We start from the raw sequence: 108,553 nt of genomic DNA on the forward strand, positions 1-108,553 counted from the left end.
GCTTCAAACTCATAGCGGTCTTTGTGCCAGTCACCGCCTTTGAGGATATCATTCCCGGTACCGCCAATAAGAATATCGTAGCCAGCACCACCATTTAAGGTATCGTTACCGGCACCACCATTGAGGGTATCATTCCCATCTTCACCATTGAGAATATCATCGCCATCATCGCCACTGAGACGGTCATCACCATCGCCCCCCCGTAGGGTGTCATTACCGGCTCCGCCACTCAAGATGTCTTTGCCGTACCAGCCGACGATAACATTATCACCATCGTCCCCGGTAATGGTGAATGTGTAGTTACTTTTGATTTCCTCGGTGCTAATAGTTTGATCATCAAACACAAAATTAAATGCTCTGCTATAAGAATTTTGGTAGTTAAAATAATCAGGCAGGGTAACAGAATCATCCGTACCATAAGCCTGAATAACCAGATCATTACCGGAACGGGTAAACTGAGCATCAGCCAGAGTGGCGCCCTTGAATACTACGTCATTGCGCTGCTCTTTGTAACCGTTACCATCATATCCCTTATCGTAAATCACATCCTGCCCGTGTCCTGCTTCGAACTCATAACGGTCTTTGTGCAAGTCACCGCCTTTGAGGATATCATTCCCGGTACCGCCAATAAGAATATCGTAGCCAGCACCACCATTTAAGGTATCGTTACCGGCACCACCATTGAGGGTATCATTCCCATTATCACCATTGAGAATATCATCGCCGTCATCGCCATTAAGACGGTCATCACCATCGCCCCCCCGTAGGGTGTCATTACCGGCTCCGCCACTCAAGATGTCTTTGCCGTACCAGCCGACGATAACATTATCACCATCGTCCCCGGTAATGGTGAATGTGTAGTTACTTTTGATTTCCTCGGTGCTAATAGTTTGATCATCAAACACAAAATTAAATGCTCTGCTATAAGAATTTTGGTAGTTAAAATAATCAGGCAGGGTAACAGAATCATCCGTACCATAAGCCTGAATAACCAGATCATTACCGGAACGGGTAAACTGAGCATCAGCCAGAGTGGCGCCCTTGAATACTACGTCATTGCGCTGCTCTTTGTAACCGTTACCATCATATCCCTTATCGTAAATCACATCCTGCCCGTGTCCTGCTTCAAACTCATAACGGTCTTTGTGCAAGTCACCGCCTTTGAGGATATCATTCCCAGTACCGCTAATAAGAGTACTGTAACTGGCAATATCATTCAGACTATCATTACTATTCTCGCCATGCGGCTTATCATTACTTGTTTTGCCGTTGATACTATTGTTGCTATGTGAATCTATGGGTTCATTGTTTTTGTTGGTATCGTTCAAAGTCGTTGTTATATCGGCAATATCTTCTGAGTTTAGTGTTTTATCGTCAAAGATGAATGTAAAAGTACAAATATTGGTTTTGTCAGGGCTAAGAAAATCAGTTAGGGTGACAGAGTCCTTGTTATTAAATGCCTGAATTACTAGATCATTGCCTGAGTGTAAGAAAATTGCATTAGCTGCATAGGCTTTTTCGAATACAATTTCGATGTTGTGGTTGTGATTATCGTCGCTGGTTTTACTGTTGATAATATCTTCACCATGTCCTGCCTGAAATACATAACGGTATGGTTTTTCATTATTCCTATTTGGAATATTGTTATCAGTTTGTATCATTATTGATTCCTTTAAGTAGATTAAAATAAGAATTTTTAAATAGATAAATTTGTTTTGGTTATTATTGAAATGTTGATTTAATCAGGTTTATATTTTTATCATAATTAATATATACTTAAAATTAGAGTGATACTAAATGTATTCTGTTGTTTAAATCTAAAATAAACTAATGTTATGGTTCAAATAGTTATTTTGGTTTAATTTTAAGTATGCTTTTAGGATGTGATTTTAAATAATATTTTCCTTTCATTTAGGCATAATAAGGTGTAGTTGAGTAAGAGGATTGATAATCCTTTCTTAATCAATGGGAACCAATTCGGTTAGTTTTGCTAATTCGAATCAGTTGGATACACGAGTATTTACTGGATTTAAGCTGCAATTCTCCATTAACTTGGTAAAATAAGTTTTTTGATAATTGTTTAAATTAGGGCTTTAAATGTTTAAGTTTAATTAGAGTTACTCTGTTTAATAATCAATACTAAAACGGGATAAGTTTTTGTAATTAATATTAATTTAATCAGTGTGTTTTGATTAACTGATTATCTGTGTATAAAATTCTCTGCATCTGCATCGGTTTGTTGGATGCATGCTTGATTTATTAATAAATACGCTATGAATTTTTAAAATATACAATTATGTAAGTATATAATTATTTTATACTATGGTTTAAGTTTTATCAATCTATTTTTGTAAATGGATAATTGCCAGCCTCTTTAATTTATTGTTTTTAAATTTTTATTATAAATTTAAGCAGATTAATTTTGTATTTCTCCTTTAAAGTAATAATTTATGCTATCTATTTAATTGTTATTTCTTTTGTATTTTGCAGGCTGATTTTGAATTTGAAAATATAACAGGTTCCGCTAATTTCAGGTTTTTATTCGATGAACACGGTAAGAGCTGTTCAAGCGGTATTTATGGTAATTTTTTTCGGTGCTTATTTAAAAAATATCTGTATCTGTTTATTGAAAAGTCGATAAATTGCTTATTTTTATCGTTTTTAAATATTATATTCATACGATAAAGTAAGTATGTGGTGATTTATTTATTTAATTTCTGTACTTGTTCACCAAATTCGCGCACTTTTTGCCAGTCGGTGTATTCAATATGTGCGTTGAGACGGGTTTCGCCTTTGTTCAGTTTCATTACCAAACGCATCATGTAGCGGTCGAGCAGGTTGTATTTTGCGTAATGCAGTTCTCCGGCAAAGATACCGATAGCTTGCGGCTGCCACGGGCTTTTGGTAAAGAATTTGCGGGTGTAGGTGTGGGTTTGCGGGGTGCTGCGGTGCGGTTTGTTGGCCAGAATGCTGACGCTGAAAAAGGCACTTGGGGTGCTGTTGAGGATGTGCTGATGGCGTTTAATCCATGGTGCCAGTGCGGCAGCGTAGTGGCCGTAGCGGATGGACGCACCGATAATGATTTTATCGTATTCACCCGGCTGAATAACTGGTGTGTCTGCCAGATTAACCATGTTAACTGTGTTACCGGTAGCAGTCCATTGTGCTTCCAGTGTCTGGGCAATTTTATGGGTGTAGCCAAAACGGCTGCTGTATATAAGCAGAAAATTCATGGCAGGGTGGGTGTGGTTAAATAAGGTGAATCATACCATGCTTGCCGGGTTTGGCTACGAGTAATTGTTTTGTGCAAAATTTGTTTATTTGGGTGTGGGATATTGGCTTTTTTACTGGCCGGAGGCTGGTACAATGGCGGCTGTTTTTGGAGATATACATGAAAGCCAGTCAGTTTTATATTTCGACATTAAAAGAAGCTCCGGCTGAAGCGGAGTTGGCCAGTCACAAGCTTATGTTGCGTACGGGAATGATTCGCCGTTTGGCCAGTGGATTGTATACGTGGATGCCGATGGGTTTGCGGGTGCTGCGCAAGGTAGAGCAGATTGTTCGGGAAGAAATGAACCGGGCAGGTTCGATTGAGTTGCTGATGCCGGTGGTGCAGCCAGCAGAATTATGGCAGGAAAGTGGCCGCTGGTCGTTTTATGGCAAGGAATTGTTGCGCATTACTGACCGTCATGAGCGTGAATTCTGCATGGGGCCAACCTGTGAAGAGGTGATTACTGATATTGTGCGCAGTGAGATTCGCAGTTATAAGCAGTTGCCACTGAATTTTTATCATATTCAGACTAAATTCCGTGATGAGGTGCGGCCGCGCTTTGGGGTGATGCGTGCGCGTGAATTTGTGATGAAAGATGCGTATTCTTTCCATACGACATTTGAATCGCTGCAACAGTCTTATCAGGATATGTTTGATGCCTATTGCCGTGTATTTGACCGGCTGGGGCTGGATTACCGTCCGGTGGCGGCGGATACCGGCAGTATCGGTGGCACTGGGTCGCATGAATTTCAGGTTTTGGCTGAAAGCGGGGAAGATGTTATTGCTTACAGTGATGCTTCTGATTATGCAGCTAATGTTGAGCTTGCTGCTACTTTGCCGCTGGCTGGTGAGCGCCAGAATGCCGGGCAGGATTTAAGCAAGATTCATACGCCGAATGTACGCAGTATTGATGAGTTGGTGGCTTTTTTACAGGTGCCGGTAGAACAAACGCTGAAATCGCTGGTGGTTGAGGGCGAGGAAGAGGGTACGGTGGTACTGTTGCTGGTACGGGGAGACCATCATCTGAATGAAATCAAGGCTGAGAAGCTGGCAGGGGTGAAAGCACCGTTAACCATGGCTTCGGAGGCTGCGATTGAGGCTGCTTTTAATGGTGCGCATGGTGGTTCACTTGGCCCTGTGGGCTTCAATGGCAAGGTGTATGCTGATTTTGCTACGGCTAAAGGTGCAGACTGGGTGATTGGTGCCAATGAGGATGATCATCACTATACTGGCTTTAATTTTGGCCGTGATGCTGCTGAGCCGGAATTTGTTGATTTACGCGAGGTGGTTGTCGGTGACCCAAGTCCATGTGGTACGGGTAGTCTGAAGCTGGCACGCGGGATTGAGGTGGGCCATGTATTCCAGTTGCGCACGAAGTATTCTGAGGCGATGCAGGCTACGGTACTTGATCAGAATGGCAAGAACGTGGTGCTGGAAATGGGCTGTTACGGGATTGGCATTACTCGTGTGATTGCTGCGGCAATTGAGCAGAATAATGATGAGCGCGGTATTATCTGGACAGAAGCGATGGCGCCGTTTACGGTGGTGATTGTGCCGATGAATTATAAGAAATCTGCTGATGTGAAAGCGGCGGCAGATGATTTATATGCGCAATTGCAGCAGGCGGGTGTGGATGTGCTGCTGGATGACCGTGATGAGCGCTCTGGTGTGCTGCTGCATGATTCAGAGCTGATTGGTATTCCGCACCGTATTGTTATTGGTGACCGTGGCCTGAAAGCGGGTAAGGTGGAATATCAGGCGCGTAAGGATACTACGGCTACCGAGCTGGCTATTGATGCGGTGGTGGCGCATATTTGTACGTTGCTTAAACACTAATAGGTAAGTTACTGTGAAGAAAACCAGACATTTAAAGTCTGGTTTTTTTGTGGGCGGTTTATTTAATATTTTTAATCTGGTTGATTACCGGTAAATGGCTTGCTGCCTGTTTAGTGATTGGCATACAGGGTTTGGCGGATGTTGATTAAGGTGCGCATCACTTCTGCTGTAGCAGGCTCCTCTGGCAGGCTGCTGGTTTTGCTGGCTGCTGTAATCTGGCTAACCAGTGAATCGACTTTGTGCAGGATTGCTGTATATGAGAATTTGCCATGTTTGATATCCAGTAATTCTTGTCGATTTGGGCGTTTGTTGGTGACGGTGCCATGCGAAATGATTTCTAATGCCACTTGGAGCAGACGGATGGTATGCATCATATTTTTGGTATCATAATCCTGCCCGCTTTGGCTGTTGGTGAGATAGCGCTGTTCATTTCGCTTTTCCACCCATTGCCAGTAGCTTTTGTATTCGTGGCAGTAGGTGGAATATCCGCTACGATTGAAACTCAGATAGGCAATAAACGGGTCGGAGGCACTGACTGAAGATAAGCAAATATCATTGGCATTTTCTTGCTGAATGATGCCACGATATCCTTTGTTGCCGCTTTCGTCATAGTACAGAGCATATAAGTCGGTGGCATGAGGAATGTTGACCAATCCACACTGGTGTTGTTGCCATTGGCGCTGTTGCAGCCAGTTGCTGAGTGGGTAGGTGTGCTGTTGGTCAATGATATGGCAGAAATCGAAAACGGTTTTGCGTTTGCTGTCTACTGGATTATTGATTTTTTTGTTTAGTCCTTTGGCTTTTTTTATTTGTGAGCAGGCATAATTAATAAAGGTCTGCTGAATTTGCTTGGATAAAAACTGCTTTAGTGAAAATTGCTGCATCAGCGGATGCTGATAAAGAATACATTCAGGAGCTGAGGCCAGTACTTCGATGATATTCGGGTTGTTTTTCAGCAATAGTTCTGTAAACCGGCCTAATTCGTAGTAAACAATATCGTTGCTGGCGTTGCTTATCTGTGGAATATAGTGCAGACCGTAAAATTTGTCTTTGGGTAAGTAGAATACGCCTTTGATATCTGTGTCTGAACTTTCGGTGGCCAGACCGAATGCACGGCTGCCACTGATTACTTCCAGTAAAATCAGGTTTTGTGCTTTTAAATCATTGATGTTCATGGCTGGTACAGTTTTTTAATGTGTTGATGAAAAAAGTATCCAGTTGTGTGGAGGTGAAATTTAGTTCTGGTAATTGGGGTATTTGTGATTTGATGTAGTTGGTAGTGGTTGTAATGTAATCATGTAGATTACTACTGATTTCGATTATATGGGATTCGACAACTGTATTTTTAAAATCGATGAGCTCTAGAATCTGTGTATGTAAATCTGCTGGTAGTAATTGTAGTAGAGGAGTGATTGTCATTGGTGCAATCTGTTTGTGTTGGATGCACCAACAGGCACAGAGTAATGGTCTGAGGATATAAAATAGCTGTTTGATTTTAATTTGCCGGCCATTGAGGTTTTGCAGGGCGCTGGTAGCTATGCCCAGATAATGATGGACGTTGCCTCTGGGATTAAAGTAATGGGCACATAGACGCCATAGTTGCTGGGCGAGGTCTGTTTGCTGCTGATATATGATTGGCGATTGTAACCATTCAAATGGTGTGGCGTTGGATTTGTGGATGAGTTGCAAGGTTTTTTTTAAATCCCAGCCGTGAATGTCAAGCTCGCTGGTAATAGGAAAGGTGAGCTGATTTTTTATGGGTTCGATGGCTAGATATTTTTCGATTGGATGCAGGTAAATAAAGCGCACATCATAGTCACTATTGGGCGAGGCAAATCCCCAAGCACGGCTGCCGGATTCACATGCATGAATAATCTGGATATTATATTGTTGTTCTATTTGTTGTAATTGTTGCTGGATAATATTTTGCATAATGCTGTGGGGTTTAAAGTTATTTTATTATGCTAGTATGACTGGATTAATATATTTTTACAATTTTTGTTCCGGGTATGATTTCTCGGTGAGGATTTGAGTCTGTGTGAAGTTATGGTTATTTAATCCTGACTTGATGGTTATGGCTGCGTAATGGATATGGTTTTTGCCAGACTTTTGATTTGGCCATAAGGTTTCAGTAAGGAATAAAAAAACCAGATTTTGCAATCTGGTTTTGGTGTTAGTTAAGTAATTCAGGCGGAATTTTGCATACTGGAATCGGGTTGATTTTATGCTGCATGGCGCGGTGGTAGCGGTCGTAGATGGCAAATACTTCGCGTTCGCGGCCGGTGAAGTCGTCGATTTTATGTGTGTCGTAGATGCTCATTGCCCATTCCAGCTCGGGGTAGGTGGCGCCAATCTGTTCTTCGTCGGTTTTGTCTGCATCCCACAGGCCGTCGGTAGGCGGGGCGTCGATGATTTTCTGGTCGATATTCAGTTCTTTGGCCAAGGCATATACCTGACTTTTGAGCAGGTCTGCAATCGGGCTGAGGTCTACGCCACCGTCGCCGTATTTGGTGAAGAAGCCTACACCGAAATCTTCTACTTTGTTGCCGGTACCTACGACGAGCAGGCCGCGTTGCTGGGCATAGTAATACAGTGCAAGCATGCGCAGGCGGCTGCGGGCGTTGGCCAGTGCCAGCTGGGTTTGTTCTTCTTTGTTATCACCGATATCTACGGCCATGGTGAATGAATCAAAGGTGCGGGTGAGGTCTACCCAGTGTTCTTCGATGTTGGTAAAGCGGCTTTTCAGCTGGCGGATATGTTCCTGTGCACGTGCTATCTGGTTAACTTTCTGGTGAATGGGTAGTTCCAGTACCAGTGTGGGCAGGCCGGTTTGGGCGGCAAGGGTGGAGACGACGGCGGAATCGATACCGCCAGAAACGCCAACGACAAAGCCTTTGCAATTGGCTTCAGTGGCGTAATCGCGTAGCCAGTTAACGATGTGTTTGATGATGGCTGTTGTTTGCATGGTGTGCATCCTTTGGCTGATTGTGCAACTCAGTTAATATACTTCTTTACAGGCAGGCTTGCAAAGTATCTGCAAGGTGGTTGCTGATGGTGGTGATTTGCTGGCTGCTGCATGTAATCTGTGTGGGCAGTAAGCGGGATATTGGGTTAGAATAGGTATAGTTTATTAATGTCTTGTGATGGGAATGTAGTTTGTATGCAGGATAGGGTGCCAGCTGAAATCCGTTTGAGCCAGAACCGACAGGTATTGCGGCTGGTGTATGCATCACAGGTATATGAGCTTGCAGCTGAGTATTTGCGGGTGTTTTCGCCCAGTGCTGAGGTGCGCGGTCATGGTGTGGGGCAGGAGGTGCTACAGACAGGCAAGCGTTATGTGACGATTGCCGGTTTGTCGCAGGTGGGCAATTATGCTTTGCGTATTGCTTTTTCGGATGGGCATGATACTGGCCTGTACGACTGGGACTATCTGTATGATCTGGCTGTGCGACAGGCTGAACACTGGGCCGGTTATGAACAACAGTTATTTCTGGCTGGCGCCAGCCGTGAACCGGACTAATGCTGTAGCGATACTGGTACTGGTTGCTGGATATATTTATTTGGGCAATATTTAATTCTGAAAGTGTGGTATGAGCGATCACAAAACTCATTTTGGTTATCAAACTGTTGATGAAGATGAAAAAGCGGGTCGTGTTGCCGGGGTGTTTCATTCGGTGGCCAAGAACTATGATGTGATGAACGATGTGATGTCTGGCGGTTTGCATCGGGTCTGGAAGCACTTTACGATTACTACAGCGCCGTTACGTAAGGGTGACAGGGTACTGGATATTGCTGGTGGTTCGGGCGATTTGTCGCGCGGCTGGGCTAAACGGGTAGGGCGTTCCGGTGAGGTATGGTTAACGGATATTAATTCTTCCATGCTGACTGTGGGGCGTGACCGTTTGCTGAACGAGGGGCTGGCGCTGCCTGTGGCGTTGTGTGATGCGGAGAAACTGCCGTTTCCAGATAATTATTTTAATCTGGTATCGGTGTCGTTTGGTTTGCGCAATATGACGCATAAGGAAGTGGCGCTGGCAGAAATGTATCGGGTATTGCAACCGGGCGGTACCTTGCTGGTGCTGGAATTTTCCCATGTATTTAAGCCGCTCAAGCCGATTTATGATTTGTATTCTTTCAAGATGTTGCCGCTGATGGGCAAGCTGATTGCTAAAGATGCAGATAGTTATCAGTATCTGGCGGAATCAATTCGCATGCATCCGGATCAGGAAACGTTAAGACAGATGATGCTGGATGTGGGTTTTGACAGTGTAAGTTATCACAATTTAACTGCTGGGGTAGTGGCTTTGCATAAAGGGGTTAAGTTTTAGTTTGCTGGTTGACACTGTGTTCAGGCTGCCATATGGTGGCCTGATTTGTTTTTATCTGTGACTGGATTAAAGAATATGAGTGAAATTGAACAATTACAGCCGCAGCCGGTGTGGCAGTGGTTTGCGCGCCTGTGTGCTGTGCCACGTCCGACTTTTCATGAGCAGGCTGTACGGGAAATGCTGGTGCAGGCGGCGCAGCAGCGTGGTCTGGCAACGGATATTGATGCGAAAGGTAATCTGCGCATTTGCAAGCCGGCTACGCCGGGTATGGAAAATTGTGTACCGGTGGCGATGCAGGCGCATATGGATATGGTAGCGCAGAAAGGTGCTGATTCGCTGCATGATTTTCGGCATGATCCAATTCAGACCAGAATTGAGGACGGCTGGGTTTGGGCTAACGATACAACGCTGGGTGCTGATAATGGTATCGGCCTGGCCATGGGGCTGGCGGTGCTGTTTGCTAATGATGTGGCTCATCCTGAATTAACGCTGATTATTACGGTGGAAGAAGAAATCGGTATGGGCGGTGCTGAGGCATTGAGCGCAGACTGGTTACAGATGCCATATCTGATTAATCTGGATACGGAAGAAGCGGGTGAAATTTTTATTGGCTGCGCCGGTGGTCGTGATGCCAGCCTGACTTTGCCGCTGGACTGGCAGCCTAATCAGGCACCAGTGTGTACGATTCGGGTATCCGGTTTGCGCGGTGGCCATTCCGGGGTAGATATTGATAAGAATCATGCTAATGCTAATGTGTTGCTGACGCGGGTGTTGGCCAGTCTGTATGCGCAGAAACCGTTTGCGCTGGGTTCATGGCAGGGTGGCGAGTTGCGTAATGTGATTACGCGTGAGGCTCAGGCTGTGATCGTGATGGATGAAGCAGTAGCTCGTGCGGCGGTAGAACCGATTGCTGCTGTTATTGCGGCAGAATGGGCAGAAGAAACGCAATTGTGCATTGAGGTGTTACCGGCGGAAAGTTTGCCGCAGGCTGCTACACTGGCATGTACACAGAAAGCGCTGGATTTACTGGTGGCTGTACCCAATGGGGTGATGCGCATGAGTGCAGAGTTTACCGGTATTGTGGAAACTTCATCCAATATGGGCGAGGTGAAAACCAGTGCAGGGGGCTTGCAGATACATTGTCTGATGCGCTCGCTTCTGGAAACGCCGAAAGATGAATTTAGTCTGCGTCTGGCGGCTCTGGCTCGCTTGGCTGGTGCGCGCCTGGATTTAACGGCGGATTTTCCGGGTTGGGCTCCGAATGCGGATTCGCCATTGCTGAAGCTTACCAGTGATATATTTGCCAGACATTATGGCAAACAGCCACCGTTACAGATTATTCATGCTGGTCTGGAATGCGGTATTCTCAGTGGTAAGGCGCCACATCTGGATATGGTGTCTTTCGGGCCGACTATTCGTGCTGCCCATTCGCCTAAAGAGCGGGTAGAGATTGCTGCTGTGGCTGAGTGCTGGGCTATTTTACTGGATTTGCTGAAATCGATACCACCGCGCCAGTGATAGGTTGGTTTCATTCAGAAAGGCATGGTGATTCCATGCCTTTTTGTTATTTTTGCTGCTACTCATGACAAACTGGGCTATAGTAAGGTATGGTTGGTGTGTGTCGGCTTTAATGTTCTGGTTCTGGCTGTTAATCGGTATGAACTGTCTTTTGCTACAATGGCTGGTGTTTTCACTCAGCTAATCCACTGGATCAGGAAGTGAGTTTTTATGGATGCCCAACAACAGAGCCGTCGTGGGTTTTTGCGTGCCAGTGCTGCTTTTGCAGGTGCTGGCTTATTGCAGGCATGTGGTAATACCCAGAAGCCTTCCGTGCCCACAACGTCTTCACCTAAAGTACCTGTACAATCGAATAATAATAATTTGAATACTATGCGTATTTTTGCCTGTTCTGGTTTTGGAGAGAGTGCCAGCCGCAGCGAGCTGGCGGCGCAGCGTCTGGCTGTGGCCGGTTTTGCAGTCAGTAATCAGCAGGCGTCTGTGCGTCGCTATCAGCGTTTTGCCGGCAGTGATGCTGAGCGGGCTGCTGATTTGCAGGATGTGGCCGCTGGTCGTGTACCTGTGCCAAAGGTGCTGATGGGGCTGCGCGGTGGCTATGGTGCGATGCGTATTTTGCCGCTGGTTAACTGGTCTGCTCTGGGGGAGCGGATGCGTGAACAGGGTACGTTATTGTTTGGTTACAGTGATGTGACTGCGGTGCAACTGGCTTTGCTGGCGCAGGGGCAGATGTGCAGTTTTGCCGGACCAATGTTGTACAGTGAATTTGGCAAGCCGCAGATGAGTGAGTTTACTACCCGTTCTTTTATTGATAACAGTTGTAATCCGGCTGTGTCGGTTAGGGTTGCTGCCATGCAGAATCATCAGGTTCAGGCCGAGGGGATTTTATGGGGTGGTAATCTGAGTGTGCTGTCTGCTCTGGTGGGCTCACCTTATATGCCGCAGGTAGATGGCGGTATTCTGTTTATTGAGGATGTAGGTGAGCAGCCATACCGGATTGAACGTATGCTTCAGACTTTGTACCTGAGCGGCATTCTCGGACGCCAGCAGGCGATTGTGCTGGGTAATTTCCGTATGGGGTCGATTCGGGATGTGTATGACAGTAGTTATACATTCAATTCCGTGGTACAGACGATGGCTCGGTTGACGAAGGTGCCGGTATTAACCGGATTTCCTTTTGGTCATGTTGCTGATAAGGTAACTTTCCCGCTTGGTGCCCGCGCCAGTTTGCATTCGACCAGTGATGGCGGTTATCAGATTGATTTCAGGGACTACCCGGTTTTAAATGCTTCTGTGCTGGCTTTGAATACTTTGATTCCGCAACCACCGGCAGTTGAAGGTTTGCTTAATGGAATAGTGGGTGCGCCAGCTAATGAAACTCCGTCATCAGAAACGGAAGATGCGATGTAGTTTATTCAGGCTGTCTGTGTTTGCGCATACCTTGTCTGGGTTATTTTTGTTGATCCAGCCATTTAATGACAGCCTGATTGGTGGCCGGTGCCTGTAGCTGTCTGAGGGTATAGCAGTTTAGTGAATGATAAAAAGCCTGCTGTGCTTCGCTGAATATTTGTGGCAGGTAACAGAATTCTGTCATTGAACAGGGTGGCTGCTGACAGTTGATTAAGGCGGATGTTTCGGACGAAGCCTGTTCCAGTGCCTGAACGATGTCGCCCAGTTTGAGACGGTGGCTAAGGGCAGACAGCCTGATACCGCCGTTTCTGCCTTTAAATGAATCAATCCAGCCGGTCTGTGCCATAAAATAAACAATTTTTACCAGATGATTTCTGGATACGTTGAGCTGTTTGGCGAGGCTTTCTACTGTGGAAAGCTTGGATTCGGGCAGGTATTGCAGTGATATTAGTACGCGCAAGCCTAAATCGGTGAAGCGGTTTAATTGCATGGCAGACTGTCGGGCTGTTGATGGAATAATTTTGCCTGTTTTCAGCTGCCATGAAAAGTTTTACGTTTAAATTGCAGTTGATTTCTCAGGCTGTGAGCTGGCTGAATCCGCCTGTACCAAACAGTTCCATATAGATTTGATTCTGCGGTATATGCAGGTTACGCAAGGTATGATACTGGCTAAGCATAAATTGTTTGGGACCGCAAATGTAATAATCGGCATCTGCTGGCAGCAAGGCGCGATTTAGCTCGGATAGCTCCAATCGGCCGATTTTGTCTGCGGCTAATTCTGTACCCGGATTTTCGCAGGCCAGATAACTGTGCAGATTAGGCATGGTTTGCTGTAATTCGATGATGTGCTGATGCATGGCCAGTACACTGCTGTTGCGGCAGGCGTGGATGAAACTAATCTGCTGGTGCGGATTGTTTTCTGCTGCGAGGGTATTGAGGATGGCTATCATGGGGGTAATGCCCACACCTGCGCTAATCAGTACAGTATTTTTATCCGGATTGTGTAATAAGAAGGTGCCGGTTGGGTTGGTAACTTCTATTTCATCGCCAATCTGGTAGTGTTCATGCAGGGTTGTGGAAACATAACCTGCTTTGTGCTGCTGATTTGCAGTTTCTTTTTTGACGCTTATGCGGAAATATTCGGGATGATTGCTGTCGGAAAGGGAGTACTGGCGCGGTTGTCTGATACCCAGTTGCGGCACCATGACGCGAACGGATATGTACTGGCCGGGCTGATATTCCGGCAATGGGCTGTTGTCGACTGGTTGCAGATAAAATGAGGTAATTTCGCTGCTTTCTTCTTGTTTATCGACAATTTTGAATTTTTTCCAGCCATTCCAGCCGCCTTTGGTGTTGTCCTGTTGCTGGTAAAGGTTTGCTTCGGCCTGTATGAGAATATCGGCCAGTTGCTGGTAGGCTGCGCTCCACGCTTCTATCAGTTCGCTGTCCATGGGTACGTTTAATACTTCGCTGATGGAGTGCAGCAGATTGGTGCCGACTATTGGATACTGGTCTGGCTGGATATCCAGACTGACATGGCGGTGCGCTATTTGGCTGATGGCGTTGTCAAGATTCTGTAATGCGGTGATGTTTTGTGCGTAAGCAAGTACGGCGCTGGCCAGAGCCTGTGGCTGGGCGTCGTTGCGCTGGTTGCCGAGGTTAAATATTTCTTTCAGGTCTGGGTTGTTGCTGAGCATCCTGTTGTAGAAGTAACGGGTTAATTCAACGCCATGTTGCTGTAGTGTGGGAATGGTTGCCTGAACCAGTTCGATTTGTCTGGTAGTTAATTGCATGGTTGTTCTCCCGAAAAATTTAATATGTATATAAAATACATATTTTATCTTAGGCTGCCTGTTATTGGCTGTCAATGTGTATAGGGCTGTTTGCGAGGATTATTTTTACTCTGGTATGCCTGTGGGGAAGCAGGGAGTGCTGAAAGGGGCGCATGGTTTGGCTAATATGGGTTAAACTGTGTGCTGTTTTGGCTGTAGTGTTTATGGCCGTGCTGGCTGTTATCTGACCCATGTGGTTGTGGCAGATAAGGTGATGAGCAAGATATCTGAGGAATGATAAGTTTATGATGATTCATCCGAATTTTGACCCGGTGCTGGTGCATCTGGGACCGCTGGCGATTCGTTGGTATGCGTTGAGCTATATTGTTGGGTTTTGTTTGTTTATCTGGCTGGGACGCAAACGGATTAAGGGCGGGCAATCGGTTTTTACCAATGAGATGCTGGATGATTTTATTACCTGGGGTGTGCTGGGGGTAATTCTTGGCGGGCGTCTTGGCTATGTGCTGTTTTATCAGTCGGCTTTTTATTTGAACCATCCGCTGGAGATTCTGAAAGTTTGGCAGGGCGGGATGTCGTTTCATGGTGGTTTTGTTGGTGTGCTGGTGGCTATGTGGCTGTTTGCGCGCAAACACCGGATTAAGTTCTGGGCTGTGGCTGACTTTGTTGCACCGCTGGTACCGCTTGGGCTGGCATGTGGCCGTATAGGTAATTTTATTAATGGTGAGCTGTGGGGGCGGGTGACCAATGTAGATGCTTTCTGGGCAATGGGTTTTCCGCATGCACGTGAAAATGATGTGATGCTGGTGATGCAGGACCCGCAGAAATGGCTGCCGGTATGGGAGAAGTTTCAGATGTTACCGCGCCATCCTTCGCAGCTGTATGAATTTATACTTGAAGGGATTGTGCTGTTTGTGATTATGTGGCTGTTTACCAAAAAGCCACGCCCGCTGGGACAAGCATCGATGCTGTTTTTGCTGGGCTATGGGGTATTCCGTTTTATTGTTGAGTTTGCGCGCGAACCGGATGATTTTCTTGGTTTGCTGGCGATGCATATGTCGATGGGACAATGGCTTAGTCTGCCGATGATTGTGATTGGTGTGATTGGCTTTGTTTATGCCGGCAGGAAAGCGAAATAAGCCGGACTGGTGATATGGTTAAAGCCGCAATAAAGGTATGTTTATTGCGGCTTTATTATATGGGCGGTTTCGGAATTGATTACAGATTGTCTTTTTGTGCCAGAATCCGCCGGTTACCGCCTAGTTCGGCCGCAGAGACAATGCCAGCAGCTTCGAGTGCTTCCATCAGGTTGGCGGCACGGTTGTAGCCAATGCGCAGATGGCGCTGTAATGAGGAAATGGAAGTTTTGCGTGTTTCCAGTACGAAAGCCACTGCCTGATCAAATAATTCGTCGCTGTTGGCATTTGGGTTAACCTGATTGACGTTGGTCTGGGCAGCTTCGCCAGACAGTAAACCTTCCACGTATTGGGTGGGCGCCTGCTGTTTGATGAAATTAACAACGGCATGCACTTCTTCGTCGGACACAAATGCGCCATGCAGGCGGGTTGGTTCAGCCTGACCGGGCGGTAAAAACAGCATATCACCTTTGCCAAGCAGGTTTTCTGCGCCCATCTGGTCGAGAATGGTGCGGCTGTCGATTTTGCTGGATACCTGAAAGGAAAGTCGGGTGGGGATGTTGGCTTTAATCAGACCGGTAATGACGTCGACGCTGGGGCGCTGGGTAGCCAGTATCAGGTGAATGCCGGCAGCGCGGGCTTTTTGTGCCAGACGGGCAATCTGCTGTTCTACTTTTTTGCCTTCAACCATCATCAGGTCGGCCAGTTCGTCAATGACTACTACAATGTAAGGCAGTTTATCCAGTGGCTCCGGTTCATCCGGATTGTTACTGAATGGGTTGACCAGTGGGGTGGAAGCAGCTTTGGCCGCTGCTACTTTGTCGTTGAAGCCAATGATGTTGCGTACACCTACGTGTGCCAAGAGCCGGTAGCGTTTTTCCATTTCGGTAACGCACCAGTTGAGCGCCTGTGCGGCTTCTTTCATGTCGGTGACTACTGGTGCCAGCAGGTGCGGAATGCCGTCGTATACGCTTAATTCGAGCATTTTCGGGTCTACCATGATGAAGCGTACTTCATCTGGCTGCGCTTTGTATAAAATCGACAGAATCATGCAGTTGACGCCGACTGATTTACCGGACCCGGTGGTGCCAGCAACCAGTAAATGCGGCATTTTTGCCAGACTGGCGATAACGGGTGCGCCGGCAATGTCTTTACCCATGGCCATGGTTAGTTTATCGGCAGCATCATGGAAAATTTTTGCGCCAAGAATTTCTGTTAGCAGAACGCTTTGGCGTTCATCATTGGGCAGCTCAATTCCCATGGTGGTTTTTCCGGCGATGGTTTCGACAACGCGTACGCTCTGGACGGACAGTGAGCGTGCCAGGTCTTTGTTGAGGTTAACTATCTGGCTACCCTTGACGCCTTGTGCCGGTTCGATTTCATAGCGGGTGATGACAGGGCCTGTGGTAGCGCTGGTAACTTCTACTTGAACGCCGAATTCTTTTAATCTGGATTCGATATGTGCGGCCGTTTGTTGCAGAAGTTCACTGTTGACGACGGCTGGCTGGCTGGTTGGCTTACTCAGTAATTCAACATCTGGTAAATGGATAAGGCCATTTTCACTTGTTGCGGCTGGCTGGCTGGGCTCTGGTGTTGGTTCGGTTATGTTTTGTGCTATTGTGGGTTCAGTGCGCACGGCTACAGTTTTGCGATTGCTGGTGGCAAGCACAGGCGTATCGATATTTTTGGCGGTAATGGTTTTGGCCTGTTTGACCATGCGCCGTACGGTTTTGTTGTTGGGAAATTCGGTAATCAGGCGCCGTGGCCGGCGCAGCAGTTTGCACCAGAACCATTCACACTGGGCGCCAAGTTTTTCGATTACTGTTAGCCACGATACCTGTAATAACAGTGATACGCCAATCAGCATCATGAAGATACTGATAATTAATCCGCCGGTAAGGCCGAAAAATTGCTGTAGCAGCCTGCCGAGTGATTGCCCGATCACACCGCCGGCACCGATAGGCAGGGCATCATGTAGCATGCTGGCAAACACCAGATTTTCCAGAGCGGGGCTGAAAACGAGCAGGATAAATAAACCGGTTAAGGCCAGCCAGCTGTTATAGGGCATGCTGTCATCGCTGGTATTGAGTGAGCGGGCGTTTAGCGGACGAAAGCTCCGATACAGAGCCATGATGGCGGCGATGATGCTCCACCAGACGGATAGTCCGCAAATGTAGTAGCCAATATCAGACAGCCATGCTCCGGTTAAGCCGGCCAAATTATGAGGTTTGTTAATCTGGACGATTCCGCGTGACCAGGCCGGATCTGCCATATTGAAGCTGATTAATGACAGAATAGTAAACAGGGTAACCATCAGCGCCAGCAGCCAGAAGATGTCGTTAATCAGGTTCATTAACCATGGCTGTTTCGGTTTACTGACTTTCTGTGCCTGCACATTCTGCGGCTTTACTTTTTGTGACGGCTGTTTACGGGAGACAGATTTTTTTCGTGTGGTGGCCATAAATCTTGCGACTGAATTCGGTATTCTTATCTGAAATTAACTGGTTATTATAAGGTCTGTTGGGGATTATAGCTGATATTGATAACAGGATTTAACGGTTTTTTGCGGATAGTCAAGCCCAGTAGCCGCAGCCGGGAATGCGCGCACCGGCAGCACCGGTAGCATGATGGGTAGCTACGGGCTGACGTTGATACCAGCATGCCGCCAGCCAGGCAAAGGCAGCGGCTTCAACCAGTTGTGCTGGTATTTGTAAATTATCGGTACTGTGCAGGGAAATCTGGTTTTGTTTAAGCAGTTGTGCCAGTGTATGCATTAAGAGCCGGTTTTGGCTTCCGCCGCCGCAGGCATAGACGCTATTGGTGGTAGGTGCAGCATTGATGATGGCGTTTACCGCAGTTTGTGCGGTAAGTTCGAGCAGGGTACGCAGAACATCAGCGGGATTTTCCTGGCCGGTAAGATATTGGTTGAGCCAGTCGAGGCTGAATAAATCGCGGCCGGTACTTTTGGGGTAGGGCTGGCTGAAGTAGTCATGGCCGAGCATGGCTTGCAATAGTGGCTCAATGATTTGTCCCTGACTGGCCAGTGTACCGTTGTAATCAAATTCCTGCTGCCAGTGATGTTGTACCCATGCGTCCATAAGCATGTTGGCTGGTCCGGTATCGAAACCGAAAGCAGGCTTCTGAGGTTGCAACACGCTGATGTTGGCAATGCCACCCAGATTCAATACCACACGACTATGCTGTTCACTGGCAAAAACGGCCTGATGAAAAGCTGGTACCAATGGCGCGCCCTGACCACCTGCGGCCAGATCGCGACTGCGAAAATCGCCTACAGTAGTGATGCCGGTGAGCTCGGCCAGTAATGCCCAGTCCATTAGCTGAATGCTGTAGTGTTGCTCAGGTGCATGGCGTATGGTCTGGCCGTGGCAGCCAAGCGCCATTATTGCCTGAGCCTCTATATCGGCTTCAGTGAGTACGGCACTTACTGCCTGTGCGTTGAGGTGTGCCAGTTCCTGTGCCAGTACGGCAGCCTGTGCCAGCTCGTTGTGCGCTGGTGCTTGCAGCGCCAGTAACTTTTGTTTCAGATTTTCGGAATAGGGAATGAATGCATGCGCACAGACGCCCTGCCATCGGGTACCTGTGAGTTTGGCCAGTACTGCGTCGATGCCGTCCATGCTGGTACCAGACATAAGGCCAATATAGTATTGGCAGGATTGCATGCTGTTCATCAGGCGAGTGTAGCCATAACCGGCGCATGGTCACTGGGGCGTTCCCAGCCACGGGCGGCGCTATCAACCTGTACTTCACGTAATGCCGGTAATAATGGCTGACTCAGCAGGATATGGTCAATGCGTAACCCGAGCTTGCGTTTGAACATGTTCATGCGGTAATCCCACCAGGTGTAGTGGGCGCTGTCGGGATACAGATAATGCAGGCTGTCGGTCAAGCCCAGTTGCAGCAGTTGCTGAAACCAGCTGCGCTCCTGTGGCGAGCATAGTACTTTGTCCTGCCATTTTTCTGGATCGTAAACATCTATATCCTGCGGAGCAATATTGAAATCACCCAGCAGGATGGTTTTGGGATGCTGTGCCAGTTCACGACGCATATAGGCATTCAGCGCGGCAAACCAGCGCTCTTTATAGGCAAATTTTTCACTGCCTACTGCTTCGCCGTTTACGCAATAGGCACAGATAACCCTGATATCGTTGATGCTGGCGGCAATAATGCGCTTTTGCGGTTCATTCAGCTCAGGAATATCGATGGTAACCTGCTCAAGAGGCTGACGGCTAAGTATGGCAACGCCATTGTAAGTTTTCTGACCATTCCATGCTGCATGATAACCAATCCGGGTAAATTCGGCCTCTGGAAATTTGTCCTGCTCAAGTTTTAGCTCCTGCAAGGCCAGAATATCCGGCTGGTTCTCTTCCAGCCAGCGCAGGGTGTGGGGCAGGCGCACATTCAGTGAGTTGACATTCCATGTAGCGATTTTCATGATGAATTCTGTAACAGCAAAACGGTTATTGTATGCGTAAAATGTGGTGAATTCCAGACTGGATATAGCGATTAATCCAGTTGGGCAATGCTTACCCTGAGGTTGCGGATGCTGGCTAGCTGCTCATTCCAGTGGCGCTGTTTCTGCCTGAAATCGGCCAGTTCGCGAGCATTCAGTGTACGGGTGGGCAGGGCGACGCTGGTTGGGTTTACCGGCTGGCCGTTAATCCGCACTTCGTAATGCAGGTGCGGGCCGGTAGAAACACCGGTGCTGCCCACATAACCAATAATTGTTCCTGCCCGTACATGCTGGCCGACACTGAGGTTGGCAAAGGCACTCATGTGTCCGTACAGGGTTTGCATGCTGTCGTTGTGGCGTAATACGACTGTATTGCCATAACCACCTTTGATGCCAAAACTTTCAACGGTACCATCAGACGGCGCATGGATGGGGGTGCCGCTGGCGACAGCATAATCAATGCCGCTGTGCATGCGTAGTGTTTGCAGTATCGGATGAAAACGGGTGCCGAATGGTGAGGAGATTCGCGCACCTTCAACCGGTACACTGGTAAAGCCTTTGCGCAGCGGTTTGCCGTTGGCATCATAATACTGGCCATTGCCATCATTGCCGGTATCGTAATAATAGGCCTGATATAGGTTGCCATTATGGTTGAATTCGGCGGCACGGATATCGCCGGTCGCCAGTTCCTGCCCACGATAATAGAGGCTGTCGTAAATCAGGCGGATGGTATCACCGCTTTGCAAGGTGTTGATGTCTATTTTATCTTTGAAAATTTCACGCAGTGATTCGCGGATTTCCACGGGTATGCTTGCCTGTGCCAGTGCGCCGCGGGCGGAAGTTTTTACGACTACAGCCTTGAATGTTGGCAGAGTTTCGGTATCAACCGCACTCACATCGGCATGCCAGCTATTGCCAGCTTTTTTCAGTGCCACCAGATTTTTTTCACCATTGTCGTCGTCATTAAAAAACTGGATATCGGTGAGGTGGCCATTATTATCCATGCGTATGCTGAATACCTGATTAACCTGTAAATGCTGTACTTTATTTTTGATAATTTTAAGATTGGTTATTTGCTCGATTTCTTCGGGGCGGATGCTAAAGCGGCTCAGTACCATGCTGATGTTGTCGCCCGGCTGAACAATTTCATCACGCCAGAAATTCAGGTTCACAGCATGAGTTTTGATGGTTACCGGTGCTATTTTCAGGGTGATGTGTTTTGCCTGATAGCGCTCTGGAGTATGTTTGCGGCTGGAAATAAGCACAACAGCTATGCACAGTAGCAATGTGATGGCTACGGCAATGCTACACCAGAGTTTGGGTTTGCTGGCTATTTTCTGCCTGAGGCGCCGGAGTAACGCTGCTGAGTGGGTAAACATAGTCATGGTTGTTATTTTGCTGAAAGTGCAACGCTAAAACCGGTAAATGTAAAACTATTTACCTGAAAATGCCAGTGGCAGATTATTTTTATGCTTCATTTTGTGGCTGCTGGCCTGAAAGTTGCTGTGGCAACTGTTTTGCCCATTCACACAGACTGATATCCAGTTGCTGTAAACACGGTTGCAGCAGTGACTGAATGGAACTGCTTATTGCTGAATTGTGGTTTGGCTGATAAATAAATAGTTTATACAAATCGGCCAGCATGATTTTGTCTGGATCTGTTTGCAATAGCCAGCCATTGCTGCTGTGAGCAATATAATGTTGTTGTTCGAGCTGGGTAAGTATCTGGTCTAGATGTTTATCGCTGATACTGAGCTGTTGCTGAAGCTGACCGGATTTGACAGCCTGACCCCGTTGCTGAGCCTGTAATAGCTGGTATAGCATATCCAGTGCGTTTTCAAATGGCTGACACTGATGCAGATAGCGAAATCTTTCCTGATGCCAGTAGGGCAGTGAAGAGGTGAGTACGGCACCGGCGAGTAATAAAAGCCATAATAAATTTAGCCAGATTAAAAACACCGGTATAGCAGCAAAGGCACCGTACACTTTCTGGTAATTGCCAAAGTCGGTTACGAAAATGGCAAATCCACGCCGCAGTAAATCCAGCCCGACTGCTGTGATGATGGCACCCAGTAAAGCATGATGCCACCGAACAAAACAGAATGGCACCAGTTTGTATATCAGAAACAGCAACAGGGTAATCAGTGCCAGATTGGTAACAATGCCGAAAAGTGTGCTGTAAAACGGAATCTGGCTGGCCATATTGGCCGGATTGGACAATAAACCAATGGCTGAAAGACTCATGCCCAGTACTACCGGCCCAAGAGTGAGTAATGCCCAGTAAATCAGGATTCGAATCCATAGCGGGCGCTGGTCGCGTGCCTGCCAGATTTGATTGAACGCATGTTCTATGGTCTGAATCAGCATCAATGAAGTGATAATCATAAAGCTGATGCCTACTGCGGTGAGGCCGCTGGCTTTATCGCGAAAGGCATACAGATAATCGCTGACTGAATCAGCACCGGCAGCCGGCACAATAATGTGAGTCAGAAACTGGTTAAAGCGTGTGGCCATATCCGCGAACATGGGAAAGGCGTTTACCACAATCACGGTAATGGTAAAAAACGGTACCAGTGCCAGCAAGGTGGTGAAAGTCAGGCTGGCGGCAATCAGGGGCAAATTACAGCGTTGATAATTTTGTCCGACAAACAGTAAAAACTGCGGCAGGCGCTGTTGTAAATATTTGCTTTTAAATGAATGTATATCCATGGCTACTCCTGACAAGTGGCTGGTTGATTGTAACCAAAAAGCGCATACAGTGCAGAATTTCCATGCTGACTGGTCAAGCTATGACAGTTACGGCACAATAATGGCATTCAAACACTGTTCAAGGAGCGGTTTATGGCAGATTTACCCATTCTGGTGGTGTATTACAGTTTGTCTGGCAGTACGCGCAATCTGGCATTGGCGCTGGCTCGCGGAGTAGACAGCGTGGCTGGCTGTGAAGCGCTATTGCGGACTGTGCCCAAAGTCTCGGCTGTGTGTGAAGCAACTGCTGCGGAAATTCCAGATGAGGGTGCGCCCTATGTTACGCTGGAAGAGCTGCAAAACTGTGCCGCGCTGGCGCTGGGTAGCCCAACCCGCTTTGGTAATTGCGCTGCGCCTGTTAAATATTTTCTCGACAGCACCAGCAGCCTATGGCTGGCCGGTAGCCTGATTGGCAAGCCAGCCTGTGTATTTACCAGTAGCACCAGTTTGCATGGCGGGCAGGAAAGTACACTTTTAAGCATGATGACACCATTATTGCATCACGGTATGCTGCTGTGTGGTATCCCGTTTAGTGAACCGCAGCTGAATCAGACACAAAGCGGCGGCACCCCTTATGGTGCCAGCCATGTTGCAGGAAACGAAAATTGCCCCAAACTAAGTGATGCAGAAGATGCACTGGCATTTGCACAGGGCAGACGACTGGCAGAACTGGCGTTGCGTTTGGCGCGCTGAAATAACTTTAGGAATTATGATGAGTTACCACTCCAATTTAAGCAGTGCGGCTACTTTGCCCACTATTTACCGCCACCGCTCCATTCGTAAATTTACCGAGGAAGCGTTAACGGATGAGCAGCGTGAAGCCATTTGGGAAGCAGGACGTGCAGCTTCTTCATCCAGTTTTATGCAAAGTACGCACATTATTCGGGTAACGGATATGGAAAAGCGTGCAGCTTTGTGTGAAGTTGCCGCTAATCAGAAATATGTGCGCACCGCAGCCGAATTCTGGGTATTTTGTGTGGATTACACCAGACACAAGCTTGCTTTTCCCGAAGCGCAGCTAGACTGGACAGAAGGCATGATTATCGGGGCTGTTGATGCGGGCATTATGGCGCAAAACTGTCTGTTGGCTGCTGAATCGCTTGGATTGGGCGGGGTGTATATTGGTTCTCTGCGCAATGATGTGAAACGGGCAGCTGAAATTCTGGAGTTACCTCAGTTAACTTTCCCCCTGTTCGGACTGTGTCTGGGGCATCCGGCACAAGACCCGATGTATCGTCCGCGTTTGCCGCTGGATACATTAGTGAGCGAAAACCGCTATCGCCCGCTTGATCCGGCTAAACTGGCCGCTTATGATGAACAGCTTACGCTGTATTACCGTGAGCGCAGCGGGCTTGATCTGAACTGGAGTAAGGCGGTAGCCAACAATTTTGCTCAGCCGGTACGTCCGCAGATTCTGCCATTCTTGCACCAGCAGGAATTGGCCAAACGTTAAACAGGTTCGCTAAAAAATTCACCAGTTCTGGCTGTATCAGCCGGAACTGGTGTTATTGGCTTAAAACAGGATTAATGCTACTGTCGCAGTGACAGAATACTGTCTGCCAGTGCCTGACCAAGGCGCTGATAACCACTGGCAGTAAAGTGAACGCCATCACCGCGCGCCAGTCCCTGATTTATCCATGATTTCATACTGCACTTGCCGCCCATAACTGCCTGCCAGTCCCAGTAGAGAATATGCTGGCTTTGAGCCACTTCTTTTTGCATTGTCTGTAATTCAGTTAGTTTTTCCGGGCGTACGCCACAGGAACCGGCAGTACTTTTCAGGCTTTCCGGCGCGCCCAGAAGCATAATGGCGCTATTGGGTGAAGCAATGCGAATCTGGGTAATTGTCTCAAGCAGATTCTGCTTAACTGTTTCGATTTCTATCCCGTTATAGGCTTCATTTGTGCCAAAGGCCAGAATAATCAGGTCTGGCGCAATCACATTCAGCTCCTGCTGCCATGCCTCTGTATTCCAGCGGTTCCACTGATTGAGCTGAAAACCGTTAATTCCCAGTGCAGAAAACACTACTCCCTGCCGGTTTTGATTTCGTGCCCACCAGCCGCCGATAGCAGTCTGAAAATTCATGCCTGCTTTAATCGTAATCGGAAAACGCGCATTAAACTGGCTGAAATGCCACTGATTATCTTTAGGCTGTGCAGAAAGCAAAATCTGCTGGCCGTTACTGTCGGTAACTGTTAAATCTTCATCGTTCTGTCCCTGTCGGATACTGACAATAACCGTTTGCTCTGCTTCGGGTTCACGGGTTTTGATGGTCATCACCGCACCGACAGAGGGGGTAGCAATCAGGCCACCAAGGGTATAGTTCTGGCTGGTTTCAGTGCGGCTGGATACGGCTTGCCAGCCCTGATTCTGATAGGTAAAGCGCGCCAGCCGCATACTGGGAAACTGCGTGGGCATTGCCCAGCCGGGGCCACCATTGCCCAATTGCTGTTGCAGACGCACACGTGCGGCGTTGGTGAGGTAATCTGCTGCGGTGTGAGAATCGCCCAGTTGCACAATGCTGATGCTTTTATTCTGTAAAGCCTGAGCCAGTTGTGCATTATGGTTAGCCTGAGAAGATAAAGGGGCACGATTGTGGCCAGATTGAACCGGAGCAGGATCGGCAGAGCAGGCCATTATCCAAAGACAGCAGCCCAGAATGGCAAAATGTTTTTTAGTGTACATTTGATGTATCGTTTTCAACAGGCTGTACCGGTAGGTTAAAGCGGTTAAAAATGTTTCTGGCAATGATTTTCTGTCCTGATATTGTGAAATGAATACCATCCGCACTACGGGTTTTGATTTTCTTTCCATCAGCTTCAGTAACTGTATCATTGAATCCATTACCATTGCTACCGAGCATAGCCCGGGTATCAACTATATAGCCGTGATTTTTGCTTACTTCATCGGCTGTGAGCTCGCGCAGGTAGGCCATTTGTTCGTTAAGCTTATTGCGACGCATATCCGGTGGCGTAAGCCATAAAACAGTTACCTGATGCTGCCGGGCTGTATCCATAATGGTTTTAATCCGGCTGCGGTACATACCTTCCCATTGTGCAGATGCAAAGCTGATGAAACGGCTGCCGTTACGCGGGTCGGGAATATCCCACGGGTCATTCGGGCCGAGAAATATTACCAGTATCTTGATATGCGGATGCGTATCCAGAGTATGGGCAATGGTTTGCGGCCAGTTAAAAAAGCTGGGGTAGCTAAGCCCGGTACTTTGCTTGCTCAGATTAATGGTTTTAATACCATAATCTTCACTCAGCCATTTCTGCACATGTGGTGCCACACCTTGCATCAGTGAATCACCGGCAAAAAATACTTCATCGCTAGGCGTGAGGGTAAAAGCTGCCTTAATACTGTTTTCTCTGGCTGCTTTTTGTAGAGCCAGTTGGCGTTGTTGTTCGGCCAGTTGTGCCTGTTGCTGTATTCTGGCCCTGTCACTTTCAGCGTAAGCATAATGCTTATTAAAAGCAGTAATAATATTGTGGTTAGCTGTGGCAATATTCTGATTAAGCCAGTCGATACCATCATTAAGCATCATGCCTGCCTGTGCGCCGCTTTGCCACCAACGCTGCTGTTTCAGTTTTGATAAAATACTGTTCTGATGATAAGTCTGCTGATAATAAGCCGCTACCGAATCTTGCATCAGCCATAAGGAAACACTGGCAGTAATCACTAAAGCAAGAAAAACAAAGCGAAATTGCTGCTTGTTGCTTTTGTCTACCTGTACTTCAGTTTTCGGTTCTTCACTGACTACTACCATAGGCAAGGTGGTGACTGTTTTCAGGCTAACCACAGGCATGTACTCAAACTGGCTGTATTTTCTTTGCTGGTTGTGGTTTTGATAAGAAGGCAGACGACGGTATTTAGAAGTTGGCATAGATAAATCCCGGGATACCAGTCGGCGCGCAGATTAATACCAGAACCAGCAGCAGCAATAAAGGGAGGATCAGGCTGTAGCGAGGTAAGGTATCAGCACGCTCATATAACAGGGTGATGAATTTTGCCAGCAATGGATACAGTATCCATGCCAGTAACAACAGGCTAAAAAAGTAAAATGGATTGGTGCTCAGTGGCACATTAATATGGTTGTATAGCAGCGCGTGTAACAGGAGTAAGGCATCATTAAGGGTTGGCGCACGGAAAAAAACAAAACAGAAGCACACAAAATGTACCGTAAGCACAATACTGATGATTTTGCCAGCCTTGCCGCTTTTGCTCAGGCCGTTGCGTGCCTGCTCCAGCGTGCAGTGACGCAGGCGGGAGTGCAGTAAGTCGCCCAGATTGAGCAATATCATGCCGGCTCCGTGTAAGAATCCCCAAATGAGAAAATGCCAGCCATTGCCATGCCAGATGCCGGATAAGGCCATGGCAACCAGCAGATTGAGCTGAGTACGTGTTGTACCGTGCCGGCTACCGCCGAGTGGAATATAAATATAGTCGCGTATCCAGGTGGACAGGCTGATGTGCCAGCGCAGCCAGAATTCACGGATATTATGAGCCAGTAGCGGCGCGCGGAAATTTACTGGCAGACGAAACCCTAGCAGCAGCCCTATGGCCACCATCAAATCACTATAACCGGAAAAGTTGAAAAAAAGCTGTACGGTATAGCCGTAAATGGCCGCCAGTATCTCCAGACTCTGATACTGCATCGGATTGGCAAATACCGGATCAACCCAGTTGTCGGCAATCCAGCCTGATAACCACCAGTTTTTCATCAGTGCCATGACTATCAGAGACAGTGCCACAGTGGGCGCCAGAATCCGGCGGCATTGCTGAGTGTGGATTTGCGTTACCATGCCGCAGGGCTTGCCGGATATATCAGTTAGCCCGCGTGCATCATAGGCACGTGCAATCGGGCCGGCTGTAATGGTAGGGAAAAATGCCAGATGCAGAGCCAGAGCGGGCAGGGAAAGATGCCTGCTCTCCGGTTGCCCTTTGCTGCGCGACTGATACAGGGAAACCAGATAGCTGATTGCCTGAAATGAATAATAGGATATGCCCAGCGGTAATATAACGCTCGCCAGCCAGTCGGAATTCAGTCCGAATGTATCTAGGCTGTTGCCCACCGGGGTACGGAAAAAATCGAAATACTTCCACAATATCAGATTCAGCAGGGTAATCGCACATCCGGTTATCAGCCATATTTTTGGCTTGCTACCGTGATTAATCCGGATGGAAGTGGCGTAAATGAATACGGTGAATACCAGTAAGGTAGTCAGTGCCTGTGCTTTGCCGCTCAGATAAACAATGAGATAGCTAGTACACAGTAAAAGCAGATTTTGTAGCTGCGGTTTGGCACTCAAAAGCCAGTACAGGCAGAAAAAGGCGATAAATGACAGGCCGAATTCGATGGAAATAAAGCTAAACATGAAGCAGATAAACAGTCAAAAGATAGTGATTGTTAAACCATGCCAAACAAGACTAATTAAAAAAGTTTATTAAAATCAGTTAATTAATGTTTATGCGTATGGGCAGACTACTAGTGAGTAAGCTATGCGCCTGCTGTATTCATAACAGGATTGTAATCGAATAATGATGTTATCCGGATGCTATTTATACGCTAAGAATTAATATTCACACATTATGAATTCAAACCCGCATATTCAGACAGAGTAAGGGTTTGCTCTGGTTTTACGCAGCTGAATCTGTATTCTTTTCAGTTAATCTGAATTGGCTGTAATACCCTTAATCCGATACTGCCATGCCAAGGTTAATTGCATCAATAAAGGGAAACGATATTTTACCCGTAAATGTGAAATATTGTAACGAAATTCATATATAAAATTTTGTTATCAAAATAAATTTAATTTAAGGATATAGCTATTGGTAGCTGGCAGGATGTGCAGAAAACTGTATGCTTTTTACCGTTTGTCTGCCATAAATGTTTCTTGGCGAAGAACTTTATTGAAACAGCGGTCGATTGTCTTTTTTTCTGCTATTATCAAATAAAGCTAGGTATTTATTATCTTGTCTTGCAAGAATTTTTGTCTTAGTAACAGGTTCTGGGATTCTCCGCTTGCAAACCACAGGCGCAAATAGGTTTGATTTTGACCATATGGCAGAGTTTAACCTGCGCCGATATTGGGCGATTAAAAAAAGGCTATCTATGCACGAACATAACCATACACATGAACACCATCATGATGGTGCACATCATCACCATATAGGTGCACACAGTGCAGATAAGCAGGTTTTACGCATTTCTCTGCTGGTTATCGGTGCATATATGGTGGTGGAAATTATTGGCGGTTACTTCACCAACAGTCTGGCTCTGCTGTCGGATGCTGGGCACATGTTTTCAGATGCGCTCGCGCTGGCACTATCCTTGATTGCGTTTCATCTGAGTGAGCGTCCGGTAAATCAGCGTCAGACCTTTGGTTATAAGCGCTTTGAAATTATTGCTGCCGCGGTGAATGGTATGGCGCTGATTGCGATTGCAGTGATGATTGTGTATGAAGCAATCGGTCGTTTTGTCAATCCACCAGATATTGCTACCCGTGGCATGCTGATTATCAGTGTTCTTGGCTTGCTAGTGAATATCGCTATTGCTTGGTATATGTATCGCACTAGCGAAACCGAACATAACGTCAACATGCGCGGTGCCTTTTTACATGTATTGGGCGATTTACTGGGTTCTGTGGGGGCAATCGTTGCAGCCATACTCATGATGCTGTTTGGCTGGCGCTGGGCTGATCCGCTTGCCAGTATCGTGGTGGCCTGTCTGATTGCCTACAGTGGTATTGGGATTCTGAAAACTACTCTGCGCATTCTGATGGAAGGTACGCCAGATGCCATCGAACTGGAACAACTAAGCAACATTATTCTGGCTATGCCCGGAATTGAAGCTGTGCATGATTTGCATGCATGGACGATTACCAGCAATATGAATGCTTTGTCCTGCCATATCGTAGTCGATGGTGCATTAACGGTTACCGAAGCTGAAAAACTGGTGAATGAACTGGCAGAAATACTACTTCAGCATAACATCCATCATGTAACTGTACAGACAGAAAGTACTGCCCATACGCACAGCAATAACCTGTTATGCTGTATGCCATCGGGTGCTCACCAGCATGCACATTAATACAAAACATACGGATTATATACTGGATAGAAAATCATGATTAAAGCAGTGTTATTTGATTTGGATGGTACGCTTGCCGATACTGCGCCGGATTTGGGCGCCGCCCTCAATCGGGTACTGGAAAAGCAGCATTTGCCGCCTAAAAGTATGGCGGAAATTCGCCCAGTTGCCAGCCATGGTGCCGCAGGGCTGATTAAGCTTGGTACGGGGATGCAGGCAGACAATCCGGAGTTTGCTGCTTTAAGACAGGCTTTCTTGGCAGAGTATGAACTGCACTTTACCGAGCAGACTGTACTGTTTGGCGGTATTGACGAAGTATTACAAAAACTGGCTCAGCAGGGTATAGCGTGGGGTATCATCACCAATAAACCGCATGTATTCACCGATCGTCTGGTACCGAAGCTGGGTTGCAGTATTGCGCCAGCAGTGGTGGTAAGTGGCGATACCACCAGTGCGCCCAAGCCAAGTACCGAACCGATGCTGTATGCCTGCCAGCAGATAGGTGTGGCTCCAGAAAACTGTCTGTATATTGGTGATGCGGAACGTGATATGCAGGCCGGACGCAATGCCGGCATGATAACCGTACTGGCAAACTGGGGCTATATAGGTGCCGAAGACAACACAGCAAGCTGGCCGGCAGATTATATTATCGAGCAGCCAAAAGAGATTCTCGAACTACTGAAAAAATAACTTTTAACTCACAAGGGGAAATAGCATGAAAACCATTGGTTTACTGGGTGGCATGAGCTGGGAAAGCTCTGCCCAATATTATCGTATGATTAATGAACAGGTGCGCTATCGTCTGGGCAGCACACATTCAGCCCAAAGCATCATGTTATCCGTGGATTTTGCGGAAATTGAAGCATTACAGCATCTGGGACGCTGGGATGAGCTGGCCGAGAGCATGTGTACGGCTGCGCGCCAGCTGGAGCAGGGGGGTGCCCAATGCATAGTGATTTGTACCAATACCATGCATCGCATGGCCGAAGAGGTTCAGAACAGTGTAAACATCCCGCTGCTGCATATTGCCGATGCCACTGCACAGCAGATCTGTCGCCAAAAACTCCATAAAGTAGGCCTGCTGGGAACGGAATTTACCATGAAACAGCATTTTTATAAGGGGCGGCTTACCGATAAATTTGGCTTGGAGGTGCTGATTCCGAATGATACAGATTGCCAGACCGTACATAAAATCATTTATAACGAACTGGTATCGGGTGTTATCCGTGAAGAATCACGCCAGCAATACCGGCAAATCATTCAGCGTCTGGCTGATGCCGGTGCAGAAGCGATTATTCTGGGCTGTACCGAAATTATGCTACTGGTGTCGCAGGCTGACAGTCCGGTTCCGGTATTTGATACTACTGCTATCCATGCTACTGCCGCAGTGGACTGGGCTTTGGCGGATGAACAATAAATGCGCAGCTTTTTTCCGATATCGTAAAAGCTGATATAAAGCCAACACAGGTGGCCATTATCTGCTAATGGCCACCGTTTTTTATCGTTTTCAGGCTGAGTCAGTCAGACGGTTACGCAGCCAGCGTACAGCCGCTGCTATTTCGCTGGCACACAAACCTATGGGGCCGGTTTCATTGGCCGCAAGGATGTCGGCGGCGGCACCATGTAACCACACACCAGCGAATACCGCCTGTTCCGGCGGTATTCGCTGAGCCAGCAAACTGCCAATAATACCCGCGAGCACATCACCACTACCGGCTGTCGCCAGTCCTGAATTGCCGGTTTCATTTTGCTGTATCCGTCCATTGGGTGAGGCTATCAGGCTTTGATGTCCTTTCAGCACCACCCATGCACCATATTGTTCGGCCAGCCGGCGCACAGCCTGATGGCGGTTACTTTGTATTTCACTGATTGTGTAATGCAGCAGGCGTGCAGCTTCGCCCGGATGCGGCGTTAAGATAATGTTTTGCTTATTCTGATTGCTGGTCAGCAAGGCTGGCTGTTGTGCCACCAGATTGAGTGCGTCGGCATCCAGTAGCATGGTAGTGCTGTTCTGTTGCAGGCATTCGGTCAGCATGGTTAAAGCAGAGGTATCAGTCCCCAGGCCACAGCCAATCACCCATGCAGTAATATCTGAGCGTTGCAATAGACGGCCTGCGGTACTAAGCATGATTTCTGGCTGTTGAGCCAGTAGGGGCATTGGTAAAGCCGGCTGGTGAAAGCCAAGCCATACCTTGCCGCAGCCGCAATGCAACGCAGCCATCCCAGCCAGTGTAATCGAGCCGGCCATTCCTTCAGAACCGCCCACAATTGCCAGCGTACCAAATGTGCCTTTATGGCTTTGCGGCGAGCGTGGCTGGCACAGAGCTGGAAAATGTGTATGTGCCAGTCGCCGCCATTGCCTCAGCATATCTTTATCAATCTGAAATCCGTTCATTGCATGCTCCCTGTCATTACAGCTTACTGCGATCGTAAAGTATGTTCCCGTTGATAAGAATCAATCCCATTTATAGCAGGAGCTGATCCAGCAGGGCATTTTTAAGCCGTAATTGCTGCTGGGTATCGGCTAGCTGGGGGGCATACACCAAAAAACTGTCTTCCACACGTTCATCCAGAGTCATGATTTTGGCAAAACGGATACTGATGTTCAGTTCGGATAAAACGGCGGCAATATTGGCCAGTAAAAATCGCCGGTTGGCCGTGATAATGTGCAGGTTATACCAGCCGGTATTATCTTCTTCATCGATGCTGATACGTGGTGCAATTGGCATATGGCGGCTTCGCCGGCTCAGGCTGGCCGGATTATTAGTAGGCATCGGCAGATGACCATTAACAAACTGATTGAGAGCCAGCTCGGTTTTATTCTGAATAGCCAGATAATCGCCCGTATTGAGCCCCGGGGGAAATTGCAGAATAAACGTGTCGAGAATAAAGTTGTGCTCGGTAATATAAGCACGGGCAGTCAGGATATTCATACCGGCCTCACTGAAAACAGAGGCCAGCTCGGTAAACAGTTTCGGGCGATTAGGCATATACACCATTACTTTTAAAGTATCGGTGTCTGGCAGTAGCTGGCTGTGTGCCTGCGCCTGCTGTTCATAATTAATAATTTTTGACAAATGCCACAGAATATCCTGCCACTCATGGCGGGCAAAATAAGCCTGCCCCAGAATGTGCCACAGCTCGCGTTGCTGTGCTTCGCTGATATGATACTGACTTAATTCATGCATTGCCTGCTGCCGACGGTCGAGGATGGCCGTTTGCCGGTTACTTTGTTTACCGCTCAAATGGTGCAGTGCAGCTTTATATAATCTTTCCAGCAGACTGGCTTTCCATGAGTTCCAGATTTTCGGATTGGTACCACGAATATCAGCTACGGTAAGCAGGTACAGCGCAGTCAGGCGCTCAACCGTTTTTACCTGTTTGCTGAATCGGGCAACCACTTCCGGGTCCTGAATATCTTCCTTTTGTGCTGTCATCGACATCAGCAGATGCTGTTCCACCAGCCACGCGAGTAAATCACTTTCTTCTGCATTCAGAAAATGATCTTCAGCAAAACGCTGTGCATCTGGCACACCCTTTTGCGCATGGTTGCCACCACGCCCTTTGGCAATATCATGAAACAGCGCTGCCATGTATAAAATATGTTTATGCGCAAAGGTATGCATCAGGGTAGAAGCAAAAGGCAGCTCATGGCTGTGCTGCTCCATGGCCAGACGCCGCATATTGCGCACAACCATTAATATATGGTCGTCTACCGGATAGATATGAATTAAATCATGTTGTAGCAGACCAACGATTTTTCCCCATGCAGGCAGATAGCGTCCCAGCACCCCATACAGATTGATAAACCGCAGTAAATGGGTTAGCCCGTTGCCATGCCTGAAAAAATCGGCAAAGCATTTGCGGTTGACCGGATGCTGATAAAACGCTTCATCAACCAGCTGGTGTGCTGCCGCCCACCAGGCACGCAAGGTTTTGGGCGCGAGGCCAGTAATATCACTGTGTTTCTGAGCAATGCGCAGAATGGTAAAAATATGCTCCGGTTTCTGCCAGAAAAGTTCAAGGTCATGTACTGCCAGCATATTGCCAACCTGATAATAATGCTGGTCAAGTTCCACTACCACACGGGGGAGTGCAGCATAGACACGGTCGCGCAGCATCGGCACCAGAATACCACTGAGCTGTTTTACCCCTTTTAGTGCACGGTAAAAATCATGCATCAGTTTTTCGCTGGCGCGTGAAGTGGCATCATCAACGTATCCCAGATTCTGTGCCACCTGTGTTTGCAGATCGAAAATAAGCCGGTCTTCTGCCCGTTTGGCAGTCAGATGTAGCTCAATGCGGATTCTCGCCAGCTGCTTCTGGCAGCTAAGTAACAGTCTTGCTTCAGTGCGGTTCAGAATTGCTTTTTTCATCAGTTCATGAATCTGCGGCGGTAATCCCTGCACCTTAGCCAGCCACAACAGCGTATGAATATCACGTAAACCACCCTGAGTGGTTTTTACATTCGCTTCCAGCAGGCTGGCTTCTCCTGAGGCCTTGGCATAGCGCTGCCATTGTTCCAGTATTTTACCTTCAATAAAAGCGGCTACATCACGTTGCAAATCGAGCTGATGGATAAATTCTGCTGCCAGTTGCCGCTGGCCGCACAGAAAGCGGCTTTCCAGTAAGGCAGAGTCGCCCGTTAAATCCTGCCGCGCACTTTCACATAATTCCTCAATCGTGCCCACCTTTGGTGCTGGCTGTAAGCGCATATCCCATAATATCTGCACAAATGCGGCAATCTGCTGTTGCAGGTCGTCATCAATCACATTTTTGCTGACAATAGCCATATCCATGTCGGAATATGGATACATCTCGCCACGCCCGAAACCACCTATAGCCAGTAAACACAATTGCTGTCCGGCAAAAAATTCCTGCCACAGCATTGTCAACACTTCAGTAATAATCTGGGTATGCTGCCGAAAATACACAAAAGGATGCTGGCGTTGCCGGTACATCTCAGCAGCAAGTTGCTTGTGCTGATATAATCTATCCGACAATTGGGTAACAAGCGCTGAGGCAAACATAATTAATAGCCGCTGGATTGGGATTGACGATAAGCATTCTGTAACGGGCGGATCTGATTCAGTCTTGCCTGATCTATAGCCTGAGCAATCTGCTGCGAATCAGCCGTAGTACGGGCAATTGCGGCTGCATCAATATCCAGCGCCGCCGACTGCATGGCCAGCCAGTGCCGCTGTTGTGGGTATTGCTGCTGTTCAAATCCCAGCCGCCCGCGTATATCCGCCACACATACCCGTAAAATCTGGGCAAAACGTTGCGGGCGGCGCAAGGCATCAGTCTTTTTCAGAATATCCAGTACCGTTTTCGGTTTGAGCTGGCTCACACTGTGCAGCCTGATATGATAACTGCAAACCAGCAATGCTAATTGTGCACAGGCTTTGGGCACCTGCCAGCGCTGGTTTACTGTCTCCACAGGCTTGATTCCGGCCTGATCGTGTCCGGGGTGGCTTGGTAATTTATCAGCTGGTGTCAATGCTTTGCCCAAATCATGGGTAAGGGTAGCGTAACGCTCTTCCAGCGAATAGTCATGTTCGGCAGCATACTGCAAGCACAGTAGCGTGTGCTCACCAGTATCTATTTCCGGATGGTAATCAGCCCGTTGCGGTACGCCAAACAAAGCATCTACTTCTGGCAGAATAATCTTCAGTGCTCCGCAGGCGCGCAGAACCTCTATCATCAGACGTGGCTGCTTTTCCATCAATCCTTTCGCCAGCTCCTGCCATACCCGCTCGGCAACCAGTGCATTTACCTCGCCATTGGCCACCATCTGGCGCATTAATGCCATCGTTTCATCCGCAACCCGAAACCCGTAGCGGGCTGCAAAACGGGCTATACGCAAAATTCGCACCGGGTCTTCCGCAAATGCCGGGCTGACATGGCGCAAGATACCGCGGCGTAAATCAGCCAGACCATTGTAGGGATCGATCAGATTGCCTGCTGCATCTTCTGCCATGGCATTGATGGTTAAATCACGCCGCTGCAAATCCTGTTCCAGCGTGACATCAGCGGCTGCATGAAAGGTAAAGCCACCATATCCTGCTGCCACTTTGCGCTCCGTGCGTGCCAGCGCATATTCTTCATGTGTTTGTGGGTGCAGAAACACCGGAAAATCCTTGCCAACCGGCTGATAGCCAGCCTGTAACATATCTTCAGCACCGGCACCCACCACCACCCAGTCGCGGTCAGCCACTGGGCGTTGTAAATACTTATCCCTTACCGCACCACCAACTAAATAAATTTGCATATCAAATGTATCAATCAAAAACAGAAGATCATTGTGCCGTAGTCTGGTACAGTTGTTAACTGATTTTTCCACCGGCTTAGCTGGCTATTGACAGAAAAACAGAATCATTAGGCCAGCCAGATTCAGTGACGCACAGAAAATAAAACGCTCTGCGTACAGGCAGAGCGTTGACATTGCATGATGATTACATCATCAGCGCAGGCACAATCATGGCCAAACCCGGCAAAATTGGCACTGTAGAAAAGGCAACAATCAGCAAACGTTTAAACATTGTCTCCTGCTGCTTTTCATCCGTAACACTTACTACCAGCGTACCGGCAATATGAATCGGATTAACCACACTGAGCATAGCCGGAGCGGCGCAGGCCATTATAATCAGTGAAATTTGCGGAGATTCGCCAAAAATGGTGAATACCATCGGAATCATCAGGCTGATTACGCCCAAGGTAGAAGACTCTACATTACTCAGGAACGTAGTCAGGTAAGCAAGCATAAACAGCAGGGCGATTTTACTGCTGGTCAGACTTAACAGCCCATGTTCAACTGCATCCATGGTATTTATCTGCATCATGGTACCAATGAGAACCAGCAAGCCGCTGATAACCACCACTGCATTCCAGGGAATTTTTTTCACAAAATCCTTACTGTTTTTGGGGAAAAACAGCATCAATACCACAGCCAGCGTCAAGGCAGTCAGGCCGACATTGGCTTTAGCAAATACCACCAGTAGCAGAAAAATCAATACGGCAATCGTAGAGCATATTGCATAAAATGGTTGTAACTGATGAGTATCACAGGTTTCCTGCTTGATTGGTTTAAGCAGCAGAAAACCCTTTACAGGCTTGTCAGTATTATCTGCATCAACCACTCTTTTTTCATGAAACACAATCTGTAAAGCAATGACAAACAGAATACTGATTACTGTACCCAGCAGCCACACCAGCCACGGGTTATACTCCACCTGTGCTTTTTTAGCCGCATCGAGAATTACCTGACCGGTAGGATTAATCGGCGACAGTGCACCCGTATTGGCACCAATGATTGCCGCCATTTCACAGATAAAAAACAGTCGGGGATGTTTTCTGCCTAAAGCCGCAATTACTGGCACCAGCAACGTAATCGAAGCAGTAGAAAAGGCGCCGGCTGTTGAAATAGCAAATCCTATAAAATAGCCAATCCACGGCACAACATGAGTATAGTGCCCCATTTTGGCGTAGACCTTATCTGTAAACCAGCTCAGACCGCCGCTTTTTTCCAGATGGGCAAATAATAAAGATACTCCGATTAACAGCGTGACAATAGCACCGGGAAAATGATGCAGAACCTCCTTACTGCTCAGTACCATCCCTGTAGCGGAACTATCTGCAATTTTAGCAGATGCCATAACCAACACTGCTGTAGCACTAAACCCCAGCAAACCTATATTGACATGTCGCCAGACAGCCAGAATCAAAATCACAACCAATAATACGAGCGATAATACTTGTAGTAAGTTCATAGATAGTCCTGATTTGTTATCGTTCTGAAAAAAATTACGCTGAAAATCGTAAAATAATCAAACAGAATTTATGTTTATTTTGAATTAAGTGATACTCTCTTTCCTTATAGTTCAGTGGATTCTTAACTTATCATTTATAGCGTATTTACTGGATTTTAACAAACAAAAATTAACTAAATTGACATATTTGTTATGATGAATGCTACTGTTGAAGTATGGCGGTGAAATAAAGTATAGGATATATGTTTATATAAAATAAAAGAAAAAATTTTATTTAATGATATTTTGTTTCCGGAGAAAACAGAATGTGCTTATCAAAATTATTAATGCTTATACACATAAACAATATATGTATAAAATTGTTAAATGCAGCGATTAGCACAAACTCTCCACATCATTGCCGATAAGCATAGCTGTGCCCGGAATAATCGGGAAGGTTAAAAAGCAATTATCAAATTGGTGCCCGTAAATCGCAGCTTGCTACTCAGCGGCATAACAAGCCACCAGCACACTCGCTATACCAACCAGAGTTATCACGCTCAGCAACAACACTAGAAGACATTCCGCCATAAGCAGCGATAAATGCCCAGTGATCCAAAATCATAAAAATCTTCGGCCTTATCTGGCTAATCAGCCTGATAGCAGACGATTTCACATTATTCAGATAGAAAAGATAACAGAATTAGCTGGTTAGTAGTCATGCTGAGCAGGCTTTCATCTGGCACCTGTAACTTGGATATAGCACTATCGTACCGCTAAAAACCAGTATTGATATAAATATACTTTACGCCATGAAGTAGGTAAAAATATTAATCAGGTAAAACTAAATTCATGCGCTGTAAGGCTTCTTCAATATCTTCATCGTGGTCTATACAAAAAAATTTAAAATCATTCGTTTTAGGAATTTTTTTAAAAATATCTGTTTTTGAAAATTCAACCAGTTGCTTCGTGAATAAATCAAGCAAACTATTGACGAAAGCTTTCCATGCACCATAATCGTCATCAACATCATTAGGATAAAGTTTATTAAAATAGTTTTCTAGTTCTTCCTCACTAAAAACGTATAACGTATCAAAACATTGATATTCCCAATCACCAGTATTGTATCTGAGTTGATAAATCGCCTCTGTTGTTCTGTAATTCTCAGCAAAATCCCCGTTTTGATATCTGTTTAATACTTTAGAAAAAGCATGTTCAGTATTAAAGCATAAATTAATTTCACCGTATTCAACGTTACAATCAAAAGCAAAAGCGTAAAATCTTAACTCAGGGTGTTGTATTAGAAATTGCTCAACCCCGTTAATAGAAAAATCAAGAATTTTTTTACTTATCTTATGGTTGTAGCTGACCAAATAATTATTCTCTCTCATTTTGGAATACTATTTTTATTAATTAATAATATATAATCAATTTCTAAGCAATCATTAAAGTGATTACAATAATCCCTCACTTCATTAATAAGATATCATATTTAAAATACTAATTGGTATATTGGTTTAGAATTGACATAAAATCAAAAGTATAAAAGAAAGTGGAATATTATTAATTAAAAAGCAGCCAATGGTAACAAATAGTTTATAGTACTAATACAGCGTTAATATGTTTAATAACAAACAGGGCTATCCGGTTGCCTGTTATTGTGCAGTAGTTACCAGAATAACAAATTATCTTTTAACAGCATGTATTACAAACAACCAGATAGCTTTCAACAAAAACAATCAATGCTTACTGTCTGGCGTTCTGTTCTTCAGTTTCCAGCTATTACCTGCATGCTGGGTAGGAGGTGCTTTTTCATGGTCTTTAAGCGTAACATAATTTTCCACACCATGACCATGCTGATCGACTTCCTGATAAATTCCGCCATTAGTGCCAGAATTATCACCGGGTTTCAGATTGCTCATATACCACTCCTTGTACAATATCTGCCGTGAAGCTACGGTAGGTTTATTATTGATTGTAATTTTAAATAATACAAGCACTTAACCTTAATTTAACTTGCCAGAATTAAATTAACAGCTACTATGGTTTAAAGTGAGTCACAGTATCTTCAGACACTGCCGGTTATCAGCAGAATATATTGACTCAGCCAGCCATTAATAAGCAAATAATTCCTTTATCGGCAACAAAAATAATCATTTATAAATAACTGATAGAAATGATTTAATTTTGCCTGCTGATTTTCATCACCAGAAAAGGCAATGATAAATAATAAAGCAGTTTTTAATTACCCTTGTAGCTTGTTATCCGGTATCCGGGTGATTTTCGGTTACAATAATCGCTTGCAAAGAAAAAAGTAAGGAAAAGTATGGCATGCGCTCAGGTGCGTGATTACCTGCAAACGCAAGGATTAAAAATATCAGCAGAAGAAGTACGGATGGCCATGCTGGCTGTACAGTCTGTATTGGAGCTGGCACAGGCTGAAATCGATATGTCTGTCTTATGGTATGAAGAAAACGGATTCAGTCTGGCACAAAAATTTGGCTTAAATACAGCAGTACTGCATCAGCTACAGCCGACTGATCTGTTTACTGTCAATAATAACAGTGCATATACATTGCGACAGATGTATCTCGCTTTAGATTCAATCGCAAGCCGCTATCATAACGATACCTTTGCTTTATATTTATACGAATCAGATGATGAAGCAGGGCAGTTATATCGATTACTGGCTCAGGGCAGCAAATTGCCGGCGAGAATTGAATGTGGACAGCAACAGGTACAGCAGTATTTATTTGCCCGAACGGCAACAACCGGCTGGCTGAATCAGGTAAATAACGTGCAGCAATGGCTGGCAGATGGCAGCTTGGTCGGTGAACAGGTTGGTGCTTCCCAGCTAGCCGTCCCCGTAACCAGCGAGCAGGGGCAGATATTGGGTGTGCTGTATACTACTCATCAGCACGATAATGCCATCACTGAAGCCGAACTAATCGACTGGATAGCTATGGCCATTGTTATCACACCGTTGCTGCAAAATCTGCATAACGCCAGTACAGCACTCATCAAGGGATAAATATCATGACAACAACACATCAAAACCAAATTAAAGACCATAGCCCAGTGCGTTTTATTGCTTCCTGCCGTTTACCAACGCAGTGGGGTGAATTTACCATGTATGGATTTGAAGATGTGCGCAACCGGCAGGAGCACGTAGCACTTACCGTAGGTGATATTGCTAGTGGTGAAGCTGTACTTGGACGAATTCATTCTGAATGTCTTACCGGCGATGCCTTATTTTCCAAGCGTTGCGATTGTGGGCCGCAGCTTGAAGCTGCTATGAAAGCTGTGCAGCAGGCAGGACGTGGTGTGATTGTTTATTTACGTCAGGAAGGCCGCGGCATTGGCTTACTGAATAAAATCCGTGCCTACAAGCTTCAGGATGAAGGACTGGATACAGTTGAAGCCAATCTGGCTTTAGGCCTGCCGGTAGATGCACGCGATTTTGCGCTGGCCAAAGACATGCTCGACTATCTTGGCGTACAGTCAATCCAGCTAATGACCAATAATCCGCAGAAAGTAACCACACTCAAAGCACTCGGTATCAATGTAGTCAATCGTGTGCCCTTACATGTTGGCCAGAATCCTGAAAACCAGCATTATCTGCACACTAAAATGGAAAAACTGGGACATTTTGCTAATTAAAGTCCAGACTAAAAGCTTATTTTTTTAATTATACCCAAAACAAACGGCTAGTATTAACTAGCCGTTTGTTTCAAGAGTTGAATTTAGCTGGTATAGCCTGTGTTAACTTCTCTCCATGACAACCGTTTGAACTTGATCGGGCATCTAGGTACATTAACAACCGAAGTTTTATTGCCATCTGTATCAGTAACTTCTAGTGATCCTCGAGTGCATGCATCCGGTGGGATAGATGATCGTATCAATGGAGACTGTGTTCCATTACCGCCTATATCATATGGACTGACACCAGTACCTATTACGTTAGAACCATCAGATGCTGTGGCACTATATAGTCCCTCGATAGTCAGTACGACATCAAACGGGATGTTCGTCCAACTAATATGCGGATCAGTTTTTTTCAGTCTTGCGCCCGTTTTAACATTGTACTGTATTACGCTACTGTAAACTTTGCTTTCCTGTTTGCGTTCAGTTGAGTCACAAGGATCGACCAAATCATCATCTTTTTTGACTTCATATTTTCGGGAAAAAACAACCCCAGTATAGGCAATTGTAATAGGTTTGGTTACTACGCGCTCACCTGTACCACTTTCCAGATTGAAATACCAGCCCTTGTGTTGTCTTGGGTTAAACGGTTTTTCCGAAAGTTGCCGATAGCCACCACTAGCAGTTAATTCTTGTTGCAGCAGAGTGCTTTTTGAAATCTCGGTCGGATTTTTGTTAGTCAGGTCGTCATAGATACCATATACGGTCTGTTGCTCTTTACTTGTTAAATCAGACTGATAAATATCACTGCCGGTACCGAAAGTAATAATGACATCCCAATTGCTCAAAGGATCGTTATTATTTGAATTATTGTTCTGTGTCTTTTTAACCATCGTGACACCTGGTGCCGAAGTGATGGGTGCGCCGGCTGAAAATATTTTGTGCACAGTCCAGTCAGCAGGATCAGGTGATCTCAGGTCAAAACGGTATAGATTACCACCATAATCACCAGCATAAGCCACATCTGCGACACCATCGCCATTAATATCAATTACTGTCGGGCCAGAAAGTCCACCAGTACGTTTATTTGATTCGTCTGCTTCTTCTGATTCGTCTTTATCAGATGAATTCAGCTCCGGCACCAAAGCAAGCTTGGCAATCAGATCACCTTTTCTGAAGCCAGTTTTCCTGTAGCCATCCGTACCGACATCCACACCAAGAATATCGTAAATATAAAGTGCAGACTCTGAAGACAGGGAACCCGCATTATCGCTACCCAGCGTAGAAGAATAATTATAGCCATTACCGATAAACGCAGCTTCACGGATATGGTTTTCTACAGCAGTGGCAGAGGCGCCGAGCTCTTCATTTACTCGTAGCCTTGCTATAGCAGGCGTACCCACGGTAAATCCAAAGTAATTGTTTTGTCCGGTAGGTGTCTGGAATAGGGATACGTCATTATACCAGCCAGAGCTGCCCATATTATCTACGGCAATTGGCTGACGGGAAACCAGATCCTTGCCGCCGATATTGATTGCAAATGCGCCACGCCCGGCCTGCCCCATGGTTGATAGCATAAATGTTTGTTGCGGACGCGGTTTTCCCTCTTTATCATTACTCTGTTCAGTTTGCTGTGCTACCATTCCTCCATTTAGAAGGAAACGATGCGGATGCTCACTGTTTTTGCCATAGTTATTATCGGTAAGGTATTTATAATAGTGAGCAACCAAGTCAGAGCCATCATTGCTTTGGCGTTCAATCCCCATAGGCATGAAGTTAAATTTTAAATCGTAAAAATGCGTTTTATCATTGGTAGCGCGGAAAACATATACCATGCCATCATTGGCTGAAGTAATCATGTATTTCAGAAGGTTACTTCCCTCATCCTTATTACCCGCAGTGATGATTGGATTATCAATGATGTCGCCCATATTTCGGGTTTCACCAAATCCGGGCATGGGTGAGGTGCCACGTTGACGGTAGTCAAGCACAAAGTCATCGTTTTTGATGGCGTCATCCGGTTTGGCGCGGCTAAGCCAAGTCAGTAACCCATTTACCCATTCTAACTGATTTTTGCCATTATTACTTATCTTAAATGTATCATTATTTAAGCCTGCCAGACTTCCTGAATACAGATAGGTTTTAGTACCATCATGCAATAATAGCTGGCGGTTATTAAATGAGGGCTCTACGCATTTGTTGTTGTTTTTCTCATCAGCTTTATCTTTTATAGGGCGAATACAGAGTTTAGTACTCCATGAGCCGGATTCAATCATGGCTGTAATTGATAAGTTGCTCTGATCGGAGCGAGATACAGCTACGGTTGGCGCAGTAGCAGTAGTATTTGTTGTAGAGGTTTCGGCGGATCCTTTAATTGATTCGAAGATTTTTTTAAAGGCTTCCTCAATTTCTTTTTGAGTGTTGGTGTTAAAGAAATGACCGGCATTTGGGCCTGGCTGGGCTCCGTTTTCCAGATATGGAATAGCTAACTTACCTAACTTGCTGTTTTTTTCGCCTAAACCCGCCCCAATAGTAAATGTTTCAGCCGTTTGCTCAAACGGCTTGCCGCCATTCAAAGGGTTAGGAGCATTCCATGCTTTCCCTGCCTTATCGGTAGGGCGTTTTGGAACATTAATAACATCACTAGCATTATCGTTATAATAATTTCCAGCGTAAATATAAGGCCCGAAACTTTTTTCGTTTAATGTTTTGGTGTAGTACTGCAGACGATAGGGCGTGTATTGATCCTCGTCACGAAAGAATTTACGTCTTTCATCGCTGTTTCTCATTTTTTCATCAAAATCAAAATATCCATCATCAGGTTTTCGGGCATAATAAAATCTTTTAGCTTCACCATCAGAAAGCAAAATGATATAAGATTTCTGACAGCGATATTGTAATTTATTCATTACTAAATTTCTGGCCAAAGTCGGAAATTGCCGTGTTGTTGGTGTAGTGCCGTGAGTTGGCATATTTTTAATGAGATCAGTCAATTTACCGTATTCGGCAGAATCGGAAGTATCATAAAAAGTATTATAACGTGGATCAACGCCACCGCTATGCAGTGGGTGGAAAGCAAAATACATATTATCATGATGGTTTGCGACAATATCCAGCAAAACATCTTTTACCCCATCAATTTTTCGGTATGGCCGGCAATAATAACGGATATCATCGGTATTGGTTGGCCGGCTTTCATACCCACGATATTCACTCCATGGAGACCAAGCTACGGTTCTTCCTCGCGCATTTTTTCTTATGGATGTACGATGCCTACACCTGTATATATGTCCTGATTTAAGTCTTTCCCTCATACTGGCTGAATCGTCGATGAAAAAGGTAACATTGGGTTTGACACTATAAGCTTTAGTAATCGTAGATGAGTTTTGTAAATGCAGAGGAATATCGGCAAATATATTGGCTTGTGCCAATGCTGGCAAGGCAGGAAAAGTACTCAGCGCAGCAATAACCGCTGAAAACAGTATTTTCTGTCTTTTAAATTTGTTATTTTTTGTAAATTTATATTTGCGGCGCATGTTAGTTACTCTCCACTTGCATGTTAGTTACTCATCACTTTAAGTGTAACAACAATATTGGTTTATATAAAATACATATAACCTTTAAATGTTCTTTTTTATTATTACTCCTAAATTTATATTTATTCAAATAAAAAATTAAGCTTTTAATGTAAAATATTGTTTACCCGAATGAGTTATTAAATAAAATTAATTTATTTGGAATTTAATTGTTAAAATTATAAATTACTTATGGAATAAATTTAATTTAAGATTATTCTGTTGTAGATAATCTGTTTGTTATAATATTTCTTTTAAAATAATGAAATTATAAAATATTTGTCAATAGTATATATATATGACAATTGCTATTTAATAAATAATTGTTTATTTATTAAATTATAATATTTGATTGAAAATTTTTTAAAGATTTTAATTAACTGGCCATAAAAATATTATCTGAATCAATGATTGTTTTAGTTATGGTGTTGCATATTTGTAAAAATATTTCTTCTAAATTCATCATCTGAATTACCACAAAATAAGTGATTTTTAGATAATTCTGGTTTTGCATAACAGAAACCAAATATAAAACGGCTAGTATTAACTAGCCGTTGATTTCATAAATTGGAGTTAGCTAGTATAGCCTGTTTTAATTTCCCGCCATGATAAACGCTTGAATCTGATTGGACATTTAGGTACATTAACTGTAATCACATTACCCTCTGTATCAATACCTTCTACTGGTGCTCGAGTGCATTCTTCTGGTAGCTTGCGTTCTCCAGGAGGTACTAGTGGAAGTTGTGTCCTACTACCACCTATATCATATCGATTGGCACCAGCTATCGTGAAATTATATAGTCCTTTAATGGTTTTCACTGCACCAATCGGAAGCGTTGAGTCTAAATTAAAATGCGGATCAGATTTTTTCAGTCTTGCGCCTGTTTTAATATTATACTGTATTACACTACTGTAAACTTCGCTTTCCTCTTTGCGTTCAGTTTCCTGGCAAGGATCGGGCAATTTGTCGTCTTTTGAGGTTTTATATTTTCGGGAAAAGACAACGCCGCCATAGGTAATAGTAATAGGTTTGGTTACCACACGTTCACCTGTGCCGCTTTCCAGATTGAAATACCAGCCCCGGTTAACCTTGGGGTTGAACTCGTTTTCAGAAAGTTGGCGATAGTTGCCACTGGTGCTTAATTCCTGTTTCAGCAGAGACTGTTTTGAAACTTCAGTCGGTACTCTGTCATTCAGGTTGTCATAGATACCATATACGGCCTGTTGCTCTTTACTTGATAAATCAGACTGATAAATATCACTGCCGGTACCAAAGGTAATAATGGCAGTTAGATTATTCTGAGTGCTATTATTGTTATTGCTATCTGAATTATTATCCTGTGTATTGTTAACCAGAATAACACCAGGTGCTGAAGTGATGGGTGCACCGGCGGAAAATATTTTATGTACAGTCCATTTATTAGGATTAGGTGATCTCAGGTCAAAACGGTATAAGTTACCACTATAATCAGCAGCATAAACTATATCTGCGACATCATCGCCATCAATATCAATTACTGTGGGGCTGGAAAGTCCACCAGTATATTTATCTGAATCAGGATCCTGTACCGGTGCAAGCTTGGCAATCAGTTCACCTTTTTTGAAGCCAGTTTTTCTGTAGCCATCCGTACCGACATCCACACCAAGAATATCGTAAATATAAAGTGCAGACTCTGAGGAGGGGCTGGCTGCATTATTGCTGGCCAGCATGGAAGAATAGTTATAGCCATTACTGATAAATGCAGCTTCACGGATGTGGTTCTCTACGGAAATAGTGGAAGCATTGGGCTCTTCATTTACCCTTAGCCTTGCAATGGCAGGTGCTCCCACAGTAAATCCAAAGTAATTGTTTTGTCCAGTAGGCGTCTGAAACAGGGGTACATCATGATACCAACCGAAGCTGCCCATATTATCTATAGCAATTGCCCGGCGGGAAAGCAGGTCATTGCCACCGATATTGATTGCAAACGCACCGCGTCCTGCTTGCCCCATTGTTGATAGCATAAATGTTTGTTGCGGAAGATCATCTCCATTTTTATCTTTACCCTGTTCAGTTTGCTGTACCACCATTCCTCCATTCAGAAGGAAGCGATGCGGATGCTGGCTGTTTTTACCATAATCTTTATTGGTAAGGTCTTTATAATAATGGGCAACCAGATCAGAACCATCGTTGCTTTGGCGTTCAATCCCCATCGGCATGAAGTTAAATTTCAAATCGTAAGGATGCTGTGTGTTATTAGTAGCACGGAAAACATACACCATACCATCATTGGCTGAGGTAACCATGTATTTTTGCAAGCCGCTACTCTCATCATGATCACCTGCGGTGATGATTGGATTATCAATGATGTCGCCGATATTTCTTCTGGTTTCATCAAGTTTTCCATCGGCTAAGATAGTACGATTACGGTAGTCGAGCACAAAGTTATCAGTTTTGATGGCATTATCCGGTTTGGAGCGGCTAAGCCAGGCCAGTAAACCATTTACCCATTCCGACTGATTTTTACCATTATTGCCTATCTTAAATGTATCATTGTTCAAACCGGTCAGACTACCTGAGTACAAATAGGTATGGGTGCCATCGTTTAATAATAGTTGGCGGTTATCAAATGATGGCTGCGCGCTGCATGGGTTATTGGTTTTATCTTTTATTTCGCGAATACAGATTTTACTACTCCATGAGCCAGATTCAACCATGGCTGTAATTGATATTTTGCCCCGTTCTGATTGGGATATGGCCACAGTTGGTGCAGTCGCAGTAGTGGTGGTGGTGTTAGTTTCGGACTCGCCTTTAATTGACTTAAAGATTTCTTCAAAAGCACCCACAATTTCTTTTTGGGAATTGGCATTAAAGAAATTACCAGACGGCATGGCTCCGTTTTCCAGATATGTAATGGCAATTTGTCCTACTGCATTGGTTTTCTGACCCAGACCCACGCCAATAGTAAATGTTTCAGCCGTTTGCTTGAACGGTTTATTGTCATTCAGGGGATCTGGACCATCCCACGGTTGCCCTGCATTATCGGTAGTGCGTTTGTGAACAGTGGTATAAATTGTACTACCATCAGAATAGTAATATTTATTATCGTAAATATAAGGCCCGAAACTTTTTTCCTTTAATATTTTGGTGTAATGTTCCAGACGATGGGGCTTGTGTTCAGTCCGATAATTGCCGCCACGATTAAAGAAATCATATCTTTCCTGATTGGTTTTCCATCCGCTATCAAAATAACCATCCATTATGGTATCTGATCTGGCAACGGTGTTATCAGCCTCACCGTCTGAAAGCAGAACAATATATGATTTCTGACAGCGATACTGTAATTTGTTCATCACCAGATTTCTGGCTACAACTGCTATCTGCTGTGTAGTTGGTGTACCGCCGCCAGTTACAAGATCTTTGATGTGTGTAGTCAATTCATTATATTGTGCAGGATCTGAAGTATCATAAAAGGTATTATAGCGGTCATTGGTACCAAGTAGGGGACGGAAGGCAAAATACATATCATTACGGTATTTGGCCAGAATATTCAGCAAAACATCTTTTACTCCATCGATTTTTTTGAATTGCCGACATCTGTATTGAATATCATCGGTGTTGGCAGGTGTTTCCTGAAATCCATACTGGTATTCACTCCATGGAGACCATGCTGAGGTTGTTCCCTGCGCATTCTTTCTAATGGATGTACGGCTTCGGCATTTAATTGAATCCCCCTGAAGTTTTTCATTCATACTGGCTGAGGAATCAATTAATAAGGTAATATTAGGTTTGATACTGTAAGCAGTAGTAACCGTAGATGAGTTTTGCAAATGTAGCGGGATATCGGCAAATATATTAGCTTCTGCCAGTGCCTGGGTACTTAAAGCTCCTGCTACTGCAATAAATAGAAATTTTTTCCCTTTTCGAAATCTGCTTTTTTTATTGTTTATATTTAAAGTGCTCATAGTAAATTACTTTCCAGCATAGGTAAATATGGCAAATTGATTAAAATAATGTGCTATTAATGTGTTATACATAAATTATCATGATTATATACTATTTTATATATGTTAAATAAGATGTTATCCTGTTTGAATAATGATAATTTAAAATTATGTAATGGTGATTTATGTTTTATTTATATTTCTCTTTAAATGAATAATAGCTTCAATCTGGATTTAAATATTTGTATTTATTATTAATTATAGCCAAAATAGAAGAACTTTAATGTATTTAGAATACAAAATTGTATTTATAAGAAACCATACATTTATAAATTTATGTAATATATGAGAATAATTTATTTAACATAATGATTTTTCGATTAAATTATTCTTTTGTTCTTTTTGATATATTGTTTTTTATAAAATTATAATTATTGAGATAAAGGCAGGCAGATTAATTTTTGGTTATATGTAAATTAATGAAAACGAATAGCTGATTAGTCTCAGCCAGTTTATTTATTAGTTAATTTTAATAATCTGTTTTAATTTTTTATGAGGAGCAGCCGTTAAATCTGATGGGGCAGTATGACACGCGAACGGTTGTTTTTTCTTTATCAGTAGCAGTAATAACAAATATGATGAAGATGTACTTTCCAGAATTGTTTGTAATTTGAAGAACCAGCCTCGAGGCTTAAAGGAATTAAACGGTTTATTGTTTAGCTGGCGGTAGTGGCTGTTTTAGGTAACAACTTTTGTAAAAAACTTCCTTTGCTGATTTAAATCATTATCGATTGCGCATACGGTTTGCCGTCTTTATTTTCAGATCAGTCTGATAGATAGTGCTGCTAATAGCAAAAGTGACTATTGCAGTTGGGTATAAGCTTTAGTTATGGTGAATGCTGCTAATATTAGAACTTGCTATGCCTTTTGTCAGAAATGCATCTGGCACTGCTGTGGTTGATGCATCAAAGATAAAAATTTTATGCACTTTCCAATTCTCAGAATTTGATACATGCAAACCAAAGTAGTACAGATTAATCATGTAATTGCCGGCATATACGATATTGGTTATGCCATTATTATTTATCGCAATTACTATAGGGTTAAAGGTTGGCAGTGCTATTTGGTGCAATCAGTTTGGTAATCGGTTCATCTTTTTACATTCTGCTACGATATAGACTGTGGTGCCTACGTCTATGCCGGGAATATCATAAGTATACAATGCAGATTCTGGCGATGGTCTGCGGTAATATGCTGTGCCAGTGAAAGGAAGCGGTAATAGCCAATACAGATAAATGCAGTCTGACGAATATAATCAGTTATTGATGTAACCAAGGCACCTGCATTGGCTTTAACTGGTATACGGGCAATGGCAGGAATGCCGATAGTGTTGCCAAGCTGATTATTTTTACAGCTAAGTGTCTAAAATGAGAAGACATTTTTATGCCGGCTCTACAACTGCATTGTTTTCAGCCACTACGGCTCTGTCAGTAATGACATTATATCCACTGGTATTCCTGGTAAATGCACCACCTCTGGTCTGTACGAGTGTGGGAAGCATAAATATCTGTTGCGGAAAGTTATTGCTGTCTTCAGTTTGCTATATGTTTATGCTGCCATTTAGCAGGAGGTGGTGAGGACAGATGTTATTGGCGCCATAAGTTTTACAGGTCAAAGTTTTATGGTAGTGAAGGCGACCAAATTGGAATTATCATTACTTTGTCTTGCGATGGCTATGTAATTAAATTTAAAAATCATAGAGATAATTGGTATTGTTGCTGGAGCAGAAAACGAAAACCATGTCAGCATTGGCTAATGCAATCAGGTACTGCTGGCGATAATTTTCGATATTGCCGGCAGTGAGAATGGTATTATTGATAATGTCTTCCTGATTGTGGATATTGCCAAAATCTTTCAGCAGGTTGGAGGATAGGAGTATTTTTCAGGACTGTGGCATCGATATGTAAACGGTTTAGCCAGACAAGCAGGCTGATGCACCACTCAGCACGATTTTTATTGTTGTTACTGATTTTGAGCGTGTTGCTATTAAAGCTGCGGACGTTCTCATTGTACAGGCAGGCATTTTTACCTTCATTGAGTAGCAGTAGTCGGTTATTGTGGGAAGGCCGCATCGGGCAAGAGTAATTGCTATTGGTTTTATCTATAGTCAATGCAAATCTCAAATCTGGCTACTCCCATAAACCGGTTTCTGTTTGGCGATAATTGACAAATTACCTATGCTGGTATTGGAAATGGCTATAGCTATAGTTTGAATGGCTGTTACGGTTATTTTAACTTTGATGGTTTTAAATATTTTGCCAAAGGTACGGATGATTTCATTGCGGGGATTGGCATTGACAAACGATCTTTGGAGTCGTTTTTTTCATTGTATACACTGTTTGATATTGCGCCAATTTGCAGATGGGGGATAACTATGTTTGTTTTATCGGTATTGCGCTGGCCTAAGTTCAAGCCAATAGTGAATGTTTGCGCGGTTTGGCGAAAGCGTTGGTTAGCGGATAAATTGCATTCCATGGCTGGCCTGAATTATCGGTATTTGTTCTGATTGCTAAGGCTTTAATAGATTTGCCGGTTGAGTTGTAAGAATCTTTGATAGATGTAGTCACCAAGGTTGAAGTGGTTAAGGCTGTCTGTGTAGTATTTCAGACGCAATGGTTGTTAGCATTGTGATTATGCGCAATGAAGTTCAGTTTAAATTTGTTATTCAAGGAGTCGCAATCACAATAGACATCATGGCGTGAATCTTTGCTATTAGCGTAGCTTTGTTGGATATGGAAATAGGTGTTATCAATTTCACTATCATCTTGTGATTTTGATTTCTATTTTAAGATATTAATTGTGATGTAAGTTAATTGTATTGTTAATGTTGATGTGCTTGTGAATTTCAGGTGAAAAGTGTGTATCTGCCGGTAAAGTGTATCTGATAATATTGTTTGCCTATGGCCTATAAAAATTAATTACTGGTCATGGTAAACTTTATTTTTGAAAACAATAAACTATAAAATAAGTGCGCTATGTTGAAAAAAAGGCTTGCTGTGTTGCTTACTCTATGATTAAATACGCGCCTCAACAGCACAGGGTGATTAGCTCAGTTGGTAGAGCGTCTGCCTTACAAGCAGAATGTCGGCGGTTCGACTCCGTCATCACCCACCAGTTTTCTGTTTTATGCATAGCATAAAACATGCGCGGTGGTAGCTCAGTTGGTTAGAGTACCGGCCTGTCACGCCGGGGGTCGCGGGTTCGAGCCCCGTCCGCCGCGCCAATTAACATTTTTGCTGTTTTCTTTTTTTATGGGTGATTAGCTCAGTTGGTAGAGCGTCTGCCTTACAAGCAGAATGTCGGCGGTTCGACTCCGTCATCACCCACCAGTTTTTTATTTTATGCATAGCATAAAATATGCGCGGTGGTAGCTCAGTTGGTTAGAGTACCGGCCTGTCACGCCGGGGGTCGCGGGTTCGAGCCCCGTCCGCCGCGCCAATCAGCATTTTTGCTGTTTTCTCTTTATGGGTGATTAGCTCAGTTGGTAGAGCGTCTGCCTTACAAGCAGAATGTCGGCGGTTCGACTCCGTCATCACCCACCATAAATTTCTCTCTTTTTTATCTTGCCTGATTAATTTTCTATTTGATTAATCCAATTATTGGTATTTGAATGTGATATTTTTGCTGATAGTGCGATTAATGTATGATGATATTTGCAATAATAAATTTGTTGCAACTACAGCATTTACGGTAACAGGTTCTCACACATATTTATGCATTACTGAATAAACGATATGTATCTGCTTGTATATACATGAGATATTTTACTTGGCAGAGGTTACAAACTATCTTATAATTTAACGCTCGATCAGTTTTTGATTGTTTGTGCGGATATGGCGAAATTGGTAGACGCACCAGATTTAGGTTCTGGCGCCGAAAGGTGTAAGAGTTCGAGTCTCTTTATCCGCACCATTGATTTTAAAAGATATCTCAGAAATGAAGATATCTTTTTTTATTTTGTTTATGCTGTTCAGTTTGATTTACTAGCCTACATTTGATTCAAGTTTCTATTTTTCTGCTGTTCTTAAAATCATTTATTTGTTTATCCATTTGTTTTATCAGTTGGAATAAGCTCAATCCAAATTGTAACCAGTTTACTTGATATTATTATCAGGATAAATCTCAGGTTTATGTCAGCTTTTATTTGATGAAAGCAGCTAAATATCTGTTTGAGTTAAGTTTGAATATTCAAACATGTACCCAGAGTCTGGGCACGCACTAACGTATTGGAATTGGTTATAAGACGGAGCCATAGATTAGCATTTAAATGAACTCATCCGGTTTAATTAACTATGCTGGATTGATTAATTCATGTTAGTTAATATGCTGATTTTTAAAATATCTTTATTCTGTGGTGTCAATCTGAACTTAATTAAAAATATGAATTGGCTGGCTTCAGTTTGCTGATTTATCTCTATAAAAAACTGCACTGTGTGGAATAAAGCTGATTCAAACAGTGCAGTTTATGATTCAGATAAGTGATTGCTTGAATTACATAGTTTCTAATGTATCTATGCCTAATAAAGCCAGACCTTGTTGTAGGGTTTGGCCGGTAAGGCTGGTTAGCTGTAAGCGGCTATTGCGTGTGGCATCATCTGTTTTCAGTATCGGGCAGGCTTCATAGAAACGGCTGAAGAGGGTAGCAATCTGATACAGGTAAGCTGCCAGATAATGTGGATAGGCGGTATCAGCAACGCTATCAAGTATGTCTTCAAATTTGAGTAATTCTACTGCCAGCTGTTGTTCCAGTGGTTCATTGAGGCTAATCTTGGTATTTTTATCCCATGCACCTGCTTTGCGGAAAACACTTTGTACTCGGGTATAGGCATACTGTAAATAGGGGGCTGTATTGCCTTCAAATGACAGCATGCTGTCCCAGTCAAATATGTAATCGCTGGTGCGGTTTTTACTTAAATCAGCATATTTCACTGCACCAATACCTACTACTTGCCCTATATGAGCTATTTCGTCAGGGCTCAGCTCGGGATTTTTACTGGCGACTAAAGCAGATGCACGAGTCACAGCTTCATTGAGCAAGTCCATCAGTTTTACTGTGTCGCCACTGCGGGTTTTAAACGGTTTGCCATCTTTGCCCATCATGGTGCCAAAGGGGATGTGTTCAGCATGTACGGTTTCGGGTAGCCAGCCAGCTTTGCGGGCTACGGTGAACAATTCATCAAAATGCAGGCTTTGGCGTGCATCCACAACGTATAAGAGACGATTGCCGTGCAAGGTATTGATGCGATAGCGCACACAGGCTAAATCGGTACTGGCGTAAAGGAAACCACCATCTTTTTTCTGGATAATGAATGGCGCCGGTTCGTCGTCCTGATTTTTAAATTCTTCAAGAAAAACTACTTTAGTTCCATCGCTGTCTACGGCAATGCCCTTGGCCAGGAGTTCGTTTACGGTAGATTGCAGCTGGTCGTTATAAAATGATTCGCCGGTTACATCGGTTGGTAACAGTTTTAAGCCCAGCTTTTGGTAAACAGCCTGAGCGTGTTGTAATGATGTTTGTACAAACTGTTGCCATAAGGCCAGTACGCTGGCATCGCCACTTTGTAATTTCACTACATATTCACGTGCGGTATTGGCGAAGGTTTCGTCTTCGTCAAAGCGTACTTTGGCGTTGCGGTAAAACTGCTCCAAATCAGCCAGTTCGAGATCAGCACGACCATTTTGTTGCTGTTCAGTCAGATAGGCTACCAGCATACCAAATTGGGTACCCCAGTCTCCCACGTGATTCTGCGCAATAACTTTGTGTCCCAGAAAAGACAGTACCCGGTTCAGGCTGTCTCCGATGATGCTGGAGCGTAAATGCCCTACGTGCATTTCTTTAGCCAGATTGGGTGAAGAATAATCGATAACTATTGTTTGTGGTTCACTGCTGCGGATAATGCCTAAATGATCATCCTGTAATGCATTTTTGATATATTGAGCCAGTTTTTCCGGCCGCAGACGCAGATTAATAAAACCCGGGCCAGCGACTTCTGCTGTGGCAATCAGGGTATTTTCCTGTAGAGCATCGGCAATTTTCTGTGCCAGTTCGCGTGGATTTTGTTTGGTTTTTTTGGCTGCGCCCATTACGCCATTAATCTGATAATCACCAAAATCACGGTTTTTAGCAGGTTGCAGGACAATTGGATGTTCGGCGAGTCCGGTTGCGCTGAATGCTTTTTCAACTTCAGCTGCAACTTGTTGATGTAATTTCATGTTGGTTTAACTATTAGGAAAATGGCTAATTTTCGCATAAATACGCGTAAATCGCATTAACAGAACATGGTAGCAGGTGGGTTATAGCCTGATTCGTTTTTGCTGCTGATTAGAAAATTTATTCTGTAACAGGATAGGGTTGTTGTATGGTTAGGTAAATAACGGTCTGTTGGTGGGCTGAGTTTTTATTTTATATCTTGTTCGTATAGGATAAAGCAGATATTGCTACTATCTATCTGATTTGCAGATGGATATTTGGTTGTTTATGCAGGCCTGCAAAATCAGCCGACGCGATAAAAGGCCAGACTACCCAGCAGGTTTGGCCACAGGGAGATGCGTTTATTGCCACTCATAACGGCGCGTTGCAGAACTTTTAGATGGTTTTTGGTACATAATCTGTCGAAATCCTGAAGTGTACACCAGTGAATATTGGGGGTGTTATACCATTGATAAGGCATACGCTCCGATACGGGCATATGTCCGCCTAAGGCGATTTGCAGGCGATTGCGCCAATAGCCGAAGTTAGGAAAGGTCACAATGGCTTCTCTGGCTACGCGTTTCATTTCCTGCAGGATGTTTTCGGTGTTTTTCATCGCTTGGATAGTCTGGCTTAAAACAATGATATCAAAGCTGTTATCGTTAAAGTGTTGCAAACCGGCTTCCAGATCAGCCTGTATGACATTTACGCCACGCTGCATGGCGGCCAAAACACTGCTGGTGGCAATTTCCAGTCCGTAACCCTGACAGTTTTTGTGTTTGATCAGGGCAGCCAGTAGTTCACCATCACCACAGCCTAGGTCGAGCACACGGCTATTGGGGGCGATCCAGTCGAAAATCATTTGTAAGTCACCACGCAGTGGTGTTGACGAAGTATTCATTGTGTTAGTTCGGTGGCTATATTATTAAAATAAATACGGATGGCAGCCTGATAGTCTGTGTCTTCCATTAAAAATGCATCATGACCATGGGCAGACTGGAGTGCTATATATTGTACAGGTTTGTTGGCGGCAACCAGAGCGTCGAGCAATTCCTGTGAACGTCTGGGGGAGAAGCGCCAGTCACTGCTGAAGCTGGCAATCAGTATTCTGGCCTGAATTGCTGATACTGCGGCAACTAAGTCGCCAGCATAATCACGCGCCGGATCAAAGTAATCCAGTGCTTTTGTCATCAGTAAATAACTATTGGCATCAAAAGCATCGGCAAATTTATCACCTTGATAATGTAGGTAGGATTCTACTTCAAATTCAACGTTGTAATCATACTGATAGTTTGGCTGACGCATTTGCCGGCCAAATTTTTTGCCCAGCCCGTCTTCTGCCAGATAGGTGATGTGTCCCATCATGCGTGCTATACGCAAGCCACGGCGGGGAATCCGTTGTTGCAGGGCATAATGACCCTGACAGAAATCAGGGTCGGTAAGAATGGCTTGACGGGCTACATCATTAAAAGCGATATTTTGTGTCGATAACCGGGGAGCGGAGGCAATGATTAATGCATGACGTAAGCGTTGTGGCTGATCAATTGCCCACTGTAATGCCTGCATTCCGCCCAGGCTGCCGCCCATTACTGCTGCCCACTGCTGGATACCCAGCCGGTCGGCCAGCATGGCCTGACTCTGAACCCAGTCTTTTACTGTCACCATGGGAAAGTCGGCACCATATGCTTTGCTGGTGGCCGGATTGATGCTCAGTGGTCCGGTACTGCCATGGCAGCCTCCCAGATTATTCAGGCCTACGACAAAAAAGCGGTTGGTATCAACCGGTTTGCCGGGGCCAACCATATTGTCCCACCAGCCGGGATGTTTATCGTTACTGCTATGGTAGCCGGCAACGTGGTGATTTCCAGACAGCGCATGACATATCAGTACCGCATTACTTTTGTCTGTATTAAGGGTGCCATATGTTTCAACCATTAATTCAAACTGTGGTAAAACACAACCGTTCTGCAAGGTTAACGGGCAGTCAAAAGACATTTTCTGCGGGGTAACTATGCCAATACTGTCTATTTCTTTCATGGGAATAGGTAAAAGAATAGAAAACTGGCATTATAACGGCTTTGTCTGGTTTGCACAGATTTAACGTGTTTTGGAAAATATATGCTAGGCCGATTGTTGCGTCTGTTTGTTGTGGTAATTTTGCTGGGTGTGTTGTTAAAGTATGTGCTTGGAAAACAACAAAAGCAGAAACTTGGTTATTGGGTGCACTGTCTGGCGCTGATATTGTTGTTGATTACTTCGCTGATGTGGCTGTTACATGCACTGCAATCGGATTTCTGGTAATTCAGAAGTGTTGTAGTTTTGATTAATAAAAGATATCCGGCCAGCTATTCAGGCCGGCCGGATATTTTGTTCGTGTTTTATAATAAATTGCTAACTTCAGCTTTTTCTTCTTCAAGCTCGGCTAAAGTCTGGTTGATACGCTGCTGGCTGAATTCATCAATTGGCAAATCTTTGACAATGGTGTACTCACCATTTTCACAGGTCATGGGGAAGCCAAATACAATTCCTTCCGGAATACCGTAGGAACCATCGGATGGTACACCCATGGTAACCCATTCGCCATCACTTCCGATTAACCAGTCATGAATCTGATCAATAATGGCGTTGGCGGCACTGGCTGCTGAAGACAGGCCGCGAGCTTCGATAATAGCAGAACCGCGTTTACCTACTTTAGGCAGATATTCGTTTACATACCAGTCCTGATCATTGATCATTTCTGCTACATTTTCGTTATCTAAAGTTGCAAAGCGGTAATCAGTGTACATGGTAGGGCTGTGATTTCCCCATATGCACAGTTTTTTAATTTTACTCACTGGCTTACCGGTTTTTTCAGCCAGCTGGCTAAGTGCGCGGTTTTGATCCAGACGCATCAGGGCAGTGAAGTTTTTAGCTGGCAGGTCTGGTGCGGACTTCATGGCAATATAGGCATTGGTATTGGCCGGATTACCAACTACCAGTACTTTTACATCACGGCTGGCCACTTTATTTAAAGCTGCACCCTGAGTGGTAAATATTTCTGCATTTGCCTGTAGCAGATCGCTGCGTTCCATACCTTTAGTACGCGGGCGGGCGCCAACGAGGATGGCTATGTCTGCATCTTTGAATGCTACTTCTGGATCATGTGTAGCGAACATGTCGACCAGTAGAGGAAATGCGCAATCCTGTAATTCCATCATCACGCCCTGAGCAGCAGTTTGTGACTGTGGTAAATCAAGAAGTTGCAGAATAACCGGAGTATCAGTTCCAAGCATGTCACCACTGGCAATGCGGAACAGCAAAGCATAACCAATCTGACCGGTAGCACCCGTCACGGCGATGCGCACAGGTTTTTTCATAACTTATCCTCTTAAAAATAAAAACACGACTACAAATATTTTTCTTGTCTTTAAAGCGGTGGATTTGGCAGCACTACAAGAATTTGGCGCGTATGATAACAAAATTCTGTTTAAGGTTAAATTAATTGGCGTAATAGATTGGTGTCTTTTTGAGAATATTGGCGCAATTTTTCGTGCTATCTTATGTCTTATATAAGACTTTGTTTACTTGAGTTTGAAATGTCGTACAATAGATTAAAAATTAATCCGCTTAAAAGGCATATGCCTTTATACCAGTTAGTAATGCAGAGGGTTGTACATTTACTTGTGGATGGTGATTTCAGACCCGGACAGCAGTTACCCAGTGAATGGGATCTCGCTGCACTATGGGGCGTGAGTCAGGGTACGGTACGCAAGGGTTTGAATGAACTGGTATCGCGAGGCATTTTGCAGCGTCATCAGGGAGTAGGTACTTTTGTTACACAGCAAAACTGGGACTGGGGTTATTACCCTTTTACCGAAATACCTGTATTGCAACAGGGTAAAACGGAAAGGGTATGGCCAGTAGCAGAGGTCCTTAGTCTGGTGCTGGCTGCTGCTGACGAGGAAACAGCTGTACAGCTAGGCTTAAAAATAGCGGAGCCAGTGTGGAGAATTGTGTTGCTATGGCGTACTGGTTATATAGAGGTGGCGGTAGATGAACTATTTTTACCTGTTGCATTATTACCGGATTTAAATGTGCGATTTATACATCGCCGCCGCAGTTTTTATGCTTTTTTGTTGCTTGAATATGATGTTCTGGTGGATACTGCGCAACAATGGCTCTGGCAGACTGTGTTGCATCCAGAAACAGCCAGACTGCTGAAAGCGGATAAGGCTCTGCCTGCACTTTGTCTGGGACGTTTGAGCCAGAGTGTTGACGGTGTGCACTATGAGTGGCGCCGGCGTTATTTACAGCTTGGAAATCAGGCTCTGCAGTTAAGTGGTACTACTGCTGAATTTTGAGGGCTGAATTGTAAATAATCTGTGTGTTTTGTTTTTACCTATTTGTTAAAAACTAGGTCAATTGCTGTAAATTTCGGTTTGAGGCGGCTCAGGTCGCTAGTTTTGAGTTTTAAATCTTCTAATAATCAAGAGGAGTTACCGATGCAAAAAGAAAGGCCAGTGTATCTGGATATACATAAGATACGATTACCCATTCCGGGTATTGTATCTATTTTTCATCGTTTCAGTGGTGTGGCGCTGTTTATCTGTATTCCGCTGTTGTTATGGCTGTTTTCAGGTACGCTGTCCCATGAATCTGCGTTTAATACCTATCATGCGCTTGTGCAGAATCCTTTGGTGAAGTGTGTTCTTTTTGTTCTGCTGCTGGCTTATGTTTATCACAGTCTGGCTGGTGTTCGATTCCTGCTGCTGGATATTCATAAAGGCACAGAGTTGAAAACAGCACGAACTTCTGCCAAAGCAGTAGTTGTTTGCGCAATTGTATTGACCGTTATTATTTATGGAGCGTGCTTATTATCATGATTGATCGTAACTTGGCTGGCGCGCACTATGGTTTGCGCGACTGGATTATGCAGCGTATCACCGCAGTAGTCATGTTGGTGTATTCAGTACTCTTTTTAATCATGATTATTTGCTTACCGCACAGTTATCAGCAATGGCAGTGTTTCTTTGCTCAAACCTGGGTACGTCTGATAACACAGATTTTTGTGCTGGCGCTGGTATTACATGCCTGGGTTGGCATTCGTGATTTGTGGATGGACTATATTAAACCGGCAGGTTTGCGCCTGTTTTTGCATGTCGCCACAATTTTATGGCTGCTTGGCAGTCTGATTTATTCTGTTAAAGTGATTTGGGGGTTAGCATGAGTATGCCCAAGAGTTTACCGGTACGTCGTTTTGATGCAGTAATCGTTGGCGGCGGTGGTGCAGGGCTTCGTGCGGCTCTGCAATTATCTAAAGCAGGTTTGAATACAGTGGTGTTGTCCAAGGTTTTCCCAACCCGTTCTCATACGGTAGCCGCTCAGGGTGGTATCTCTGCCTCTCTTGGCAATGTGCAGGAAGATCACTGGAACTGGCATATGTACGATACGGTTAAAGGTTCTGACTGGCTGGGTGATCAGGATGCGATTGAATTCATGACGCGCCGTGCACCTGATGCTGTTGTGGAACTGGAACACATGGGTATGCCGTTTGACCGTGTTGAATCTGGCAAGATTTATCAGCGTCCGTTTGGCGGACATACAGCCGAATTCGGTAAACGTGCGGTAGAGCGCGCCTGTGCTGTGGCAGACCGTACCGGCCACGCGATGCTGCATACTTTGTATCAGCAAAATGTACATGCAGAAACCCAGTTTTTTGTTGAATGGGCTGCTCTTGATCTGATTCGTGATTCCGAGGGTGTGGTTATTGGTGTTGTCGCCATGGAAATGGAAACGGGTGAAGTTTTCATTCTGCATGCCAAGGCGGTGTTATTTGCCACAGGTGGCGCGGGCCGTATTTATGCTTCTTCTACCAATGCCTATATGAATACTGGTGATGGTTTGGGTATGGCTGCACGTGCTGGTATTCCTCTGGAAGATATGGAGTTCTGGCAGTTCCATCCTACTGGTGTGGCTGGTGCCGGAGTTTTGATTACTGAGGGTGTACGTGGCGAAGGCGGGATTCTGCTGAACAGTGAGGGTGAGCGTTTTATGGAGCGTTATGCACCTACTGTGAAGGATTTGGCTTGCCGTGACGTGGTTTCGCGGGCTATGTCCATTGAAATCCATGAAGGCCGTGGTGTTGGTAAGAATAAGGACCACGTTCTGCTGAAAGTAGATCATCTTGGTGCAGAAAAAATTATGGAAAAATTGCCGGGTATTCGCGAAATTTCCATTCAGTTTGCTGGTGTTGATCCGATTAAGGACCCGATTCCGGTGGTGCCAACCTGTCACTATATGATGGGAGGTATTCCTACCAATTATCATGGTCAGGTGGTAATGGCCAAAGGTGATGACCTGGAAGCTCCGGTGCCTGGTTTTTATGCAGCAGGTGAATGTGCCTGTGCATCGGTGCATGGTGCTAACCGTCTGGGTACCAATTCATTACTTGATCTGGTGGTGTTTGGTAAGGCAGCTGGTGATCATATGATTGATTATATTAAGAAACAGGGTACACATCGTGAGTTGCCTGCTGATGTGGGCGAGAAAACACTTGCACGCCTTAGCCGTCTGGATAATCAGACTAATGGTGAAGAAGTATCTGAGGTACGTAATGACTTGCAACGGTGTGTTCAGTCGCATGCAGGTGTGTTCCGTACCGATGCTTTGTTGCAGGATGGCATTGAGAAAATTAATGCGATTGCTGAACGCGTAGCCAAAACGCAGATTCATGACAAGAGTAAAGTGTGGAATACAGCACGACTTGAAGCACTGGAACTGGATAATCTGATTGAAGTGGCTCAGGCTACGCTGGTTTCTGCTGCTGCACGTAAAGAATCACGTGGTGCCCATGCTTCAGATGACCATCCAAACCGTGACGATGAAAACTGGATGAAACACACACTATATTACGCAGAAGACCAGCATCTGGAATATAAGCCGGTACATACCAAACCTTTGAGTGTGGAATATATAAAACCGGCTGAACGCGTTTACTAAGGAACTATCAAGATGGAAAAAATCCGCTTCCAAGTGTACCGCTACAATCCTGATGTGGATGCCAAGCCGTACATGAAAGATTATGAACTCGAAATCGAACCTACAGATGTGAAGCTGTTGGATGCGCTGATCAAGCTTAAGGCGCAGGATGACAGCCTGTCTTTTCGCCGCTCCTGCCGTGAAGGCATTTGTGGTTCTGATGGGATGAATATTAATGGTAAGAATGGCTTGGCCTGTCTGACTGATATTCGCAGTTTGAAGCAGCCAATTGTTTTGAAACCACTGCCAGCTTTGCCTGTTATTCGTGACTTAATTGTTGATTTTACGCAGTTCTTTAATCAATATCATTCAGTTAAACCCTATTTGATCAATGACACGGCGGCACCGACAGGGGAGCGTTTACAGTCGCAGGCAGAACGCAAAGAGCTGGACGGTCTGTATGAATGTATTTTGTGTGCCTGCTGTTCTACGTCATGTCCTTCGTTCTGGTGGAATCCGGACAAGTTTGTTGGCCCGTCCGGTTTGTTGAATGCTTATCGTTTTATTGCTGATACTCGTGATACGCGCACTAATGAACGTCTGGATAACCTGAATGATCCTTACCGGCTGTTCCGTTGCCATACGATTATGAATTGTGTGGATGTTTGTCCGAAACATCTGAATCCAACGCGGGCTATCGGTAAGATTAAAGATTTAATGTTAAGAAGAGCAATCTGATGCAGCATTTTGATGATAATGCCAAACGTCGCATACGCTGGTTAACCCGTCGTGGCCTGCTGGAGCTGGATATTATTTTAGGTCGCTTTATGTCTCATACCTTTGATCAGCTATCAGATGATGAGTTGAATGCATTTGTGGCGTTAATGGATTTACCTGACCCGGAAATCCTGGCATTGATCAATCAGTCTGGAAACTGTAAAAGTGCCCAGTTTGAGCCTGTTCTGGAGAAAATCAGGCAGGCTCAATTTTTGTAAATGCTTCTCTTTCGTTAATGTTTTTTAGTTTAGTTTATTTAAATAGAAAAAGTGAAAATTAAGGAGTTGGAGATGGCCAAGAACGCTATACTAAACATTGAAGGACAAGAGCCTTTTGAGATGCCGGTATTGTCTGGCAGTTTGGGGCCGGATGTAGTTGATATTAATAAGCTGTATGCTGGTACAGGCATGTTTATGTTTGACCCAGGGTTTACATCAACAGCATCCTGCGAATCGAAAATCACCTTTATCGATGGTGAAAAGGGGCAGTTATATTATCGTGGATATCCCATTGAACAGCTAGCGGAGCACAGTGATTATCTGGAAACCTGCTATTTGCTGATATATGGTGAGTTACCTGATGCAGTCGAAAAACAGAAATTCGAACTGGGTGTTTTGCGTCATAATATGGTGCATGAACAGCTAACCTGGTTTTTCCGAGGATTTCGTCGTGATGCTCATCCGATGTCAATGATGGTAGGGGTAGTAGGTGCACTGGCGGCATTCTATCAGGATAGTTTGGATATTAATAATCCTGATCACCGCCGGATTGCTGAATACCGCATGATTGCCAAGGTGCCAACTCTGGCTGCAATGTGTTATCGCTACTCAAAAGGTTTGCCATTTAATTATCCGCGTAACAGTTTGTCTTATACCGGCAACTTTATGCATATGATGTTTGCCAAACCAACTGAGGACTATGTAGTCAATCCTGTGCTGGAACGTGCTCTGGATCGGATTTTCATTTTGCATGCGGATCATGAGCAGAATGCTTCCACATCAACTGTGCGTTTGGCTGGTTCGTCTGGTGCCAATCCTTTTGCCTGCATTGCCGCGGGTATTGCCTGCCTGTGGGGGCCGGCTCATGGTGGTGCCAATGAGGCAGTGTTGAAAATGCTGGATGAGATTGGTGATGTATCCCGTGTTGAAGAATTTATACAGGGAGTTAAAGAAAAACGTTATCGTCTGATGGGTTTTGGGCATCGTGTATACAAAAACATGGATCCACGTGCCAAGATTATGAAACAGACTTGTGATGAAGTATTAAATGAGCTGGGATTACAAGACAGTCCTAAATTCAAGCTGGCAATGGCTTTGGAAAAAATTGCTCTGGAAGACCCGTATTTCATTGAACGCAAGCTGTATCCCAACGTTGATTTTTACTCCGGTATTGTTTTAAGTGCATTGGGTATTCCGACCACGATGTTCACTGTGCTGTTTGCTTTAGCCCGTACCGTAGGTTGGGTATCACACTGGCACGAAATGATTGCTGACCCGAATCAGAAAATTGGCCGTCCACGACAGCTATATACTGGTTCTGGCCGGCGCGATTATCTACCTGTAGATAAACGCTAATTATTTGTGTGTTCAGGCAGCTTTATAAGCTGCCTGAAACATACTGATGCTTCATCCCTATGTATGCGCGTGGTGATCTGGAATCGGTATGTTGATATGCGGTAATCTGGAATCGGCATTCGATTCTCGAATTGAATATTGGTAGGGGATAGTGATATTCCTGTTTTATTAGTTTAAGGTAAAAAAGGGTTTTTACCATGATGGAAGAACAAACCAGTCTTTCTTATTTATATGGTGCCAATGCTCCTTACATTGAGGAGCTGTATGAGAACTACCTGAAAGATCGAGATTCAGTTGATGAATACTGGAAAGATTATTTTGACAAAGTAGCTGCATTGCCAGGCTATGTTGCCAAAGATATCCCGCAATTACCGATTCAGGAATCTTTTGCCAATCTGTCCAGACAGCATGGTACCGCTGCGCAGGGCAGTGTTGATTTAAATATGTTGCAAAAGCAGGTATCAGTATTAAATCTGATGAATGCTTATCGTATTCTGGGTAGTCGCAATGCTAATCTGGATCCGTTAAAACGTCGTTCTAAAGAATATCTGGCTGAACTGGATCCGGCACAATACGGATTGACGGATGCTGATATGTCTACCAGATTCTATACTGGTAGTGATTTTGCACGTAGTCAGAAGCTGCCTTTATGTGAAATTATTAATAAGCTGGATCAGACTTACTGCGGTACGGTAGGTGTGGAATTTATGCACATTACCCGCCCGGATGAACGCAACTGGGTTCAGGAGCGGGTAGAAAAAGATTTATCAGCTGGCAGTTTTACTCCTGAATATAAACGCCGCATTCTGAAACAGTTAACTGCTGCAGAAACACTGGAACGTTATTTGCATACCCGCTATGTCGGCCAGAAGCGTTTCTCACTGGAAGGTGGCGAAAGTACGATTGTTGCTCTGGATTATCTGACGCAGCATTGTGGCAATCAGGGTGTTGAAGAAGTCATGATTGGTATGGCTCACCGTGGCCGCCTGAATGTGCTGGTCAATATCCTTGGTAAAGAACCACGCGATTTATTTAGCGAGTTTGAGGGTAAATATACAACCACTCTGCCTAGCGGTGACGTGAAATACCATATGGGTTTTACTTCTGATCTGGCTACTGGTAATGGTCCGTTGCACGTTTCACTGGCTTTCAACCCTTCTCACTTGGAAATTGTTAATCCGGTAGTTGAAGGTGCTGTCCGTGCACGGCAGAAACGTCGTGGTGAGTCTGGCCGCCAGGCTGTGTTGCCGGTATTGATTCATGGTGATTCTGCGTTTATCGGTCTGGGTGTGAATCAGGCTAATTTCAATCTGTCCCAAACCCGTGGCTATACTACTGGTGGCACTATTCATATTGTGATCAATAACCAGATTGGCTTTACCACTTCTGATTTGCGTGATACACGTTCAACTGTGTATTGTACAGATCTGGCTAAAATGGTTGATGCACCGATTTTCCATGTGAATGGTGATGACCCTGAAGCGGTGAGCTATGTAGTAAGTCTGGCGATGGATTATCGCAAGTCATTCGGTAAAGACGCGGTAGTAGATATTGTTTGCTTCCGTAAACTGGGCCATAACGAAGGTGATGACCCAATGCTGACGCAGCCAATGATGTATAACAAGATTCATCAGCACCCGGGAACACGTGCACTGTATTCAGAGCGTCTGGTAAGCGAAAATGTGATTACTAAAGAGCAAGCGGATGGGCTGATTCAGGCTTATCGTGATGCGCTGGATAAAGGTGAACATGTTGAACAGACTACGCTGACTGATTACAACCATAAATACGCAGTAGACTGGAAGCCTTATATGGGCACTCACTGGAACCATCCGGTTGAAACCGGTATTCCTGCCGCAGATATTCAACGTCTGACTGCAAAATTTACTACGCTGCCAGAAGATTTTACGCCACATAATACTGTGAAGAGAATGCTGGCTAATCGTGTTGCCATGGCTGAAGGTACACAGCCTGTTGATTGGGGCATGGCAGAAACACTGGCTTATGCCAGTCTGGTAAGCAATGGCAATGGTGTGCGTATTTCAGGTGAAGATTCCGGCCGTGGTACTTTCTCTCACCGTCATGCTGTATTGCACGACCAGAAACGCGAAAAAAGCGATGCCGGTGCCTATGTACCGCTACGCAATTTGAGTGAAAATCAGGCCTCTTTCCTGGTAATTGATTCAATCTTAAATGAAGAAGCTGTATTGGCTTATGAATATGGCTTTGCTTGCAGTGCACCTGACCAACTGGTTATCTGGGAAGCACAATTTGGTGACTTTGCTAATGGTGCTCAAGTAGCAATTGACCAGTTTATTACTTCTGGTGAAACTAAATGGGGCCGTTTGTGTGGCTTAACTGTGATTTTACCTCATGGCTATGATGGTCAGGGCCCAGAACACTCTTCTGGTCGTCTGGAACGCTGGCTGCAATTGTGCTCTGAAGAAAATATTCAGGTTGTTATGCCGTCTGAAGCTTCTCAGATGTTCCATGTATTGCGCCGTCAGGTACTGCGTCCATACCGCAAACCACTGGTTATTTTCATGTCCAAACGCCTGTTGCGTTTCAATGAATCCATGAGCCAGCTCAGTGATTTCACTGAAGGTCATGCTTTCCGTCCGGTAATCGGCGATCAGGTTGAAGGTAATGAAAGCAGCGTTAAACGGGTGATTCTGTGTGCCGGTCAGGTGTATTACGATATCAATAAAGCGCGTCTGGAACGTGATCTGGGCAAAGATATTGCAATCATTCGTGTGGAACAGCTGTATCCGTTCCCATACGAACAGCTGGCTGCTGAATTGAGCCGCTATCCTAATGCAACTGAAATTCTGTGGGCTCAGGAAGAGCCAAAAAATCAGGGTGCATGGTATCAGATTCGTCATCGTATTGAAAAAATTGCCGGCAGCAAGCAAAAAGTTATTTTTGCTGGTCGTCCGGCCAGCGCTTCACCAGCAGTGGGCTATATGAGTAAACATGTTGCCCAGCTGAAACAACTGGTAGATGATGCTCTGGAATTGAAATAATCCGAATCCATTCTGAATAACTGGCCACCTGGGTGGTGGCCTCCGGCCTTTTTTAGGAGTAATCCATGATTATTGATGTAACCGTTCCCATGCTTCCAGAAAGTGTGACTGAAGCCACTCTGATGACCTGGAATAAAAAAGTGGGAGATTTCGTACAGCGTGACGAAAACCTGATTGATTTGGAAACGGATAAAGTTGTATTGGAATTGCCAGCCCAGCAGGCGGGTAAACTGGTGGAAATTATTGAAGCTGATGGTGCAACTGTGACTGCTGGTCAGTTGCTGGCTAAAATTGATACTTCAGCTACTGCTGAAGCCGCTGCTCCGGCTGCGGCAGCACAGGAAGCTGCTCCTGCTGCTACTCCTGTAAGTGCTGCACCGGCTAATCAGTCTCAGGCTGGTGTTGCTATGCCTGCTGCTGCCAAACTGGCTGCGGAAAAAGGTGTGAATACAGCTACTATTCAGGGCTCAGGCCGTGATGGTCGTGTACTAAAAGAAGATGTTGCCGCTGCTGCATCTGCTCTGGCTGCTGCTCCTACAATGGCTACTACTAAGGCTGCTGCACCTGCTACTGCCGGTGACCGTGTAGAGCAACGTGTGCCGATGTCACGTCTGCGTTCCCGTGTTGCTGAACGTTTATTGCAGTCACAGCATGAAAATGCCATTCTGACTACTTTTAATGAAGTAAACATGAAACCGGTTATGGATTTGCGTAACCGTTATAAAGAACAGTTCCAGAAAGAGTATGGAGTTAAACTGGGCTTTATGTCTTTCTTCGTTAAAGCTGCGGTTGCTGCTTTGAAGAAATACCCTGTTGTAAATGCTTCTATTGATGGCACAGATGTTGTTTATCATGGCTATTTTGATATTGGTATTGCTATTGGCAGTCCTCGTGGTCTGGTGGTGCCGATTCTGCGTGATGCTGATCAGATGAGTATTGCTGACATCGAACAGGCAATTCATGATTATGCGGTAAAAGCCAAAGATGGTAAGCTGGCATTGGAAGATCTGACTGGTGGTACTTTCAGTATTACCAATGGTGGTACTTTCGGTTCAATGATGTCTACGCCAATTATCAATCCGCCTCAATCAGCCATTTTGGGCATGCATGCTACCAAAGAACGCGCTGTAGTTGAAAATGGTCAGGTTGTGGTACGTCCGATGATGTATCTGGCTCTGTCTTATGACCACCGTCTGATTGACGGCCGTGAAGCAGTATTGACTCTGGTAGCCATTAAGGATGCTCTGGAAGATCCTGCACGTTTGCTGCTGGAGCTGTAAGAAAATTGACTGACTGCTGTAAAAGTAACAGTGCAGTCTGAGGATGATAACCGTAATGATGGCCACAGCGGATAAAATGGCGTTTGTGCCACATTGCGGTTTTATTTTATCAGTCAGAAATATTCATGATTGAAAGGAATTTTGATGTCTCAATTTGACGTTGTGGTAATTGGTGCTGGTCCTGGTGGCTATGTTGCTGCTATTCGTGCTGCTGAGCTGGGTTTTAAGACAGCCTGTATTGATGCTGGTTTGAATAAAAAAGGTGATGGACCAGCATTGGGCGGTACATGCCTGAATGTGGGTTGCATTCCTTCGAAGGCTTTGTTGCAGACCAGTGAAAATTACCATGCAGCGCAAACTGAATTTGCTGAACACGGTATTGATGTCCAGGTTAAAGGCTTTGATGCCAAGAAAATGATTGAACGTAAAGATGCTATTGTTAGCAAGTTGACTAATGGCATTGGCTTTCTGTTCAAAAAAGAAAAAGTAGAAAGTATTTTTGGTAAAGGTTCTCTGCAAGGCCAGGTTGATGGTTTATGGCAGATAGAGGTGGATACCAATGGTACTAAACAGTTGGTTACTGCCAAGCATGTAATCGTGGCTACTGGTTCTCTGCCACGTCCACTGCCTTTAACTGAGATTGATAATGTTAATGTGCTGGATAATGAAGGTGCACTGAATCTTGAAGCTGTGCCAGCCAAACTGGGTATGATTGGTTCTGGTGTGATTGGTCTGGAAATGGGCTCTGTATGGAACCGTCTGGGCGCGGAAGTTACCATTCTGGAAGCCATGCCTACGTTCCTTGCTGCTGCTGATCAGCAGGTTGCCAAGGAGGCCTTCAAGGTTTTCACTAAAGAACAGGGCCTGAATATTCATCTTGGTGTAACGGTTAATGAAATTGTTAAGGGTGAAAACAGTGTAACTGTTAAATACACTGTTGCCGGTGAAGAAAAAACGGAAACCTTTGATAAGCTGGTTATTGCAATTGGCCGCATTCCCAATACCAATGGCCTGAATGCCGAAGGTGTTGGCCTGCAAAAAGATGAACGCGGCTTTATTGTGGTTGATGATGAGTGCCGTACCAGTCTGCCAAATGTGTGGGCGATTGGTGATGTGGTACGTGGCCCGATGCTGGCGCATAAAGCTTCTGCTGAGGGTGTGGCTGTGGCTGAGCGTATTGCTGGGCAGAAACCTTTTGTGGATATGAATACTATTCCGGCAGTTATGTATACTCATCCGGAAATTGCGTGGGTTGGCCAGACTGAGGAGCAGTTAAAAGCTGCTGGCGTGAAGTATAAAAAAGGTCAGTCCAGTTTTGCTGCTAACGGTCGTGCTCTTGGTATGGGACAGGCCAAGGGATTTGTTAAAGTTCTAGCGGATGCAGATACGGATCGTGTGCTGGGTGTGCATATCATCGGACCTGTGGCTTCTGAACTGATTGCCGAAGCTGTGATGGCTATGGACTTTAAGGCATCCAGTGAAGACATTACCCGCATTGTTCATGCTCATCCGACATTATCTGAAGCCATGCATGAGGCTGCTTCTTCAGTTAAATAATATTGATTGTTGTGCAGATTTAACCCGTATTCTAAAAGATGCGGGTTTTATATATTATTACGATTGAATATATGTATTTGTATATTAAAGTTTTTATGTGGTATTTTGTTTTTATTTAAGGTAGTATCTGTTATTTTAACGTTTTTTCCTGTAATAAGTACGTTAGAGGAAGTCTATGCCTAAAAATTACTGTGTTTTTTATGTAGAAGAACCTTTTAATGAATTTACTGCTGGTGCGTTAATTCAGAAAGATTATTTTTATTATAAGCAGTTGAGAACTTGGAAAAGCCTGGATGCACTTTTTCCGTTTAATGATGTCCATGATAAAAAATATGATGTCCGTGACGGTAGTGATTGGGAAAGTGTTTTAAAACCACGCATTAGAGAACGCTTGAACCATGCTGATAATTTGATTTTGATTTTGAGTGAAGATACTTTTCAATCGCGGACTGTGAAAGAGGAGATTGAATATGGTATTGGATATCTTAAATTACCAGTTATTGTGATTTATACTGAATTGCGTGAAAAAAAGGATATGCTGGTTACTGGAAAAAACAATGTAAATTTTAAATTACATTATTACTGGAATAAACTACCCATATTCAAGCATTTAAAAACTCAGGTTCCGGTTTTACATGTCCCGTTCGATAAAGAGATGGTTGCCAAGGCTCTTAAGAAAAATAATTTTGTTAAAAGTAGCTATATCAGACCAAATAATTATATGCTGATGCTTTGATGTTAATTGGCCTGATCAGTATGCAATGTTTGTTGATATAGATAATGAAAATGTTTTAACCACGCTATTTAAAGCTGTTCAAAGTCAATTATCGCGAATATGAAAAGAGTTTTTTGCACACATGAAGCCAGTACGCTGAGTTTTATTCTTCCCAATGTCTTTTTACTTTATCAAGTGCTCTGCGGTCACGTTTGGTGGGTCTGCCATCAGGATATGCGGCACTTATCTGGCTGGCCTGATTCAGGGCTTTCATTTCTTCCCGTTTGGTGGCGATACTACTGTCTTCGCTATAAAGTAAACGCGCTTCCGGTGCCGGACGACGCATTTGATTAAGCTGCTGTACCTGAATTTTATAGGGTAGGGAATTGAGGGTTAAGTCGATGATGTCACCAATCTGGATGTTTTTACTGTTTTTGACTTTGGCGCCATTGACCTGAACGCGTCCTAATTCAATATGTTTTTGTGCCAGAGCACGGGTTTTAAAAAATCTTGCTGCCCATAGCCATTTATCCAGACGCATGCTTGTTGTGCTGATGTTGTTGTTCTTACTCATTAATTTATATCCATCCTGATGATTGTCTGTATTTATCTTAAGTGCTGATAAATGACAGATTGAATTATTTAGCAATTTTGTGGCAGAAATTTGCGCTTGTTGTTCTGCTTTAATCCGCTTTTACGGCAGTGCTGTCTGGTATGTCGAAAATTTGCCGCAGATAAGCCAGAAAAGTGTTGTTGTCTGTCATGGTTTTACCGGGAGAATCAGATATTTTGGCTACAGATTGTCCGTTGCATTCAACCAGTTTTAATACAATATTCAATGGTGTTAAGCCCATATCGCAGGTGAAATTGGTACCAATTCCGAAACTGGTTTTGAAACGGCTGTTAAAGTGGATATATAAATCCCAGGCGCGCTGTAGATCCAAGCCGTCACTAAAGGTTAACATTTTAGTACGTGAGTCTATTTTAAGTTTCTGATAATGGGCATATGCTTTTTCTCCCCAGATATAGGGATCGCCACTGTCATGGCGCAGTCCGTCAAACAGTTTGGCGAAATACAGGTCGAAATCGCGCAGGAAGGCATCCATGCCGACTACGTCGGTTAAGGCTATGCCCAGATCGCCACGATATTCATGTACCCATGCTTCCAATGCTGCCTTTTGGAAATCTCGTAAACGCACATCCAGAGCCTGAAAGGCTTGTAAGAATTCATGGGCCATGGTACCAATGGGAATCAGACCCAGCTCTTTGGCAATATGTACGTTGCTGGTTCCGCGAAAAACATTGGGGGCAGCTTGGTGAAGGGTTTTTACGACATGTTTTTGCCATGAATAACGATAACGGCGTCGAGTACCAAAATCAGAAACGATAAATGGTGAGCTGTAATATTGTTGTTCTGATGCATAGTGGTGTATCAGCTCAGCTTTTGCCTGTAGGCGGCGCTCGCCTTCGGCCAGTATCTCGGGAGTTTCCAGACGGTGAAAATATAGTTCGTTGACAATGGAAAGAACAAATATTTCAAAAAACATTGCCTGTATGATGGGGCCTTCGATACGGATATTCAGGTACTGGTTGCTGTCTATGGATGTTTTGATGAAACGGCGTTTCAGTTGAAACAGTTCCATATAGTCAACGAAGTCGCTCTTGATAAAGCGCAGGCTGCGCAGGTATTGTAATTCGTCTGCGGTAAATCTTATCTGACAAAGGCGATCCAGCTCCCAGTCAAGTTCTGCCAGAATATCGCCCAGCGGATATTCTGTTTCATGGTTATTACGACAGCGAAACTCATAGACACCAGTAGCCTGAGGAAACTGATGCAGGACAACCTGAAGCATGGTGAATTTGTATAAATCTGTATCCAATAGTGACTGGATAATCGGCGGACGGTTGGTATCTATGGCCATATCGCAGGTTTAACTCTTGAAAATAAATGAAGTTGTAATGCTATTCCAGAAAAGTATTTATACAGATTTCTGGTATGGGCTAGCAGTTTACTTTTTTCATCCGGCTATTGCAGGCATTTGCAAGTGCGCACGTGCAAAAGCAATAGGTTTATCTGGCTGGTTTTGCCACATTGTTACGGTAACGTGTGAAATGCGCTTACCGGCATGCAGAATCTGACATTGGGCATAGCTGTCCAGTGCCTTACCACTAAGTAAATAATCTGTTGTGTAGTCAATTATCCGGGCGGGTTCAGACAGGTTTTGCTGCTCCAGCAGATATAAATTAATACAGCTTTGTAAAAAGCCGCCAATCAGGCCGCCATGAAGTGCGGGCAGGAATATATTACCAATATTCTGTTGAGCAAAAGGCAGGCAGTAAAGACGTTTGTTCTGGCTGTCTGTTCCGATTTTCAGATTAATTGCTGCACTATAAGGCATAAGCTGATGAGCTTTGCCGGTTAATTGTGTATCCAGCTGGAAAATATTCGGATTCATTTGGCCTGCTCCTGTTGCAGGTACGCTTGTAATGCCTGCTGTTCTGTTTCGGATAGCGGGGTATGGATAAAGGTGGCCATACCCAGAGCAAAGGGCTGATTTTCATCTTCCTGAAAGCAATGGCTACGAATAAAGGCAATCTGTCCTTCCTGTCGATAACAATGCGCACGAACATGAATTGATTGATTGGCTGTAGGCCGTTTCAGGTAATCTATGCGCATATCCAGTGTGGCTGTGGTTTCAAACTGCTGAAATAATGCGGCCAGTGAGCAGGCAGAAGCCATGTCCACAAGTGTAGTGATTACACCGCCATGAATATTGCCGCTGTCAGTGTTTTCAAGCAGTTCATCGCGCCAGTCAACAGAGATAACCGGTTCACTGGAGCTACAGTCTCCATAAATTTTTAACCAGCGGCAATGCGGTAAATTCAGATAATGATTAAACAGGGTTTTAAATAACCCGGGCTGGGCAGGCATGAGGATATCCTGATGTAAATATTAATTGTTATATTAGGGTTTTTCACTGTGCTTGTCACTATGGAGCTGATTCATTAACCGGTGTTGAATCGGTGCCAGCTTCCACACCAGCAGTCTGAATGGCAATTGGGTCTTCAGTGCTGTGCTGGGTAATGTAGACCAGTCCTTCCTTGGCTAGTTCCAGCAATGCGATGAAAGTAGTGACTACCAGTGCCAAACTGTCGTTGCGGCCGAAAAGTTCGGTAAAGTAACAGTGCTGACGGGTTTGCAGATGGCGTAAAACGGCGGTCATCTGGGCGCGTACGGATAAGGTTTCTTTGACGACATTATGGCTGCGCTTGTGCTGGGAGCGTGCCAGAATCGCCAGCCATGCACGAGTTAAATCTGCTACCTGTACTTGCGGTGGCTGGGTAATGGCAACCAGTTCTACGGGTAGCCACGCCCAGGCAAAATCACGTCCTGCACGGGGTAAGGCATCCAGTTCGGCAGCCGCCAGTTTCATCTGTTCATAGGCAAGCAGGCGGCGTACCAGTTCGGCACGCGGATCGGCTGCTTCTTCCTCGCTGGCGGGCGGGGTAGGCAGAAGTAACCGGGTTTTAATTTCAATCAGTACTGCTGCCATTAACAAATATTCGGCTCTTAAATCCAGTTCGTGCTGCTGCATTTGATGGATATAGGACAGATATTGTTCGGTTACTGTGAGCATGGGAATATCAAGTACATCGATATTCTGTTTGCGAATCAGATACAGCAGTAAATCCAGCGGGCCTTCAAAACTCTGTAAAACGACTTGCAGGGCATCAGGCGGGATAAACAGGTCGTGCGGAATCTCAGTAACTGGCTGTCCGAAAAGTACAGCTACAGTTTTTTCCGCGGTATTTACTGTACTCATGTCTGCGTTCATTGTTTGCACAGATGTTCCAGACAGGCTTGAGCACAACGTAAGCCAAAGCTGGCTGTCACAACCATGGCAGCACCATAGCCGGCACAGGAGAGGCCTTGCGGGGCAGTTTGTTCGCTATGGCAGATACCAGTCTGCGGCGGTGTAATATTTTCGCTGGAATAGATGCAGGATATATGCATTTTATCGGCTGGCTGGCGACTGAATCCATGTCGTTTACGTAATGTATAACGCATATTGGCCAGCATGCGGTCGTTGGTTACCCGGCTTAAATCAGCACTTTGAATCAAACCGGCATTTTTTTGTCCGCCAGCGCCTCCTGACACAATAAAAGGTTGGCGCCGGGCGATAAAGAAAGCGGCCATCGCTGCTTTTACGCGTACCTGATCGATGGCATCAATGACAAAATCAAAAGGCTGGCTGAATATCTGGCTGAGATTGTCTGTATCAACAAAATCTTCTATACAGGTGACCTGACATTCGGGATTAATATCGACAATACGTTCTGCCAGAGCTTCGACTTTAGGCTTGCCGATCAGGCTGATTAAAGCTGGCAGCTGACGATTGATATTCGATTCGGCCACGTTATCCAGATCAATCAGTGTTAGTGCACCGATGCCACTGCGCGCCAGTGCTTCTATTGCCCATGAGCCCACGCCGCCCACACCAACTACACAGACGTGTGCCGAAGCGAAACGTTGCAGGCAGTCTTCGCCGTACAATCGTGCGATGCCACCGAAGCGGCGTTGATAGTTTGCTGAAAAATTGAATATCTGCGACACGTAATAAAATCCAGAAAGCCGTTTTAAGCAGGTAGTGGTATTATACTGTATCTGCTAAATGATTCGAATTGCTAAAAAGGATAAGGAGAGTTTCATGTATAAACATTTACTGGTGGCGGTAGATGGCAGCCATACTTCAGAAAATGCTCTAGATCATGCTATTGGTCTGGCTAAGGGTGAAGATGCGGAATTAACTGTTGTCAATGTGGCCAATCCAACTGAATATATGGCTCTGGCTCCCGAGTTTTTGCAGCATGAAAGTTATGAAGCTGCTGCCTTGTCAGAGGGTAATACGGTACTGGACGCTGCGGTGGAAAAAGCCGAAGCTGCCTTGCCGGCAGGCAGAGTGCATCGTCATTTGCTGATTGCCAATAAGGGGGCAAAGGAAATGGCTCAGATGCTGGTTGATTATGCTGATGGGAATGGTAGCGATCTGATTATTCTGGGTACTCATGGGCGTAGCGGTTTGATGCATTTACTGATGGGCAGTTTTGCAGAAACTGTTATGCGCGAAACCAATCTGCCATTATTGATTATTCGAAGTGAAGCCAATAGCTAAGGTTAATCAGGCCAATTGTTGGTTCGAATAAATAATTTGGCAGCAGTTAAGCTTTCGAAATTTTCTATGGGTTTTATATCAATAAAAGCTGAATCTGTTTTAAAACAGATTCAGCTTTTTGGCTGGTATTGTTGTGAATATTATGCTGACTGTGCAACAATCAAACTGCACTATTGATTTAAATAAAAGTGCGGTTTTATTTCCGAATATACTGGCTGGGTTAACGGATGTATTTTTTGTGAATCTCTCTGAATTGCGGATTATTTGCACTACCTAGCCATTCAAATGCAATCATTTCACGACTAACGATTTCACAACCGCTGGCCTGCATGCGTGCCAGCCCCAATTCAACGTCACGTTGCCGGCGCGAGCTGACCGCATCTGCAACCACAAAAACTTCGTAACCATGTGCGCGCAAGTCTAAAGCAGTCTGTAATACACAGATATGGGCTTCTATACCAGAAATAATAATCTGGTTGGCCTGATGCAGGGTATCTTCAGTTAGCACACCGGCGGAAAATACGGAAAAACTCTGTTTCTGTACGATTCTGGCTTGTGGCGCGGCGGTAATGATTTCTTCTCGGGTTGCGCCAATTTTGTCTACGCAGTGTTCGCTGATTAAGGTAGGAATAGCCATGTCATGCGCCAGTCCCGCCAGCCATATATTATTGGCCAGCAATTCTTCTGTATTATTCAAGGCTGGTAACAGGCGTGTCTGTAAATCAATCATTAATACTGCGGAGCGTTTGCTGTCTATCAACATGGTTTGCTTTCACTAATGGTTGAGTAATCTGCATGTCAATTATGCTGTATTTGTATGCAGCTAAAAGTTAACTCAGGTTAATCCGGGCAGACTCGTTAGCGCGCAGGCACGGTACCCATGCGTTCTGTCAGTGTGGTACGGGGTTCACCGAATAGATTGGCATAATAAGTGGCATTAGCCATTACGTTTTTGACGTAGGTACGGGTTTCATCAAAGGGAATGGTCTCGGCGTAAATTGCCCCTTCCAGTGGAATATTCGCCTGCCAGCGCCGGGCTCGACCCGGCCCAGCATTGTAGCCGGCTGTAGCCAGTACTTCATCAGCAAACTGGTTGCGTACATTGCTCATATACCATGTACCCATGCGGATATTGCCGCGCATGGTATACAGTTCGCTGCTGTCCATGCCCAGCCGTTTGGCTATATCGCGGGCTGTGGCTGGCATAACCTGCATCAGGCCGGTAGCACCCACACTTGAGCGAGCACCAATCATAAAGCGGCTTTCCTGCCGGATTAAGCCATAAACCCATGCAGGGTCGATACCAGCCTGCTGGGCATAAGGAACAGTCAATTCTCTGAATGGGGCAGGATAGCGTAATTCATAGTTCAGTTGGCCATCGGCTTTGTCTGCGCTATAGATGCTCATTTCATAAAAACCGGTGTTTTCAGCCAGCGTTGCGGCAGCAATTTGCGTATCATCGTTGTAATTACGTGTGGCATAGCGCCATTCCTGTTGTGCCTGACGGCGCATCGGCCAGTTATTTTCTGACTGTGCGGCTTTAAACAAAGTTATGGCACGATGGATATTGCCGTCTGCTGCTATTTTACTTTGTACCTGCTGGCTGCTTTTGGCTACAGTACTCTGGGTATTTGCCTTTCTGCCCAGTGCTTCTGTTGCCAGCAGGGAATAAAAATTGCGGCCGCGTTGTGCTGTCTGCTCGAATATTTCCTGAGCCTGACTATTTTGTCCCAATGCACGATAACTGCGCGCCAGCCAGTATTGCCACGTAACCTGTTGCTGGAGTGCCTGCGGCATGCTGCGAATAATGTTGCTCAGTTTTTGCCATTGCTGTAAGCGCAGGGCTGAACGGGCATACCATTCCCACATTTCATTACTCATCTGTGCCGAGTCAGCACGATCAAAATAATTCAGCGCTTTGGCCGCATTGAGGTTATAAGCCTGTGCCAGCCCCAGTTGTGCCCAGCCAAAACCGGTTTGCTCTGTTGTCAGGCTGGCTGATAACTGTTGTAATTTGGCAGCCGCACTGTCTTTGCCGCGATTTTCTTTGTTAATCACCTGATACAGCAATGCTTCCTGTGCACCTTGACTGCCACCCGTGCTGCTACCGAGTGAGTCGGGTAAAGGGCTGCCCAGTGCCTGAGCCAGATTGCGTGCATTGGAAACCTGATTCAGTGCCAATAAGTATCGCACACGGCGCCAGCCATTTTGCGCGCTGATTTGCTGACGGGCCGCAGCCTGTTCCAACCAGCGGTCGCACCCTTGCGGAAGATTACCTGTTTCCCTGCTCAGACTGACCAATAAATCCGAATCATTATCTATTCCAGCCAATGCAGCATAGCAGCGTGTTTCCTGTTCACGAAAATTTTTGTCCAGTAATGCATATTGCTGGCTGAAGACCTGCCAGTTTCCGCGTTTACCTAACTGTTGTAACCAGATATTGCGGATACTGTTACTCATTGCACTGGCTGGCTGCTGGGCAAGAAATTGTGCCGGTAGCACGTCGTCGCCGTTTTTTGCTGCTTTGAGCGCATTCTGATATTGCTGGAAACTGCCGATGACTTTATCCGGTGTTTCTGTAGCTTGGGTGCCTGGCAAAATAGCATTGCCTGTATTCTTGTTAATCGGCTGAAGAGCTACTTCTTGCTGATTGCTGCATGCTGTCATCAGAAGCAGGGCGCCTGAAATGAGATAATGCTGTTGAACAGACAGCTTTGATTTCAGCTTCATTAAGTATTTAATCAAATTTTTTCCTTCAATTTTTCTCATAATGTAATTTATTTTTTCCAGTAGGCTGGTGTAAAGAGAATAAAAACAGTAAAAATTTCCAGACGTCCAAGCAGCATGATGACGATGCATAACCACTTTTGGATATCTGAAAGGAAAGCAAAATTGTTTGTCGGGCCAACTGCACCCAGCCCGGGGCCTGCATTGGTGATACAGCTAATCGCCGCTGTAAGTGCAGACAGAAAATCCAATCCGCTCATCATCAGGGCAAAGCTGAATAAAATGATGGTAATCACGTATACAAACACAAAGGCCATTACCGTCAGCGCACGCCGGTCGGGAATATTGCTGCCATTGATTTTTACCATGCTGACTGCATTGGGATGCAGCATCAGCAGCATTTCACGCAGGCTGAATTTGAACAGCACAATGGCGCGTACAGTTTTGATACCACCACCGGCAGACCCCCCATTGGAAAGAATGTTCGACAAAAAAAACATCCATAATGAGGCTATTAAAGGCCATTTGGCAAAATCGGTATTAGAGTAGCCATTAGCCAGTCCGATTGAAATCAGATTAAAACTGGTATAACGAAATGCTTCGGCAAACGAATAAAAGCTATGCCACCACAGATACAGGCTAATGCCCAGAATACTGAAAAACAGTACACACAGCAATACCCTGACTTCTTCGTCGCGCCAGTAATAGCGCAATGATCTTTTTTGTAAGGCATTAAAGTGATTACTGAAATTTATTGCACCCAGAAGGGTGGCCATGCTGAGAATAACTTCAATCGGAACTGAATTAAAATAGGAAATGCTGTTATCGTGAGTGGAAAAGCCACCGAGTGAAAACGCTGCCATGGCATGACATACTGCATCAAACCAGCTCATGCCGGCCAGACGCAGAGCCAATAGGGTGATTATGGTAAAAAGTACATAAACACCCCATAAGCGTTTGGCTGTTTCAGAAATACGCGGAGCCATTTTGCTGTCTTTATTCACTCCCGGTATTTCGGCCTTGAATAACTGTGTGCCACCAACGCCCAGCATCGGCATAATTGCCACAGCCAGTACAATAATGCCCATACCGCCCAACCAGTTGAGCATATGGCGCCAGAAGTTTAATGATGGTGCCAGTGTATCCAGACTGGTGATAATAGTAGCGCCAGTGGTTGTCAGGCCGGAAATGGCTTCGAAATAAGCATTGGTAAAGCCCAGCCCGGGCAAGTAAATGTAAAACGGCAGACAGGCAATCAGAGCAAAGCCAATCCATAACATGAACACCAGTGTATAGCCATCACGCGGACGCAGTTCACGGTTATAACGCATGGTCAGTAGCCAGGTTACTGCACATACACTCATGCTGATACCAGCAGTAAAGGCGAAGGCTGGAAACACGTGGTCCATGTATAGTAAAGAGACAACCGTCGGCGCCAGTAGCAACATGGAAAACAGAAAGCCGGTTTTAGCCACAATGTGTGCAGTTGGCGCAATTTTGTTGATAAAACCTGATTCCTTGTGCCGTAAGGTAAAACGGTTGGTAAAGTGATTCATAATGATACTGCCTTAGGCAAAAAAGCCCAGTTTGACCTGAATCATTTTTTCCAGATCCTGAACAGCTCTGCGCCGAGCCACAAAAAATATTACATGGTCTCCATCTTCAAGTACTGTATCGGTATGATACATAATAATTTTTTCATCTCGAACTACGGCGCCGAAGTAACAGCCACCCGGCAGACGCAGTTGCGACATGGTGCGTCCTATCAGCTTGGAGGTATGGCGGTCACCATGCAGAACTACTTCAATTGCTTCCGCCGAGCCCCGGCGCAATGGATAAACTGCCATAATGTCGCCCAGATGCACGTGCGTTAAAATTGAGCCAATGGTAATCAGATGCGGAGATATCACGATATCGATGGCACTTCCCTGCAATAAATCAACGTAACTTGAACGATTGATAATCGCCATTACCCGTTTGGCGCCCAGGTTTTTAGCCAGCATCGCTGACATGATATTATTTTCATCATCATTGGTAAGTGCACAGAAAACATCAATTTCATCAATATATTCATTTTCCAGAAGGCTTTCATCCGAGGCATTGCCTACCAGCACAAGGGTATTGTTGAGGTTTTCTGCCAGCCATTCAGCACGGTTTTGCCTGCGCTCGATAATTTTGATATCCAGACGTGTTTCCAGTTGTCTGGCCACGCGATAGCCAATATTACCACCGCCGGCAATCATAATCCGACGGGTGCGTTTGTTGATTGGCCGCAGCTCGCGCATGATATTTTCAAGATATGCAGTAGGTGTCAGAACAAAAACTTCATCACCCTCCAGCAATACGGTGCTGCCGGTGGGTACAAGCAGGCGATTATTGCGGTAAATAGCACAAATCTGGCAATCTACGCCTTCTTCCAGATGCTGTTTCAGGGTGCTGATGGGCTGATTAATCAACATGCCTCCATTCTGGGCACGGATTACCAACAGACGAATTCTATCGTGTGCAAAACGCAGAATTTGCAGGGCGCTGGAATGCAGCAACAGATTGACGATTTGCTCGGTTACTAGCTGCTCCGGGCTAATGGCCTCGGTAATATTGAATAAGTCCAGACTGGTTTTATAATTATTGTTACCGGTTTCAAATTCAACAAAATCACTGTAACGTACCCGGGCAATGCGGCTAGGGGTGTTGAATAAGGCATAGGCAATGCGGCAGGCGGCCATATTGGTTTCATCGCTCTGGGTTAAGGCCAAAATCATGTCTGCGTCTTGAGCGCCGGCGGCAGACAAGACGGAAGGCCAGGCGCCATTACCTACAATTGTCTGCACATCCAGACGCTGATTGATTTTCTGTAAGGCATTCTCGTTGATATCAATAATGGTAACATCATTATTGGTCATTCTGGCCAAATTGCTGGCGATGGTCGAGCCTACCTGTCCACAGCCAAGAATCAATATTTTCACGTTATTTACATCACCTCAGTGGTAATCATCTGCATTGTAGCCTTTGTACTCTCAGGTGCAAATATTGGTGTAAAACCGCTACACAACTTTAGATTAACCATATTATTTAATATGCTATATGTGTCACTGGTTTGGCTGAGGGAGCAAGGTTTAAATATATGAATTTTATCAGCATTGAAAGGATATTGAGCCATATTGACACTACGGAGAAACGACGATCATCTTGACGGGTTTTTATTTTGTTAAAAACTGTGCGAATAAATTAATTTAATACAATATAATAAAACCATGTTTTACATTTATGGCTGAATGTAAAACCCTAAGAAGTGATAATTTTTTTCAATTAGTTTTTAATCATGGATAGATTATGTATTCAATCAGGCGGCAATCTAAATTAATAACTCTGGCGGCAATTTATTTGGCACTGGGTGGTTGTGCTCAGGTAGCTGATGTAATGGGTTATGATACACAAACGCTTAATGCCAGCGCGGCTAAAAGCTATACCCAAATGATGGGACAGGCCAAGGCTGAAGGTGCGATTGAAACCAATACACCCGTGGCCAGACGTGTACGTGCCGTTTTTCAGCGTCTGGTACCGTATGCCAATGCTGCCAATCAGACAGGTGTGCCATTTGACTGGCAGCTTAATGTTATTCGCAGCGATGAACCTAATGCTTTTGCCATGCCGGGTGGCAAAATGGTGGTTTATACTGGTATTGTTCAGCGTCTGAATCTCAGCGATGATGAAATCGCGGCGATTGTGGGCCATGAGATGACTCATGCTCTGCAGGAACACAGTAAAAAAGCCGCAGGGCAGCAAATCCTCACCAGTACTGCTCTTGAACTGGGCAGTGCTGCGTTGCAGTCAAAAACAGGTGTCAGTTCAGACCGTGCGGGGCTCTATAAAGATATATTAAATCAGTATGGCCTGACTCTGCCTTATTCACGTCATCGGGAAAATCAGGCTGATGCCGGTGGCTTGCAATTAATGGCACAGGCAGGATATAACCCGCATGCAGCCATTACGGTATGGGAAAAAATGAATAAGGTTTTTGGCAATAATAGTAGTACGAGCCTGTTAACTACCCATCCAAGTAATGATGCGCGCATTACGGCACTGAAAAAAATGTTACCTGAAGTATTACCCGTTTATGAGCAGGCTAAACAAAATAATATCACGCGGCAAAAGCCAGATGTGAGCGCAGGATACTCAGGAGCCAATAATGTTCGCAAGAGCACAGCCAAAAAGAAAAATCGTTCCTGAAACTGACTGAATCAGCATAATTGCATGGAAATGTTTGATTAGAATCATAAATTTTCATGTTAAATCCAGTTTATTTATATTTGTATGGCAGCCTGTAACAGGCTGCTTTTATTTTAATCTTTACACTTTCTGATGTTGACTACATCAGACTACAAATTGTTTCAATCGCCCGTGTTTTCGGTTATCATTCATATTATTGCATTGGTAATGCATAATAAATTTACAAGAAAAATTTAAAAAACCATTACATTAAGGATGTTCAAGATGTTAGAAGCCTATCGCGCAGCCGCCGCTGAACGTGAAGCACTGGGTATTCCACCTTTGCCGCTGACAGCGAAGCAAACAGAAGAATTGGTTGAATTATTGAAAAATCCTCCCAAAGGAGAAGAAGCGTTTCTGGTTGATTTACTGTCACATCGTGTGCCGCCAGGCGTAGATGATGCTTCTAAGGTCAAGGCATCTTTTCTGGCTGCCATTGCCGAAAAAACCGTTAGCAGTCCTTTAATCACGCCCACATTTGCAGTGGAACTGCTTGGTACCATGTTGGGTGGCTACAACGTTCAGCCGCTAGTAGAATTTCTGGATAATGAAGAGCTGGCTGCTACTGCCGCCAATGCCTTAAAACATACTTTGCTGATGTTTGATGCGTTCCATGATGTGGAAGAAAAAATGCGCGCCGGTAATCAGTATGCGCGTGAAGTGATTGAATCCTGGGCAAATGCCGAATGGTTCACAACCCGTGAAAAAGTACCGGAAAAAATCACTGTTACCGTATTTAAAGTAGTGGGTGAAACCAATACTGACGATTTATCACCAGCACCTGATGCTTGGAGCCGTCCGGATATTCCTCTGCATGCTCTGGCCATGCTGAAAAATCCGCGTGAAGGTATTAATCCGGATAAATCCGGCGAGGTTGGACCAATCAAACAACTGGCTGAACTGAAAGCCAAAGGTAATCTGGTAGCGTATGTAGGTGATGTGGTTGGTACCGGCTCTTCACGTAAATCAGCTACCAATTCAGTAATCTGGCATACCGGGCAGGATATTCCTTATGTACCGAATAAACGCTTTGGCGGTGTATGTCTGGGTGGCAAAATCGCGCCAATCTTTTTCAATACTCAGGAAGATTCAGGGGCGTTACCTATTGAAGTTGATGTATCTAAACTGGAAATGGGTGATGTAGTTGATATTTTACCATATGAAGGCAAAATTATTAAAAACGGCGAAACTGTTGCCGAATTTGAACTGAAATCTCAGGTTATTCTTGATGAAGTTCAGGCCGGTGGCCGTATTAATCTGATTATTGGCCGTAGCCTGACTGCGAAAGCACGTGACGCCCTGAGTCTGGGACATTCAGAAGTTTTCCGCTTGCCACAGGCTCCCGCACCGAGCACGGCCGGTTTTACACTGGCACAAAAAATGGTAGGCCGTGCCTGTGGCTTGCCTGAGGGACAGGGTGTTAGGCCAGGTACTTATTGTGAACCGCGTATGACTACTGTTGGTTCGCAGGATACCACTGGCCCAATGACCCGGGATGAGCTGAAAGACCTTGCCTGCCTGGGTTTCAGTGCTGACCTGGTAATGCAGTCTTTCTGTCATACCGCAGCCTATCCGAAACCTGTAGATGTAAAAACCCACAAGGAATTGCCGGTATTTATGTCTTCACGTGGAGGTGTTGCTCTGCGCCCAGGTGACGGTATTATACACTCATGGCTAAACCGGATGCTGTTGCCGGATACGGTGGGTACCGGCGGTGATTCGCATACCCGTTTCCCGCTGGGTATTTCTTTCCCGGCAGGTTCTGGTCTGGTGGCCTTTGCTGCTGCTACTGGTGTAATGCCACTGGATATGCCTGAATCTGTACTGGTGCGCTTCTCCGGTACCATGCAGCCGGGTATCACCTTGCGTGATTTGGTTAATGCCATTCCTTTACAGGCCATTAAAGAAGGCTTGCTGACTGTGGCCAAAGCCGGCAAAAAAAATATTTTCTCTGGCCGTATTCTGGAAATCGAAGGTTTACCGGATTTGAAAGTAGAACAAGCATTCGAGCTGACTGATGCGTCTGCTGAACGCTCCGCTGCTGGCTGTACCGTGAAACTGCATAAAGAGCCAATTGAAGAATATCTGAAGTCCAATATTGTGTTGCTGAAAAACATGATTGCAGATGGCTATCAGGATGCCCGTACCCTAAAACGCCGTATTCAGAAAATGGAACAATGGCTGGCACAACCGAAATTGCTCGAAGCCGATGCTGATGCCGAATACGCTGCCATTATTGATATCAATATGGATGAAATCAAAGAGCCTATTCTGGCCTGTCCGAATGACCCGGATGATGTGAAAATCCTCTCTGATGTTGCCGGTACGCATATTGATGAGGTATTCATTGGTTCCTGCATGACCAATATTGGCCATTATCGTGCAGCATCTACCTTGCTTGATGGTAAAACCGATTTACCAGTACGCTTGTGGGTAGCACCACCAACTAAAATGGATGCCAAAGAACTTTCGGATGAAGGCTATTACAGTATTCTTGGGCGAGTAGGTGCGCGGATGGAAATGCCGGGCTGCTCATTGTGTATGGGCAATCAGGCGCAGGCACGTGAAGGTTCAACCGTGGTTTCCACTTCCACCCGTAATTTCCCCAACCGTTTGGGCAAGAATACCAATGTATATCTGAGCTCGGCTGAACTGGCGGCAATTTGTTCCAAATTGGGACATATCCCGAGTATTGAAGAATATCGCGAAAATATTGCCATTATTAATGATAAAGGTATTGAAATTTATCGCTATATGAACTTCAATGAAATTCAGGATTATGTTGATGTAGCAGCTAAAGTTAACGCTTAAGACAAAGCATTTATTGTCTTGCTACAACAGGACTACCGTAAGGGTAGTCCTTTTTTATATACGCTGAATCAGAATATGCATGTAATAGCAGGTCTGGAGATAAAAGATTTGGTTAACTGTCGATTGAAGTGTGAGGTTGTATGAATAAATTTTCGTATTACTGCTATAATGATTTATCACATTTTATTGCAATAAAATGAATAAAATTAGGATTTTAAAACCATGCCAAAAATCTGCTCAATGCCTATATAAATATTAATTGTATCAACACGCTGATAAATTATTTTGGCTGATTCTGGTTTTAATCTATGATGATAAAGACAATCTCTCAATGACGAAGGATAAAAAATGAATATCGCCTCTAGTATCACTGACCTGATTGGTAATACTCCGCTGGTACAGCTTAATCGTTTGAGCGCCGGTTTGCCCGGCAAGCTGGTGGTCAAGCTGGAATTTTTTAATCCGGGCAACAGTGTTAAGGACAGAATTGCTGCAAGCATGATTGCAGCAGCGGAAAAGGCGGGCAAAATCCATCCTGATACTGTGATTGTAGAGCCAACTAGCGGTAATACCGGTATTGGTCTGGCTATGGTGTGTGCGGCTCGGGGATACAAGCTGGTCATCACTATGCCGGAAACGATGAGTAAAGAACGGCGCATGCTGTTGCGTGCATTCGGGGCTGAACTGGTTTTAACACCCGGAGCAGAAGGGATGTCTGGTGCTATTGCCCATGCACAGGCTTTGGTGGATTCTGACCCGCAGAAATATTTTATGCCGCAGCAGTTTGAAAACCCGGCCAATCCTGAAATTCATCGTGAAACTACTGCTCAGGAAATATGGCATGATACTGATGGCAAGGTTGATATCTTTGTCGCCGGAGTAGGCACCGGAGGTACGATTACCGGTGTGGGTGAAGTATTGAAAGAAAAGAAACCCGGAGTGGAGGTTTATGCAGTAGAACCTGAAGCTTCAGCGATATTGTCTGGTGGTTGCAAAGGACCACATCCGATACAGGGTATTGGCGCAGGTTTTGTACCTAAAATTCTGAATACACATGTGTATGATGGAATCATTCAGGTGCCTAATGACGTATGTTTTGATACCGCCCGTGCTATGGCATCGAAAGAAGGTATTCTGGTAGGCATTTCTTCTGGCGCAGCAGTGTGGGCAGGCTTGCAGCTGGCAGCAAGACCGGAAAACAAAAATAAACTGATTGTGGTTTTGATTCCTTCCTATGGTGAACGTTATCTGTCAACACCATTATTTGCCGATCTGGCTTAAATCATCTTACTTTGCATGACTGATACCGAATCAGAAAACTGGTTCGGTTTTTTCTTGCAGTCAAGGCTGTGGTACAATCATTGTGAATATATGTACAGCCACACGCTTGAGCTAGCTGGCTTTGATTTTTGTTTTAAGTAATATACGTTGAGTAAACAAATGATGAAAAAAACATTAGCATTATGTGTCGTAGCAGCCTTTTTAGGTGGTTGTTCATCTTTGGATATGCCTAAAAAGCGTGGCAATAAGGAAATAAAGCCGGTACAAGTAGTGGATGGTGCTGCTGCAAGTGCTGAATACCGTTTAGCCGGCAGTCACTGGTCTGATGTGGCCAAAATCCGTGATGAGGCTACCCGCTTAAGTTTTCAGGTTTCTCAGGGCAGTATCACCAAGGTTCAGGCTGCGCAGTTGCTTGATCAGTTCCGCATAGCTCAGGTAGGGCATAATATGGTAGACGATGATATGTATGCCATTTATTTGCGTAGTGCTGTACAAAGCCAGCAAGGTTCAATTGATACGGCGCAGTCCAAAGCTTATATTCAGAATGCCTTGGCTGGCTGGCAGCAGCGCTGGCCGGTAATGCGTACCAAACCGGCCAATCCGGCATTTACCAACTTCCTGATGGAAGTGATGAATATGAAGCCGTTGCAATAATAATTGTGTATGTATAAAAATACCCTGCCTGTTCAAGTTGGCAGGGTATTTTTTGCTCAAATTCTTTTACGCCCAGAATAAGTCGCAGCATTTGCACACAAAAAAACAGGCAGCCTGTAGGGCTGCCTGCTGCAAAATACCGATTAAACGATTTCGGCTTTTTCAATAATGACATTTTCAACCGGAACGTCCTGATGGCCGCCATGATTGCCGGTTTTAACGCCTTTGATTTGATCAACCACATCCTGTCCTTCGACTACTTTGCCGAATACAGCATAGCCCCAGCCGTGTAAATCCGGTTTGGTGTGATTGAGGAAATCATTGTCTTTCACATTGATAAAAAACTGCGCACTGGCTGAATGGGGCTGCATGGTACGAGCCATGGCAATGGTATAACGATCATTTTTCAGACCATTATTGGCTTCGTTTTCAATCGGCTCATGCGTTGGTTTCTGTTGCATGTCTTTGTCAAAGCCACCGCCCTGAATCATGAAATTATCAATCACGCGATGAAAAATTGTGCCATCGTAAAAGCCTTCACGCACATAACGTTCGAAGTTTGCAGCGGTTTTAGGCGCTTTGTCATGGTCAAGTTCGATGCCGATAACGCCAAAATTGGTAGTTAATTTAATCATTGGTATCTCCTGATGGGAGTGAAACAAAAAAGTTTGCAGTGTTGTCTGCAACGGTTAGCTTGCATTGTGCATAGCGGTAACGTAGTCGACTTCTTCTTTACTGCCTAGTACAACGGCCACACGCTGGTGCAATCCTTCTGGCTGGATATCCAGAATATTCTGTCGGGCATTGGTGGCCGCACCCTGTGCCTGCTCAATCAGCAGACTCATTGGATTGGCTTCATACATTAAACGCAGTTTGCCCGGCTTGTCGGGATTACGCTGATCCTGCGGATAGGTAAAAATACCGCCGCGAATGAGAATACGATGTACCTCGGCTACCATGGAAGCTACCCAGCGCATATTATAGTCTTTACCACGACAACCGGTTTTGCCGGCCAGTAACTGAGCAATATAGTTTTGCATCGCTGGTTGCCAATGGCGCTGGTTGGACATATTGATGGCAAATTCAGCAGTGGCGGCAGGAATCTGGGGATTTTCCTGAGTTAGCTGAAACTGATTCTGCTCATTAAGGGTAAACATGGCTATGCCATGTTTCAATGTCAGCACCAGAATGGTTTGTGGCCCATACAGTACATAACCACTGGCCAGCTGCTGCCGGCCGGGCTGTAAAAAGCTTTCAGTAGTGAGGGTGCCGTCTGGTTTGGCCAATACTGAAAAAATGGTGCCGATGGATATATTAACGTCTATATTGGAGCTACCGTCCAGCGGGTCGAATAACACCAGAAACCGGCCATCATTACTGGTTGTAACAAATGAATCTTCTTCTTCACTGGCAAGGCCAGCAATAGCCGGATTGGCTGACAGGATGTCAATCATGATCTGATTGGATAGTACATCCAGTTTTTTCTGCTCTTCTCCCTGAATGTTGCCTGTATGTGCACTGCCCAGAATGTTATCCAGCGCACCCAAACGGATTTCGCGGTTGATGTTCAGACATGCCTGACTGATGCTGGTGATGACTTCAGGTAAAAACGGTGTAACAGCATAGTTTTGTTGTTGCTGTTGCAGATAATCAGACAGTAAAACGGACATGCAAATACTCCCTTTTAAAATTCGGTACCATTATACAATAGCCTTGTCAGCCAGACTGAAAAGCCGTTGCAGTCAATCAGGCTGATGTGTTTTGCCTGTGTGAATTCAGGCAATTTTTGATTGCAGGACAAAATGTGCGCTGTCATCCTGAGCCAGTAGCTGTGTCATTGGCGGTAATACTTCAGCCAGTAGCTGCGGTAAAGAGTAGGGCGGATTGATGATGAACATGCCGCTGCCGTGCATACCAAAGCCATCTGGGCGCGGCGCATGGACATAGAGTTCTGCCTGAACGAAATTATCTGGAACCAGTTTTTGCAGATTTTGTGGCAGTTTCTGGCTTTCTGCGCGACTCAGGCATGGATACCAGACCATATAGCAGCCACTGGAAAATTTTTTCAGTGCAGCTTTAAGCGTATCCACTACCTGCTGATAATCCTGTTTTAATTCATAAGGTGGGTCTATTAATACCACAGCTCGCCGGCTGGGAGGCGGCAGCATCGATAACAGGCCTTTGAATCCATCATCACAGAATACCTGTGCGCGGTTGGGCTGTTTAATGCTACGCATATTACTGCGCAATAGTTCGGCGTCGGCTGGATGTAATTCAAACAACCGCAGACGATCCTGCTCCCGTGCCAGTGCCTGAGCCAGCCATGGGGAACCACAATAATAGTTTTCAGCATCGGGCAGGCAGGCGGTTACTGCCTGACGAAACGGTAGCAGACTGGCGTCCAGACTGGTTGCAGCCAGAATGCGGCCAATCCCTTCACGGTATTCGCCTACTTTCTGTGCTTCATTGCTAATCAGATTATATAGGCCTGCTCCTGCATGGGTATCTATATAGCAATATGGTTTGTCTTTCAGTTTGAAGTATTCCAGTACTGCCATCAGGCAGTAATGTTTGAGAATGTCGGCGTGATTACCGGAGTGAAATGCATGACGATAGCTGAGCATGTGTGAGTGGCTGCTGTAAAAACTGATGAACTTAAACTGTTATTGTACCGAATTTATGTGTATGGGCAAAAAAATCAGCATAAGCAGCATTTACTAAATCTGCTTTCAGATTTATACATAGAGCAAGGAGTAAATCAGTTATGATGTACTGTGATTAATACAATAGTTCTACAAAGAAAGATAAAGGCCATGAGTTACACTCTTTATATTGGTAATAAAAATTATTCCACCTGGTCTATGCGGCCGTGGGTGTTGATGAAGCATTTTCAAATTGTTTTTACCGAACGACTGGTGCGTTTTGACAGCTTTACAGCTGATTCAGTTTTTAAGCAAACCATATTGCCACTGAACCCCTATGGTACCGTGCCGGTTTTAACTGATGATGATTTGGTGGTGAGTGATTCTCTGGCCATTTGTGAATATCTGGCTGAACGGCATCCGCAATTGCCCTTATGGCCACAAGATTATAAAGCACGTGCCAAAGCCAGAAGTGTGGTAGCTAAAATGCATAATGGGTTTAATCATATACGCCGGCATTTTCCAATGAATATTGAGGCGGTGCTACCAGAAATTGGCCAGATTGTGCTGCGAGATTTTCCTGCTGTAAAACAGGAAATCGATTTTCTCGATCAGCATTTGTCATCACTGCTTGCTGCATCGGCGGGAAAATATCTGTTTGGAGAGTTCAGTATTGCTGATGCTTTTTATGCTCCGATGTGTTTAAGGTTAAAAGGTTTCCAGATTCACACTTCAGAAGTACTGGCCAATTATATTAATACTCTGTGTGCTACTGAGGCTGTAGTAGCATGGATTGCTCAGGCACTTGAAGAAAAAGATTTCATTGCCATGGATGAACCTTATCGTATTGCGCGCTGAAACTTCATGTTCTGATAATAGTGAAGGGTGGTGCTGGTAGCCAGATTCAGTTTAGGCCACCAGCAGGAATTTTATCTATTCAGACTGCTTTTAATTTCCAAAGCCAGTTGCGGATTCCACATGGCACCGGTAGCACTCATTACTGCATCGGCTCCGGCTGAGCGGTAAGCCTGAGAATGTGCTGCACTGCTTACTCCGCCAACACCAATAATCGCAAAATGATTATTCAGGCGAGTTCTTAATCTGGCCAGACGATCTACCATTTCCAGCCCCGCCCAGCGAATGGCCTCACCGCAGACACCACCAGTAGGACGATCCAGCCCCAGCGCAGGTTCACCATTTGCTGTAACTGGTCTGGCTGATAAGGTATTAATCGTACTGTAACCATCAACAATGCCATCCAGCTTGCTTAAAAGCGGGAAGATAGCATCGTCATCGGCAAAGTAGGCCAGTTTCAGAAACAGCGGCTTATCAGGTACAGCGTTTCTGATTTCTTTGGCTATCCGTTCTACTTTATCAAAATCAAAACACAATAATTTGTTTACGCCCTCGTTTGGACAGCTTAAATTGGCCTCTAAAATCGGTGCAGCAGTTTCGTCTACCAGGCGTGCAGCACAGGCATAATCTTTTTCTATGCTGGCCTCATTGCCGGCAGTGCCCTGAAAACTGCCGATAACATATTGGCCTTTTTGCGCAGCATTAACAGCATCAGCCAAATCAGGTTGCCAGATATCGGGATTAAATGAAGGTACACCGAAGGAATTGGTGATAGACAAAGGTGCTGTGTAGTTTGTATCGGCCAGTACCGTATCAATGTTGGCTGACAATTGACCAGCAGGATGAATGGAAAGCACATTGGGTAAGGGATGGCTGGCCTGAGCGCGGGTGCGCACGGTTTTATAAACACATAAATCGAAACCATGGTTGAATGCAGCTTTGATAAAGTTGGCATTCAATAACGGCCCAGCAGGGATGCCAAAGGGCAGGTTAACTTCCAGATTGAGAAAGCGCTCAGTATGCTTATTTTGTCCTATGGATGGTGCTGCATTACTGAAATCACCAAACGGGCCATGCTGATAGTTGTCTTCGTAGCTTAATAAGGGGTTATAAAACGGGATTAGATTAGTTTGCATTGTTATTCCTGACAGTCTGGTTTAAATTTCCTGTGTTGGCCTATGCATGTAGGCTATAAAGTGCTGCAATCGCTATGGATATGGTTACGACAAAATATCAGTACCTAATTCATGGGCAGAATACACAGTTTGTTCTGGTGCAAAAAAAGCTACAAGCAGTATGTAGCTTTTGAATATTCGGAACAAGCCAAATTTTAGCCAGAATGCGTGTATATCACGTTTTAAAGTGAAATAAGATTTAAATTAACTTAGCTCAGAAGTACAGTTCGGGCAGCGCTTGGCTTCTAGCGGAATTTCGGTACAGCATTGTGGGCACTGTTTAGTCGTGGTTTTAGGCGGGGGATTTTTATGCAGCTTATTAATTGCTTTAACAACCATAAAAATGGCGAAGCCTACAATAATTAGGCTGATAACGGTGTTAATAAATAAGCCAATATTCAGTGTTACCGCTCCCGCAGCCTGTGCAGCACCAAGTGTTTCATAGGGGCCGGGCGATTTTGGGCCATTGCGCAAAGTAAAAAACAGATTAGAAAAATCCACTCCGCCAATCAGTAACCCTATCGGTGGCATAATCACATTATCTACTAGTGATTTCACCATATTGGTAAAAGCCGTACCCACTACCATACCGACAGCCAGATCGATTACATTACCACGCAATAAAAAAGCTTTAAACTGTTCAAAAAACTTCATGCCTGCCTCCATGGTTGGAATAAAATGAAATACTTGGTTTCATGGTAGCGCGATTATGCAAGTGGGCAAGCCTGAGCAGGGTTATGCAATGTAAAAATAATAAAAGCTGCCTGAACGGGAATGCAGGCAGCTTTGAATAGAGCGTTGTGAATCAGCTATTATGCGTGCTAACCAAATCTTCTGGTACACCAAGAGCATTAATGTTGTAGCCACCATCAACATAGGTGATTTCACCGGTGATGCCAGAAGCCAGATCGGATAACAGAAAAGCAGCAGTATTACCCACTTCTTCAATGGTGATATTGCGGCGAATCGGATTTTGTGCTGAAACATGCGTCAGCAGGCGGCTGAAATTGGCAATGCCGGAGGCAGCCAGTGTTTTAATCGGGCCGGCTGAAATACCATTACAGCGAATACCTTCCTCTCCCAGACAGGCCGCAGTAAAGCGGATACCGGCTTCCAGTGAAGCCTTGGCCATACCCATCACATTGTAATTGGGAATAGCACGTACAGCACCCAGATAGGTAAGTGCCAGAATAGAGCTGTTATGGCCACTCATTAACGGTCGTGCAGCTTTAGCCAGTGCAGGCAGACTATAGGCTGATACTTCGTGAGCAGTCATAAATGCTTCACGGGTAATGCTGTCCAGAAAATCTCCGTTTAAAGCTTCTTTCGGTGCAAAAGCAATGGCGTGTACCAGTCCGTCCAGCTGTGACCAGCTTTGGCCCAAATCAGCAAATAACTGGTTAATTTCTTCGTCACTCTGTACATCGCAGCGATACACCAGTTCAGAACCGAGGCTGGCCGCCATTTTGCGTACCCGGTCTTCCAGCTTGTCCACTACATAGGTAAAGGCCAGTTCTGCACCCTGTTCATGGCAGGCTTTGGCAATACCATAGGCGATAGAGCGTTCAGAAATCATACCAGTGATGAGGATTTTTTTGCCTTGCAAAAAGCCCATAATTATTATCCTTGAACGTGATTTGTGTTTAGCTTAAAGGTCGCATTATAACTAATATTTACTTTTACGAGAAATGCTTGTATAGAGTAGAAACTTTAAAACCGGCCAGCTAACGTATATTCGGCTGGCCGGTTTTCTGGCAAATAAAACAATCAGCTACTTAATCCGGAGAGGTAATGGTCGGCATCTAGTGCTGCCTGACAGCCTGATGCTGCACTGGTAATGGCCTGACGATATACGTGGTCTTTAACGTCGCCGGCGGCAAATACGCCCGGGATATTGGTAGCACCTGCATTGCCTTCGTTACCGCCTTTGGTGATGAGATAGCCGGTAGCATCCATATCCAGCTGTCCTCTGAAAATCTGGGTATTCGGCTGATGGCCAATGGCAATAAATATGCCGGTTACAGCAACAAGTTCACTTTCATTTTCAGCGTAATTGATACGTACAGCATTAACACCAGTGTCATCACCGAGAATTTCATCTACTGTAGCGTTGAGCTTGAGAATAATTTTGCCTTCTTTTACCCGTTCCCGCAGTTTATCCATCATGATTTTTTCAGCACGGAAACTTTCACGCCGGTGAATAACGGTAACAGTACGCGCGATATTGGCCAGATACAGAGCTTCCTCGATGGCGGTATTACCCCCGCCAACTACGGCTACATCCTGATCTTTATAGAAGAAACCATCACAGGTAGCGCAGGCTGATACTCCTCGGCCCGCAAAAGCTTCTTCACTGGGTAAGCCCAGATATTTTGCTGAAGCACCTGTGGCAATGATTAGTGCGTCGCAGCTATAGCTCCCCATATCACCAGTGAGGGTGAACGGACGATGCTGTAAATCCACCTGATTGATGTGATCGAAAATCATGTTTGTGCCAAAGCGTTCAGCATGTGCCAGAAAACGCTGCATCAGTTCAGGTCCCTGTACACCATTGACATCAGCCGGCCAGTTATCTACTTCAGTTGTTGTCATTAATTGACCACCCTGTGCCATGCCGGTAATTAGAGTAGGCTTTAAGCCGGCACGGGCAGCATAAACGGCAGCGGTATATCCTGCTGGCCCGGAACCGAGAATAATTAAGCGGCTGTGTGTGAGTTCGGTCATGACAATTCCTTATTATTGTAGCAATGTTGTGATGAATAAAGGGTAGTAACTGTACCACAATACCCATCGGGGATTAAATCTTGTGCCACTGATGTGACAGGGCTATGGTTTGCCTGCGGCACAGCAGGGAAGTAAATCTTTAATGATGATTTTCAGCAATGCCATCCAGATGGTATTGCTTGCCACAATAAGGACACTCAATGCTACTGTTGGACTGAATTGGTAAAAACACTCGTGGATGGCCGTTCCAGTTTCCGTTTTCTGAGCCGGTGCATATCAGAGGTAAATCATGTGGGGTAATAGTGGTAACAGACTGGGCAGTACTACTCATCATATTTTCCTTGGTTCAGCTAAAAAGCAATCATATAAAACAGGTCTGATTACGATAAATACATTGTTAATCAGACCTGTTGTCAGGTGGTTAGTCAATATAGGTTAACCAGGATTCATACTTGGCATTTTTGCCATGAACAATTTCAAAATAACGTTGCTGAATCTCTGTGGTTAACGGCCCACGGGCACCACAGCCAATAACACGGCCATCTACTTCACGTATTGGTGTTACTTCCGCAGCAGTACCAGTGAAGAATGCTTCATCAGCACAATAAACTTCGTCACGGGTGATGCGTTTTTCAGAAACAGTTAACTGCATATCGGCGGCAATTGCCATCACAGTACGCCGGGTAATTCCGTCCAGAGCCGCATCCAGTGCAGGGGTATAGAGTTTGCCATCATTCACAATAAAAATGTTTTCACCCGAACCTTCGGCAACAAAACCATTTGAATCCAGCATGATGGCTTCATCGTAGCCATTACGTGTTGCTTCAGTATTGGCCATGATGGAATTCATGTAATTGCCATTGGCTTTGGCTTTAATCATGGTGATATTTGGATGATGGCGGGTAAACGAGCTGATTTGCACGCGAATACCACGCTGCATACCTTCTTCACCCAGATAAGCGCCCCAGGGCCAGGCAGCAACAATTACCTCCACATCATCCTGATCTGGTGCCACACCCAGCTTGTTCGAGCCATAAAAGGCCATTGGGCGGAAATAGCATGAAGCCAGTTTGTTGGCTTTAACCACTTCAATATGCGCCTGATTAATTTGTTCCTGCGAAAACGGCAGGTGCATACCGGTAATTTTGGCTGAATTGAACAGGCGTTTAGTATGATCGTGCAAACGAAAGATGGCTGTTCCATGCTGAGCTTCATAAGCACGTACGCCTTCAAAAACCCCCATGCCATAATGTAATGTGTGGGTTAATACGTGGGTTTGGGCATTTCTCCAGTCAACAAGATTACCATTAAACCAGATAAAACCGTCGCGATCGGCCATAGACATAATAAAACTTCTCCAAAATTAAGACATTAAGCTGCGTGGCCGGAACCCTGTCTTGCAATGGATAGGGCAAGGCAGGGTTGATGACTTGGGCAGTACAGAAAAAATAATGGTAAAAGCAGCCTGTGGTCTTAGCTTTAGCCATGGTTGCCGTTACTTTATGTAAACGTAAATATTATACACTGCCTATTTTACTTGCCAATGCTGAAAACACGGTCAGCTTTTGCTAAAAAGCAGCGAAATCGTTTAAACTGTGCTGCTTCTTGGATAAACTGGCTGGTATCTGGCATATAATTGTTTTTTCAGAAAACGATGCATTACAGGGTGGATAGGCATGAAGATTATTTATACATTAATAAAAATAGTGGTGTTGCTGGCATTTTTATTACTGGCTGTTAGCAACACACAATTGATTGCATTTAATTATCTGCCCGGGCAGATGGTGAATTTACCGTTAATTGTGCTCTTGCTGATATTTTTTATTATCGGTGCTGTTTTTGGCGTTTTCGCCATGTTTGGCCGTTTACTGCGCCTGCGCAGTCAAGTTAATCAGTTGCAGAACCAACTTAATAAACAAGCTAAAGCGGCCAGCCAGACTGTACATGCCGAAAATGTTGTGACAGTTAAACCGGCAGAATCCAGTAATATCAAATAGAGTAGAAGAAAGTAAGCAGTTAGTATGGATAGTAATGATTTCTGGATGTGGCTGGCGCCGGTTATTCTGGCGCTGGTTATTCTGCTACCGGTATTTTTCGCCATGGGCTGGTTTGCTGCACGTGTGGACATGCGTACAGTGCTGAAGCAGGCGAAAGCCATTCCGGAAGGATTTTATAAAAGTCTGGATGCTCTGGTTGAGCGTAAAAGCGCAGTGGCCGTGCGGGAGCTGGCAGAGGTGGTGGACCAGCAAAATGATGCCCGCCAAAGTACTTATGAACTACATCTAACTTTGGGCAAGCTGTATCGCCAGCGTGGTGAAAACGATAAAGCCATTACCTTGCACCAGAGGCTGCTGGAGTTGCCAGAAACCATTGCGGAACGTCGTGATACAGTAATGTTTGAGCTTGGTCAGGACTATCAGGCAGCCGGTCTGGTTGATCGTGCAGAACAGATACTGGTTGGTTTACTTAATGGCAGTAAAGCCAGACAGGCACGGCAGATCCTGCTGAACATTTACCAGCAGGATCGCGACTGGGAGAAAGCCATTAAGCTGGCGGAGGAGCTCAGCACCGGAGATCAGACTTACCAGTTTGAAATTGCCCAGTTTTACTGTGAACTGGCACAATTGGCGCTGTACCAGTCTGAATATAACAAAGCGCGCGAATATATTTTTCAGGCACTGGCCGTAAACCGTAAATGCAGCCGTGCCAATATAATTCTGGGCGATGTAGAGCTGAAACAGCAGAATTATCAGGCTGCTATAGATGCTTATAGTGCAATAGAGAAGCAGAATTATGAATATCTGAGTCTGGTAGGTGAACGCTTGTACGATGCCTATGATGGTTTGCAAAAAGCGGCAGACGGAATTGAAGTATTAATTGGTTTTGCGCAGACTTTTCCGCAGCTGGATTTGTCCGGGGTGATATATGAAAAATCTTTACCGGTCTATGGTGAAGACAGGGCTAGGGAAATTGTTATCGATCTGGTACGGCGCAGACCCACTCTTACCGGAACTTACCGTTTACTCGGGGTATTGCAGACCAATATTAATCCGAGATGGAAAGTTGATGTCGACATGATGCGCTCAGTAGTGGGTATGCAGATGCAGAAATCTGTCATGTACCGCTGCCGCCACTGCCATTTTAAATCACAGGTTTATTTCTGGCACTGTCCGGCCTGCAATAAATGGGAAACATTTACCCCTAACCGTATCGATGTTTAGCCTCCTGATAAGCTTTTAAACAAATAAGCAGCCTCAGTCAGTGAAATTAACTACTCAAATTGAAATTAGAATTTTGGATAATTTGAGTAGTTGCATCTTATATTTAATTGTTAACCCTGAAGAATATGAATCCATTAATGCTTGATAACACCCTGATTAATCAGCCAGCAAAACCTGTGATTGTTGCGCTGGATTTTGCCAGTGCAGAAACAACACTGGATTTTGTGCGCCAGCTAGACCCTAATTTGTGTCAGCTTAAAATCGGCAAGGAGCTGTTTACCGCCACCGGACGCTATCTGGTTGAACAACTGGTATTACAGGGCTATCGGATTTTTCTGGATTTAAAATACCATGATATTCCCAATACCGTTGCTTCTGCCTGTAAGGTAGCTGCTGATATGGGGGTATGGATGGTGGACATGCATGCTTCCGGAGGGCGCAGAATGATGGAAGCGGCCGCAGAAGCTGTAAGCAATTGTAGCCAGCCACCATTATTGATTGCGGTAACAGTTTTAACCAGCATGACTCAGGCAGAACTGGCTGAAACTGGTATAAACACCCCCATAGACGAAGTGGTATTACGTCTGGCAGAACTTACCCGGCAATCAGGACTGGATGGTGTGGTGTGTTCTGCGCAGGAAGCTTCCTTATTGCGCCAGCAACTGGGAGAAGAATTTTTACTGGTTACACCCGGCATCCGCCTGCACAATACAATTGAAGATGACCAGCGCCGTATTATGACACCTAAAGCTGCTCTGGCTGCTGGTAGCAGCTATCTGGTAATGGGACGGCCGATTACCCAAAGTGAAAACCCCGCCGGGATATTGCAACAAATCAATAATGGCCTGATTTAGGCTGGGATACATCAATGTAAAAATGCCTGCTATCAGTATACGCTAGCAGGCATTTTATATAATTAGCTGATACTGATTAGCCAGTTAGTTGTTTGCTAATCAGTTTTTTCACTGGTGGCAAGTTATTGCTGATGCGTAATACCAATGATCGCATCAGGCGGGCGGGCGGGCTGTCATTGGTAAACAAAGATACCATCGCATTTGTTCCGTGATACAGTACGCGAGTATGTGGCATATGCTGTCTCTGGTACTGTGCCAGTAAGCTTTGACTACCGATATCTTTGCCTTTACGTACGGCTTCATTAACCAGCTTGGCTAATATGCTCACACCACTCAATCCCAGATTAAAACCATGTGCAGTTACCGGATGCATGCCGACAGCAACGTCACCAATCAAAGCACTGCGCTGGGCATAAAATGCGTTGGCATGAACACCGACTAGCGGATAATGATGAATGGTGCTAACCAGATGCATGTCACCAAGTTTGCCCTTTAGCTGTCTGGTAATATCTGCTGCAAGCTGCGCAGGAGACATGGCCAGTATTGCGCCGGCGTGTTCATTATTAATCGTTATTACACAGTTAGTGAGATTTTCTTCCAGAGGCAGCAGAGCAAGCGTGCGGCCATAATGAAAACATTCCAGAGCAGTATGCTGATTACTCAAGGTATGGCGCATACGGAAAACAATAACAGTACGCCCGAAATCATGAATCTGGGCAGAAATACCTAACTGGCGGCGTGTATTGGAAAAACGACTGTCAGCGGCAACCAGCAGCTTTCCGCTGAGAATCTGGCCATTATCCAGAGTGGCTTCAATCCGATTGGCTGCTTCATTTTTCACATTAATAATGCTGTGCCCGGCTATGAAACAGACATTGTTAAATGGTTGTACTGCTTCATAGGCAGCACGCCGGATATGATGATTACTGATAAGAAAGCCCAGTGAGCTGGCGGGTTTGCCTCGTGCCATAGTCGGCTGTTCGAAATGCAGCTGATAATTGGAGTAGCCGTTGATTACTTTGGCATCACGCAAGGGATAAATCTCATCAGCTGGAATTTTGTTCCACATATCCAGTTGTTGCATCAATTCCTTGGAATAATGTGTCAGAGCGATTTCCCTGCCATCAAAAGGTGGTTGTGCCAGCGTAGCCAGTTCCTGTTTTTCTACCACGGTAATTGATAGTCCTGAGGGAGCCAGTGCACGTGCCAGACTCAAGCCGGCAGGACCGGCGCCAACAATAATGACATCAGTTTCTTTGCCTGAGCATGGAGACACATTATTTGCCGTCATAAAATCTATTCCTGAATAAATATATCCAATACTGCGTTAGGATAACTGAAAATCGGCATGAATCCTATCTTCATCGGTCAGAAAATTAATAAATGTCAAGCTTAGCGCACAGTTTGCGGCTCTGTTAAAATCATGGAAATGGTATTTATATGTGAATGGTTACACACATGGCTAAAAACTCATTTCAGGATCAATTGCAGCAACTGGGTAAACAGGCCAAAGCCAGACGTCTGGCCACAGAACAGCAGCAGGCCAAAGCAGCACAAAAGCGCCAGACAGATATTAGTTTTACAGAAGTAATGGGTAAAGATGTCATTCCATTAAAAGCAAGAAATCAGTTTCAGCACCCGCGCGACAATACTCCGATTAAATTACGCCCGCGGCAGGAAGAAACGCTGGACAGTGCCAGCTATTTTTACATCGGTGAAAATCAGCACGATGCAGCACCGATGGTATTCAGTAAAAATGGCCGTGGTAAGGCTGATATCCAGCGTTTACAGGCTAAACACTGGCCGATTGTGGCTTATGTTGATTTACATGGCTACCGCCAGGAAGAAGCACAGCAGGTGCTAAATGAATTTATTGATTATATTCAACAATATGGTGTGGTTGGTGAGATAGTCCATGGCAGTGGACTGGGTTCCAGAGACTTTCAGCCGGTTTTAAAAACACTGGTACGGCGCTGGCTGATGGCTCATCCGGAGGTACTGGCCTATGCGCAGCCCAATGAGCGCAATGATGGTGCTGTGTATGTACTGGTTAAAAAGAAACACCGTACAAAGGAGTGGGAATAATTTATTCTCAAATTAACAGTATTAAAATCTTAAAGCTTAAGGCAAAATAAACAAAATATCAGGTTGAGCAAAACAGATGCACATGTGCAAAAATTGATAAAGCACAAACTGTAATAGCTAATTCTGACAATAAACCAAACAGGTTATTTTGAATCAGTATGAAAATCTGTATTAGCTTTTCTTTAAACCAGTCAGAGCGATATTATGCGTAGTAGTGTGGCCAAATGGTTGCAGCATATAAGGCAAAAAATGCCTACTCAGGCATCATTGTTTGCTTCACCATGGTTTAAACTTTTTGCTCGCTGGTTTAATCACCCGTATTTCTGGCAGCTAAACCGTGAGCGTGCAGCTTCGGCTGTGGCAGTAGGGATGTTTTGCGGGCTGATGCCCGGGCCAACGCAAATGCTCACCGCTTTGCTTGTTGCTTATGTTATGCGCACACATTTACCACTGGCATTGCTGACTACGCTTTATACCAACCCACTAACTTATATACCTTTATATTATTGTGCCTATCAGATTGGAGCCGGATTAATGGATGGCCAGTGGGGACAGGAAATGCCTGCCTTGCCTGATTTTACTATGAGCCATCTGGGAGCAGAGCTGTGGCAGTGGCTAATCCGTTTTGGCAAGCCCTTGCTTTTGGGTGTACCGGTGCTGGGCACGATATTGGCTATTGTAGGTTATATTCTGGTTTGGAATGGCTGGCAATGGTTTACCAGCAGGCATACCAACACCAGCGGTCAGAAATAATATTATGCAACGCCCCTTAACACGCAACGAGTTGTATCTGGTTAGAAAAGTTCTGGGTAATGCCGCTGACTGGTCACAGGTGCAGATTGTCAGCGGTGCATGGTGGCTGCTGCATCCGCATGCAGCCATTACCTGTGGTAACAGTATTGTTTTTCCAGCAGCCTACTATGTTGATGATTTTACTCAGGCCAGTTTGAGCCGACAGGCGTGGCTGATTCATGAATTAATGCATGTATGGCAAAGTCAGCATGGTTTTCCAATTATATTTGCTGGTGTCTGTCTGGCATTGAAAGCGGGCTATTATCAGGCACGTGCCTACCATTATCCGCCTTTAAGCACCATAAAAAGCCTTGGGCAGTTGAATATGGAGCAGCAGGCACAGCTAGTACAGGATTATTTTCTGGCACTGGCCGGAGATAAGCGTCACCAACCCTTTCTGGTGCATTTTCGTCGTCTGCTTAAGCCGCTAATCTATCAGCCTGATAATCGTCGTTTACTGCCACATTACTAAACATCCGGCTGTATTGGCCAACGCATCTTGGGTTATCCGGTTAAACTGTTATAATCAGTATTTGATTTTCCTGCCAGAGTGATTCATGTGTGTATTTGAGCGGCTGGGAATTTTAATTAAATTAATGCAATGTATTGTTATAAATAAATAAAATAAAAAATACCATTAAACCTGTTCCGCAATTTCATCACCCTTATGTTCAAAGGGTATTATAGGAAGAGTGCGCCTAATATAGACTTTTTTGGTTATGTTTACACTGGCGTGCCCCAATAATTTACTCGCTTCCTCTTCGCTAGATACAAGCGATTTATCTGTCGCAGATTTAGCGCGTAAATCTCTGAATTGAATCTGCGCCAATTCCTCAGCATGTTCTGGGTGGTTTTGAATAGCAAGGCTACGCGCAATATCAAAACGATACTGTAGGTTGTCCGTTGTCATTTTCCGTTTACGGTTGTTTAAAAATAAAAAGCCACCATGAGGGGCACGGCGCGTAATAATGTCCTGCAATCTTTTTGTAACAACGAATCTAAGGGCATTGCTTGTTTTGTTTTGCTTGATGGTAAGTACCCCTTTTTGAATATGATCGGTGTGGATTTTGGCTGTGTCACAAGGACGCTGCCCAAGCATCATCGCTATCTCCATCGCATCACGCAAATCTTGGCTACCGTATTTATACAGGATGCTATAGATATAATCTTCAACATATACATCCCTTGGCTGTTCTTTATTTCGTTTGATATCTTTTGATGGTGATTCTTTTGATGTATACCCCCAATGAGCAGGGCGGCAATATGTCCATATATGATTAAATAAGGCTATTTCCCTGTTGGCCGCAACCGGCGCCTTGTAACGCCATTTAAAATATTCCCGTATATGGCCTGCATCAATATCTTCTAGGAGTACCGGATTATCACCACCAAAAAATAGTTTTAATCTTTTGGTATGATAAATATTGTTTCGTTGCGTTTTGGGTGCTTTTTTAGGAATGACTTCCAATATGTATCGTTGCAATGCCTGCACAAAAGTGATCTGGTGAGCTTTATCAAGCTTCTGTAGTGACAACTCCGACCATTTTTGGCAGGCTTTCACATAATCATTGCCTAACGGTATTTCTTTACGCGGTTTGCCACCAGTATCGAAGTAATACCACGTCACTATGCCGTTGCGTGTTTTGCGTTTACGTGCGCGCATGCCTGTTGGTAGATTTAAATTAACTGTTGCCTTACGACCCATATAGCCCCCAGTAAAAAGATTAAGTAGAGTTGCTTAGCATAGGTGATTGCCAGCGTGTTTTGATTTGGCCATCACCTGAATGCTGCTTTTTATTCCCTAATAGGGCTTGGCGCAATACTATTGGCTCATTTCTTCCATTTAAATGAAAAGGAATACCCTGTTTTCTTAAATGTTCAACCTGCTTGCTTTTGGCTTTATACCCCGTTAATACGATTACCTCTGCTGGTGTCAAAAATTCCGCATAGGGTGATATTTCAGACATGATCTCGCTCATATAAAAAATCTGGCTGATTGCCGGTATGTGTTGTTACGCTGGTGTTAATAAAAAAGCCAGCTAATGCTGACTTGAATCTATTACAAAATCAGAAAACAGATAAATATTAATTTACTACTTCGTAAACATTTGTAGTATTAATTTCCCTATTTTTTTATGTTTTTGTTTTAATTGAATTATGAGTTTTAATTCAACCAGGTCTTCTTTATTAAACATATTTTGAGAAAATAAATCCAGTTCTTCGTATTCGATATTGATCTCTTTGTAGAAATCAATTAGTTCTGTAGCTGATTTTTCTTTACTTGAATCTTTATTTATTTCAAAACCAAGAAATAAAATATCAATGATTAATGCTAAATCATCTTTATTAATTTCATCATCAGCCAGCCACACTACCACTTCTTCCATATTGATAATGAAAGCTTTAACAAATTCCAGAGGCCATCCATTCTTTAATAAAAATGATGCTCCCGAACTTAGCGAAGTGCGTTTGTTACCATCACTGAAGCAATGATTTTTGTTGATTGAAAAAATCAGGTGGACTAGCTTTGATGAAAAAGTTGGATAATACAAATCGTTCTGAATCATTGTTAACGCACTGATTAACAATCCCTCATCACGAATACCCAATAAACCGCCACTAACCAAAATTATTTTATCGTGGTTAGCGATAACCTCATCTTGTTCAAGATAAACTACGGAACTCATTTATCACGTAACCGAATAAATACATTTCTGATACTTGAATCGCTTAATAGATTATCAAAATCCTTATCAAGATTAACTTTTTCCATTCTTTGTTTTCTTTCGTATAAAGATGCCTGAACTACTTTTTCTGCTTGATTAGAAACATTTTTACTAAAATCATTTTCTAATGATTTTAAAAGGTTAAACCTTTTCTCAATATTTTCCATGATAAGCTCCTTATTGATTCTTCATTCTATCATATGATTAAACGAATAATAAAAAGCCAGCATTTAGCTGGCCTCATTTTCTAAATCAACTGTCCAAACAAAAATACTTGCCTCTTTAGCCTGTTTAATGATGTCCTTAGCACCACGGCCATACTTGTCCTTGAAAACCACCAGCATGGCTTGATTCTGGCCATCTTTAGGGGCATTATGGTGCAGGGCGTAATCAATCATCTTTTTATTACGCATATGCCCGCTATAGCTCCCGTGTCGACCAAACAAGGCAGTAAAGCTTTTGGTTTGGATGTTGTGTACTCTTGCCCATTCCCGGGCTAAGTAAACAGCACCGTGAGATATTCCAGAATCAATCAGGGTATCAATAGGCGTACCAGAATGTATTGACAGTAATGTTCTGGCCACAATACGGCGAAAACCATCACCAGAAACGATACAACCACCGCAAACGATAACATTCATGATTTAAGCTGCCTGTTGTTGTTAAGTTTGCTAGGGCTGGGGTAGGTCGGCTGTATTGGTGGGGCGTTATACCAGTCGCAGGATAGGCCTCCGGCCTGATTGCGGTTGTTGTAAACAAGGCAGGTGATTTTGCGTCCATCATGTAAAACAACCTGTGTTTCCACAGTAGTTTCACCAACTCGTTCCGCTTCTTGGCGTTTTATCTCTTCTGCATAATCACAACCAGCAATAAAAAAAGCCACACAAGTGGCTATCAGTGCATTTTTTTCATAATGGTATTTACATTCAAAAAAAGGGGGAAGTTTATTCCCCCATTTGATTTCTAAAACAATGCTAAATTTAATTTATCATGAAGTGCTGTCATGTTTAATTCCTAGCAGTTCCATTATCGTCAGATGCATGTAACTAACATTGCTATTAATCCCGCCTGATAGTGCTGCTAACTTGCTGGTGAATTTCAAAAAGTCTTCTTGGCTTAGCTTATCAGTGATATTATTACTTCTATAGCCGTCAGTTAATTTAGATAACGTTTCCATAATAAACGTTGTTGTTTCTAATGCATGAAAACAATATTCACTAAGATGTTCTAAATCTTTTCTGCTGATCTGTTCTAGCATTTCATCTATACCCTCAACATCCTGTATTATGGCAAGCAACCCAGCGTTATCCATTAAGCAGGCTATTTCATCATGGTGACGGGCGCGAAACTTATCTTCTACTTGCATTGCTATATACTCCTAGTTAATAAATCAATTACATTGATAGGTTGATTGGGTTTTGTGCTCATTGTATCAATTGGATTGTGCAATCCAATAAATAAAGTGACCATTCGAGATTATTGCTATTAAATCCTTTGTTTTTTGCTGGGGTGTGTTGCGTTTTGATGCGCTTTCCAGCCAGTGGCGTCTGATAATGGTTCTGGCATTTCTCAGATGTCCCACGCCGTAATGCGCCTCGGTATTTATTAGAGACGATTTGACAGGAACGATTACCTCATATAGTAGCATACCATATCTTACGACCAGTGCTCCCGTTGGTCTATGCTCCCAGCAAATACGGTTGCCATAAGGGTGATTTTTTAATTCATGAAGATGTATTTTAAGCTTCATGATAACTCCTTTCAATTTGCGTTGCTTTGAACATACTCAGTAACCATTTTTTTAGCTGCTAGTGGCAGATGGCTTAATATCTGGCCTACTGTCTGCTGCTCGTAATGGCCACCTAAAACAATAGCTTTAACAAGCTCATTCGTTACCTTTTTTAGCCAAATATCATATTTTGTATGGTATAGCTGGTAAATGGCTTCACAAGCGACATCTGCCAGCTCATTATTAGCCAACCGTTTTTCTGGTTTTGGTTTTGTTTCCTTGGGGGAATTGCTTAAATCCCATTTAGCAGCCTCTTGTGCCATTTCATCCCAAAATCCAACAGGTTCCGGATTGGTGTTGTTTTCATCGTTCATTGTTAACTCCTTTAATTTTATTTAAATTCAAAAACTAAAGCCCGCTGGTTAGTGGGCTTGAGTTTTTAAACTCGGGTAAGGTGGCAGGTGGTTAGGCACTCACTGCCATCGTGCATATGCTAGAATTGAGTTTCCCAAAACAACCTAGCAAATAGAGGTACTTATCATGAGTAATGATAAAAATAAAATGGCTTATGACCATGCGCCTAAAACACCTGCGCCAATTGGAAATAAGCACGTTCCTAAAACTCCACCCCCGCCACCTCCATGTAATTCACAACGCGGAGGTAATAGTAAAAAGTAAAGGAAAGACTTATGGCTAACTGTGAGCAAACCGAAAACAGCATTGAACTTAGAAAACATTTAAAATTTGAAATTGCTTACTCATTTTGTTATGAGAAAGTAATGTATAAATTTCTAGGAAGACTAGATAAGCTAGCTTCATTTATCCTTTTGCTCACGGGTATGTCTGTAATAGCAACTACTTGGAACGGAGTAATACTCGGTTCCATAGTTGCTGTTGTTACAACTCTTCAGTTAATTTATTCGCCCGGAACCAAATCGCAATCAGCTAAAGAGATTTGCCAAAAGTACTACTCCATTTATCATCATTTTGATGATATGGATAGTGAATCAATCAGAAACAAACTTCTTAATCTTTCTGAAAATGAAACGGATGAGATTGGCATTCTTTCTTATCCCGCCCGCTTATCTGCTCTGGCCATGCTAAATTGGATTCCTGAAAAAAAAATCCCACAAGAACCAAGAAAGCTAACCAGATTAGAGTATCTCGCTGCGCTATTTGCCGGTGAAATACCAGAGTACAGATTTAAAAACTAATATCATTAAGCGAGTAAAGCCAAACAATGAAGCCGACTCGTTAGAATCGGCTTTTTCTTTAGCCTATTAATACATCTATGTGTTTGCACATTCAGATGTAGCTTGTCAAAATTGGTATTTGAAATCGTTCTCATTAATGCCATGTATTGGTACTATAGTTAGCACCTCAAATTGGTATTTCGTATCAATCTCTCACAAATACTGACCACGTGAAAACTTGACCAATAATTTCCATATCTTCTAAGTATGCGGTTTCGTCTTTTCTAGATGAATTGAAGCTGTGGATATTGATAGTATTATCATCGTTCCATGATAATTGTTTTACGTGGAGGCTGCCAGAATGCCTGAATACATAAATTTCATTGTTTATTATTCTTTTTCCGTCTAAGTTGACGCCAACGATAGCGCCATCTGGCAGTACTGGTTCCATGGAATCCCCTTTAATTGTTATGCATACTGCTTTACTGGGCGAGACGCCACATTTCTGCAATGCACTACGCGCTAATGCAATTTGAAATTCACTATTTTCGCTAAATGTTGGTTGTGCAACATTGCTACTCAGCGTTAGTGATTTAATATTTCTGATTGCAGATTGATTCCAATGTAATCCATGTACTCCATTAAGTGCCAATTGATTATTCATGTTCTACTCCTTATAGAAAGCGAATAAGTGGTTAACGGTAGGGGGTCATCAAAATGATGATACCTATCAATGGTGATATTCAAGAATCTTGTTACATCTGTTTAGGATTAAGTTTCTAATAAACAACTTAGAAAATAATCCGTGTGTTGGAACATTCAGATATAAATTATCAAAGTTGGTGTTTGAAGTCGTTCTCCTTTCATAAAGTTCTTTGGATTTTTAGACTTGTCTTGTAACTATCCCCTAAAATAGTACAGTCCCAAAGTAGAAAATTCTCTTCATTAACCCACAGAGGATTTAAACATGAAAAAGATGACTGAACATCAGATCGTATCTATTTTAAAAGAAGCTGAAGCC

General features: G+C 44.5%; 98 protein-coding genes and 6 tRNA genes. 45 read left to right on the forward strand and 59 right to left on the reverse strand.

The features are described from left to right. Together GYX26_RS08075 and hemG are read right to left on the reverse strand one after the other, a co-directional pair. The coding region (locus GYX26_RS08075) for a calcium-binding protein (RefSeq protein ID WP_304944913.1) at positions 1–1,661 on the reverse strand (1,661 nt) is incomplete at its 3' end. Positions 1,662–2,702: 1,041 nt separating this feature from the next. Beyond that, entirely contained in the window at positions 2,703–3,233 is a 531-nt protein-coding gene (gene hemG, locus GYX26_RS08080) for a menaquinone-dependent protoporphyrinogen IX dehydrogenase (RefSeq protein ID WP_174828831.1), read from the reverse strand. Between the two features lie 158 nt (positions 3,234–3,391). On the opposite strand from hemG, the gene GYX26_RS08085 reads away from it, so the two are divergent. Further along, positions 3,392–5,107, forward strand: coding sequence for a proline--tRNA ligase (locus GYX26_RS08085; RefSeq protein ID WP_174828832.1), 1,716 nt, complete (start codon positions 3,392–3,394; stop codon positions 5,105–5,107). 110 nt (positions 5,108–5,217) lie between these two features. Here GYX26_RS08085 and GYX26_RS08090 read toward each other — a convergent pair whose 3' ends face one another. The 3 genes from GYX26_RS08090 to nadE form a co-directional block, all read right to left on the reverse strand. Further along, positions 5,218–6,282: a DNA polymerase beta superfamily protein gene (locus GYX26_RS08090; RefSeq protein WP_174828833.1), complete on the reverse strand. Its 1,065-nt coding sequence runs from the start codon at positions 6,280–6,282 to the stop codon at positions 5,218–5,220. Further along, a complete protein-coding gene (locus GYX26_RS08095; protein ID WP_174828834.1) occupies positions 6,269–7,039 on the reverse strand; it encodes a nucleotidyltransferase domain-containing protein in 771 nt (256 codons plus the stop codon). The genes GYX26_RS08090 and GYX26_RS08095 overlap by 14 nt, the downstream gene beginning before the upstream one ends. A gap of 241 nt (positions 7,040–7,280) precedes the next feature. Further along, positions 7,281–8,072 (reverse strand): NAD(+) synthase, encoded by a 792-nt coding sequence (gene nadE / locus GYX26_RS08100; protein WP_100113341.1) that lies wholly within the window; start codon positions 8,070–8,072, stop codon positions 7,281–7,283. Positions 8,073–8,267: 195 nt separating this feature from the next. Between nadE and GYX26_RS08105 the strand changes: the two genes are divergently transcribed. From GYX26_RS08105 to GYX26_RS08120, 4 genes are all read left to right on the forward strand, one after another. Next, positions 8,268–8,627, forward strand: coding sequence for a gamma-butyrobetaine hydroxylase-like domain-containing protein (locus GYX26_RS08105; protein WP_100113342.1), 360 nt, complete (start codon positions 8,268–8,270; stop codon positions 8,625–8,627). Positions 8,628–8,697: 70 nt separating this feature from the next. After that, positions 8,698–9,435, forward strand: a complete 738-nt coding sequence (gene ubiE / locus GYX26_RS08110) for a bifunctional demethylmenaquinone methyltransferase/2-methoxy-6-polyprenyl-1,4-benzoquinol methylase UbiE (RefSeq protein WP_100091304.1) — start codon at positions 8,698–8,700, stop codon at positions 9,433–9,435. Between the two features lie 75 nt (positions 9,436–9,510). Continuing rightward, on the forward strand, positions 9,511–10,953 hold the full coding sequence (locus GYX26_RS08115; RefSeq protein ID WP_174828835.1) for an aminoacyl-histidine dipeptidase: 1,443 nt from the start codon (positions 9,511–9,513) through the stop codon (positions 10,951–10,953). A gap of 210 nt (positions 10,954–11,163) precedes the next feature. After that, positions 11,164–12,360 carry an LD-carboxypeptidase gene (locus GYX26_RS08120; protein ID WP_174828836.1) on the forward strand — a complete coding sequence of 399 codons (1,197 nt, stop codon included), beginning with the start codon at positions 11,164–11,166 and terminating at the stop codon, positions 12,358–12,360. Between the two features lie 40 nt (positions 12,361–12,400). Here GYX26_RS08120 and GYX26_RS08125 read toward each other — a convergent pair whose 3' ends face one another. Next, positions 12,401–12,850 carry an Rrf2 family transcriptional regulator gene (locus GYX26_RS08125; protein WP_100113347.1) on the reverse strand — a complete coding sequence of 150 codons (450 nt, stop codon included), beginning with the start codon at positions 12,848–12,850 and terminating at the stop codon, positions 12,401–12,403. Between the two features lie 85 nt (positions 12,851–12,935). Further along, complete coding sequence (hmpA, locus tag GYX26_RS08130; RefSeq protein WP_174828837.1) at positions 12,936–14,153, reverse strand: NO-inducible flavohemoprotein; 1,218 nt, start codon at positions 14,151–14,153, stop codon at positions 12,936–12,938. Between the two features lie 284 nt (positions 14,154–14,437). Here hmpA and lgt point away from each other — a divergent pair, with 284 nt between their 5' ends. Beyond that, positions 14,438–15,289, forward strand: coding sequence for a prolipoprotein diacylglyceryl transferase (lgt, locus tag GYX26_RS08135; protein WP_174828838.1), 852 nt, complete (start codon positions 14,438–14,440; stop codon positions 15,287–15,289). A 79-nt stretch (positions 15,290–15,368) separates the two neighbouring features. Here the strand turns inward: lgt and GYX26_RS08140 are convergent, their stop codons facing one another. The 5 genes from GYX26_RS08140 to GYX26_RS08160 all read right to left on the reverse strand — a co-directional run bounded on the left by GYX26_RS08140 (position 15,369) and on the right by GYX26_RS08160 (position 22,466). After that, complete coding sequence (locus GYX26_RS08140) at positions 15,369–17,747, reverse strand: DNA translocase FtsK (RefSeq protein ID WP_174828839.1); 2,379 nt, start codon at positions 17,745–17,747, stop codon at positions 15,369–15,371. 112 nt (positions 17,748–17,859) lie between these two features. Then, the gene (locus tag GYX26_RS08145; protein WP_174828902.1) at positions 17,860–18,966 is read right to left on the reverse strand and encodes an anhydro-N-acetylmuramic acid kinase; all 1,107 of its coding nucleotides are present in this window, start codon (positions 18,964–18,966) and stop codon (positions 17,860–17,862) included. 8 nt (positions 18,967–18,974) lie between these two features. Next, complete coding sequence (xth, locus tag GYX26_RS08150) at positions 18,975–19,739, reverse strand: exodeoxyribonuclease III (protein WP_100091311.1); 765 nt, start codon at positions 19,737–19,739, stop codon at positions 18,975–18,977. A gap of 71 nt (positions 19,740–19,810) precedes the next feature. Then, on the reverse strand, positions 19,811–21,142 hold the full coding sequence (locus GYX26_RS08155; protein WP_238791259.1) for a M23 family metallopeptidase: 1,332 nt from the start codon (positions 21,140–21,142) through the stop codon (positions 19,811–19,813). 82 nt (positions 21,143–21,224) lie between these two features. Further along, positions 21,225–22,466: a YihY family inner membrane protein gene (locus tag GYX26_RS08160; protein ID WP_174828840.1), complete on the reverse strand. Its 1,242-nt coding sequence runs from the start codon at positions 22,464–22,466 to the stop codon at positions 21,225–21,227. A 132-nt stretch (positions 22,467–22,598) separates the two neighbouring features. On the opposite strand from GYX26_RS08160, the gene wrbA reads away from it, so the two are divergent. Further along, on the forward strand, positions 22,599–23,198 hold the full coding sequence (gene wrbA, locus GYX26_RS08165; RefSeq protein WP_174828841.1) for an NAD(P)H:quinone oxidoreductase: 600 nt from the start codon (positions 22,599–22,601) through the stop codon (positions 23,196–23,198). Positions 23,199–23,217: 19 nt separating this feature from the next. Then, positions 23,218–23,958 (forward strand): oxygen-insensitive NADPH nitroreductase, encoded by a 741-nt coding sequence (gene nfsA, locus GYX26_RS08170; protein WP_100091314.1) that lies wholly within the window; start codon positions 23,218–23,220, stop codon positions 23,956–23,958. Positions 23,959–24,035: 77 nt separating this feature from the next. Here nfsA and GYX26_RS08175 read toward each other — a convergent pair whose 3' ends face one another. From GYX26_RS08175 to GYX26_RS08185, 3 genes are read right to left on the reverse strand one after another with little or no spacing between them, the layout of a single operon-like run. Then, positions 24,036–25,190, reverse strand: coding sequence for a GDSL-type esterase/lipase family protein (locus tag GYX26_RS08175; protein WP_174828842.1), 1,155 nt, complete (start codon positions 25,188–25,190; stop codon positions 24,036–24,038). After that, a complete protein-coding gene (locus GYX26_RS08180) occupies positions 25,180–26,391 on the reverse strand; it encodes an SGNH family hydrolase (protein ID WP_174828843.1) in 1,212 nt (403 codons plus the stop codon). Before GYX26_RS08180 ends, GYX26_RS08175 begins: the two co-directional genes overlap by 11 nt. After that, the gene (locus GYX26_RS08185) at positions 26,378–27,883 is read right to left on the reverse strand and encodes an MBOAT family protein (protein WP_174828844.1); all 1,506 of its coding nucleotides are present in this window, start codon (positions 27,881–27,883) and stop codon (positions 26,378–26,380) included. The genes GYX26_RS08180 and GYX26_RS08185 overlap by 14 nt, the downstream gene beginning before the upstream one ends. A gap of 737 nt (positions 27,884–28,620) precedes the next feature. Here GYX26_RS08185 and GYX26_RS08190 point away from each other — a divergent pair. Genes GYX26_RS08190 through GYX26_RS08200 form a run of 3 tightly spaced genes read left to right on the forward strand, consistent with a single transcriptional unit; the run spans position 28,621 to position 31,015 of the window. Then, positions 28,621–29,598, forward strand: coding sequence for a cation diffusion facilitator family transporter (locus GYX26_RS08190; protein WP_174828845.1), 978 nt, complete (start codon positions 28,621–28,623; stop codon positions 29,596–29,598). A gap of 36 nt (positions 29,599–29,634) precedes the next feature. Next, positions 29,635–30,288 (forward strand): HAD family hydrolase, encoded by a 654-nt coding sequence (locus GYX26_RS08195; protein WP_174828846.1) that lies wholly within the window; start codon positions 29,635–29,637, stop codon positions 30,286–30,288. Between the two features lie 25 nt (positions 30,289–30,313). After that, positions 30,314–31,015 (forward strand): aspartate/glutamate racemase family protein, encoded by a 702-nt coding sequence (locus tag GYX26_RS08200; protein WP_174828847.1) that lies wholly within the window; start codon positions 30,314–30,316, stop codon positions 31,013–31,015. Positions 31,016–31,105: 90 nt separating this feature from the next. On the opposite strand, the gene GYX26_RS08205 is transcribed toward GYX26_RS08200, so the two are convergent. From GYX26_RS08205 to GYX26_RS08230, 6 genes are all read right to left on the reverse strand, one after another. Continuing rightward, positions 31,106–31,993, reverse strand: coding sequence for an NAD(P)H-hydrate dehydratase (locus tag GYX26_RS08205; RefSeq protein WP_174828848.1), 888 nt, complete (start codon positions 31,991–31,993; stop codon positions 31,106–31,108). Between the two features lie 70 nt (positions 31,994–32,063). After that, positions 32,064–34,628: a [protein-PII] uridylyltransferase gene (gene glnD / locus GYX26_RS08210; RefSeq protein ID WP_238791260.1), complete on the reverse strand. Its 2,565-nt coding sequence runs from the start codon at positions 34,626–34,628 to the stop codon at positions 32,064–32,066. Positions 34,629–34,630: 2 nt separating this feature from the next. Next, on the reverse strand, positions 34,631–35,869 hold the full coding sequence (locus GYX26_RS08215) for a multifunctional CCA addition/repair protein (protein WP_174828849.1): 1,239 nt from the start codon (positions 35,867–35,869) through the stop codon (positions 34,631–34,633). A gap of 184 nt (positions 35,870–36,053) precedes the next feature. Then, positions 36,054–37,367, reverse strand: a complete 1,314-nt coding sequence (locus GYX26_RS08220; RefSeq protein WP_100091322.1) for an SLC13 family permease — start codon at positions 37,365–37,367, stop codon at positions 36,054–36,056. A gap of 809 nt (positions 37,368–38,176) precedes the next feature. After that, the gene (locus GYX26_RS08225) at positions 38,177–38,737 is read right to left on the reverse strand and encodes a DUF4303 domain-containing protein (RefSeq protein ID WP_174828850.1); all 561 of its coding nucleotides are present in this window, start codon (positions 38,735–38,737) and stop codon (positions 38,177–38,179) included. 348 nt (positions 38,738–39,085) lie between these two features. Further along, positions 39,086–39,268: a hypothetical protein gene (locus tag GYX26_RS08230; RefSeq protein WP_100137119.1), complete on the reverse strand. Its 183-nt coding sequence runs from the start codon at positions 39,266–39,268 to the stop codon at positions 39,086–39,088. 404 nt (positions 39,269–39,672) lie between these two features. On the opposite strand from GYX26_RS08230, the gene GYX26_RS08235 reads away from it, so the two are divergent. Together GYX26_RS08235 and ribA are read left to right on the forward strand one after the other, a co-directional pair. Then, positions 39,673–40,377, forward strand: a complete 705-nt coding sequence (locus GYX26_RS08235; protein ID WP_174828851.1) for a hypothetical protein — start codon at positions 39,673–39,675, stop codon at positions 40,375–40,377. A 5-nt stretch (positions 40,378–40,382) separates the two neighbouring features. Then, positions 40,383–41,006 carry a GTP cyclohydrolase II gene (gene ribA / locus GYX26_RS08240; RefSeq protein ID WP_100091326.1) on the forward strand — a complete coding sequence of 208 codons (624 nt, stop codon included), beginning with the start codon at positions 40,383–40,385 and terminating at the stop codon, positions 41,004–41,006. A gap of 83 nt (positions 41,007–41,089) precedes the next feature. On the opposite strand, the gene GYX26_RS08245 is transcribed toward ribA, so the two are convergent. The 4 genes from GYX26_RS08245 to GYX26_RS08260 form a co-directional block, all read right to left on the reverse strand. Next, positions 41,090–44,524, reverse strand: coding sequence for a PilC/PilY family type IV pilus protein (locus tag GYX26_RS08245; RefSeq protein WP_174828852.1), 3,435 nt, complete (start codon positions 44,522–44,524; stop codon positions 41,090–41,092). Positions 44,525–45,136: 612 nt separating this feature from the next. Then, positions 45,137–48,508 carry a PilC/PilY family type IV pilus protein gene (locus GYX26_RS08250; protein ID WP_174828853.1) on the reverse strand — a complete coding sequence of 1,124 codons (3,372 nt, stop codon included), beginning with the start codon at positions 48,506–48,508 and terminating at the stop codon, positions 45,137–45,139. Between the two features lie 1,173 nt (positions 48,509–49,681). Further along, positions 49,682–49,822, reverse strand: a complete 141-nt coding sequence (locus tag GYX26_RS08255) for a hypothetical protein (protein ID WP_174828854.1) — start codon at positions 49,820–49,822, stop codon at positions 49,682–49,684. Between the two features lie 951 nt (positions 49,823–50,773). Beyond that, the gene (locus GYX26_RS08260; protein WP_174828855.1) at positions 50,774–51,022 is read right to left on the reverse strand and encodes a hypothetical protein; all 249 of its coding nucleotides are present in this window, start codon (positions 51,020–51,022) and stop codon (positions 50,774–50,776) included. 563 nt (positions 51,023–51,585) lie between these two features. Between GYX26_RS08260 and GYX26_RS08265 the strand changes: the two genes are divergently transcribed. The 6 genes from GYX26_RS08265 to GYX26_RS08290 all read left to right on the forward strand — a co-directional run bounded on the left by GYX26_RS08265 (position 51,586) and on the right by GYX26_RS08290 (position 52,459). Continuing rightward, positions 51,586–51,661 (forward strand) — tRNA-Val (locus tag GYX26_RS08265). Between the two features lie 32 nt (positions 51,662–51,693). Continuing rightward, positions 51,694–51,770: transfer RNA gene (locus GYX26_RS08270), tRNA-Asp, on the forward strand. A gap of 30 nt (positions 51,771–51,800) precedes the next feature. Continuing rightward, positions 51,801–51,876 (forward strand) — tRNA-Val (locus GYX26_RS08275). A 32-nt stretch (positions 51,877–51,908) separates the two neighbouring features. Continuing rightward, positions 51,909–51,985 (forward strand) — tRNA-Asp (locus GYX26_RS08280). 28 nt (positions 51,986–52,013) lie between these two features. Further along, a tRNA-Val gene (locus GYX26_RS08285) sits at positions 52,014–52,089 on the forward strand. Positions 52,090–52,374: 285 nt separating this feature from the next. Beyond that, positions 52,375–52,459, forward strand: a tRNA-Leu gene (locus tag GYX26_RS08290). A gap of 579 nt (positions 52,460–53,038) precedes the next feature. Here the strand turns inward: GYX26_RS08290 and argS are convergent. From argS to GYX26_RS08305, 3 genes are all read right to left on the reverse strand, one after another. Continuing rightward, the gene (gene argS / locus GYX26_RS08295; protein WP_174828856.1) at positions 53,039–54,760 is read right to left on the reverse strand and encodes an arginine--tRNA ligase; all 1,722 of its coding nucleotides are present in this window, start codon (positions 54,758–54,760) and stop codon (positions 53,039–53,041) included. Positions 54,761–55,041: 281 nt separating this feature from the next. Beyond that, positions 55,042–55,638, reverse strand: a complete 597-nt coding sequence (gene metW / locus GYX26_RS08300) for a methionine biosynthesis protein MetW (RefSeq protein ID WP_100112965.1) — start codon at positions 55,636–55,638, stop codon at positions 55,042–55,044. Then, the gene (locus tag GYX26_RS08305; RefSeq protein WP_174828857.1) at positions 55,635–56,774 is read right to left on the reverse strand and encodes a homoserine O-acetyltransferase; all 1,140 of its coding nucleotides are present in this window, start codon (positions 56,772–56,774) and stop codon (positions 55,635–55,637) included. Before GYX26_RS08305 ends, metW begins: the two co-directional genes overlap by 4 nt. A gap of 81 nt (positions 56,775–56,855) precedes the next feature. Here GYX26_RS08305 and GYX26_RS08310 point away from each other — a divergent pair, with 81 nt between their 5' ends. Continuing rightward, on the forward strand, positions 56,856–57,038 hold the full coding sequence (locus GYX26_RS08310; RefSeq protein WP_174828858.1) for a hypothetical protein: 183 nt from the start codon (positions 56,856–56,858) through the stop codon (positions 57,036–57,038). A gap of 77 nt (positions 57,039–57,115) precedes the next feature. On the opposite strand, the gene GYX26_RS08315 is transcribed toward GYX26_RS08310, so the two are convergent. Next, a complete protein-coding gene (locus GYX26_RS08315) occupies positions 57,116–58,093 on the reverse strand; it encodes a malate dehydrogenase (protein WP_174828859.1) in 978 nt (325 codons plus the stop codon). A gap of 261 nt (positions 58,094–58,354) precedes the next feature. On the opposite strand from GYX26_RS08315, the gene GYX26_RS08320 reads away from it, so the two are divergent. The 11 genes from GYX26_RS08320 (at position 58,355) to GYX26_RS08370 (ending at position 70,641) form a co-directional block, all read left to right on the forward strand. Next, positions 58,355–59,077 (forward strand): GntR family transcriptional regulator, encoded by a 723-nt coding sequence (locus GYX26_RS08320; protein ID WP_255453858.1) that lies wholly within the window; start codon positions 58,355–58,357, stop codon positions 59,075–59,077. Positions 59,078–59,218: 141 nt separating this feature from the next. Further along, entirely contained in the window at positions 59,219–59,599 is a 381-nt protein-coding gene (gene sdhC / locus GYX26_RS08325) for a succinate dehydrogenase, cytochrome b556 subunit (protein ID WP_174828861.1), read from the forward strand. Continuing rightward, positions 59,596–59,943, forward strand: a complete 348-nt coding sequence (gene sdhD, locus GYX26_RS08330) for a succinate dehydrogenase, hydrophobic membrane anchor protein (RefSeq protein WP_174828862.1) — start codon at positions 59,596–59,598, stop codon at positions 59,941–59,943. Before sdhC ends, sdhD begins: the two co-directional genes overlap by 4 nt. A 2-nt stretch (positions 59,944–59,945) precedes the next feature. Next, on the forward strand, positions 59,946–61,715 hold the full coding sequence (sdhA, locus tag GYX26_RS08335) for a succinate dehydrogenase flavoprotein subunit (protein ID WP_238791262.1): 1,770 nt from the start codon (positions 59,946–59,948) through the stop codon (positions 61,713–61,715). A gap of 12 nt (positions 61,716–61,727) precedes the next feature. Next, entirely contained in the window at positions 61,728–62,432 is a 705-nt protein-coding gene (locus GYX26_RS08340; protein ID WP_100112962.1) for a succinate dehydrogenase iron-sulfur subunit, read from the forward strand. Then, on the forward strand, positions 62,432–62,689 hold the full coding sequence (locus tag GYX26_RS08345; RefSeq protein ID WP_174828864.1) for a succinate dehydrogenase assembly factor 2: 258 nt from the start codon (positions 62,432–62,434) through the stop codon (positions 62,687–62,689). The genes GYX26_RS08340 and GYX26_RS08345 overlap by 1 nt, the downstream gene beginning before the upstream one ends. A 72-nt stretch (positions 62,690–62,761) precedes the next feature. Further along, the gene (gltA, locus tag GYX26_RS08350; protein ID WP_174828865.1) at positions 62,762–64,045 is read left to right on the forward strand and encodes a citrate synthase; all 1,284 of its coding nucleotides are present in this window, start codon (positions 62,762–62,764) and stop codon (positions 64,043–64,045) included. Positions 64,046–64,242: 197 nt separating this feature from the next. Then, positions 64,243–67,068 carry a 2-oxoglutarate dehydrogenase E1 component gene (locus GYX26_RS08355; protein WP_174828866.1) on the forward strand — a complete coding sequence of 942 codons (2,826 nt, stop codon included), beginning with the start codon at positions 64,243–64,245 and terminating at the stop codon, positions 67,066–67,068. Between the two features lie 65 nt (positions 67,069–67,133). Then, complete coding sequence (odhB, locus tag GYX26_RS08360; protein ID WP_100112960.1) at positions 67,134–68,348, forward strand: 2-oxoglutarate dehydrogenase complex dihydrolipoyllysine-residue succinyltransferase; 1,215 nt, start codon at positions 67,134–67,136, stop codon at positions 68,346–68,348. Between the two features lie 144 nt (positions 68,349–68,492). After that, the gene (gene lpdA, locus GYX26_RS08365) at positions 68,493–69,905 is read left to right on the forward strand and encodes a dihydrolipoyl dehydrogenase (RefSeq protein ID WP_174828867.1); all 1,413 of its coding nucleotides are present in this window, start codon (positions 68,493–68,495) and stop codon (positions 69,903–69,905) included. Positions 69,906–70,080: 175 nt separating this feature from the next. After that, positions 70,081–70,641, forward strand: a complete 561-nt coding sequence (locus tag GYX26_RS08370; RefSeq protein WP_174828868.1) for a TIR domain-containing protein — start codon at positions 70,081–70,083, stop codon at positions 70,639–70,641. A gap of 142 nt (positions 70,642–70,783) precedes the next feature. On the opposite strand, the gene GYX26_RS08375 is transcribed toward GYX26_RS08370, so the two are convergent. From GYX26_RS08375 to GYX26_RS08400, 6 genes are all read right to left on the reverse strand, one after another. After that, complete coding sequence (locus GYX26_RS08375) at positions 70,784–71,194, reverse strand: RNA-binding S4 domain-containing protein (protein WP_174828869.1); 411 nt, start codon at positions 71,192–71,194, stop codon at positions 70,784–70,786. Positions 71,195–71,303: 109 nt separating this feature from the next. Beyond that, the gene (pncB, locus tag GYX26_RS08380) at positions 71,304–72,542 is read right to left on the reverse strand and encodes a nicotinate phosphoribosyltransferase (protein WP_100112957.1); all 1,239 of its coding nucleotides are present in this window, start codon (positions 72,540–72,542) and stop codon (positions 71,304–71,306) included. Between the two features lie 96 nt (positions 72,543–72,638). Beyond that, positions 72,639–73,076 (reverse strand): PaaI family thioesterase, encoded by a 438-nt coding sequence (locus tag GYX26_RS08385; protein WP_174828870.1) that lies wholly within the window; start codon positions 73,074–73,076, stop codon positions 72,639–72,641. Continuing rightward, on the reverse strand, positions 73,073–73,552 hold the full coding sequence (locus tag GYX26_RS08390) for a PaaI family thioesterase (protein WP_174828871.1): 480 nt from the start codon (positions 73,550–73,552) through the stop codon (positions 73,073–73,075). The genes GYX26_RS08385 and GYX26_RS08390 overlap by 4 nt, the downstream gene beginning before the upstream one ends. 58 nt (positions 73,553–73,610) lie before the next feature. Further along, entirely contained in the window at positions 73,611–74,456 is an 846-nt protein-coding gene (locus GYX26_RS08395; protein ID WP_174828905.1) for a ScpA family protein, read from the reverse strand. Continuing rightward, complete coding sequence (locus tag GYX26_RS08400; RefSeq protein WP_174828906.1) at positions 74,453–75,226, reverse strand: ThiF family adenylyltransferase; 774 nt, start codon at positions 75,224–75,226, stop codon at positions 74,453–74,455. The genes GYX26_RS08395 and GYX26_RS08400 overlap by 4 nt, the downstream gene beginning before the upstream one ends. 103 nt (positions 75,227–75,329) lie before the next feature. Between GYX26_RS08400 and GYX26_RS08405 the strand changes: the two genes are divergently transcribed. After that, entirely contained in the window at positions 75,330–75,794 is a 465-nt protein-coding gene (locus GYX26_RS08405) for a universal stress protein (RefSeq protein ID WP_174828872.1), read from the forward strand. A gap of 220 nt (positions 75,795–76,014) precedes the next feature. Here the strand turns inward: GYX26_RS08405 and GYX26_RS08410 are convergent, their stop codons facing one another. The 4 genes from GYX26_RS08410 to trkA form a co-directional block, all read right to left on the reverse strand. Then, positions 76,015–76,557, reverse strand: a complete 543-nt coding sequence (locus GYX26_RS08410; RefSeq protein ID WP_174828873.1) for an isochorismatase family protein — start codon at positions 76,555–76,557, stop codon at positions 76,015–76,017. A 95-nt stretch (positions 76,558–76,652) separates the two neighbouring features. Beyond that, positions 76,653–78,461 carry a lytic transglycosylase domain-containing protein gene (locus GYX26_RS08415; protein WP_238791261.1) on the reverse strand — a complete coding sequence of 603 codons (1,809 nt, stop codon included), beginning with the start codon at positions 78,459–78,461 and terminating at the stop codon, positions 76,653–76,655. Positions 78,462–78,571: 110 nt separating this feature from the next. Further along, positions 78,572–80,077, reverse strand: coding sequence for a TrkH family potassium uptake protein (locus GYX26_RS08420; protein ID WP_174828874.1), 1,506 nt, complete (start codon positions 80,075–80,077; stop codon positions 78,572–78,574). A gap of 12 nt (positions 80,078–80,089) precedes the next feature. Next, the gene (gene trkA, locus GYX26_RS08425) at positions 80,090–81,487 is read right to left on the reverse strand and encodes a Trk system potassium transporter TrkA (RefSeq protein WP_100091350.1); all 1,398 of its coding nucleotides are present in this window, start codon (positions 81,485–81,487) and stop codon (positions 80,090–80,092) included. Positions 81,488–81,854: 367 nt separating this feature from the next. Between trkA and GYX26_RS08430 the strand changes: the two genes are divergently transcribed. The 4 genes from GYX26_RS08430 to GYX26_RS08445 all read left to right on the forward strand — a co-directional run bounded on the left by GYX26_RS08430 (position 81,855) and on the right by GYX26_RS08445 (position 87,536). Beyond that, on the forward strand, positions 81,855–82,751 hold the full coding sequence (locus tag GYX26_RS08430) for a M48 family metallopeptidase (protein ID WP_174828875.1): 897 nt from the start codon (positions 81,855–81,857) through the stop codon (positions 82,749–82,751). A gap of 264 nt (positions 82,752–83,015) precedes the next feature. Beyond that, positions 83,016–85,601 (forward strand): bifunctional aconitate hydratase 2/2-methylisocitrate dehydratase, encoded by a 2,586-nt coding sequence (gene acnB, locus GYX26_RS08435; protein ID WP_174828876.1) that lies wholly within the window; start codon positions 83,016–83,018, stop codon positions 85,599–85,601. A gap of 348 nt (positions 85,602–85,949) precedes the next feature. Continuing rightward, complete coding sequence (gene cysK / locus GYX26_RS08440; protein WP_100091353.1) at positions 85,950–86,882, forward strand: cysteine synthase A; 933 nt, start codon at positions 85,950–85,952, stop codon at positions 86,880–86,882. 162 nt (positions 86,883–87,044) lie between these two features. Beyond that, positions 87,045–87,536, forward strand: a complete 492-nt coding sequence (locus GYX26_RS08445) for a prokaryotic membrane lipolipid attachment site family protein (protein WP_174828877.1) — start codon at positions 87,045–87,047, stop codon at positions 87,534–87,536. Positions 87,537–87,679: 143 nt separating this feature from the next. Here the strand turns inward: GYX26_RS08445 and GYX26_RS08450 are convergent, their stop codons facing one another. From GYX26_RS08450 to GYX26_RS08460, 3 genes are all read right to left on the reverse strand, one after another. After that, entirely contained in the window at positions 87,680–88,171 is a 492-nt protein-coding gene (locus GYX26_RS08450; RefSeq protein WP_100091355.1) for a peptidylprolyl isomerase, read from the reverse strand. Positions 88,172–88,225: 54 nt separating this feature from the next. Continuing rightward, positions 88,226–89,206: a class 1 fructose-bisphosphatase gene (locus GYX26_RS08455; RefSeq protein ID WP_174828878.1), complete on the reverse strand. Its 981-nt coding sequence runs from the start codon at positions 89,204–89,206 to the stop codon at positions 88,226–88,228. Between the two features lie 105 nt (positions 89,207–89,311). Then, positions 89,312–90,160 carry a 23S rRNA (adenine(2030)-N(6))-methyltransferase RlmJ gene (locus tag GYX26_RS08460; protein ID WP_174828879.1) on the reverse strand — a complete coding sequence of 283 codons (849 nt, stop codon included), beginning with the start codon at positions 90,158–90,160 and terminating at the stop codon, positions 89,312–89,314. Between the two features lie 189 nt (positions 90,161–90,349). Between GYX26_RS08460 and GYX26_RS08465 the strand changes: the two genes are divergently transcribed. Next, positions 90,350–91,036 carry a glutathione S-transferase family protein gene (locus GYX26_RS08465; RefSeq protein WP_174828880.1) on the forward strand — a complete coding sequence of 229 codons (687 nt, stop codon included), beginning with the start codon at positions 90,350–90,352 and terminating at the stop codon, positions 91,034–91,036. A 71-nt stretch (positions 91,037–91,107) separates the two neighbouring features. Here GYX26_RS08465 and GYX26_RS08470 read toward each other — a convergent pair whose 3' ends face one another. From GYX26_RS08470 to GYX26_RS08495, 6 genes are all read right to left on the reverse strand, one after another. Continuing rightward, a complete protein-coding gene (locus tag GYX26_RS08470; RefSeq protein WP_174828881.1) occupies positions 91,108–92,169 on the reverse strand; it encodes a dihydroorotate oxidase in 1,062 nt (353 codons plus the stop codon). Between the two features lie 243 nt (positions 92,170–92,412). Next, positions 92,413–92,862, reverse strand: coding sequence for a large conductance mechanosensitive channel protein MscL (gene mscL, locus GYX26_RS08475; protein WP_174828882.1), 450 nt, complete (start codon positions 92,860–92,862; stop codon positions 92,413–92,415). A gap of 151 nt (positions 92,863–93,013) precedes the next feature. Further along, positions 93,014–93,823: an enoyl-ACP reductase FabI gene (gene fabI / locus GYX26_RS08480; protein ID WP_174828883.1), complete on the reverse strand. Its 810-nt coding sequence runs from the start codon at positions 93,821–93,823 to the stop codon at positions 93,014–93,016. 152 nt (positions 93,824–93,975) lie between these two features. Next, complete coding sequence (gene trxB / locus GYX26_RS08485; protein ID WP_174828884.1) at positions 93,976–94,932, reverse strand: thioredoxin-disulfide reductase; 957 nt, start codon at positions 94,930–94,932, stop codon at positions 93,976–93,978. Positions 94,933–95,071: 139 nt separating this feature from the next. Next, positions 95,072–95,263, reverse strand: coding sequence for a zinc-finger domain-containing protein (locus GYX26_RS08490; RefSeq protein WP_100113193.1), 192 nt, complete (start codon positions 95,261–95,263; stop codon positions 95,072–95,074). A 90-nt stretch (positions 95,264–95,353) separates the two neighbouring features. Beyond that, positions 95,354–96,277, reverse strand: a complete 924-nt coding sequence (locus GYX26_RS08495) for a branched-chain amino acid transaminase (protein WP_174828885.1) — start codon at positions 96,275–96,277, stop codon at positions 95,354–95,356. A 331-nt stretch (positions 96,278–96,608) separates the two neighbouring features. On the opposite strand from GYX26_RS08495, the gene GYX26_RS08500 reads away from it, so the two are divergent. The 3 genes from GYX26_RS08500 (at position 96,609) to pyrF (ending at position 99,007) form a co-directional block, all read left to right on the forward strand. Next, positions 96,609–96,929: a lipopolysaccharide assembly LapA domain-containing protein gene (locus tag GYX26_RS08500; RefSeq protein ID WP_100113195.1), complete on the forward strand. Its 321-nt coding sequence runs from the start codon at positions 96,609–96,611 to the stop codon at positions 96,927–96,929. A 24-nt stretch (positions 96,930–96,953) separates the two neighbouring features. Beyond that, positions 96,954–98,153: a lipopolysaccharide assembly protein LapB gene (gene lapB / locus GYX26_RS08505; RefSeq protein ID WP_174828886.1), complete on the forward strand. Its 1,200-nt coding sequence runs from the start codon at positions 96,954–96,956 to the stop codon at positions 98,151–98,153. A 125-nt stretch (positions 98,154–98,278) separates the two neighbouring features. After that, a complete protein-coding gene (gene pyrF / locus GYX26_RS08510) occupies positions 98,279–99,007 on the forward strand; it encodes an orotidine-5'-phosphate decarboxylase (protein ID WP_100113197.1) in 729 nt (242 codons plus the stop codon). Between the two features lie 76 nt (positions 99,008–99,083). Here pyrF and ubiM read toward each other — a convergent pair whose 3' ends face one another. Beyond that, complete coding sequence (gene ubiM / locus GYX26_RS08515) at positions 99,084–100,298, reverse strand: 5-demethoxyubiquinol-8 5-hydroxylase UbiM (protein ID WP_174828887.1); 1,215 nt, start codon at positions 100,296–100,298, stop codon at positions 99,084–99,086. A gap of 167 nt (positions 100,299–100,465) precedes the next feature. On the opposite strand from ubiM, the gene GYX26_RS08520 reads away from it, so the two are divergent. From GYX26_RS08520 to GYX26_RS08530, 3 genes are all read left to right on the forward strand, one after another. Beyond that, positions 100,466–101,092, forward strand: coding sequence for a Smr/MutS family protein (locus GYX26_RS08520; RefSeq protein WP_100089791.1), 627 nt, complete (start codon positions 100,466–100,468; stop codon positions 101,090–101,092). Positions 101,093–101,296: 204 nt separating this feature from the next. Beyond that, entirely contained in the window at positions 101,297–101,845 is a 549-nt protein-coding gene (locus tag GYX26_RS08525; protein WP_174828888.1) for a DUF2062 domain-containing protein, read from the forward strand. A gap of 4 nt (positions 101,846–101,849) precedes the next feature. Beyond that, entirely contained in the window at positions 101,850–102,356 is a 507-nt protein-coding gene (locus GYX26_RS08530; protein WP_174828889.1) for a DUF4157 domain-containing protein, read from the forward strand. 165 nt (positions 102,357–102,521) lie between these two features. On the opposite strand, the gene GYX26_RS08535 is transcribed toward GYX26_RS08530, so the two are convergent. From GYX26_RS08535 to GYX26_RS08575, 9 genes are all read right to left on the reverse strand, one after another. Further along, complete coding sequence (locus GYX26_RS08535; RefSeq protein ID WP_174828890.1) at positions 102,522–103,589, reverse strand: tyrosine-type recombinase/integrase; 1,068 nt, start codon at positions 103,587–103,589, stop codon at positions 102,522–102,524. Positions 103,590–103,608: 19 nt separating this feature from the next. Continuing rightward, positions 103,609–103,851 (reverse strand): DUF4224 domain-containing protein, encoded by a 243-nt coding sequence (locus GYX26_RS08540; protein ID WP_174828891.1) that lies wholly within the window; start codon positions 103,849–103,851, stop codon positions 103,609–103,611. Positions 103,852–103,977: 126 nt separating this feature from the next. After that, positions 103,978–104,571 (reverse strand): type II toxin-antitoxin system death-on-curing family toxin, encoded by a 594-nt coding sequence (locus GYX26_RS08545; protein ID WP_174828892.1) that lies wholly within the window; start codon positions 104,569–104,571, stop codon positions 103,978–103,980. After that, positions 104,568–104,777, reverse strand: coding sequence for a hypothetical protein (locus GYX26_RS08550; protein ID WP_174828893.1), 210 nt, complete (start codon positions 104,775–104,777; stop codon positions 104,568–104,570). Before GYX26_RS08550 ends, GYX26_RS08545 begins: the two co-directional genes overlap by 4 nt. A 63-nt stretch (positions 104,778–104,840) precedes the next feature. Next, the gene (locus GYX26_RS08555) at positions 104,841–105,251 is read right to left on the reverse strand and encodes an SLOG family protein (protein WP_174828894.1); all 411 of its coding nucleotides are present in this window, start codon (positions 105,249–105,251) and stop codon (positions 104,841–104,843) included. Continuing rightward, positions 105,248–105,493 carry a hypothetical protein gene (locus GYX26_RS08560; RefSeq protein ID WP_174828895.1) on the reverse strand — a complete coding sequence of 82 codons (246 nt, stop codon included), beginning with the start codon at positions 105,491–105,493 and terminating at the stop codon, positions 105,248–105,250. The genes GYX26_RS08555 and GYX26_RS08560 overlap by 4 nt, the downstream gene beginning before the upstream one ends. A gap of 105 nt (positions 105,494–105,598) precedes the next feature. Continuing rightward, positions 105,599–105,976, reverse strand: a complete 378-nt coding sequence (locus GYX26_RS08565) for a hypothetical protein (RefSeq protein WP_174828896.1) — start codon at positions 105,974–105,976, stop codon at positions 105,599–105,601. Between the two features lie 66 nt (positions 105,977–106,042). Further along, on the reverse strand, positions 106,043–106,360 hold the full coding sequence (locus tag GYX26_RS08570) for a hypothetical protein (protein ID WP_174828897.1): 318 nt from the start codon (positions 106,358–106,360) through the stop codon (positions 106,043–106,045). Between the two features lie 11 nt (positions 106,361–106,371). Continuing rightward, a complete protein-coding gene (locus GYX26_RS08575; RefSeq protein ID WP_174828898.1) occupies positions 106,372–106,713 on the reverse strand; it encodes a hypothetical protein in 342 nt (113 codons plus the stop codon). A gap of 166 nt (positions 106,714–106,879) precedes the next feature. Here GYX26_RS08575 and GYX26_RS08580 point away from each other — a divergent pair, with 166 nt between their 5' ends. Continuing rightward, entirely contained in the window at positions 106,880–107,017 is a 138-nt protein-coding gene (locus tag GYX26_RS08580) for a hypothetical protein (RefSeq protein WP_174828899.1), read from the forward strand. An 11-nt stretch (positions 107,018–107,028) separates the two neighbouring features. Then, positions 107,029–107,553 (forward strand): hypothetical protein, encoded by a 525-nt coding sequence (locus GYX26_RS08585; protein ID WP_174828900.1) that lies wholly within the window; start codon positions 107,029–107,031, stop codon positions 107,551–107,553. A 184-nt stretch (positions 107,554–107,737) separates the two neighbouring features. On the opposite strand, the gene GYX26_RS08590 is transcribed toward GYX26_RS08585, so the two are convergent. Continuing rightward, positions 107,738–108,196 (reverse strand): helix-turn-helix transcriptional regulator, encoded by a 459-nt coding sequence (locus tag GYX26_RS08590; protein ID WP_174828901.1) that lies wholly within the window; start codon positions 108,194–108,196, stop codon positions 107,738–107,740. Positions 108,197–108,553 lie beyond the last annotated feature (357 nt).

Source organism: Snodgrassella sp. ESL0253 (genome assembly GCF_013344965.1).
GTDB lineage: Bacteria > Pseudomonadota > Gammaproteobacteria > Burkholderiales > Neisseriaceae > Snodgrassella > Snodgrassella alvi_B.

What these genes read in the sequence shown, in the direction of transcription:
- hemG (WP_174828831.1), bottom strand. Translation starts at nt 3,233, where the DNA reads ATGAATTTTCTGCTTATATACAGCAGCCGTTTTGGCTACACCCATAAA.
- GYX26_RS08085 (WP_174828832.1), top strand. Translation starts at nt 3,392, where the DNA reads ATGAAAGCCAGTCAGTTTTATATTTCGACATTAAAAGAAGCTCCGGCT.
- GYX26_RS08090 (WP_174828833.1), bottom strand. Translation starts at nt 6,282, where the DNA reads ATGAACATCAATGATTTAAAAGCACAAAACCTGATTTTACTGGAAGTA.
- GYX26_RS08095 (WP_174828834.1), bottom strand. Translation starts at nt 7,039, where the DNA reads ATGCAAAATATTATCCAGCAACAATTACAACAAATAGAACAACAATAT.
- nadE (WP_100113341.1), bottom strand. Translation starts at nt 8,072, where the DNA reads ATGCAAACAACAGCCATCATCAAACACATCGTTAACTGGCTACGCGAT.
- GYX26_RS08105 (WP_100113342.1), top strand. Translation starts at nt 8,268, where the DNA reads ATGCAGGATAGGGTGCCAGCTGAAATCCGTTTGAGCCAGAACCGACAG.
- ubiE (WP_100091304.1), top strand. Translation starts at nt 8,698, where the DNA reads ATGAGCGATCACAAAACTCATTTTGGTTATCAAACTGTTGATGAAGAT.
- GYX26_RS08115 (WP_174828835.1), top strand. Translation starts at nt 9,511, where the DNA reads ATGAGTGAAATTGAACAATTACAGCCGCAGCCGGTGTGGCAGTGGTTT.
- GYX26_RS08120 (WP_174828836.1), top strand. Translation starts at nt 11,164, where the DNA reads ATGGATGCCCAACAACAGAGCCGTCGTGGGTTTTTGCGTGCCAGTGCT.
- GYX26_RS08125 (WP_100113347.1), bottom strand. Translation starts at nt 12,850, where the DNA reads ATGCAATTAAACCGCTTCACCGATTTAGGCTTGCGCGTACTAATATCA.
- hmpA (WP_174828837.1), bottom strand. Translation starts at nt 14,153, where the DNA reads ATGCAATTAACTACCAGACAAATCGAACTGGTTCAGGCAACCATTCCC.
- lgt (WP_174828838.1), top strand. Translation starts at nt 14,438, where the DNA reads ATGATGATTCATCCGAATTTTGACCCGGTGCTGGTGCATCTGGGACCG.
- GYX26_RS08140 (WP_174828839.1), bottom strand. Translation starts at nt 17,747, where the DNA reads ATGGCCACCACACGAAAAAAATCTGTCTCCCGTAAACAGCCGTCACAA.
- GYX26_RS08145 (WP_174828902.1), bottom strand. Translation starts at nt 18,966, where the DNA reads ATGCAATCCTGCCAATACTATATTGGCCTTATGTCTGGTACCAGCATG.
- xth (WP_100091311.1), bottom strand. Translation starts at nt 19,739, where the DNA reads ATGAAAATCGCTACATGGAATGTCAACTCACTGAATGTGCGCCTGCCC.
- GYX26_RS08155 (WP_238791259.1), bottom strand. Translation starts at nt 21,142, where the DNA reads ATGACTATGTTTACCCACTCAGCAGCGTTACTCCGGCGCCTCAGGCAG.
- GYX26_RS08160 (WP_174828840.1), bottom strand. Translation starts at nt 22,466, where the DNA reads ATGGATATACATTCATTTAAAAGCAAATATTTACAACAGCGCCTGCCG.
- wrbA (WP_174828841.1), top strand. Translation starts at nt 22,599, where the DNA reads ATGGCAGATTTACCCATTCTGGTGGTGTATTACAGTTTGTCTGGCAGT.
- nfsA (WP_100091314.1), top strand. Translation starts at nt 23,218, where the DNA reads ATGAGTTACCACTCCAATTTAAGCAGTGCGGCTACTTTGCCCACTATT.
- GYX26_RS08175 (WP_174828842.1), bottom strand. Translation starts at nt 25,190, where the DNA reads ATGTACACTAAAAAACATTTTGCCATTCTGGGCTGCTGTCTTTGGATA.
- GYX26_RS08180 (WP_174828843.1), bottom strand. Translation starts at nt 26,391, where the DNA reads ATGCCAACTTCTAAATACCGTCGTCTGCCTTCTTATCAAAACCACAAC.
- GYX26_RS08185 (WP_174828844.1), bottom strand. Translation starts at nt 27,883, where the DNA reads ATGTTTAGCTTTATTTCCATCGAATTCGGCCTGTCATTTATCGCCTTT.
- GYX26_RS08190 (WP_174828845.1), top strand. Translation starts at nt 28,621, where the DNA reads ATGCACGAACATAACCATACACATGAACACCATCATGATGGTGCACAT.
- GYX26_RS08195 (WP_174828846.1), top strand. Translation starts at nt 29,635, where the DNA reads ATGATTAAAGCAGTGTTATTTGATTTGGATGGTACGCTTGCCGATACT.
- GYX26_RS08200 (WP_174828847.1), top strand. Translation starts at nt 30,314, where the DNA reads ATGAAAACCATTGGTTTACTGGGTGGCATGAGCTGGGAAAGCTCTGCC.
- GYX26_RS08205 (WP_174828848.1), bottom strand. Translation starts at nt 31,993, where the DNA reads ATGAACGGATTTCAGATTGATAAAGATATGCTGAGGCAATGGCGGCGA.
- glnD (WP_238791260.1), bottom strand. Translation starts at nt 34,628, where the DNA reads ATGTTTGCCTCAGCGCTTGTTACCCAATTGTCGGATAGATTATATCAG.
- GYX26_RS08215 (WP_174828849.1), bottom strand. Translation starts at nt 35,869, where the DNA reads ATGCAAATTTATTTAGTTGGTGGTGCGGTAAGGGATAAGTATTTACAA.
- GYX26_RS08220 (WP_100091322.1), bottom strand. Translation starts at nt 37,367, where the DNA reads ATGAACTTACTACAAGTATTATCGCTCGTATTATTGGTTGTGATTTTG.
- GYX26_RS08225 (WP_174828850.1), bottom strand. Translation starts at nt 38,737, where the DNA reads ATGAGAGAGAATAATTATTTGGTCAGCTACAACCATAAGATAAGTAAA.
- GYX26_RS08230 (WP_100137119.1), bottom strand. Translation starts at nt 39,268, where the DNA reads ATGAGCAATCTGAAACCCGGTGATAATTCTGGCACTAATGGCGGAATT.
- GYX26_RS08235 (WP_174828851.1), top strand. Translation starts at nt 39,673, where the DNA reads ATGGCATGCGCTCAGGTGCGTGATTACCTGCAAACGCAAGGATTAAAA.
- ribA (WP_100091326.1), top strand. Translation starts at nt 40,383, where the DNA reads ATGACAACAACACATCAAAACCAAATTAAAGACCATAGCCCAGTGCGT.
- GYX26_RS08245 (WP_174828852.1), bottom strand. Translation starts at nt 44,524, where the DNA reads ATGCGCCGCAAATATAAATTTACAAAAAATAACAAATTTAAAAGACAG.
- GYX26_RS08250 (WP_174828853.1), bottom strand. Translation starts at nt 48,508, where the DNA reads ATGAGCACTTTAAATATAAACAATAAAAAAAGCAGATTTCGAAAAGGG.
- GYX26_RS08260 (WP_174828855.1), bottom strand. Translation starts at nt 51,022, where the DNA reads ATGGAATGCAATTTATCCGCTAACCAACGCTTTCGCCAAACCGCGCAA.
- argS (WP_174828856.1), bottom strand. Translation starts at nt 54,760, where the DNA reads ATGAAATTACATCAACAAGTTGCAGCTGAAGTTGAAAAAGCATTCAGC.
- metW (WP_100112965.1), bottom strand. Translation starts at nt 55,638, where the DNA reads ATGAATACTTCGTCAACACCACTGCGTGGTGACTTACAAATGATTTTC.
- GYX26_RS08305 (WP_174828857.1), bottom strand. Translation starts at nt 56,774, where the DNA reads ATGAAAGAAATAGACAGTATTGGCATAGTTACCCCGCAGAAAATGTCT.
- GYX26_RS08310 (WP_174828858.1), top strand. Translation starts at nt 56,856, where the DNA reads ATGCTAGGCCGATTGTTGCGTCTGTTTGTTGTGGTAATTTTGCTGGGT.
- GYX26_RS08315 (WP_174828859.1), bottom strand. Translation starts at nt 58,093, where the DNA reads ATGAAAAAACCTGTGCGCATCGCCGTGACGGGTGCTACCGGTCAGATT.
- GYX26_RS08320 (WP_255453858.1), top strand. Translation starts at nt 58,355, where the DNA reads ATGCCTTTATACCAGTTAGTAATGCAGAGGGTTGTACATTTACTTGTG.
- sdhC (WP_174828861.1), top strand. Translation starts at nt 59,219, where the DNA reads ATGCAAAAAGAAAGGCCAGTGTATCTGGATATACATAAGATACGATTA.
- sdhD (WP_174828862.1), top strand. Translation starts at nt 59,596, where the DNA reads ATGATTGATCGTAACTTGGCTGGCGCGCACTATGGTTTGCGCGACTGG.
- sdhA (WP_238791262.1), top strand. Translation starts at nt 59,946, where the DNA reads ATGCCCAAGAGTTTACCGGTACGTCGTTTTGATGCAGTAATCGTTGGC.
- GYX26_RS08340 (WP_100112962.1), top strand. Translation starts at nt 61,728, where the DNA reads ATGGAAAAAATCCGCTTCCAAGTGTACCGCTACAATCCTGATGTGGAT.
- GYX26_RS08345 (WP_174828864.1), top strand. Translation starts at nt 62,432, where the DNA reads ATGCAGCATTTTGATGATAATGCCAAACGTCGCATACGCTGGTTAACC.
- gltA (WP_174828865.1), top strand. Translation starts at nt 62,762, where the DNA reads ATGGCCAAGAACGCTATACTAAACATTGAAGGACAAGAGCCTTTTGAG.
- GYX26_RS08355 (WP_174828866.1), top strand. Translation starts at nt 64,243, where the DNA reads ATGATGGAAGAACAAACCAGTCTTTCTTATTTATATGGTGCCAATGCT.
- odhB (WP_100112960.1), top strand. Translation starts at nt 67,134, where the DNA reads ATGATTATTGATGTAACCGTTCCCATGCTTCCAGAAAGTGTGACTGAA.
- lpdA (WP_174828867.1), top strand. Translation starts at nt 68,493, where the DNA reads ATGTCTCAATTTGACGTTGTGGTAATTGGTGCTGGTCCTGGTGGCTAT.
- GYX26_RS08370 (WP_174828868.1), top strand. Translation starts at nt 70,081, where the DNA reads ATGCCTAAAAATTACTGTGTTTTTTATGTAGAAGAACCTTTTAATGAA.
- GYX26_RS08375 (WP_174828869.1), bottom strand. Translation starts at nt 71,194, where the DNA reads ATGAGTAAGAACAACAACATCAGCACAACAAGCATGCGTCTGGATAAA.
- pncB (WP_100112957.1), bottom strand. Translation starts at nt 72,542, where the DNA reads ATGGCCATAGATACCAACCGTCCGCCGATTATCCAGTCACTATTGGAT.
- GYX26_RS08385 (WP_174828870.1), bottom strand. Translation starts at nt 73,076, where the DNA reads ATGAATCCGAATATTTTCCAGCTGGATACACAATTAACCGGCAAAGCT.
- GYX26_RS08390 (WP_174828871.1), bottom strand. Translation starts at nt 73,552, where the DNA reads ATGCCTGCCCAGCCCGGGTTATTTAAAACCCTGTTTAATCATTATCTG.
- GYX26_RS08395 (WP_174828905.1), bottom strand. Translation starts at nt 74,456, where the DNA reads ATGAACGCAGACATGAGTACAGTAAATACCGCGGAAAAAACTGTAGCT.
- GYX26_RS08405 (WP_174828872.1), top strand. Translation starts at nt 75,330, where the DNA reads ATGTATAAACATTTACTGGTGGCGGTAGATGGCAGCCATACTTCAGAA.
- GYX26_RS08410 (WP_174828873.1), bottom strand. Translation starts at nt 76,557, where the DNA reads ATGTTGATAGACAGCAAACGCTCCGCAGTATTAATGATTGATTTACAG.
- GYX26_RS08415 (WP_238791261.1), bottom strand. Translation starts at nt 78,461, where the DNA reads ATGACAGCATGCAGCAATCAGCAAGAAGTAGCTCTTCAGCCGATTAAC.
- GYX26_RS08420 (WP_174828874.1), bottom strand. Translation starts at nt 80,077, where the DNA reads ATGAATCACTTTACCAACCGTTTTACCTTACGGCACAAGGAATCAGGT.
- GYX26_RS08430 (WP_174828875.1), top strand. Translation starts at nt 81,855, where the DNA reads ATGTATTCAATCAGGCGGCAATCTAAATTAATAACTCTGGCGGCAATT.
- acnB (WP_174828876.1), top strand. Translation starts at nt 83,016, where the DNA reads ATGTTAGAAGCCTATCGCGCAGCCGCCGCTGAACGTGAAGCACTGGGT.
- cysK (WP_100091353.1), top strand. Translation starts at nt 85,950, where the DNA reads ATGAATATCGCCTCTAGTATCACTGACCTGATTGGTAATACTCCGCTG.
- GYX26_RS08445 (WP_174828877.1), top strand. Translation starts at nt 87,045, where the DNA reads ATGAAAAAAACATTAGCATTATGTGTCGTAGCAGCCTTTTTAGGTGGT.
- GYX26_RS08450 (WP_100091355.1), bottom strand. Translation starts at nt 88,171, where the DNA reads ATGATTAAATTAACTACCAATTTTGGCGTTATCGGCATCGAACTTGAC.
- GYX26_RS08455 (WP_174828878.1), bottom strand. Translation starts at nt 89,206, where the DNA reads ATGTCCGTTTTACTGTCTGATTATCTGCAACAGCAACAACAAAACTAT.
- GYX26_RS08460 (WP_174828879.1), bottom strand. Translation starts at nt 90,160, where the DNA reads ATGCTCAGCTATCGTCATGCATTTCACTCCGGTAATCACGCCGACATT.
- GYX26_RS08465 (WP_174828880.1), top strand. Translation starts at nt 90,350, where the DNA reads ATGAGTTACACTCTTTATATTGGTAATAAAAATTATTCCACCTGGTCT.
- GYX26_RS08470 (WP_174828881.1), bottom strand. Translation starts at nt 92,169, where the DNA reads ATGCAAACTAATCTAATCCCGTTTTATAACCCCTTATTAAGCTACGAA.
- mscL (WP_174828882.1), bottom strand. Translation starts at nt 92,862, where the DNA reads ATGAAGTTTTTTGAACAGTTTAAAGCTTTTTTATTGCGTGGTAATGTA.
- fabI (WP_174828883.1), bottom strand. Translation starts at nt 93,823, where the DNA reads ATGGGCTTTTTGCAAGGCAAAAAAATCCTCATCACTGGTATGATTTCT.
- trxB (WP_174828884.1), bottom strand. Translation starts at nt 94,932, where the DNA reads ATGACCGAACTCACACACAGCCGCTTAATTATTCTCGGTTCCGGGCCA.
- GYX26_RS08490 (WP_100113193.1), bottom strand. Translation starts at nt 95,263, where the DNA reads ATGAGTAGTACTGCCCAGTCTGTTACCACTATTACCCCACATGATTTA.
- GYX26_RS08495 (WP_174828885.1), bottom strand. Translation starts at nt 96,277, where the DNA reads ATGTCTATGGCCGATCGCGACGGTTTTATCTGGTTTAATGGTAATCTT.
- GYX26_RS08500 (WP_100113195.1), top strand. Translation starts at nt 96,609, where the DNA reads ATGAAGATTATTTATACATTAATAAAAATAGTGGTGTTGCTGGCATTT.
- lapB (WP_174828886.1), top strand. Translation starts at nt 96,954, where the DNA reads ATGGATAGTAATGATTTCTGGATGTGGCTGGCGCCGGTTATTCTGGCG.
- pyrF (WP_100113197.1), top strand. Translation starts at nt 98,279, where the DNA reads ATGAATCCATTAATGCTTGATAACACCCTGATTAATCAGCCAGCAAAA.
- ubiM (WP_174828887.1), bottom strand. Translation starts at nt 100,298, where the DNA reads ATGACGGCAAATAATGTGTCTCCATGCTCAGGCAAAGAAACTGATGTC.
- GYX26_RS08520 (WP_100089791.1), top strand. Translation starts at nt 100,466, where the DNA reads ATGGCTAAAAACTCATTTCAGGATCAATTGCAGCAACTGGGTAAACAG.
- GYX26_RS08525 (WP_174828888.1), top strand. Translation starts at nt 101,297, where the DNA reads ATGCGTAGTAGTGTGGCCAAATGGTTGCAGCATATAAGGCAAAAAATG.
- GYX26_RS08530 (WP_174828889.1), top strand. Translation starts at nt 101,850, where the DNA reads ATGCAACGCCCCTTAACACGCAACGAGTTGTATCTGGTTAGAAAAGTT.
- GYX26_RS08535 (WP_174828890.1), bottom strand. Translation starts at nt 103,589, where the DNA reads ATGGGTCGTAAGGCAACAGTTAATTTAAATCTACCAACAGGCATGCGC.
- GYX26_RS08540 (WP_174828891.1), bottom strand. Translation starts at nt 103,851, where the DNA reads ATGTCTGAAATATCACCCTATGCGGAATTTTTGACACCAGCAGAGGTA.
- GYX26_RS08545 (WP_174828892.1), bottom strand. Translation starts at nt 104,571, where the DNA reads ATGAGTTCCGTAGTTTATCTTGAACAAGATGAGGTTATCGCTAACCAC.
- GYX26_RS08550 (WP_174828893.1), bottom strand. Translation starts at nt 104,777, where the DNA reads ATGGAAAATATTGAGAAAAGGTTTAACCTTTTAAAATCATTAGAAAAT.
- GYX26_RS08555 (WP_174828894.1), bottom strand. Translation starts at nt 105,251, where the DNA reads ATGAATGTTATCGTTTGCGGTGGTTGTATCGTTTCTGGTGATGGTTTT.
- GYX26_RS08565 (WP_174828896.1), bottom strand. Translation starts at nt 105,976, where the DNA reads ATGCAAGTAGAAGATAAGTTTCGCGCCCGTCACCATGATGAAATAGCC.
- GYX26_RS08570 (WP_174828897.1), bottom strand. Translation starts at nt 106,360, where the DNA reads ATGAAGCTTAAAATACATCTTCATGAATTAAAAAATCACCCTTATGGC.
- GYX26_RS08575 (WP_174828898.1), bottom strand. Translation starts at nt 106,713, where the DNA reads ATGAACGATGAAAACAACACCAATCCGGAACCTGTTGGATTTTGGGAT.
- GYX26_RS08580 (WP_174828899.1), top strand. Translation starts at nt 106,880, where the DNA reads ATGAGTAATGATAAAAATAAAATGGCTTATGACCATGCGCCTAAAACA.
- GYX26_RS08585 (WP_174828900.1), top strand. Translation starts at nt 107,029, where the DNA reads ATGGCTAACTGTGAGCAAACCGAAAACAGCATTGAACTTAGAAAACAT.
- GYX26_RS08590 (WP_174828901.1), bottom strand. Translation starts at nt 108,196, where the DNA reads ATGAATAATCAATTGGCACTTAATGGAGTACATGGATTACATTGGAAT.